The sequence below is a fragment of the Methylococcus mesophilus genome, assembly GCF_026247885.1.
GTDB lineage: Bacteria > Pseudomonadota > Gammaproteobacteria > Methylococcales > Methylococcaceae > Methylococcus > Methylococcus mesophilus.
In genome coordinates, this window is the sequence record NZ_CP110921.1 from 3,787,312 (window position 1) to 3,901,727 (window position 114,416).

The 114,416-nt window shown below is 62.7% G+C and carries 107 protein-coding genes and 6 tRNA genes (2 of these 113 only partly in view); 82 read left to right on the top strand and 31 right to left on the bottom strand.

The genetic code is table 11. The features are described from left to right. The 5 genes in view from bstA to OOT43_RS17985 are tightly spaced (at most 31 nt apart) and all read left to right on the top strand, a layout consistent with a single transcriptional unit that may run on beyond the window. A protein-coding gene (bstA, locus tag OOT43_RS17965) for a sterol transporter cytoplasmic membrane protein BstA (protein ID WP_266022048.1) crosses the window boundary here: on the top strand, positions 1-926 show its final stretch. The gene continues 1,798 nt to the left of window position 1, outside the view; only the last 926 of its 2,724 coding nucleotides appear in the window; its start codon lies off the left edge, out of view; its stop codon occupies positions 924-926. Continuing rightward, positions 923-1,768, top strand: coding sequence for a sterol transporter periplasmic substrate-binding protein BstB (gene bstB, locus OOT43_RS17970; RefSeq protein ID WP_266022049.1), 846 nt, complete (start codon positions 923-925; stop codon positions 1,766-1,768). Before bstA ends, bstB begins: the two co-directional genes overlap by 4 nt. Before the next feature lie 13 nt (positions 1,769-1,781). Then, positions 1,782-2,576 carry a sterol transporter outer membrane protein BstC gene (bstC, locus tag OOT43_RS17975; RefSeq protein ID WP_266024951.1) on the top strand — a complete coding sequence of 265 codons (795 nt, stop codon included), beginning with the start codon at positions 1,782-1,784 and terminating at the stop codon, positions 2,574-2,576. A gap of 31 nt (positions 2,577-2,607) precedes the next feature. After that, positions 2,608-3,717, top strand: coding sequence for an aromatic ring-hydroxylating dioxygenase subunit alpha (locus OOT43_RS17980; protein WP_266022050.1), 1,110 nt, complete (start codon positions 2,608-2,610; stop codon positions 3,715-3,717). Beyond that, on the top strand, positions 3,714-4,700 hold the full coding sequence (locus OOT43_RS17985) for an SDR family oxidoreductase (RefSeq protein WP_266022051.1): 987 nt from the start codon (positions 3,714-3,716) through the stop codon (positions 4,698-4,700). The genes OOT43_RS17980 and OOT43_RS17985 overlap by 4 nt, the downstream gene beginning before the upstream one ends. Here OOT43_RS17985 and OOT43_RS17990 read toward each other — a convergent pair. Continuing rightward, positions 4,678-6,123 (bottom strand): L,D-transpeptidase, encoded by a 1,446-nt coding sequence (locus tag OOT43_RS17990; protein ID WP_266022052.1) that lies wholly within the window; start codon positions 6,121-6,123, stop codon positions 4,678-4,680. The two genes, OOT43_RS17985 and OOT43_RS17990, sit on opposite strands and share 23 nt — an antisense overlap. A 153-nt stretch (positions 6,124-6,276) precedes the next feature. Between OOT43_RS17990 and OOT43_RS17995 the strand changes: the two genes are divergently transcribed. The 5 genes from OOT43_RS17995 (at position 6,277) to OOT43_RS18015 (ending at position 13,092) form a co-directional block, all read left to right on the top strand. Further along, positions 6,277-8,301: an alkaline phosphatase family protein gene (locus tag OOT43_RS17995; RefSeq protein WP_266022053.1), complete on the top strand. Its 2,025-nt coding sequence runs from the start codon at positions 6,277-6,279 to the stop codon at positions 8,299-8,301. 145 nt (positions 8,302-8,446) lie between these two features. Continuing rightward, positions 8,447-9,976 carry a dynamin family protein gene (locus tag OOT43_RS18000; protein ID WP_266022054.1) on the top strand — a complete coding sequence of 510 codons (1,530 nt, stop codon included), beginning with the start codon at positions 8,447-8,449 and terminating at the stop codon, positions 9,974-9,976. Positions 9,977-10,113: 137 nt separating this feature from the next. Further along, positions 10,114-11,112 (top strand): phosphogluconate dehydrogenase (NAD(+)-dependent, decarboxylating), encoded by a 999-nt coding sequence (gene gnd / locus OOT43_RS18005; protein ID WP_266024952.1) that lies wholly within the window; start codon positions 10,114-10,116, stop codon positions 11,110-11,112. Then, a complete protein-coding gene (gene zwf, locus OOT43_RS18010) occupies positions 11,109-12,623 on the top strand; it encodes a glucose-6-phosphate dehydrogenase (RefSeq protein WP_266022055.1) in 1,515 nt (504 codons plus the stop codon). Before gnd ends, zwf begins: the two co-directional genes overlap by 4 nt. A gap of 4 nt (positions 12,624-12,627) precedes the next feature. Beyond that, positions 12,628-13,092: a metallophosphoesterase family protein gene (locus tag OOT43_RS18015; protein WP_266022056.1), complete on the top strand. Its 465-nt coding sequence runs from the start codon at positions 12,628-12,630 to the stop codon at positions 13,090-13,092. A 10-nt stretch (positions 13,093-13,102) separates the two neighbouring features. Here OOT43_RS18015 and OOT43_RS18020 read toward each other — a convergent pair whose 3' ends face one another. Continuing rightward, complete coding sequence (locus OOT43_RS18020; protein WP_266022057.1) at positions 13,103-14,263, bottom strand: MalY/PatB family protein; 1,161 nt, start codon at positions 14,261-14,263, stop codon at positions 13,103-13,105. Positions 14,264-14,450: 187 nt separating this feature from the next. Here OOT43_RS18020 and cysK point away from each other — a divergent pair, with 187 nt between their 5' ends. After that, on the top strand, positions 14,451-15,383 hold the full coding sequence (gene cysK / locus OOT43_RS18025) for a cysteine synthase A (RefSeq protein ID WP_266022058.1): 933 nt from the start codon (positions 14,451-14,453) through the stop codon (positions 15,381-15,383). Positions 15,384-15,485: 102 nt separating this feature from the next. Further along, the gene (locus OOT43_RS18030) at positions 15,486-15,770 is read left to right on the top strand and encodes a hypothetical protein (RefSeq protein WP_266022059.1); all 285 of its coding nucleotides are present in this window, start codon (positions 15,486-15,488) and stop codon (positions 15,768-15,770) included. Between the two features lie 65 nt (positions 15,771-15,835). Here OOT43_RS18030 and OOT43_RS18035 read toward each other — a convergent pair whose 3' ends face one another. The 9 genes from OOT43_RS18035 to OOT43_RS18075 form a co-directional block, all read right to left on the bottom strand. Next, the gene (locus OOT43_RS18035) at positions 15,836-16,441 is read right to left on the bottom strand and encodes a peroxiredoxin (RefSeq protein ID WP_266022060.1); all 606 of its coding nucleotides are present in this window, start codon (positions 16,439-16,441) and stop codon (positions 15,836-15,838) included. 154 nt (positions 16,442-16,595) lie between these two features. Beyond that, entirely contained in the window at positions 16,596-17,045 is a 450-nt protein-coding gene (locus OOT43_RS18040) for a hypothetical protein (RefSeq protein ID WP_266022062.1), read from the bottom strand. A gap of 283 nt (positions 17,046-17,328) precedes the next feature. Continuing rightward, positions 17,329-17,685, bottom strand: coding sequence for a hypothetical protein (locus OOT43_RS18045; RefSeq protein WP_266022063.1), 357 nt, complete (start codon positions 17,683-17,685; stop codon positions 17,329-17,331). Between the two features lie 179 nt (positions 17,686-17,864). Continuing rightward, on the bottom strand, positions 17,865-18,209 hold the full coding sequence (locus OOT43_RS18050; protein WP_266022064.1) for a hypothetical protein: 345 nt from the start codon (positions 18,207-18,209) through the stop codon (positions 17,865-17,867). A 256-nt stretch (positions 18,210-18,465) separates the two neighbouring features. Beyond that, positions 18,466-19,782: a PepSY-associated TM helix domain-containing protein gene (locus tag OOT43_RS18055; RefSeq protein ID WP_266022065.1), complete on the bottom strand. Its 1,317-nt coding sequence runs from the start codon at positions 19,780-19,782 to the stop codon at positions 18,466-18,468. 10 nt (positions 19,783-19,792) lie between these two features. Beyond that, positions 19,793-20,653, bottom strand: coding sequence for a DNA/RNA non-specific endonuclease (locus OOT43_RS18060; protein ID WP_266022066.1), 861 nt, complete (start codon positions 20,651-20,653; stop codon positions 19,793-19,795). Positions 20,654-20,849: 196 nt separating this feature from the next. After that, positions 20,850-21,488: a hypothetical protein gene (locus OOT43_RS18065; RefSeq protein WP_266022067.1), complete on the bottom strand. Its 639-nt coding sequence runs from the start codon at positions 21,486-21,488 to the stop codon at positions 20,850-20,852. A gap of 195 nt (positions 21,489-21,683) precedes the next feature. Next, a complete protein-coding gene (locus tag OOT43_RS18070) occupies positions 21,684-22,808 on the bottom strand; it encodes a Glu/Leu/Phe/Val family dehydrogenase (protein WP_266022068.1) in 1,125 nt (374 codons plus the stop codon). 139 nt (positions 22,809-22,947) lie between these two features. After that, positions 22,948-23,307 (bottom strand): HPF/RaiA family ribosome-associated protein, encoded by a 360-nt coding sequence (locus OOT43_RS18075; RefSeq protein ID WP_266022069.1) that lies wholly within the window; start codon positions 23,305-23,307, stop codon positions 22,948-22,950. A 272-nt stretch (positions 23,308-23,579) separates the two neighbouring features. On the opposite strand from OOT43_RS18075, the gene OOT43_RS18080 reads away from it, so the two are divergent. Then, entirely contained in the window at positions 23,580-25,877 is a 2,298-nt protein-coding gene (locus tag OOT43_RS18080; RefSeq protein WP_266022070.1) for a Tex family protein, read from the top strand. Between the two features lie 10 nt (positions 25,878-25,887). Here the strand turns inward: OOT43_RS18080 and OOT43_RS18085 are convergent, their stop codons facing one another. Beyond that, positions 25,888-26,898: an alpha/beta hydrolase gene (locus OOT43_RS18085; RefSeq protein ID WP_266022071.1), complete on the bottom strand. Its 1,011-nt coding sequence runs from the start codon at positions 26,896-26,898 to the stop codon at positions 25,888-25,890. 342 nt (positions 26,899-27,240) lie between these two features. Here OOT43_RS18085 and OOT43_RS18090 point away from each other — a divergent pair, with 342 nt between their 5' ends. Beyond that, positions 27,241-28,059, top strand: a complete 819-nt coding sequence (locus OOT43_RS18090) for a spermine/spermidine synthase domain-containing protein (RefSeq protein ID WP_266022072.1) — start codon at positions 27,241-27,243, stop codon at positions 28,057-28,059. 1 nt (position 28,060) lies between these two features. On the opposite strand, the gene OOT43_RS18095 is transcribed toward OOT43_RS18090, so the two are convergent. Both OOT43_RS18095 and uvrD read right to left on the bottom strand, forming a co-directional pair. Next, positions 28,061-28,375: a DUF6156 family protein gene (locus tag OOT43_RS18095; RefSeq protein ID WP_266022073.1), complete on the bottom strand. Its 315-nt coding sequence runs from the start codon at positions 28,373-28,375 to the stop codon at positions 28,061-28,063. Between the two features lie 293 nt (positions 28,376-28,668). Further along, entirely contained in the window at positions 28,669-30,831 is a 2,163-nt protein-coding gene (gene uvrD, locus OOT43_RS18100) for a DNA helicase II (protein WP_266024953.1), read from the bottom strand. 172 nt (positions 30,832-31,003) lie between these two features. Between uvrD and OOT43_RS18105 the strand changes: the two genes are divergently transcribed. Then, entirely contained in the window at positions 31,004-31,267 is a 264-nt protein-coding gene (locus OOT43_RS18105; protein ID WP_266022074.1) for a YgaP family membrane protein, read from the top strand. A gap of 38 nt (positions 31,268-31,305) precedes the next feature. Here the strand turns inward: OOT43_RS18105 and OOT43_RS18110 are convergent, their stop codons facing one another. After that, complete coding sequence (locus tag OOT43_RS18110; protein WP_266022075.1) at positions 31,306-31,737, bottom strand: FxsA family protein; 432 nt, start codon at positions 31,735-31,737, stop codon at positions 31,306-31,308. A 41-nt stretch (positions 31,738-31,778) separates the two neighbouring features. Here OOT43_RS18110 and cutA point away from each other — a divergent pair, with 41 nt between their 5' ends. The 9 genes from cutA (at position 31,779) to OOT43_RS18155 (ending at position 40,091) form a co-directional block, all read left to right on the top strand. Further along, the gene (gene cutA, locus OOT43_RS18115; protein ID WP_266022076.1) at positions 31,779-32,105 is read left to right on the top strand and encodes a divalent-cation tolerance protein CutA; all 327 of its coding nucleotides are present in this window, start codon (positions 31,779-31,781) and stop codon (positions 32,103-32,105) included. Beyond that, entirely contained in the window at positions 32,087-34,324 is a 2,238-nt protein-coding gene (gene dsbD / locus OOT43_RS18120; protein WP_266022077.1) for a protein-disulfide reductase DsbD, read from the top strand. Before cutA ends, dsbD begins: the two co-directional genes overlap by 19 nt. Then, positions 34,314-34,832, top strand: coding sequence for a TlpA disulfide reductase family protein (locus OOT43_RS18125; RefSeq protein WP_266022079.1), 519 nt, complete (start codon positions 34,314-34,316; stop codon positions 34,830-34,832). The genes dsbD and OOT43_RS18125 overlap by 11 nt, the downstream gene beginning before the upstream one ends. 110 nt (positions 34,833-34,942) lie before the next feature. Further along, entirely contained in the window at positions 34,943-35,389 is a 447-nt protein-coding gene (gene aroQ / locus OOT43_RS18130) for a type II 3-dehydroquinate dehydratase (RefSeq protein WP_266022080.1), read from the top strand. After that, the gene (accB, locus tag OOT43_RS18135) at positions 35,390-35,845 is read left to right on the top strand and encodes an acetyl-CoA carboxylase biotin carboxyl carrier protein (RefSeq protein ID WP_266022082.1); all 456 of its coding nucleotides are present in this window, start codon (positions 35,390-35,392) and stop codon (positions 35,843-35,845) included. A 42-nt stretch (positions 35,846-35,887) separates the two neighbouring features. After that, complete coding sequence (gene accC, locus OOT43_RS18140) at positions 35,888-37,234, top strand: acetyl-CoA carboxylase biotin carboxylase subunit (RefSeq protein WP_266022083.1); 1,347 nt, start codon at positions 35,888-35,890, stop codon at positions 37,232-37,234. Positions 37,235-37,238: 4 nt separating this feature from the next. Beyond that, a complete protein-coding gene (gene prmA, locus OOT43_RS18145) occupies positions 37,239-38,120 on the top strand; it encodes a 50S ribosomal protein L11 methyltransferase (protein WP_266022084.1) in 882 nt (293 codons plus the stop codon). 2 nt (positions 38,121-38,122) lie between these two features. Then, on the top strand, positions 38,123-38,812 hold the full coding sequence (locus tag OOT43_RS18150) for a DUF3426 domain-containing protein (RefSeq protein WP_266022086.1): 690 nt from the start codon (positions 38,123-38,125) through the stop codon (positions 38,810-38,812). A gap of 79 nt (positions 38,813-38,891) precedes the next feature. After that, positions 38,892-40,091, top strand: a complete 1,200-nt coding sequence (locus OOT43_RS18155) for a class I SAM-dependent rRNA methyltransferase (protein WP_266022087.1) — start codon at positions 38,892-38,894, stop codon at positions 40,089-40,091. 10 nt (positions 40,092-40,101) lie between these two features. On the opposite strand, the gene prmC is transcribed toward OOT43_RS18155, so the two are convergent. From prmC to hemA, 3 genes are read right to left on the bottom strand one after another with little or no spacing between them, the layout of a single operon-like run. Beyond that, entirely contained in the window at positions 40,102-40,959 is an 858-nt protein-coding gene (prmC, locus tag OOT43_RS18160; protein WP_266022088.1) for a peptide chain release factor N(5)-glutamine methyltransferase, read from the bottom strand. Between the two features lie 5 nt (positions 40,960-40,964). Beyond that, positions 40,965-42,047 (bottom strand): peptide chain release factor 1, encoded by a 1,083-nt coding sequence (prfA, locus tag OOT43_RS18165; protein ID WP_266022089.1) that lies wholly within the window; start codon positions 42,045-42,047, stop codon positions 40,965-40,967. Further along, positions 42,044-43,306, bottom strand: a complete 1,263-nt coding sequence (hemA, locus tag OOT43_RS18170; RefSeq protein ID WP_266022090.1) for a glutamyl-tRNA reductase — start codon at positions 43,304-43,306, stop codon at positions 42,044-42,046. The genes prfA and hemA overlap by 4 nt, the downstream gene beginning before the upstream one ends. Before the next feature lie 363 nt (positions 43,307-43,669). Here hemA and OOT43_RS18175 point away from each other — a divergent pair, with 363 nt between their 5' ends. The 30 genes from OOT43_RS18175 to thiS all read left to right on the top strand — a co-directional run bounded on the left by OOT43_RS18175 (position 43,670) and on the right by thiS (position 73,753). After that, positions 43,670-45,343 carry a tetratricopeptide repeat protein gene (locus tag OOT43_RS18175; RefSeq protein ID WP_266022091.1) on the top strand — a complete coding sequence of 558 codons (1,674 nt, stop codon included), beginning with the start codon at positions 43,670-43,672 and terminating at the stop codon, positions 45,341-45,343. Between the two features lie 17 nt (positions 45,344-45,360). Continuing rightward, positions 45,361-45,951, top strand: coding sequence for a lipoprotein insertase outer membrane protein LolB (gene lolB / locus OOT43_RS18180; protein WP_266022092.1), 591 nt, complete (start codon positions 45,361-45,363; stop codon positions 45,949-45,951). Beyond that, positions 45,948-46,799 (top strand): 4-(cytidine 5'-diphospho)-2-C-methyl-D-erythritol kinase, encoded by an 852-nt coding sequence (gene ispE, locus OOT43_RS18185; RefSeq protein WP_266022093.1) that lies wholly within the window; start codon positions 45,948-45,950, stop codon positions 46,797-46,799. Before lolB ends, ispE begins: the two co-directional genes overlap by 4 nt. An 18-nt stretch (positions 46,800-46,817) precedes the next feature. Next, positions 46,818-46,892: transfer RNA gene (locus OOT43_RS18190), tRNA-Gln, on the top strand. 34 nt (positions 46,893-46,926) lie between these two features. Continuing rightward, positions 46,927-47,880: a ribose-phosphate diphosphokinase gene (locus OOT43_RS18195; protein ID WP_266022095.1), complete on the top strand. Its 954-nt coding sequence runs from the start codon at positions 46,927-46,929 to the stop codon at positions 47,878-47,880. Positions 47,881-47,929: 49 nt separating this feature from the next. Beyond that, complete coding sequence (locus OOT43_RS18200) at positions 47,930-48,535, top strand: 50S ribosomal protein L25/general stress protein Ctc (protein ID WP_266022096.1); 606 nt, start codon at positions 47,930-47,932, stop codon at positions 48,533-48,535. Positions 48,536-48,551: 16 nt separating this feature from the next. Then, on the top strand, positions 48,552-49,115 hold the full coding sequence (gene pth / locus OOT43_RS18205) for an aminoacyl-tRNA hydrolase (RefSeq protein WP_266022097.1): 564 nt from the start codon (positions 48,552-48,554) through the stop codon (positions 49,113-49,115). 79 nt (positions 49,116-49,194) lie between these two features. Further along, positions 49,195-49,279: transfer RNA gene (locus OOT43_RS18210), tRNA-Tyr, on the top strand. A gap of 17 nt (positions 49,280-49,296) precedes the next feature. Then, positions 49,297-49,370, top strand: a tRNA-Gly gene (locus OOT43_RS18215). Between the two features lie 30 nt (positions 49,371-49,400). Further along, positions 49,401-49,476: transfer RNA gene (locus OOT43_RS18220), tRNA-Thr, on the top strand. 59 nt (positions 49,477-49,535) lie between these two features. Beyond that, positions 49,536-50,726 (top strand): elongation factor Tu, encoded by a 1,191-nt coding sequence (tuf, locus tag OOT43_RS18225; RefSeq protein ID WP_266021805.1) that lies wholly within the window; start codon positions 49,536-49,538, stop codon positions 50,724-50,726. Positions 50,727-50,772: 46 nt separating this feature from the next. Continuing rightward, positions 50,773-50,848: transfer RNA gene (locus OOT43_RS18230), tRNA-Trp, on the top strand. Between the two features lie 60 nt (positions 50,849-50,908). Then, complete coding sequence (gene secE, locus OOT43_RS18235) at positions 50,909-51,283, top strand: preprotein translocase subunit SecE (RefSeq protein ID WP_266022098.1); 375 nt, start codon at positions 50,909-50,911, stop codon at positions 51,281-51,283. Positions 51,284-51,295: 12 nt separating this feature from the next. After that, positions 51,296-51,829, top strand: coding sequence for a transcription termination/antitermination protein NusG (gene nusG / locus OOT43_RS18240; RefSeq protein ID WP_266022099.1), 534 nt, complete (start codon positions 51,296-51,298; stop codon positions 51,827-51,829). Between the two features lie 95 nt (positions 51,830-51,924). Further along, on the top strand, positions 51,925-52,356 hold the full coding sequence (rplK, locus tag OOT43_RS18245; protein ID WP_010960362.1) for a 50S ribosomal protein L11: 432 nt from the start codon (positions 51,925-51,927) through the stop codon (positions 52,354-52,356). Further along, complete coding sequence (gene rplA, locus OOT43_RS18250) at positions 52,356-53,051, top strand: 50S ribosomal protein L1 (protein WP_266022100.1); 696 nt, start codon at positions 52,356-52,358, stop codon at positions 53,049-53,051. The genes rplK and rplA overlap by 1 nt, the downstream gene beginning before the upstream one ends. A 215-nt stretch (positions 53,052-53,266) precedes the next feature. Continuing rightward, positions 53,267-53,794: a 50S ribosomal protein L10 gene (gene rplJ / locus OOT43_RS18255; RefSeq protein WP_266022101.1), complete on the top strand. Its 528-nt coding sequence runs from the start codon at positions 53,267-53,269 to the stop codon at positions 53,792-53,794. Between the two features lie 39 nt (positions 53,795-53,833). After that, positions 53,834-54,211: a 50S ribosomal protein L7/L12 gene (gene rplL, locus OOT43_RS18260; protein WP_266022102.1), complete on the top strand. Its 378-nt coding sequence runs from the start codon at positions 53,834-53,836 to the stop codon at positions 54,209-54,211. 278 nt (positions 54,212-54,489) lie between these two features. After that, on the top strand, positions 54,490-58,566 hold the full coding sequence (rpoB, locus tag OOT43_RS18265) for a DNA-directed RNA polymerase subunit beta (protein ID WP_266022103.1): 4,077 nt from the start codon (positions 54,490-54,492) through the stop codon (positions 58,564-58,566). 78 nt (positions 58,567-58,644) lie between these two features. Then, complete coding sequence (gene rpoC / locus OOT43_RS18270; RefSeq protein ID WP_266024954.1) at positions 58,645-62,835, top strand: DNA-directed RNA polymerase subunit beta'; 4,191 nt, start codon at positions 58,645-58,647, stop codon at positions 62,833-62,835. 170 nt (positions 62,836-63,005) lie between these two features. Beyond that, complete coding sequence (locus OOT43_RS18275; protein WP_266022104.1) at positions 63,006-63,626, top strand: c-type cytochrome; 621 nt, start codon at positions 63,006-63,008, stop codon at positions 63,624-63,626. 127 nt (positions 63,627-63,753) lie between these two features. Further along, positions 63,754-64,323 carry an ATP-dependent zinc protease family protein gene (locus OOT43_RS18280; RefSeq protein ID WP_266022105.1) on the top strand — a complete coding sequence of 190 codons (570 nt, stop codon included), beginning with the start codon at positions 63,754-63,756 and terminating at the stop codon, positions 64,321-64,323. A 26-nt stretch (positions 64,324-64,349) separates the two neighbouring features. Beyond that, the gene (locus OOT43_RS18285) at positions 64,350-65,882 is read left to right on the top strand and encodes an inactive transglutaminase family protein (RefSeq protein ID WP_266022106.1); all 1,533 of its coding nucleotides are present in this window, start codon (positions 64,350-64,352) and stop codon (positions 65,880-65,882) included. Beyond that, on the top strand, positions 65,879-66,847 hold the full coding sequence (locus tag OOT43_RS18290) for an alpha-L-glutamate ligase-like protein (RefSeq protein WP_266022107.1): 969 nt from the start codon (positions 65,879-65,881) through the stop codon (positions 66,845-66,847). The genes OOT43_RS18285 and OOT43_RS18290 overlap by 4 nt, the downstream gene beginning before the upstream one ends. Before the next feature lie 321 nt (positions 66,848-67,168). Beyond that, positions 67,169-68,548, top strand: coding sequence for a phosphate ABC transporter permease subunit PstC (gene pstC / locus OOT43_RS18295; RefSeq protein WP_266022109.1), 1,380 nt, complete (start codon positions 67,169-67,171; stop codon positions 68,546-68,548). Next, positions 68,541-69,845: a phosphate ABC transporter permease PstA gene (gene pstA, locus OOT43_RS18300; protein WP_266022111.1), complete on the top strand. Its 1,305-nt coding sequence runs from the start codon at positions 68,541-68,543 to the stop codon at positions 69,843-69,845. The genes pstC and pstA overlap by 8 nt, the downstream gene beginning before the upstream one ends. A gap of 100 nt (positions 69,846-69,945) precedes the next feature. Then, positions 69,946-70,782, top strand: coding sequence for a phosphate ABC transporter ATP-binding protein PstB (gene pstB, locus OOT43_RS18305; protein ID WP_317134017.1), 837 nt, complete (start codon positions 69,946-69,948; stop codon positions 70,780-70,782). Between the two features lie 18 nt (positions 70,783-70,800). Beyond that, the gene (phoU, locus tag OOT43_RS18310; RefSeq protein WP_266022112.1) at positions 70,801-71,493 is read left to right on the top strand and encodes a phosphate signaling complex protein PhoU; all 693 of its coding nucleotides are present in this window, start codon (positions 70,801-70,803) and stop codon (positions 71,491-71,493) included. Between the two features lie 183 nt (positions 71,494-71,676). Further along, positions 71,677-72,768 (top strand): 3-deoxy-7-phosphoheptulonate synthase AroG, encoded by a 1,092-nt coding sequence (gene aroG, locus OOT43_RS18315; protein WP_266022113.1) that lies wholly within the window; start codon positions 71,677-71,679, stop codon positions 72,766-72,768. A gap of 4 nt (positions 72,769-72,772) precedes the next feature. Further along, the gene (gene thiS, locus OOT43_RS18320) at positions 72,773-73,753 is read left to right on the top strand and encodes a sulfur carrier protein ThiS (RefSeq protein ID WP_266022114.1); all 981 of its coding nucleotides are present in this window, start codon (positions 72,773-72,775) and stop codon (positions 73,751-73,753) included. A gap of 57 nt (positions 73,754-73,810) precedes the next feature. Here the strand turns inward: thiS and smbP are convergent, their stop codons facing one another. After that, positions 73,811-74,158, bottom strand: coding sequence for a small metal-binding protein SmbP (gene smbP / locus OOT43_RS18325; RefSeq protein WP_266022115.1), 348 nt, complete (start codon positions 74,156-74,158; stop codon positions 73,811-73,813). Positions 74,159-74,397: 239 nt separating this feature from the next. On the opposite strand from smbP, the gene OOT43_RS18330 reads away from it, so the two are divergent. After that, positions 74,398-76,269 (top strand): PhoX family protein, encoded by a 1,872-nt coding sequence (locus tag OOT43_RS18330; RefSeq protein WP_266022116.1) that lies wholly within the window; start codon positions 74,398-74,400, stop codon positions 76,267-76,269. A 50-nt stretch (positions 76,270-76,319) separates the two neighbouring features. Here the strand turns inward: OOT43_RS18330 and OOT43_RS18335 are convergent, their stop codons facing one another. Beyond that, a complete protein-coding gene (locus OOT43_RS18335; RefSeq protein ID WP_266022117.1) occupies positions 76,320-77,513 on the bottom strand; it encodes a hypothetical protein in 1,194 nt (397 codons plus the stop codon). 152 nt (positions 77,514-77,665) lie between these two features. On the opposite strand from OOT43_RS18335, the gene OOT43_RS18340 reads away from it, so the two are divergent. From OOT43_RS18340 to cax, 4 genes are all read left to right on the top strand, one after another. Continuing rightward, complete coding sequence (locus OOT43_RS18340; protein ID WP_266022118.1) at positions 77,666-78,622, top strand: EcsC family protein; 957 nt, start codon at positions 77,666-77,668, stop codon at positions 78,620-78,622. Positions 78,623-78,632: 10 nt separating this feature from the next. After that, a complete protein-coding gene (locus OOT43_RS18345) occupies positions 78,633-78,968 on the top strand; it encodes a DUF5132 domain-containing protein (protein ID WP_266022119.1) in 336 nt (111 codons plus the stop codon). Beyond that, the gene (locus OOT43_RS18350) at positions 78,968-79,438 is read left to right on the top strand and encodes an HMA2 domain-containing protein (RefSeq protein WP_266022120.1); all 471 of its coding nucleotides are present in this window, start codon (positions 78,968-78,970) and stop codon (positions 79,436-79,438) included. Before OOT43_RS18345 ends, OOT43_RS18350 begins: the two co-directional genes overlap by 1 nt. Positions 79,439-79,517: 79 nt before the next feature. Then, on the top strand, positions 79,518-80,603 hold the full coding sequence (gene cax / locus OOT43_RS18355; RefSeq protein ID WP_266022121.1) for a calcium/proton exchanger: 1,086 nt from the start codon (positions 79,518-79,520) through the stop codon (positions 80,601-80,603). Between the two features lie 61 nt (positions 80,604-80,664). Here the strand turns inward: cax and OOT43_RS18360 are convergent, their stop codons facing one another. The 4 genes from OOT43_RS18360 to OOT43_RS18375 form a co-directional block, all read right to left on the bottom strand. After that, positions 80,665-81,957 (bottom strand): alkaline phosphatase PhoX, encoded by a 1,293-nt coding sequence (locus OOT43_RS18360; protein ID WP_266022122.1) that lies wholly within the window; start codon positions 81,955-81,957, stop codon positions 80,665-80,667. A 202-nt stretch (positions 81,958-82,159) separates the two neighbouring features. Then, a tRNA-Gly gene (locus tag OOT43_RS18365) sits at positions 82,160-82,233 on the bottom strand. A gap of 58 nt (positions 82,234-82,291) precedes the next feature. After that, positions 82,292-83,497: a molybdopterin-binding protein gene (locus tag OOT43_RS18370; RefSeq protein WP_266022123.1), complete on the bottom strand. Its 1,206-nt coding sequence runs from the start codon at positions 83,495-83,497 to the stop codon at positions 82,292-82,294. Further along, positions 83,494-84,435 (bottom strand): AEC family transporter, encoded by a 942-nt coding sequence (locus tag OOT43_RS18375; RefSeq protein WP_266022124.1) that lies wholly within the window; start codon positions 84,433-84,435, stop codon positions 83,494-83,496. The genes OOT43_RS18370 and OOT43_RS18375 overlap by 4 nt, the downstream gene beginning before the upstream one ends. Positions 84,436-84,586: 151 nt before the next feature. On the opposite strand from OOT43_RS18375, the gene pyrF reads away from it, so the two are divergent. The 3 genes from pyrF (at position 84,587) to OOT43_RS18390 (ending at position 87,063) form a co-directional block, all read left to right on the top strand. Next, entirely contained in the window at positions 84,587-85,315 is a 729-nt protein-coding gene (pyrF, locus tag OOT43_RS18380; RefSeq protein ID WP_266022125.1) for an orotidine-5'-phosphate decarboxylase, read from the top strand. 63 nt (positions 85,316-85,378) lie between these two features. Continuing rightward, the gene (locus OOT43_RS18385) at positions 85,379-86,104 is read left to right on the top strand and encodes a sulfite exporter TauE/SafE family protein (protein ID WP_266022126.1); all 726 of its coding nucleotides are present in this window, start codon (positions 85,379-85,381) and stop codon (positions 86,102-86,104) included. A gap of 17 nt (positions 86,105-86,121) precedes the next feature. Beyond that, a complete protein-coding gene (locus OOT43_RS18390) occupies positions 86,122-87,063 on the top strand; it encodes a sigma-54 interaction domain-containing protein (protein WP_266022127.1) in 942 nt (313 codons plus the stop codon). A gap of 57 nt (positions 87,064-87,120) precedes the next feature. Here OOT43_RS18390 and feoB read toward each other — a convergent pair whose 3' ends face one another. The 4 genes from feoB to OOT43_RS18410 form a co-directional block, all read right to left on the bottom strand. Then, positions 87,121-88,911, bottom strand: a complete 1,791-nt coding sequence (gene feoB / locus OOT43_RS18395; RefSeq protein ID WP_266022128.1) for a ferrous iron transport protein B — start codon at positions 88,909-88,911, stop codon at positions 87,121-87,123. Next, positions 88,911-89,153 (bottom strand): FeoA family protein, encoded by a 243-nt coding sequence (locus OOT43_RS18400; RefSeq protein ID WP_266022129.1) that lies wholly within the window; start codon positions 89,151-89,153, stop codon positions 88,911-88,913. Before OOT43_RS18400 ends, feoB begins: the two co-directional genes overlap by 1 nt. A 132-nt stretch (positions 89,154-89,285) precedes the next feature. Then, entirely contained in the window at positions 89,286-90,512 is a 1,227-nt protein-coding gene (locus OOT43_RS18405; protein ID WP_266022130.1) for an argininosuccinate synthase, read from the bottom strand. Positions 90,513-90,891: 379 nt separating this feature from the next. Then, positions 90,892-92,214 carry a sigma-54 interaction domain-containing protein gene (locus tag OOT43_RS18410; RefSeq protein WP_266022131.1) on the bottom strand — a complete coding sequence of 441 codons (1,323 nt, stop codon included), beginning with the start codon at positions 92,212-92,214 and terminating at the stop codon, positions 90,892-90,894. A gap of 173 nt (positions 92,215-92,387) precedes the next feature. On the opposite strand from OOT43_RS18410, the gene OOT43_RS18415 reads away from it, so the two are divergent. The 8 genes from OOT43_RS18415 to OOT43_RS18450 all read left to right on the top strand — a co-directional run bounded on the left by OOT43_RS18415 (position 92,388) and on the right by OOT43_RS18450 (position 98,318). Beyond that, positions 92,388-93,095 carry an MBL fold metallo-hydrolase gene (locus OOT43_RS18415; protein WP_266022132.1) on the top strand — a complete coding sequence of 236 codons (708 nt, stop codon included), beginning with the start codon at positions 92,388-92,390 and terminating at the stop codon, positions 93,093-93,095. Between the two features lie 7 nt (positions 93,096-93,102). Continuing rightward, entirely contained in the window at positions 93,103-94,008 is a 906-nt protein-coding gene (locus tag OOT43_RS18420; protein ID WP_266022133.1) for a sulfite exporter TauE/SafE family protein, read from the top strand. Between the two features lie 184 nt (positions 94,009-94,192). Beyond that, positions 94,193-94,405 (top strand): cytochrome oxidase putative small subunit CydP, encoded by a 213-nt coding sequence (gene cydP, locus OOT43_RS18425; protein ID WP_266022134.1) that lies wholly within the window; start codon positions 94,193-94,195, stop codon positions 94,403-94,405. Continuing rightward, positions 94,402-95,979 carry a cytochrome ubiquinol oxidase subunit I gene (locus tag OOT43_RS18430; protein ID WP_266022135.1) on the top strand — a complete coding sequence of 526 codons (1,578 nt, stop codon included), beginning with the start codon at positions 94,402-94,404 and terminating at the stop codon, positions 95,977-95,979. The genes cydP and OOT43_RS18430 overlap by 4 nt, the downstream gene beginning before the upstream one ends. A 19-nt stretch (positions 95,980-95,998) precedes the next feature. Then, complete coding sequence (gene cydB, locus OOT43_RS18435) at positions 95,999-97,135, top strand: cytochrome d ubiquinol oxidase subunit II (RefSeq protein ID WP_266022136.1); 1,137 nt, start codon at positions 95,999-96,001, stop codon at positions 97,133-97,135. Positions 97,136-97,166: 31 nt separating this feature from the next. Next, positions 97,167-97,289, top strand: coding sequence for a cytochrome bd-I oxidase subunit CydX (gene cydX / locus OOT43_RS18440; RefSeq protein ID WP_266022137.1), 123 nt, complete (start codon positions 97,167-97,169; stop codon positions 97,287-97,289). A 78-nt stretch (positions 97,290-97,367) separates the two neighbouring features. After that, a complete protein-coding gene (locus OOT43_RS18445; RefSeq protein WP_266022138.1) occupies positions 97,368-97,643 on the top strand; it encodes a PepSY domain-containing protein in 276 nt (91 codons plus the stop codon). Positions 97,644-97,736: 93 nt separating this feature from the next. Next, the gene (locus OOT43_RS18450; RefSeq protein ID WP_266022140.1) at positions 97,737-98,318 is read left to right on the top strand and encodes an alpha-ketoglutarate-dependent dioxygenase AlkB family protein; all 582 of its coding nucleotides are present in this window, start codon (positions 97,737-97,739) and stop codon (positions 98,316-98,318) included. Between the two features lie 11 nt (positions 98,319-98,329). On the opposite strand, the gene OOT43_RS18455 is transcribed toward OOT43_RS18450, so the two are convergent. Then, positions 98,330-99,910 (bottom strand): glucan biosynthesis protein, encoded by a 1,581-nt coding sequence (locus OOT43_RS18455; RefSeq protein ID WP_266022141.1) that lies wholly within the window; start codon positions 99,908-99,910, stop codon positions 98,330-98,332. A gap of 114 nt (positions 99,911-100,024) precedes the next feature. Beyond that, entirely contained in the window at positions 100,025-100,807 is a 783-nt protein-coding gene (locus OOT43_RS18460) for a sulfite exporter TauE/SafE family protein (protein WP_266022142.1), read from the bottom strand. A gap of 226 nt (positions 100,808-101,033) precedes the next feature. On the opposite strand from OOT43_RS18460, the gene OOT43_RS18465 reads away from it, so the two are divergent. Next, positions 101,034-101,714 carry a TVP38/TMEM64 family protein gene (locus OOT43_RS18465; RefSeq protein WP_266022144.1) on the top strand — a complete coding sequence of 227 codons (681 nt, stop codon included), beginning with the start codon at positions 101,034-101,036 and terminating at the stop codon, positions 101,712-101,714. On the opposite strand, the gene hisC is transcribed toward OOT43_RS18465, so the two are convergent. Further along, positions 101,711-102,784: a histidinol-phosphate transaminase gene (hisC, locus tag OOT43_RS18470; RefSeq protein ID WP_266022145.1), complete on the bottom strand. Its 1,074-nt coding sequence runs from the start codon at positions 102,782-102,784 to the stop codon at positions 101,711-101,713. The two genes, OOT43_RS18465 and hisC, sit on opposite strands and share 4 nt — an antisense overlap. 782 nt (positions 102,785-103,566) lie before the next feature. On the opposite strand from hisC, the gene gspE reads away from it, so the two are divergent. From gspE to gspD, 11 genes are all read left to right on the top strand, one after another. Then, on the top strand, positions 103,567-105,324 hold the full coding sequence (gspE, locus tag OOT43_RS18475) for a type II secretion system ATPase GspE (RefSeq protein WP_266022146.1): 1,758 nt from the start codon (positions 103,567-103,569) through the stop codon (positions 105,322-105,324). Between the two features lie 59 nt (positions 105,325-105,383). Then, positions 105,384-106,601, top strand: coding sequence for a type II secretion system F family protein (locus OOT43_RS18480; RefSeq protein WP_266022147.1), 1,218 nt, complete (start codon positions 105,384-105,386; stop codon positions 106,599-106,601). Positions 106,602-106,637: 36 nt separating this feature from the next. Then, positions 106,638-107,069, top strand: coding sequence for a type II secretion system major pseudopilin GspG (gene gspG, locus OOT43_RS18485; protein ID WP_266022148.1), 432 nt, complete (start codon positions 106,638-106,640; stop codon positions 107,067-107,069). Between the two features lie 13 nt (positions 107,070-107,082). After that, positions 107,083-107,538, top strand: coding sequence for a GspH/FimT family pseudopilin (locus OOT43_RS18490; RefSeq protein ID WP_266022149.1), 456 nt, complete (start codon positions 107,083-107,085; stop codon positions 107,536-107,538). Beyond that, positions 107,513-108,013, top strand: a complete 501-nt coding sequence (locus OOT43_RS18495; protein WP_266022150.1) for a type IV pilus modification PilV family protein — start codon at positions 107,513-107,515, stop codon at positions 108,011-108,013. Before OOT43_RS18490 ends, OOT43_RS18495 begins: the two co-directional genes overlap by 26 nt. 2 nt (positions 108,014-108,015) lie before the next feature. Continuing rightward, positions 108,016-108,618: a prepilin-type N-terminal cleavage/methylation domain-containing protein gene (locus tag OOT43_RS18500; RefSeq protein ID WP_266022151.1), complete on the top strand. Its 603-nt coding sequence runs from the start codon at positions 108,016-108,018 to the stop codon at positions 108,616-108,618. Between the two features lie 242 nt (positions 108,619-108,860). Continuing rightward, on the top strand, positions 108,861-109,790 hold the full coding sequence (locus OOT43_RS18505) for a type II secretion system minor pseudopilin (protein ID WP_266022152.1): 930 nt from the start codon (positions 108,861-108,863) through the stop codon (positions 109,788-109,790). 44 nt (positions 109,791-109,834) lie between these two features. Continuing rightward, entirely contained in the window at positions 109,835-110,953 is a 1,119-nt protein-coding gene (locus OOT43_RS18510; protein ID WP_266022153.1) for a PilN domain-containing protein, read from the top strand. Next, complete coding sequence (gene gspM, locus OOT43_RS18515; protein WP_266022154.1) at positions 110,904-111,515, top strand: type II secretion system protein GspM; 612 nt, start codon at positions 110,904-110,906, stop codon at positions 111,513-111,515. Before OOT43_RS18510 ends, gspM begins: the two co-directional genes overlap by 50 nt. Beyond that, positions 111,512-112,207: a hypothetical protein gene (locus tag OOT43_RS18520; RefSeq protein WP_266022155.1), complete on the top strand. Its 696-nt coding sequence runs from the start codon at positions 111,512-111,514 to the stop codon at positions 112,205-112,207. The genes gspM and OOT43_RS18520 overlap by 4 nt, the downstream gene beginning before the upstream one ends. A 29-nt stretch (positions 112,208-112,236) precedes the next feature. Next, positions 112,237-114,416 carry the 5' portion of a type II secretion system secretin GspD gene (gene gspD, locus OOT43_RS18525; RefSeq protein WP_266022156.1) on the top strand. It continues 259 nt past the right edge of the window, so the window shows 2,180 of its 2,439 coding nt (coding positions 1-2,180); the start codon lies at positions 112,237-112,239; the stop codon falls past the right edge of the window.

Below are 114,416 nucleotides of genomic sequence, written 5' to 3' on the forward strand. Positions count from 1 at the left end.
GCACTTTCGGACGTGTGCGGACGCTTCTGGAAAAGGGGGGCGATTTCATCGACCAGTCGCAGGAACTGGCATTTTCGGCCGGGCACTCCGGCCTGGTAGCGGCTTTGGAAGACGTGCGGGGGCGACTGGATGAGGTCCGGTCTGGCATCGATGCTGATCCCGTCCAGGCGCGGGAGCGCAGCGGGCGGTTCTTCCGGGCGCTGCTGGCGGCGGCGGAGCGCGGCGCGGCGCTCCTGGCGGACTGGGGGCAGGCGCGGCCCATTACCCCAGACCAGCTTCCGCAGGCCCTGCGGGACCGGTTTTTCGCCGCCGACGGGACGGTCGCTGTGTACGCTTTTCCCGCAAAAACTGTGTATGATCCCGCCAACCTCGACAGGCTGATGCAGGAGATTTATGGCGTATCGCCCGAAGCGACAGGATTCCCGGCTACCCATCAGGTATTCTCCAAGTCCGTGGTGGAAAGCTTCACCCATGGAACCCGGGCGGCGGTGGCCGTCTGCCTGCTGTGGCTGGCGCTGGTGCTGCGCAACTGGCGCGGCTTCGCACTGGCTTCCATGCCCTTGCTGATCGGCGGCGGCTGGATGCTGGGGCTGATGGCCCTCGGCGGCATCCGCTATAACTATGCCAACATCATCGCGCTGCCGTTGGTCATCGCCCTGGCAGTGGATTACGGCGTGTGGTTCTCCCAGCGGTGGTTCGAGCTTAAGGACCGTTCGCTGAGTCAGATCAACCGAGTGGCCGGGCGCGTGATCGGGCTCGCCGCCGGGACCGAGCTGGCCGGACTCGGGGCGATCACCCTGGCGAACTACCGCGGGGTGTCCACCCTGGGCATCAACATCACCATCGGCCTCCTCTGCTGTCTGTCCGCGACCCTGTGGGTAGCGCCGGCGATCGGACAGCTTCTCGATTCAAGAAGGAAACCATGACACACAAGATTTCGCGCACTTTCCTCCTGGCGGCCCTGCTGGCTCCCCTCGTACCGGCACTGGCTGGCGACCCCGCCCCGGTGGTGGTGTGCTACCCGGGAGGACCTGTGAACGAGCACGACGCCGATCAGGCGATGGATGCGATGCTCCGGGTGGTGGAGCGGGTAGGACAATGGCCTGAGAAAAGTTTCAGCAGCGTGTTTACCGCGAAGGCGGCGGATTGCGGAAAACTCATGGCGGAAAAGAAGCCCGCTTTCGCGATCACCTCGCTCGGGCTCTACTTGGACATGCGCGGCCAATTCGATCTGGTGCCGGTGGTTCAGCCCCGGATCGACGGGCGCACCAGCGAGCGTTACCGGGTGGTGGCGCAGAAGGGCAGATTCCACGGCATGGACGAGATCAAGGGCAGAACGCTGGGCGGCACCGTGCTGGACGAACCGGCCTTCATCGGCAAAATCGTGTTTGCGGGGAAATATGATCCGGAAAAGGAATTCGCACTCCAGCCTTCGCGCCAGGCGATCCGCGCCCTGCGCTCGCTGGACAAGGGCGAGTTGGATGCGGTGATACTCAACGAGCAGCAATTCGCGGGCTTGAGCGCGCTGCAACTGGCGAACCCGGTCGAGACGGTCTTCACTTCCACGGAGATTCCGCTGATGGGCGTGGTGGCCAATACCAGGCTCGCCACTGCTGACGACCGGGCGCGGTTCGCCAGGGCGCTGGAAACGATGTGCGCCGATCCCGATGGCAAGAAACTGTGCGATCTGTTCGGCATCCAGTCTTTCGTAGCGGTGGATCCTGCCGTGTTCGATCCCATGGCCAAGCTCTGGCTGGCCCGGAACTGACGCTTTGCATACCGTGCGTCTGCTCGCGGCCTGCATTCTGCAGGTGGTCCTGGCCGGTTGCGGAGGGCTCCATCGGGAAGGTGTTCCTGCAGGCCAGCCTGCGGGTTGCCCTCGGCAGACGGCCGCCGCCTTGAGCGCCAGCCAGGAAGCGCTCGGCCCCTCCAGCGAAACGCCGGAATTGGAGTGCGCCCTGGATTTCCTGCGCGGTTCGGACGACCCCGCTCTGCGCCGCAGTTCCCTGGGTAGCCGGCTTTGCCTGCACCTCGCCGAACGCGATTCCGATCCGGCGGAGCGCGAGCGCTTTGCCTGGGAGGGCGTGAAGCTCGCCGAAACCGCGCTGGCGCAAGGCGGAAAAGATGACGGCGCCGTCCATTATTATCTGGCCGCAAACCTGGGACTTGCCGTTCGGGACGACATGACGGTGGCGATGGCCAACCTGCATCGGCTGGAAGCCGAGTTCAAGGCCGCGGTGAAGTTGAGCCCCGATTTCGATGACGGCGGCCCCTTGCGGCTCTTGGGCATGCTGTACCTCAAGGCTCCGGCTTGGCCGGCGGGGATCGGCGACGGCGACAAGGCGCTGGACCTGCTCGGACAAGCGGTGGAAAAGCATCCCGGGCACCCCCTCAACCATCTGTTCTACGCCCAGGCCCTGTGGGAAGTGAACGGCGAGAGCGAAGGCCGGCGCGTCAAGGAAGAGATGGCTGCCGGCTGGAAATTGCTGGAGTCCGGCAACTGGGGATACAACAAGAAGCCCTGGAAACAGGAGTTCGCCGATCTGCGCGAGGAGATCGGGGAGCCTGCCCATTAGAATTCTCTCTCGCTCCTCCAAGGCGCCGAAAATGAGCCGATCGACCGAAAATCAGGACCTCCCCGAACTGCCCCGCCGCCGCCAGGTCCGCACCGCCGGATTGAGCGGCAATTACTGGTATGTGGTCGAGATCGACGGCAGGCTCAAGCCCCGACAAGTCAAGCGGGTGCGTTTCTGGGGACAGGACATCGCATTGTTCCGCGACGCTGCTGGCGAACTGCATGCCGTGGAAGACCGCTGCCCGCATCGGCAACTTGCGCTGTCCCAAGGCTTCGTCGAGGACGGAAACCTGGTCTGCACCTATCACGGCTGGAAGTTCGATGGCTGTGGCAGATGCACCGAAATCCACCATGAGCTCGGGAAAGGACGCAGCAAGCTGCCCAAGATCCGCGTCAGGACCTACCCCGTCAAGGCGCAGTGGGGGCTCGTCTGGCTGTTCCCGGGCGATCCCGCCCTGGCCGACGGCACCCCGTTGCCGACGATTCCGCAGCTCGAAGGGGAGCGGCCCTGGCCATTTTTCCCGATCGACGTGACGATCAAGTCGCACTTTTCGATGATCGTGGAGAACGTCTGCGACTTCAATCACGAATACCTGCACCGGCACAAGCGCCCCTTCCTGCAGCCGACCCTGCGGGAGTGGAGGCAGGACGCCGACAGCGTTCGGGTCTACTACGACACTCGCTTCGACGGCAGTCCCGTCGCCAAGCTCTTCATGGAAGGCGGGGCGCGTGATCTCAACGAGATCGAGATCTGGTACCAGTACCCTTATCAGGGTTCCGACATCGGCGGCAAGTACATTCATTGGCTGTTCATGCTGCCGGAAGACGAGCGCACCACCCGCTGTTTCTTCGTCTTCCTGTTCGGCCCGATCCATATCCCCATCCTGAATTGGAAAATGCCCGAATTCCTGCGCAAGCCCATCCTCTGGTTCACCAACAAGTGGTACATCGAGCCCCTGTTGGGCGAGGACAAATGGGCGCTGGAATTGGAGCAGGACGGTTTCGAGCGCCATCCCGATGCGCCGCAGATCGAGCTCAATCCGGCCATCAGCTCGTTCCAGAAGCTGTCGCTGGAGAAATGGAAGGCTTACCAGCAGTCCATGGAGGGAGCCGGGCCAAAGCCGGCGGCAGACCCGGCATGACCACGCTGGTCACCGGCGCCACCGGCCATCTCGGCGCCAATCTGGTTCGGGCGCTGCTGGCCCGGGGCGAGAAGGTGCGCGCCTTCATCCGCCGACAAAGTGGCGTAGCGGCGTTGGACGGCTTGGCGGTCGAACGGGCTTACGGCGATCTGCGCGACCGCCGCTCGATCCGGGATGCGCTGGAAGGCGTGGAGCGGTTGTACCACACCGCGGCCTTCGTCAGTATCCGCGACGGCGACCGCCAGGAGCTGTTCGACGTCAACGTGGTCGGCACCCGCATGCTGATGCAGGAGGCGCGGCGGGCCGGCGTGCGTCGGGTGGTGCATACCAGCTCCTTCGGCGCGGTCGGCATCAACCCCCAAGGCGCATCGAACGAACACTGGACAGTCAGCCCATTCGAACTGGGCACCGACTACGAACGGACCAAGGCCGTGTCGGAACACGACGTGATCCTCGAAGCCGTGCGCGGCCTCGACGTGACCATCGTCAACCCGGCCGCGATCGTCGGTCCCTGGGATTTCCGGCCCAGCCTGGTCGGCCGTACCATCCTCGACTTCGCCCATGGCCGGATGAAGGCGTTCGTTCCCGGCGCCTTCGACTTCGTCCCGATGCGCGATGTGGTGGCCGCGGAGTTGCTGGCCATGGATAAGGGGGTCCGGGGCGAGCGCTATCTCGTCACCGGCGAACACCGCAGCATCGGCGAGATCCTGCAATGGCTGGAGGAGCTGACGGGGCGTCGGCGCCCGAAGCTGGCCGTGCCGCCGCGCCTCATGCAGGGGATCGCGCTGCTGAAGGATCCGCTGGAGCGCCGTTTTTTTCCTCGCAAGGCACCGCGCTTCAATTACCACTCCATCCGGTTACTCAACTCGGGCAAGCGCGGCGACTCCTCGCGCAGCCGGCGTGAACTGGGCCTGATCCCGACTTCCACCCGCGAAGCTTTCGCAGATGCGGTGGCGTGGTTCAGGGAGAGGGGGATGATTTAAGTCCGGGCTGGTCGCGCTGGGCTTCGTCCAGCGCGATGCGCGTGGAGGCCGGTGGCGGAGGCGAGTGCATGACCGTTACCGGCACGCCGAGCGAGGCCCAATGATAGAGCCAGCCGGCATCCTCTGGCGCCTTGGGCCAGCGCACGTTGTGCTTCTGGGTCGACATGTTGACGCAGCCATGGCTGGCGGGGTGGCCGAAGCCGTTGTGCCACCAGGCGCCGTGGAATGCGTAGTCGGAATGGAAATACTGCGCGTAGGGGACGTTCTCCACGATGTAGTGGCCCTTTTCCCCTTTTTTTGCCCTGCTTTTCATGGTCTTCGTGGGGAAGCGGGCGTAGATGTAGAACGAGCCGGTGACCGTCGGCGTCTTCGGTTTGCCGGTGCTGACCTTGAAGGCTCGCACGGTCTGGCCGTTCTCCACCGCCGTCATCGTCTGGGTATCGAGATAGACGAAGATTTTCCGGTCGGTCCCGGTCGAGAAGCTCAAATCCAGCGGCGGCTCGAGGTAGCCTCCCAGGGGGCTGCGGAAAGCGCCGTGTTCCGCGTTGACCTGTATCACGCTGGTGGGTGGCCAGCCGTTGAGCGGGGTGAATTGCAGCCGGGTTTTACCGATCCAACCCCATCTCCCGTTGACTTCCTTTCCGTCCCGAGTCTGGATCCGGACCTCCCTGCCGGCATTTTCCCGTTCGGCTAAAGGCTCGCTGAATGTAATCTGTAAAGGCATCGCCGTGCCGAGATTGTCCGCGCCGCGCAGGTTGACTTCCGCCGACACGGGCGGCGGGGTCGAGATGCGCAGTTCGAACGGCGGCAGCGGCACGCCCGTGGCGGTTTCCCAGCGAATCTGGGTCGGATAGGTGCTCCCCTGTGCGTAGTCGGCGGCCGAAAGCTTGAAGGTGCTGCGGGTTTCGTCCGGTTGAACGGTCAGGCTCAGTTCGCCGACGGGCTCGAGTTTACCCACCGGCTGATCAAACCGGAGCGTCACCGACGCGTCCGGAGCCAGACTGCGATCCGCCGGCCCTTCCAGCGTGGGGATGCCCACGGTCGTAAATTCCAGCACTTCGGTCTGCCGCTGGTCGAACCAGGAGCGCTCCACCGTCGCGGTCAAGGTGTAGTGCTTACCGAAAGCCAAGGGCCTGTCGAGCTCGAAACGGTCCAGCCCTTCGGCAGCGGCCACCAACGCCCCTCCGTCTTCCCGCAGTTCCACGGTCGCGATCCGGGTGCCCACGCCGAGCGGTTCCACAGTGACGGACTGGCGTGGATCGGCCATGGAGGCGCCGTTCGCCGGATAGGTCAACATGCCGAAGGGGGAGAGGCGGGTGCGCAGTTCCGCGGCGAGCAGAGCGGTTGCTGCGATCGCTAGTACGCCGACCAGCACTCGGCCGGTCGACGTCCGGAATACGCGTGCGGTTGAAATGTCGTTCACGCTGGTTCTCCCTGTCTTCGGCCGCGAGCCGAGGCGCCAATTTTATCCGGATTAGGGATCGTTGACTTGCTTTTCACATTGCCTTCGTACAGTGTGCGCGGCTGGGCATCGCGTGCCCAACCCGCACCTCAACTATCATAATGGAAGCCAAGTATGGAACCACACCGTTATCGCCCCGTTGCCGCAGCGCTCATCGTGACCCTGGTCGCCCCCCAGACGAGCTGGGCAGCCGTACCGACTCAAAGTCCTGGGGATCTCCTTACCCGCTCTCCAATTCGCCACCTCATCGTCGTGTCCGGCGAAAACCGCGGATTCGATCATGTCTTCGGGACCTATACACCGCCTGACCCGAAACAGAAAATCTGGAACCTGCTTTCGCAGGGTATCGTGACGAGTGACGGAACCCCTGGCCCCAATTTTCAGCTTGCGCAGCAGCAGCAGGCTCGGAGCTCGGACACCTTCGAGCTGAGTCCGACGCAGACCGGGCCTTTCGATGCCCTGCCGCAACCCAATACCACCCTGAATGCCCTGCCGGTCGGGCCTTGCATTTTGGCCGGCCTCCTATACAGCAGCGATATATTTTGCAGCGATCCGGGGATCGACGCAGCGTACGATGATCTGCTGAGCGCCGGCGGGAGCGGGCAGTCGTTTTATTATCCTTCATTCGGTTTCACGCCCGTCCCTGATTGCCGTTATCCTTCGACTTTGCCGAATGGCCCCTATTCGATCGTGGGTGCGTCGGTACTGAACAACTGCGGTACGCCGGTACTGGCGGACAAGATCACGCCCGTCGAGTTCAGCAGCCATACCGGGGACCCGGTTCACCGGTTCTATCAGATGTGGCAGCAGTCCGACTGTTCCGCGGATCACATGACCTTCGGCAATCCCAGCGGCTGTAAGGGCGACCTGCATACCTGGGTCGCAACCTCCGTGGGTTGGGATATCACGAAGCCTCCGGTGACCGACCAGGATACTTATCAAGGCGGCGTTGCCATGGGATTCTACAACATGGCGCAAGGCGACTGGCCCTATTTCCGGGAGTTGGCGGAGAACTACGCCATCAGCGACAACTATCACCAGCCCGTCATGGGTGGTACGGGCGTCAGCTCGCAGTTCATGCTGACCGGCGACGTTTACTACTACACCGATGCGAACGGCCGCCCGGCCAAGCCGGCCGCCGATCTGATCGAGAATCCCGATCCGATTGCGGGTACCAATAATTTCTACATCAACGACGCTTTCGGCAAAGAGGATGGCGGGAGCACTGGCGTGGGGTTCACCAATTGCTCCGACATGACTCAGCCAGGTGTGAAAGCCATTGTAGACTACCTGCATTCGTTGCCCTATAAACCATTTAATGGTGGCAACTGTGCGCCGGGAACCTGGTATCAGGTCAACAACGACTACCCGTATTACAACACCAAGGGCGACGTCATCAGCGATGCCGACAAGAATGAATTCCCGGGCGGACCGGCCTATGCCATCGGTCCTCAGACCATTCCCACGATCGGCGATGTGCTTTCACGCCGCTGGGTGTCGTGGAAATATTATGGGGAAGGCATGAGTGTCGCCGATCAGGCGGCGCCGAAAAACACGCTTTACTGTGCCATATGCAACGGCTTCCAGTATTCGCGATCGATCATGACTTCCCCATTGCGGAACAACCTGGTCGATCTGGATCAGCTCTACGCAGACATTGCCTCAAACACGCTTCCGGCCGTTTCCTTCGTCAAGCCCGACATTTTGCTCGACGGCCATCCGGGCACCTCGACCCCGCCGCTGTTCGAGGCCTTCATCCGGAAACTGGTGGAAGCCGTCCGTGCCAACGATCGGCTTTGGCGGGACACAGCCATCCTGATCACCTTCGACGAAGGCGGCGGCTATTACGATTCGGGATACATTCAGCCGATCGACTTCTTCGGCGACGGACCGCGTACGGTCATGATCGCGGTCTCCCGATTTGCAAAGCAGGGGCATGTCGACCACACCTACGCCGATCACGCTTCGATCCTGAAGTTCATCGAGTGGAACTGGCTCCTTAAGCCGCTTTCCAAGCGCAGCCGCGACAACCTGCCCAATCCCATCGCTTTGCCGATCGCCCCGTATTTCCCTCTCAATAGCCCAGCCGTGGGCGACCTCCGGAGCCTGTTCGATTTTCGCAGGTCCAGGACTCACTGAGTCCATGGGAACCGGCGCCGCCCGGATGTTCGCATCCGGGCGGTGTCAGAATGGGGATGGCGTCGACTTGCGGGCCCGGAACACGTAAAGTGTCGCGGTCTTGAACTATCGGCGCCGTGCAAGCCGGTTCCGCAAACAGGAAGCCATGACCAACTACTCCGAAAATCTCGAAAGGCATCTCACCCAGGAAAATCCGGTGCTGCTGGGCGCGGCGCGGAGTTTCGAGGAATTGGACAACGTCGCCCGCGAACTGGGCCTGATCGACCCGGAATACGCCAGCGCCGGCCAGATATCCTGGTGGCCGGTGATTTCGGTGTTGGGTACGTTTTCCGCCGGCAAGTCGACCTTCATCAACCACTTGCTGCAAACCAGGATCCAGCGTACCGGCAACCAGGCCGTGGACGACAAGTTCACGGTCCTGAGCTATTCCGACGATACGGAATCCCGGACGCTGCCGGGCATCGCCCTGGATGCCGATCCCCGCTTCCCTTTCTTTCAGATCAGCAAGGAAATCGACCAGGTGCTGCAGGGCGAGGGCGACCGCATCAACGCCTATCTGCAGCTTAAGACCTGCGGCAGCCCTTTCCTCAAGGGCAAGATCATTATCGATTCTCCCGGATTCGACGCCGATCCACAGCGCGATACCATCCTGGCGATCACCAAGCACATCATCGACATCTCGGACCTGGTACTGGTGTTTTTCGACGCCCGCCATCCCGAACCCGGTGCGATGAAGGACACCTTGCGCTATCTGGTGACCGAGACCATCAAGCGCCACGACTCCAACAAATTCCTGTTCATTCTCAACCAAATGGACACGACGGCACGGGAGGACAATCCAGAGGAGGTCGTAGCGGCCTGGCACCGGGCCCTGGCCGAATCGGGGCTGGTCACCGGGCGGTTCTACACCATCTTCTCGCCCGACGTATCCGTGCCCATTGCCGACGAGACCCTGCGCCAGCGCTATCTGCAGCGCCGCGACCGCGACTGGGCGGAGATCAACGCACGCATTCAGCAGCTCGAAATCGAGCGCTCCTACCGCATCCTCGGCACCCTGGAACGCCTGGTCGAGGAATTCCAGGATGTGGCGTTGCCCGAGATCGAGAAGGTCTTCAAGACCTACCGCAAGCGCCTGATCCGGACCGACTGCGCGACCTTCCTGCCGGTGCTGGGGGCCGCCGGATATGGCATGGTGGAGTTCGTCCCGCTGGAACCGAACCTCCTGGTGATGGCGGGTTCGGGCGTGCTGGCGGGCCTGCTGCTGGTGTGGTCGCGGGTCCATGTCGTGCTGAGCAAGTTTTTTTCAGCGCTGGGGGTGCGAACCCTGAAGAAGCGGCAGAAGACGCTCAACATCCGCTGGGACATGGTCCGCGGTTTCCGGGCGAATGCCTTGCCGTGGCCGTTTTTCCGCAAGCCCGGACTCATGGGCTGGAGCCGGCGCTGCGAGGCGCAGCTGTTCTCGATCCGGCAGCGCTGCAAGGAATCGATCCAGTCGCTGAACGATTTGTACACGAATCCGTCGGGCAGGTCGGAAACAGTGCGGCCGGTCGAGACGGTATTACCGCTGGAAATCGAGTCTGCGGCCGAGCCGGTTTCAGCGATTCCGGACGAGATGGAGCCAGGCCCGGAGCCGTCGCAGGAGTTGCCCACCCGGCCTGAACAAGAATCTCCCTAGCTCGCCTGGTCGTCCCTTCGCGTCGAAGGGGCCAAAAGTTTCATATTCCGGCGATAGGCTTTCGGCTGCGCGGCGCGTGCAAACGCATGCAGGCCGGAGCGCGGACATTCAACGGGAGGTTTGAGATGCAATTGGGAATGATCGGCTTGGGCCGAATGGGGGCTAACATGGTTCGGCGGCTGCTGCGCGCCGGCCATGAGTGCGTGGTGTTCGACCTCGACCGGGCTGCGGTCGAAGCCCTGGCGGCGGAAGGCGCGGTCGGCGCATCTTCGCTCGAGGCGTTTGCGGCGGCACTCGCCCCGCCGCGGCCGGTTTGGCTGATGCTGCCGGCCGCTGCGGTCGACCGCATGGCGGAGCAACTCGCCGGCGTACTGGAACCCGGAGACATCCTGATCGACGGCGGCAACTCCAATTACGTCGATGACATCCGGCGCGCGGAAAGTCTGGCCGAGCGCGGGCTGCACTACGTGGACGTGGGGACCAGCGGCGGCGTCTGGGGGTTGGAACGCGGCTATTGCCTCATGATCGGAGGCGAAGCTGGGCCCGTGGCTCTTTTGGAGCCGATCTTTAAGGCACTGGCGCCGGGCAGGGGCCAGATTGCCGAAACTGCCAGCCGCGAGGACAGCCGCGGCACTGCCGAGCAGGGTTATCTCCATTGCGGGCCTGCCGGCGCCGGGCATTTCGTCAAGATGGTCCACAATGGCATCGAGTACGGCCTGATGGCGGCTTATTCCGAAGGATTCAACATCCTCAGCCGCGCCAATATCGGCAAGGCGGGCAAGACTCAGGATGCCGAAACCGCGCCCCTGCGCCATCCCGAGCATTACCGCTACGACCTGCCGGTCGCCGACATCGCCGAGTTGTGGCGGCGCGGCAGCGTGGTGTCCTCGTGGCTGCTCGACCTCACCGCCGAGGTGCTGGGCGGCGATCCCGATCTGGCGAAGTTCAGCGGCAGGGTGTCCGATTCCGGCGAGGGCCGCTGGACGGTAGCGACCGCCATCGACCAAGGCACCCCGGCGCCGGTGCTCAGCGCCGCGCTATACCAGCGTTTTTCCTCCCAGGGTGAGGATGAATTCGCTCGCAAGGTTCTATCGGCGATGCGTTTCGCTTTCGGCGGGCATGAGGAAAAGTCATGAACGTCGAATTCTCGCCGGTGCATATCGGGGATTCCTGCGTCATGGTCATCTTCGGGGCCACCGGGGACCTGACCAAGCGCAAGCTGGTGCCGGCCCTGTACAACCTCGCCAAGGCGGGGCTGCTGGCGAAGAAATTCGCGGTGGTCGGCGCTGCCTTCGACGACATGGATACGGAAGCCTTCCGCCGCCATCTTTCCGAAGCGATCCACGAATTCGCCGCGGTAGAGCTGGACGATGCCCTGTGGGGTGGGCTGGAGGAGCGCATCTTCTTCGCCCAGGGCGATTTCCGCGACGCCGATTACTACCGCCGGCTGAAGGACCTGTGCGACCGGGTCCGGGGCGAACTCGGCATCGAGGACAACCATTTCTACTACCTCGCGACTGCGCCGATGTTCTTCGGCGAAATCGTCCAGCAGCTCGGCCGGGCGGGTATGGCGCAGGAGCCCGCCGGCCACTGGCGGCGGGTCATCATCGAGAAGCCGTTCGGGCGTGATCTGGACTCGGCCAGGGCGCTGAATGCCGAGATCAGGCAGGTGCTGCACGAGCACCAGATCTACCGGATCGACCATTACCTCGGCAAGGAAACCGTGCAGAACATCATGGTGTTCCGCTTCGCCAACAGCATCTTCGAACCGATCTGGAACCGCCGCTACATCGACCACGTGCAGATCACCGCCGCCGAGACCGTCGGCGTGGAACGGCGCGGCGGGTACTACGAGAATGCCGGCTGCATGCGCGACATGGTGCCCAACCATTTGTTCCAACTGCTGTCGCTGACGGCCATGGAGCCGCCGATTTCGTTCGAGGCCGACGCGGTGCGTGATGAACAGACCAAGGTGCTGCGCGCCATCCAGGCGCCGACGCCGGAAGAGGTGCTGAGCAGGATGGCCCGCGGCCAATACCGGGAAGGTTCGGTGGACGGCGAGCCGGTGCCGGCCTACCGCGCCGAGCCGAACGTGGCGCCGGATTCGCATACCGAGACCTTCGTGGCCCTGAAGCTGAACCTGGACAACTGGCGCTGGGCCGGCGTGCCGTTCTATCTGCGCACCGGCAAGCGCATGCCCAAGCGGGTGACGGAGATCGCGATCCAGTTCCGGCGCGCGCCCCTGGTCCTGTTCCGGAACACCCAGATCGAGCAGTTGCAGACCAACCGGCTGGTGATCCATCTGCAGCCGAACGAAGGCATCTCGCTCCAGTTCGGCGCCAAGGAGCCCGGCCCGGTCATGAAGCTGGGCGCGGTCAAGATGGATTTCGACTACGAGGACTATTTCGGCGCGAGTTCCAGCACCGGCTACGAACGGCTGCTACACGACTGCATGACCGGCGATGCCACGCTGTTCCAGCGCGCTGACATGGTCGAGGCCGGCTGGAGCGTCATCCAGCCCATTCTCGACGTCTGGAAGGCGCTGCCGCCGCGCGCGTTCCCCAATTATGCCGCTGGGACCTGGGGGCCGAAAGAAGCCGACGAGCTGCTGGAAGAGGACGGCCGGCATTGGGCCAACGCCGTGTAGTCCGGTGCCGAAGCGCATCGGGCTGATCGCCGATACCCACGGCCTGCTGCGTCCGGAGGCCGTCGCGCTGCTGGCGGGCAGCGATCTCATTCTCCATGCCGGCGATATCGGCCATCCCGGGATTCTCGATGGCCTGCGCGAATTGGCGCCGGTGGTGGCTGTGCGCGGCAACAACGACCGCGGCGCCTGGGCCGAGAGCCTTGCCGAAACCGCGGTAGTCGAATGCCCGGGCCTTGCCTGCTACGTGCTGCACGACTTGCAAGCGCTGGCGATCGACCCGGTGGCCGAAGGTTTCGGCGTCGTGGTTTCCGGCCATTCCCACCGCGCTGCGATCCGCGAAAGCGGCGGGGTGCTCTATCTCAATCCGGGCAGCGCCGGTCCCCGGCGTTTCAAGCTGCCGGTCAGCGTGGCCCTGCTCGACATCGCCGACGGCGCGCCTTCGGCCCGGATCGAATGGATCGCCGTCTGATGCCGGGTTTTCAAAACGCGCCGGCGATACGCTCCAATGCCTCGGCGATGATGCGCCTCGGGGCGCCGATGTTGAGGCGCATGAACCCGCTGCCGGCTTCGCCGAACGTGATTCCGGGATTCATGCCGACCCGCGCCTTGCGTACGAAGAATTGCTTCAGTTCCGCATCGCTCATGCCCAGTGCGCGGCAATCCAGCCAGACCAGATAGGTTCCCTCCGTCGGGATCGGCCGGATGGCCGGCGCGTGGCGGCCGAGGAAATCGGCCACGAAGTCGCGGGTCTCGGCGAGATAGGGCAGCAAACGCTCCAGCCAGCCTTCGCCCTCGCGGTAGGCGGCTTCGAAGGCGGTGAGGCCGAACGGTGTCGAGGCGCCGATGTGGAACAGTTCGTAGATCTCACGCAGCGCCTTGCGCCGGCCGGCGTCCGGGACGATGAGGGCGGACAGGCCTAAGCCGGGGATGTTGAAAGTCTTGGACGGTGCGACCGCGGTCAGGATGGTGGGGGCGTTGTCCGCCAGCGCGGCCAGCGGCGTGTGCCGGTAGCCTGGATAAACCAGATCGTGATGGATTTCGTCGGACAGCACGGTCATGCCATAGCGGTCGGCGATGCGTGCCACTTCCGCCAGTTCGTCCTGCGACCACACCCGCCCGACCGGGTTGTGCGGCGAGCACAGGATCAGGAGCCGGGCGCCTTCGGCGGCCCAGCGCTCCAGCCCCTCGTAGTCCATCCGGTACCGCCCCTGCTCCAGCCGCAGTGGATTCAGCGCCAGCCGGCGGCCGGGAACGGTGACCGCCGTGAAGAAGGGATGGTAGACGGGCGGCTGAATCACCACGGGGTCGCCGGGTTGCGTGAAGGCCATCACCGCGGCGTGGAGCGAGGGCACCACGCCGGGGGAAAGGAGTATCCATTCCTCCCGGATTTCCCAGCCGTGACGTTTCTTCATCCAGGCGATCAGTGCTTCGTACAGGCTGTCCGGGCACAGGGTGTAGCCGTAAATCGGATGGGCCGCGCGTTCCGCCAAGGCCTGCGTGATTGCCGGCGGCGCGGCGAAGTCCATGTCGGCGATCCACAGCGGAATCACGTCGTCGCTGCCGAAATAGGCGCCGCGCCCCTCGTATTTGACGGATGCGGTGCCCGTGCGCGGGATTTCGAGGTCGAAGTCCGAAGCCACCCGGTTGTTCTCCTGGAGTCGTTCAAAGATCCTAAAGTTTAACGGATGGCGCCGCCGAAGGGCGGTGATGCAGCGCTTCACAAAAGAAATAACCCACTTGCCTTCTGGGGATATAGAATGCCGCGACGAGCGGTGCATGCTCCGCTCAAGCCCTCATCACCCTTGGAATCTTTCGAGTGCCAGACCCATGAAAATCGCCAACAGCGTCACCGATCTCATCGGCAATACCCCCTTGGTTCGAATCCGCCGGCTCAGCGCAGGCTGCGGGGCGGAGGTCGTCGCCAAGCTCGAATTCTTTAACCCGGCCCACAGCGTCAAGGACCGCATCGGCGCGGCGATGATCGACGCCGCCGAGCAAGCCGGCCTGATCGGCCCGGACACCGTCATCGTCGAACCCACCAGCGGCAACACCGGCATCGCCCTGGCCATGGTCTGCGCCGCGCGCGGCTACCGCTGCTTACTGACCATGCCCGAAACCATGAGCAAGGAGCGTCGCATGCTGCTGCGGGCCTACGGGGCCGAGCTGATCCTGACGCCGGGCCCGGAGGGTATGGGCGGAGCGATCCGCAAGGCGGAGGAACTGGCGGCTTCGGATTCGAAGTATTTCATGCCGCAGCAGTTCAAGAACGCGGCGAATCCAGAGGTTCATCGCAAGACCACGGCGGAGGAAATCTGGCGCGATACCGACGGCAAGGTCGATATCGTCGTGGCCGGGGTCGGCACCGGCGGCACGGTCACCGGGATCGGCGAGGTGCTGAAATCGCGCAAGCCTACCCTCCAATGCGTCGCGGTGGAGCCGGATGCGTCGCCGGTGCTCTCCGGCGGCGAGAAGGGGCCGCATCCGATCCAGGGCATCGGCGCCGGCTTCGTACCCCCGATTCTGAATACCTCGATTTACGACGAGGTCATCCGGGTGAAGAGCGACGACGCCTTCGAATTCGCCCGGCGTGCGGCCCGCGAAGAGGGGCTGCTGGTGGGCATTTCCTCGGGTGCGGCGCTGTGGGCCGCGCTGGAATTGGCGCGCCGTCCGGAAAATGCCGGAAAGCTGATCGTCACGATCATCCCCTCGTTCGGCGAGCGTTACCTCAGCACCGCGCTATTCGCGGATCTGGCGGACTGACGGTTCGGGTAGCGGCGTGAACCGGGGCTGCGAGTCCTGTATCTTATCGGTCCGGTGGGGCGAAGGCCCGTGTCGAAATAAGAAAACGATGGAGGAGAAATTATGATCGGCGGCATAGTCGCAATTCTGATAGCGATCTGGTTCTACCGTTCGGCCGAAGGGCGCGGGTTGCCCGCGGTGCAATGGGCATTTGCCGGTCTGCTGGCCTATTACGTACCGAATTTCGTCTGGAGTCTGGTCGTGGCCAAACCCCTGATGGCCGAGTTCCATGCCAGATCGGCCGTCATGATGGCCGGTGTGATCGGGCATTCATCCGTGGTGGTGGGGGCGGTGGTGGCGGTAGCCGTTCGCCATTATTTCCTGCTGCGGGCTCCGACCAACGGTTGAGCCAAGAAAAAGCGCGGGGGAGACCGGCTCCGCCCGCGTTTTGTTTGAACTTGGCGCCGCAGGGATTACAGCTTGTCGGCGTTCTGGCTCAGATAGGTGGCGACGCCTTCCGGGTCGGCCTTCATGCCGCTCTGGCCCTTGTTCCAGCCGGCCGGGCAGACTTCGCCGTGCTCCTCGTGGAACTGCAGGGCGTCCACCATGCGAATCAGTTCGTCCATGTTGCGGCCCAGCGGCAGGTCGTTGACGACCTGATGGCGCACGAGGCCGGACTTGTCGATCAGGAAGGTGCCGCGATAGGCCACGGCCGCGCCTTCGACTTCGACATCGTAAGCCTTGGCAATCGCATGGCTGACGTCGGCGACCAGGGTGTACTTGACCGGTCCGATGCCGCCCTTGTCGACCGGGGTGTTGCGCCAAGCATTGTGGGTGAACTGGGAGTCCACCGAAACGCCGATCACTTCCACGCCGCGCTTCTTGAGCTCATCGACGCGGTGATCCAATGCGATCAGTTCCGACGGGCAGACGAAAGTGAAATCCAGCGGGTAGAACACGATGGCGGCGTACTTGCCCTTCGTTTCCTTCGAAAACCAGTAGCTGTCGACGATGGTGCCGCAGCCGAGGACCGCCGCGGCTTTGAAATCCGGGGCCGGTTTGCCTACGAGAACGCTCATTTACAGATCTCCTTTGAATGAATGGACGGTGTTGAATCGCGGTGCCGGGCGAAACCTCAGGTCCAGCCCGGCGACCCTCTAAATTTGAGAGAGAGCCGGAAATCGGCAACCGGATTGTACACAAAAATACTCAGAAATAGACCAGCGCCGGTGTTCACAGCGTGGAGTGCGAGAAGGCGTCCATCAGGTCCTGCCATACCGCGCCGATCACGGGATCCGGGAGTCCGCAGATGCGTGTGATCAGGCCGCCGTCGCGGTGATAGAGCTCGACGGCGGCTCCGGATTGAGCATCGTCGTCCTGGTCCGCCAGGTAAATCTGTCCGATCATTCGCTCTTCCAGCCCGAGGCTGAATTGATCGCCTTCTATCACGATGTGTCCGCTTTCCCGTACGCATCGGCGCAAGGGGCCCATGAACAACTGCCCCACTCCCGTGCTGCTCAGATAAACCATGCAGGGCAGGCCGATATTGGCCAGCAGGCCGAGGCGTTCGCACAAAGCTTCCAAGCCCAGCGGTACCCCTGGTTTGACCCCGGAGACGCTTTGCGGCGGAAGGTGCGGCGGGTGCAGATGTCCCCGATTCAGGCCGGTGAAGGGATCAGACATATGCGGCTCCGTTTTTCGTTCAGCGGGAGTAGCAGGATGACCTGCAAGGTCTAGGACGGGTAAGCGATGACGCGGGGAAGGTCCCGGGTGTTCGCTGCCGCCCATTCGAGATTCCATTCAGCAAATAAAGTGCCACGGTCATTGCCGGCGCATTCGGGCCGCGGGAGACCGCTTGATTCGGCGATCAGGATAGCGTTCCGAATTTAACGGAGTATGACGTCGGCTGTGTGGACTCACCCAGGAGCGAGGGAAATCGCGCTGGATCACTCGGTGCCGCCCGCCCTCAAGGCGCCCGCGGATAGCGCCGTTCCAGGTCGGTGAGGAAACGGTCGATCTGCCTCAACCCGCCATAGAGGACTTTGGGCGCGCGCCGGTGCATCCAGCGCTCCATGCGGTGCCCCATCCGCGGCCAGAGAATGAGCGTGCCGGCGACCCAGAAAGGCGTCCCGATAACGCCCGGTGCCACTTCGGCGACGATGCCGGCAGTCACCAACAGCCAGCCGACGTCGCGCGGCAGGCTTTCGAGATAACGGATGGCCGTTCCAGGCTCGGGGTGATCGATACGCGCCGGCAGGCGGATTTCACTGGCGGGAGTTTTCCGCGGGCGTTCTGTTACTGCCTTTTCTTCGGGTATTGCCACGGATTGTTGCCGCATGACGAGAACCTGGGGCTTCGCAGTCTGCGCTTCCGCCGTTACAGAAGGATGAAATTTTTTGGGCCGGGGATGGCTTGCCTTGGCACCGCTATCGCCAGGGGGAGGAAAAAACTATCCCCGCAGGGAGCGGGGATAGCGAAGAACTGCGTCGGTTGCGGAGGGGCTCAGGTCGTTGCCACGCTTTCCTCGGAAGCAGCGATCGATGCCTGGTCTTCCTTGTGCTTGGTGAAAGCCTTGACCGCGGAGTCCGCGCCGTCGCACACGCCTTTGGCCATGGCGCTGTTCTTGGGAATCAGGCTGCCGATCATCAGGCCGCCGAACACCACGCCGTAGGTGATGCCGTAAGAGCCCGTATAGACGACCTTGGAGACGGTGCGTCCCAAGGCGGGAACGAATTCGCCCGCGGCCTTGCGCGCCTGACTGGCGCCTTCCTTCAGGCCTTCCACGGCCACAGCGACCGCCGTGAGCGCTGTGGACTTGGAGGCTTCCGTTTCGGCAGTGGATTCCACCGAAGTTTCCGCTGCGGAAAACTCGGTCGAGGTTTCAACGGTGCTTTCTACATCGGTATCCTGAGAAGCTCGGGATGAAGGTCTCTTAGCCATCAATACTTTCTCCTGCTAACACAGTTGAGCCGATTTTTCCGCCGCCGGGCTTTGGGAGCGGCGGCAGAAAATCCTGGTTTTCGTCGTGGGAAAACCCTGAAAACGAATATAACAAGATTTTAGTCTTGCGTCGTACACGACATTGTGACGGTCCGAGCCGGCGTTACTCTTGTGGGGGCGCCCGGCGGTGCTGCCGTTCCGTCCAAAGCTCCCGCACTCTGCGGAACAGTACGGATACCACATGTGCGATTTCCATCGCCGCGGTGCGGGCGAAAGCCGACATCAGGCCCTTCAGTTCAGGCCAATGGCGGTGCCAAAGCCCGATCCATTCGGGAGGAAGGCGGGGACAATAGCGGACTACGTCGATCCGCCGCTTGTGCAGCCAGTGGATCATGCCGGTCAGGTAGAGCGCCAGGGGAAGGAAACCCGCCAGGAATGCCAGGATGCGGCCGGTCGTGCCGAGCAGGCTGCCGTTGTGCAATGGGCGGATGGCGTCGACGAAGCGCTGACCCCGGCTGAAGTTGGCGGAGTTGCGGCTCTGGCGGATTTGGCCGCTGTAGGGGTCCACCCAGACGGCGGTAAGGGCGTGATGCTCTCCGGGCCTGCGGAAGTCCACCCGGTACATGCCGTTGCTTGCGCGCGGGGTGGTCACGCCGTCGACGGCGGCGTTCGGAAACAAGCCGCGGGCCATCAGTATGGCCTGGGCCAGGTTCAGCGGGCTGTCGGAAACGGCGGACGAAGCGGCGGTTTCTTCCGCATCGGGCGCCTCATGATGCCCGAAGTCCGAGGTGCCGGTCACGGTCGTCAATAACGAGGGAAAAGCGAGATGCAGCCCGGTGAGGACGGCAGTCATCAGTATCGGCAGGCCGTAAATGCCGGCGACCCGGTGCAGATCGAAAATCCTGCGCTTGAAACCGGCCCTGGGTTTGACCGTCAGCGCCTGCCGCAGGCGGTGCCTGGCCGGCAGCCATAGGCGCAGGCCGGTCACGAGGCTGGCCAAGAGCGCCAGGCCGGTCAGGCCGACGAGCGTCCGGCCGAATCCGCCGAGCAGCCATTGGGAATGCAGGCGGTAGACCCAACTCGCGAACGTATGTCCCCAGAACCGGTTCGCCAGTATTCCTCCGGTGTAGGGATCGATGGCCACCATGAGCGGGGCGTACGGTTCTTCACTGGTTTCGACCGGTTTGTCGTACCAGGCGATCGCCGGGCTGTCGGACGACTCCGGGAATTGCAGCCGCCAAGCCCCGAAACGTCTGGGGTGGGCGGATTTCACGGATGCCATCAACTGGTCCGGCGACAACTCGGTGCCGGGGCGGGGGATCACCGTGAGCTCCGGATTGAGCCAACGGTCGAGTTCGGGTCCGATCAGGTTCAGGCTGCCGGTGAATCCTGTGAGGACGAACAGAAACCCGACGCTCAAGGCGAGGGTCGAATGAATCCTGAGCCAGTGCTGGCGACGGCGCCGCCGGTTCGTAGTCATTCCGTTTTTCTCAAGGTTCCGTGGAGGATGAGGCCGGGGTTTGCCGGCGATGCTTCGAAGCAAACCGTCCCGGCAGCCGGGCCGCTTCCTGCAGTCCCCAGGGGTCCGCCGCTATTGCCGCTTCCAGTCGTTCTTCCTCGGCGTCTTCGAGTTCGTGGAAAAAATCCAGGCCGGACAGGGCCTCGATCGTATCGACGCTGGTCAGGAAACGGTCCAGCGGCGCGTTTCCGGGAGCGTCCTGCGGCATCACGAAGGCCAGGAGGCGCGGTTCGCTCGACGCGCCCGGAGCGGCATAGATGCGGAAGAGGGCATCGGGAATTTCGACCCTGAAAGCCGATTTCAGCCGCTCCGTCCGGGCGTCGAACAGCGGGCCCGTGACGACCCAGACCGGATCGAACAGGCGGGCGAAATGGTCGAACTCGGCTTCCTCCAGGCGCTCCCAAAGCTTGCGGTTCAGTTCGGGCTTTTGCGGAACGACGTTGGTCATCAGGAAACTGTCGAGTTGCCCAGGCCGGCCGAACAGCAGGTCCATCGCGTGGTTGGGCGCCATGTGTCCCCGGTCGTAGCCGCTGCGGGTATAGTCTTCGGGGCTAATCCGCGTCAGATTGCGCCAGTCGGCGCTGAAATGGCCGGGGCGGCGGTGAGTCGCTCCGGTGTGAGCAGCCTGCCGCAGAGCGAAGGTGACCCAAAGCGGATTGCCGCGCAACTCCGAATAGCCGAGCATGAAACCGTGGTTGCGGAGCACGTGAGTCCAGGTTCGCGGCTGTTTCCAGTCGGTTGCGCGGGGAACGCCCAGGTAAGCCATGCGGGGTCTGGCATGGAAGACCTCGTAGGCGTACAAGGCCGATGCGGCGATCAGGGCCAGCCCCAAAACCGAGGCCTGAAGGAGGCTGGGCAGGCGTGCCGACGGGAATGCGACTTGGCCCGGGTATTGTCCCGTTCGGTGGCTGGAGAAGGGGAGGAATGGCGGCAAGCGGATCGGATTATCGCTATTGGAGAAACGGCAAAGCCGCCGAACCGGTGTTGACCGGTCGGGCGGCTTGCCGGGCGCCGGAAGTGCCGCGTGCTCAGTGTTGCATGGGTTGCGCGTCCGGACCGGGGGTGGCCGCCGAGTGAGTACCGTGGCCGCCTTCGGTTGCGCCATGTCCGCCGTGGCCTCCGCGGCCGGTGCCGCCGCCGCTCTGGCCCGGACCCGCGCCGCCGCCGCCGGCTCCGGCGCTGACCCCCGCGCTCTGGCGCAATCCGATCGCCCCGCCCGACGCTTTCGCGATGTTCTCGGCGGTCAGCCCGCCCAGGGCGATGGCGGAATCGACCACGATGGTCGAAACGGCGGTGACGTCCTGACGGTCGGCGATGTCGCTGGTCACCACGGCTTTCACCGGCGCCGTGGACGCGGCACTCGGGTCCGTTGGCGTCACGGTGATGACGATAGGATAGGCCGTACCGGCGGGGACGGCGAGTTCGAAATGGTTGGTGTCGTTCAGGTCGAACGAAGTGATGACCGCGCCGTTCTTGTCGGTGACCTGCAGGCGTCCTTCATTGATCGGGCCGGTCTGGTCGCTGACGTTTCCGCTGATGCGGGCTTCCGACCTCGACGCCGCGGGGATGGAGCCGCCGTTGTCGCCGCAGCCTGCGATCATGCCGGCGAGGACCAGGGAAAGGGCGCCGGCTTTCATGAAATGAAGCGCGTTCTTTGAATTCTGCATCGCCATGTTTCTGTAACCACTTTTCCGTCTAGAACAGGGATTGATGGTCTGTTCGTCAGAACAGCGTAATGTCCGTATGGTACGCTCGCAGCAAGCGCGACGGATCGCGTGGCTTTATAGCACAGGCGCGAACGCACTGTACACTGTGTGAAAACCCTCGGTGAGGCGGTCAGGAATGGGCGGCAGCCCAACTCCTTAGCTCGCGGGAAGGCTGCTCCAGCGGCGGTAGCCCATGGCTTTGACGATCGGTTTCGTCGCAAGCAAAGTCGCCGCATGGCGTGGCAGGCTGCCGTCGGTTTCGACCGACTGCAGAACTTTCTCCGTGTTGCGGCGGATTTTTTCCTTGATGGCGCTCAGCACCTGGGCCTTGTTGGCGCCGCGGAATTCCATCGCCGCTCCGATCAGGCCGCCGGCGTTGGCGATGAAGTCTGGGACGCAGATGACGCCTTTTTCATGGAGATAGCGCTCCGCCGCGGGCGCAAGCGATGCATCGGCGGCTTCGATCACCAGCCGGGACTTGAGTCGGGCAACGTTGTCCAGGGTGATGGCGTCGGCGCCGGCGGCCGGTATCCAGATGTCGCAGTCCAGATCGACCGCGGCATCCCGCTCGAGGCGTTCGCCTTCGGTCGAATCCGCGACACTGCCGCCGCTCTTCTTGATGGCGACCAATTCTCCAATGTCGAGGCCACGGGGATGGTAAAGCGTCCCCCCGCTGTCGGATACGCCCACGACGACGGCGCCGTTTTCCGCGAGGTAGCGGGCGGTGTTCTGGCCGACCGTGCCGAATCCGTGGATGACGACCCTGGCATCTTCGAGTTTGAAGCCGCAGTACAGCGCCGCCACTTCGGTGGCGTGGTAGAGCCCCCACCCGGCGGCGCCGATCCGGCTCAGTGCGATGCCGCCCAGTTCCCGCGGCAGACCGACCGCTCTGGCATTTTCGTCCCGGAGCCAGGCCATGACGGTTTCGTCGGATCCCATGTCCGGCGCGAAGATGAACTGGTCTTCGCTGCGCAGCGCGGCCGCCAGCGCCCGCACCAGATGCTGCCTGCGCGCGGTTTGCGGGTTTCCCGGAGCCTGGTGGAGTACCGCGACGCCCCCGCCATGGGGTAGGTCGGCCGCGGCGCTCTTGAGAGTCATGGTGCGGGCGAGGCGGCAGCAGTCGGCGGTAGATGCGGCGGAAACGATGCGCAGCCCGCCGATCGCCGGTCCCAATGCGTTGTTGTCGATGATGACGGTTGCCTTCAGTTCGATCGAAGGCTCCCAGACATGGATGATGCGGGCGGGGCCGAACTCGTCGGCGGGGTCGAATATGTCCCTCATGCAAGGCTCCTGTAGGCAGGACTGATCGTCGTCAAGCCTAACAGGCTAACCCGCCCGTATTACAGTTGGGGGTTGGTCTGCTGCAAAGTGGATGGATTTTCGAGGGGACCCGCCCGCGGCGCGGCGGGTCCTTGGAGCTTCAGATCGCTTGCGGCGCCTGATGGTTTTTTACTTCGCCGCGCTGGATGCGGACATATTCCTCGAGCTGGCGCTTGAGCGCATCGAACGCATCGCGCAGCGCGACGTAGACGTCCTCGTGAGCCTGCTTGTCATGATGTTCCCGGCTGACTACCAGATGCTTGTTCGGAACGGCCAGATCGATGCGCACGTGGTAGAGATTACCCTGGTGCTGGTGATGGTGCTCGGCTTCCACGGCAACCCGGCAGCTGATGATGTGGTCGCAGAACTGCTCCAGTTTGCCCGCTTTTTCGCGAATCCGGGTCTCCACCGCGTCGGAGTGCGGAATGCCACGAAACGTAATCTCCAGAGGTACTTGCATAATCGATCCCGATAACTTTTCGAATGAGTATGAGCTTGGGAAGAGGCATCGAGCGGCGGCCTTCGTCTTTTTTTGGCGCTCATGTCGAGCCGGCCCACTCTTCCCGGTCGCGAGGCGCGCGTTAAATTACGGCGCAATTGCGTATTATTGCATTGCTTTAGGGCGGTGTCGAACGGGGGTGGCCCGGAATCGTCGTTGCTCCGACTGTGTCGCAAGGGGCGGGGCTGTTAAAATCCGGGCCCTTCCACTGGCCTCATTAAGGATCCAAGACGATGGATGTGATCGCTCGTATCGCGCAGGAACTCGGCGTCCAGATACGCCAGGTACAAGCCGCGGCGGCGTTGTTGGACGAAGGCGCCACCGTGCCTTTCATCGCGCGCTACCGCAAGGAAGCGACCGGTGGCCTGGACGATACCCAATTGCGGACGCTGGAGGTCCGGCTTACCTATCTGCGTGAGCTGAACGATCGGCGCGAAGCTGTTTTGGCCAGCATCGCCGAACAGGGCAAGCTGACGCCGGATCTGGAGCAGGCCATACGTGAGGCCGACACCAAGACGGTGCTCGAAGACCTGTATCTTCCCTACAAGCCGAAGCGGCGGACCAAGGCGCAGATCGCCCGCGAGGCGGGCTTGGAGCCGCTGGCCGATGCGCTGCTGGCCGATCCCGGGCTCGAACCGAATTTTGCGGCGGCCGGCTACGTCGATCCGGACAAAGGTGTGGCGGACGCCGCAGCTGCCCTGGACGGTGCCCGCCAGATACTGATGGAGCGTTTCGCCGAGGAGGCCGCGCTGGCGGGCGAATTGCGCGAAAAGGTCTGGAACGAGGGGGTCCTGGTTTCCTCCCTTGCCAACGGCAAGGAGCAGGAGGGCGCGAAGTTCAAGGACTACTTCGAATATCAGGAAGCGCTGGCCAGGATTCCCTCGCACCGCGCCCTGGCGCTGCTGCGCGGGCGCAACGAAGACGTCCTGCTGCTGGATCTGAGGGTAGCCAAGGACGAGGAAGCCGGCCACCGTTTTGCCGAGCATCGCATCGCCAGCACCTTTGGCATCGCCGGCCGCGGCCGTCCTGCCGACTCCTGGTTGTTGGAAACCGTGCGGTTGGCTTGGAAGGTGAAACTCCTGACCCGCATCGAACTCGATCTGATGCAACGCCTGCGCGAGGCGGCGGAGGCCGAGGCGATCCGAGTCTTTGCCAGCAATTTGAAGGACCTGCTGCTGGCCGCGCCGGCGGGCCAGCGTGCCACGATGGGGTTGGATCCGGGGCTGCGCACCGGGGTCAAGGTCGCCGTCGTCGACGGCACCGGCAAACTGGTGGCGACCGATACGATTTATCCGCACGTGCCCAGAAACCAGTGGGATCAGTCCATCGCCACGCTGGCCGTGCTGATCGCCCGTCACGGCGTTAATCTGGTGAGCATCGGCAACGGTACTGCCTCACGCGAGACCGACCAGCTGGTGGCGGATCTGATGCAGCGGCATCCGGAATTGCCGGTCACCCGGATCGTGGTGTCGGAGGCGGGGGCTTCGGTGTATTCGGCTTCGGAACTGGCGGCGCGCGAGTTTCCCGATCTCGACGTGTCGCTGCGCGGCGCGGTGTCCATCGCCCGCCGTCTGCAGGACCCCTTGGCGGAGCTGGTCAAGATCGATCCCAAGTCGATCGGCGTCGGCCAGTACCAGCATGACGTTAACCAGACCCAGCTCGGCCGCAGCCTCGATGCGGTAGTAGAGGATTGCGTGAACGCGGTGGGCGTGGACGTCAACACCGCTTCGGTATCGCTGCTGCGCTACGTTTCCGGCCTGTCGCAGAGCCTGGGCCAGAACATCGTGGAATACCGCAACCAGAATGGGCCGTTCGCCAATCGGGAGCAGTTGAAGAAGGTGTCGCGGCTCGGTCCCAAGGCCTTCGAGCAGGCCGCGGGCTTCCTGCGCATCGCCAATGGCGAGAATCCGCTGGACGCCTCCGCCGTACATCCGGAAGCTTACCCGGTGGTGGAGAAGATTATCCAGCGCACCGGCAAAGACATCCGCGATCTGATCGGCAACGCGGCCTTCCTGCGCAGTGTTAACGCCGAGCAGTTCACGGACGAGCGGTTCGGCCTGCCCACCGTCACCGACATCTTCCGCGAACTGGAGAAGCCCGGCCGCGATCCCCGACCGGAGTTCAAAACCGCCCGATTCAAGGAAGGCGTGACCGAGCTCAAGGATCTCGAGCCGGGCATGCGGCTGGAAGGCGTGGTGACCAACGTCACCAATTTCGGCGCCTTCGTCGACATCGGCGTGCATCAGGACGGTCTGGTCCATATCTCTCACCTGGCGGACAAGTTCGTGCGCGACCCGCGCGAAGTGGTCAAGGCCGGGGACCTGGTCAGCGTGAAGGTGGTAGAAGTGGACATTCCACGCAAGCGGATCGCCCTGTCCATGCGCAGCGATGCGGCGAAGGGCGAAGCGGAGCCCCCGCGCCGGGAGGCGAGAGTGCCGGCCGGCAAGCCGCGCAGCAAAGCCGCTCCGCAGCCGGCGCCGCAAGGCGCGATGGCCGAGGCGCTGACGCAGGCTTTGAAGCGCGGGCGCTGAGTTTACCGTTTCAGGAACCGTCCGTTGCGGGGAGTCCGCCGGCGGCCTGGCGTTCCGCCCCGGACGGCAGCGGCGCGGCCGGTGCCGTGACCCAGGCCGCGATGTCGCGCCAGGGCGTCTCGGCCTGCAGGTCGCGCAGCAGCAGGTGATAACCCTGCCGGTAATAGGCGAAGCGGGTGCCGGGCGGAAGTTTGTCCAGCAGGGCCATGACCGGCGGCCTCGGAATGATCTCGTCGCGTTCGCCATAGAGCACGAGGGTCGGTGTCTCCAGCGAAACGACCCGTTCCTGGGCAGCGTCCATCAGGTCCGCCAGGCCGTGGATCGCGTCTACCCGAGTGGCCTTGATGACGTTCGGATCCCGCCCCAGGCCGCGGAGCATCTCGATGTTGTCCGATGCCATCACCCCCAGCCCTTCGCCAGTGAGGCGGAGCCAGGGGAGGGTATGCGAGCTCAGGGCCAGCAAAGAACTTTGATACCACGGCATGGTGTCGCGCGACCACACCGCCGGTGCGGACAGGATGAGGCCATCGGCCCGCGGAGGCCGGGCGGAGGTCATGGCGACGATGGCCACGGCGCCGCCCATGCTTTCCCCGAGCAGATAGGCCGGCACGCCCGGATGCCGGGCCCGGACCTGTCCGACGAAAGTTTCGAGATCCGCGGCGTAAGTATCGACCCCCGCCCAGAGCCCGCGCCCCGGTGCCAGGCCGAAACCGCGCTGGTCGTAGGCGTAGCAGCCGATGCCGTGGCGTTCCAGATAACTGCCCAAGGGCTCGAAAGCATGGCTGTAGTCGTTGAAGCCGTGGACGGCGACGATGACGGCCTTGGGCCGCGCCCCGGTCGGCAGCCAGCGCCGGACCGGCAGCACCGCGCCATCGGCGGCAACGAAATGGGCTGCGTGCAATTGCGGCAACGCCACGGTCGGGCCGGGACGATTTACCAGAGGGGCGCAGGCTGTCTGCAGTATGAGCAGTGCCAGGCAAACCAGGGCGGGCCCGGATGCAAGGACAAAACGGCGGTCCATGGCGGACGTGGCGGTGAGGAGATGAATGTCGAATTATACCGCCGGAACCCACGCCGCCTTGAAGCGAAAAATCAACCAGGGACGAGCAGTCGATTGAGAAGACGTGAGTGCAAGACTTGGGAGAGGAGAATGCGGTCTTCGCGAAGAAGAAGTGTGTCGGTCCCCGGTGTACCACAGAAAGGTAAAGTGTTCGGTAATGAGATTACAAAGTCCGTGCCAGTTGTTCGAAAGCCATGTCTTCCGGGATCGCCGGTCATTTGCGCGCTGGGGGCAGGCTGCAGCTGCGGTAATTGCCCCGGGTCCTGCGGGATTTGACCTGATTTGGCCTTCCTGAGCGCTGTCATGGCATCACCGACGCACTGCACGCCGCCCGGGAAGTTCGGCGGGACGCTCGTCCATTTCGCGCGCGACGCTTACGGTTCGATCGAGGTGGTAGACGCGTTCGGCGTGAGGACCTTGCATTTCGGTACATTGGCGCGCCAGAGTTCCATGTGCCTGCAGGAACCGGACCGAGTAGAACTGCCTTATGTGCGGGCGATGCTGAGCGCCTTGCTGCTCCATCCCGAGCCGTCCGACGTTCTGCTGCTCGGCCTCGGCGGGGGTTCTTTGGCGAAGGCCTTGTTCCAGCACTTGCCGGCCTGCCGGATCGACGCGGTGGAGCAGCGCAGGGTGGTCGTCGAGGCCGCGCATCGGTTCTTCGGGCTGCCCGAGCATCCGCGCCTGTCCGTCACGGTCGGCGATGCGGGGGAGTTCGTCAAAGAGGCGGGAGCGGCTGGGCGGCTTGCCTCCTATGATCTCATTCTCACCGATCTGTTCGACGGCGAGGGCATGGCGCCGCCGGTGGGGGAGGAGCCGTTCTATGTCGACTGCGCCGGTGCGCTACGGAAGGACGGGGTGTTCGGCATCAATCTCTGGGGGACGCAGACCGCGGCTTGCAGCCGGGTTCTGGAAACAATGAGGACGTCCTTCGACGGGCCCACGTTCCGATTGGCGGTTCCGGGCCGGGGCAACGTGATCGGGTTTGCGCTTGGGTCCGAACCGGAACGGGCGACTGCCAGGGCGATGGAGCAGCGGGCCCGCCGGCTCGAAGCCGGCCTGGGCATCGAATTCAGTCGTTTCCTGCGCGCCCTGCAGCAGTCGAACCGCGCGCTCTTCGGCTGATTCAGTCCGCGGCGGCAGTGAGGCGCAGGCCGTCTTCGTCGAAATCCAATACGGTGAGTTCGCCGTCGGCGTCGGTAATTTCCGCCCGCTTGAGTTTGCCGTTCCGGTGATAGGCGTAACGGTGTTCCATTTCGACTTCGCCGTAAACCATCTTCCGCAGACCGACCAGACGGTCCTGGTCGTCGAAATACCCCTGAAAATAGGTATTCCGGTGGCCGATCTGTTCCGGTTCCAGTTCGGTCATCAGGTTGAGGGGCAGATTCACACCGCTGTAGGTCAGGAAAAACCGGGTTGTACCGGCGATGGCTTCGGGCATGGTTTTACCAGGGGCTGTATTCGTGGAGGGGCGATGATGGCATAAGTTCGTGGCGGCATGGAATGGCGACGGGATACTGCGTGAAAAGCCTTCAACACTACGAGTTTTGACTTGCCAAGCGGGAAGGACGATCCTTCGCCGGCCTGGAAACCCAGGAAATTCCTGGGCTGCAGGGCTTGGCATCCGGGTTGCATAACATTTGGCGCATAACCTCACTTTGTCTGGCGGTCGAGTGTTTTTGAACGGAGATCTGCGCAAGGATGCGCCGCTTGCCGCCAGCTTTTTTTACGCCGTCAGATCGGTTCCAGGTTGGCGTAAGCCAGCATCAGCCATTTGGCGCCCGCATCTGCAAAATTGACGTGCACCCGAGCCTGGGCCCCGTCTCCCTCCTGCTGCAGAATCACGCCCTCTCCGAATTTGCCGTGGCGGACCCGCTGGCCCAGTCTTAGTCCTCCGGGAGCGTTGGCGGCCGCCTGAGTCGACGGCGCTGCGACGGGCCGGCTGACTCCTCCCTTCATCCTGATTTCCTCCAGACAGTCCGGCGGCAATTCGCGCAGGAAGCGGGAAGGCCGCGGGTAAGACTCCTTGCCGTAGAGCCGCCTGCACTCCGCATGGGTGATATAGAGCTTGCGCCGCGCCCGGGTGATGCCGACGTAGCAGAGCCGGCGTTCTTCTTCCAGCCGGGCCGGGTCTTCCAGCGACTGCAGGCTCGGAAACAGCCCTTCCTCCAGGCCGACCAGGAACACGAGGTCGAATTCCAGCCCTTTGGCGGCATGCAGGGTCATGAGCTGGACACAGTCCTCGAAGCTTTCTCCCTGGTTTTCGCCGGCTTCCAGCGCCGCGTGGGCGAGGAATTGGTCGAGGCCGCCCAGTTCGGGATCGATCAGCGGTTCCAGCTCGAACTGCCGGGCGGCTCCGACCAGTTCCTCCAGGTTTTCCACCCGGGCTTCCGCCTGCTCGCCTTTTTCCTTGCGGTAATGTTCCAGAATGCCCGAGCCCTCGACCGTGAGCTGTACTTGTTCCCACAGCGCCCGTCCCTGCGCGGCCGTGGCCATGGCGTCGACGAGTCGCAGAAATCCGGCGAGGGCGGCCGTTGCCCGGGCCGGGAGCACGTTGTCTCCGACAAGTTTCTCCGCGGCGCTCCATAGCGAGAGCCGTTCGAAGCGCGCCAGTTCGCGGACGAGATCGAGGGTCTTGGCGCCGATGCCGCGGGTCGGCGTGTTGATGACCCGCTCGAAGCCGGGGTCGTCGTGGCGGTTGGCCATCAGCCGCAGATAGGCGAGGGCGTCCTTGATCTCGGCACGCTCGAAGAAGCGCAGGCCGCCGTAGACCCGGTAGGGAATGCCGAGAGCCAGCAGTTTTTCCTCGAACTGGCGCGACTGGGCGTTGGAGCGGTACAGAATGGCCGTATCGCTCCGCCTTCCGCCTTCGTCCACCCAGCGGCGGATGCGCTCGACGACGAAGTAGGCTTCTTCCTGCTCGTTGAAGGCGGCGTAGACCGAGATCGGTTCGCCCCTGCCGCCTTCGGTCCACAGATTCTTGCCGAGCCTGCCTTCGTTTTTCGCGATCAGGGCGTTCGCGGCGCTGAGGATATTGCCGGAGGAGCGGTAGTTCTGTTCCAGCCGGACCATCCGGTGGCGCGGATAGTCCTGGCGGAAGCGGTGCAGGTTCTCGATCTTGGCGCCGCGCCAGCCGTAGATGGATTGGTCGTCGTCGCCCACCACGCTGAGGTTGTCGCTTTCCCCGGTCAGCAGCCGCAGCCAGGCGTACTGCACGCTGTTGGTATCCTGAAATTCGTCGACCAGCACGTGCTGGAAGCGCTCCTGGTAGTGCGCGAGGACGTCGGCGTTGTCGCGCAGGAATTCGTGGGTACGCAGCAGCAGCTCGGCGAAATCCACCAGCCCGGAGCGCTCGCACAGTTCTTCGTAGGCGAGATAGATCCGCCGCATCTGCTTTTCGAACGGGTCGTAGGAGTCGGGAAGATTCCTGGCACGGCGGCCTTCATCCTTCTGGGCGTTGATGTACCACTGGATCTGGCGCGGCGGCCAGCGGGCCTCGTCCAGTTCCAGGGTCTTGAGCAGCCGGCGGATCAGCCGGTACTGGTCGTCGGAATCGAGGATCTGGAAACCCTCGGGCAGCCCGGCCTCGGCCGCATGGCGGCGGAGGAAGCGGTGTGCCAGGCCGTGGAAGGTGCCGACCCACAGGCCCTGGGTCGGCAGGTCGAGCAGAGCTTCGATACGCGCCTTCATCTCGTTCGCCGCCTTGTTGGTGAAGGTCACGGCGAGGATGGCGTGCGGCGACACGCCTTCGGCCCGAAGCAGCCAGGCGATGCGGTGTACCAGCACGCGGGTCTTGCCGCTGCCTGCGCCGGCCAGCACCAGCAGGGAGCGGTCCGGGGCGGTGACGGCCTCGCGCTGGGCCTCGTTCAGGGGGGCGATGATGTCGGTGATGTCCATGACGGGCATTTTACACCCGTCTTGCGCAATACCTGGGGAGCCTGCACAATCGAGAAGCTTTACCCCACGGATGTGGCCGGATGCGCCATGCCCGTTTTCCTCACCCGGCCCTCCATCCGCAGAGGGCGAGGGTTTCCGTTAAGCGACTGCACGTTCAAGAGGAGGTTATGACATGGCTTTTGATTATAAAAAAATGCTAACGCGTGAGCTCAACGTGGGCCTGAAAGATCGCCAGTACCGAATGATAGGCGGCGCTGCGGCGCTGCTGCTTTCGGTGTTCATGGGGAACATTTTTGTGCTGCTGATCGGCATCGTCCTCGTGGCCACCGCATTCATGCGCTGGTGTCCGGTGTATTCCGGGCTTTCCAAGAGCACCGTCGATCCGAATGAGCCGGCACCCGACAGCAGCTCCCATTCCGACACAGAATCCCACTAAAGGACGGCGGTTTTTTCTGGCGCAAGGAGGCGCCCCGCCTAGTCCTCGCGCCGGAACTGCCCTTCGATGGTACGGGTGCCGGAATCGGGCGGAGCCGGTGGCTTGAAACCCTGGAGTACGTGATCGACGAGATAGCTGGCAAGCCGCCGGCGCGAAGCCGGCAGCAGCAGGAAAAGGCTCACCCCGTCGGAAATGAAGCCGGGTATCAGCAGCAGGATGCCGGCGGCGAGGATCAGGCCGCCCTCGATCAGGTCCTGCGCGGGGAGGCGTCCGGCATCCAGGCTCTGCTGGATGCGGCCGAAGGTTTTCAGTCCCTGGGTTTGCAGCAGATAGGTGCCGGTCAGCGCCGCGCAGCCCAGCAGTAGAATGGTGGGAAGGAAGCCGAGCAGGCTGCCGACATGGATCAGGACGTAGATTTCGGCGATCGGCAGCAGCAGGAGCGCCAGGATGGCAAGTTTCAACGGATTCATCGACGCAGTGTTTCTGCAACTAAAGTGGCGCACTTTCTGCCATGACATCGGTCTACTGTCTAGTTCTTTGTAGTTGTCCGGACGAACAATCCGCCGGTATCCTGGCGGAGGGGCTGGTCGAGGGACGGCTGGCTGCCTGCGTAAGCATCGTTTCCGGGGTCCGGTCGGTTTATCTGTGGCAGGGGATCCTCGAGAAATCGGCGGAATGCCTGCTTCTGGCCAAAACCTTGGAATCCCGCCTGCCTGAGCTGCAAGCCTGGCTGAAACAGCACCACCCCTATGAACTTCCCGAAATCATCGCGATCCCGATACAACGCGGTCTGCCGGAATATCTCGAATGGGTCGGAACATGCGTGACACCGTCGTGATGCGGATTTATCTGCTGCTGGTCTTATGGCTGGCCGGAATGCCGGCCTTCGCCATCGACAGCCGCGACCTTTTGCCGCCGGAGCGGGCATTTCCGGTGGCGACGCGGCTCGAGGGTTCCGGCACAGCCGTGCTGTCCTGGGACATCGCCGATGGGTATTACCTCTACCGGAGCAAGTTCAAGTTCGCATCGCGCCCGCCCGGTGTCCGTCTGGGCGAGCCGGTCTTCCCGGAGGGTCACAAGAAGCAGGATGAGTTTTTCGGCGAAGTCGAAATCTATCGGGGACACATCGAGGTGCGGCTGCCTCTCGTGGCGGAAACCGCACTGCCGGAGACGCTGGGACTGGAAGTGACTGTACAGGGTTGCGCCGATGCCGGCGTCTGCTTCCCGCCGTATAAGCGATCGCTCGAACTGAAAACCGCTGCGACAAGCGGCGCGGGCGCGCTCACGCGTCTGGCCGGCGCGCTCCAGGGCATCGGAGCCGGTCCGGCGGAGGGTGATCTGTTGCCGGCGGACCAGGCATTCCGCTTTTTCGCCGAGGCGCCGAACCCGGATACCGTGCGGCTGACCTGGCAGATCGCGCCCGGGTATTATCTCTACCGGGAAAAATTCCGCGTCGCCTTGCGCAATTCCGAGGGCGTCGCTCTGGGCGGCTATGCCTTCCCGCGCGGCGAGCCGAAGATCGACGAAGAGTTCGGGGCGGTGGAGGTCTTCCATGGCGAGGTGTCCGTCGACATCCCATTGCTCCGAACCGGCGGCGGTTCGCACGCCATCACCCTGGAGGCCGGATTCCAGGGTTGCGCCGAGCGAGGCGTTTGCTACCCGCCCATGCTGAAGACGGTCGAGCTTGAACTGCCCGCCGCGGCTGAGGGGGGGGTGTCCGCGATCGCCGGGGCGACCGTCATCACTGAACAGGACCGCATCGCCGACGGGCTCTGGCGTGGCTCGCTCTGGCTCAACATGCTCAGCTTCCTGGGCTTCGGCATCCTGCTCGCCTTCACTCCGTGCATTTTTCCGATGATCCCGATTCTTTCCGGCGTCATCGTCGGCCACGGTCATGCGATCACCACGCGCCGGGCGTTTTCGCTGTCGCTGGCCTATGTGCTCGCCCATGCCCTGGCTTATACGGGTTTCGGCGTGCTGGCTGCGCTGTTCGGCGCGAACCTCCAGGCTGCGCTGCAGAATCCCTGGGCGATCGGAACTTTCAGCGCCCTGTTCGTGGTGCTGGCGCTGTCCATGTTCGGCTTCTACCAGCTCCAGCTTCCCACCGCCGTGCAGTCGCGGATTGCCGCACTCAGTTCCAAGCAGCATGCCGGCAGCTTGGCCGGTGCGGCCGTGATGGGGCTGCTGTCGGCAGGGCTGGTGGGGCCCTGCGTGGCGGCGCCGCTCGCGGGGGCATTGATCTATATCGGCCGGACCGGCGATGCGCTGCTCGGCGGGCTCGCGCTGTTTTCCCTGGGGCTGGGCATGGGACTGCCGCTGCTGGCGATCGGTACCTCGGCCGGCAAGCTGCTGCCCAAGGCGGGCATGTGGATGAATGCGGTCAAATCGGTGTTCGGCGTGGCCATGCTGGCGGTCGCGGTGTCGATGCTGGAGCGGATCGTGCCGCTGTCCGTGGCCATGCTCCTGTGGGGGCTGCTGCTCGTCGTGTCGGCCGTGTACATGGGGGCGCTCGACGCGCTGCCAGCGGGCGCTTCCGGTTGGCGCAAGTTGTGGAAAGGGCTGGGAGTGGCGATGGCCGCCTATGGGGTGTTCATGCTGCTGGGCGTGGCGGCCGACAGCCGGGATCCCTTGCAGCCGTTGCGGGGTGTGGCCGGCTCGTCCGGCGGCGCTGCCGACGCCGGTCCGGCGTCTTTCGCCAGGGTTGCGAGCGTCGACGAACTGGAGGCTCGCCTGGGCGAGGCCGCCGCCGCCGGACGCTGGGCGATGCTGGATTTCTACGCGGACTGGTGTGTGTCCTGCAAGGAGATGGATCGTTACACATTCAGTGATCCCGCGGTCAAGGCGAAGCTGAAAGACATCGTGCTGCTCAAGGCCGATGTCACCGAAAACGGCGACAACGATCAGGCGCTGCTGCAACGCTTCGGCCTGGTCGGTCCGCCGGCGACCCTGTTTTTCGGCCCGGACCGGAGCGAGCGGAAACCGTTCCGGCTGGTGGGATTCACAGAGCCCGAAAAGTTCGTCCACCACCTCGACCGGGTGTTCGACGGTGTCCGATAGGATCGTCCTGATCGCAGTCGCCGTGCTGGCCGTTATGGTGGGAGCGGCGGCGCAACGCTGGCTGTCCGCCGGTTCGGCCGAATGGCAGGGGCCGGAATCCGCGTTTCCGGACCTCTCGGGGAAGCCCGTGCGCCTGTCGGATGAACGCTCCGAAGTGCTGATGCTGAATTTCTGGGCCAGTTGGTGCGAGCCGTGCCGGGAGGAAATGCCGGTGCTGGACCGGCTGTATGCGGAGTTCAGGCCGCGCGGGCTCAGGATCGTAGGCATCGCGCTGGAGGACCGGGAAGGGGTCGCGGCGTTTCTGCGGAAGTTTCCGGTCGGCTATCCCATCCTGGTCGGCGAGCAGGGCGGCGACGCGTTGGCGGCGCGTCTCGGGAATTCCGCGGGAGGGTTGCCTTTCACCGCGGTTTTAGATGCCAGCGGCCGGGTGCTCGCGACTCATCTGGGTCCCCAGACGCGGCCCCGGTTCCTGGCTGATATCGAGCCCCGGCTTGCTCCTTCCAGGTGAGAGCCTTGATTTGAGCGTCTTGTCCGCATTTGTGGACAAAATAGCCCCATTTCGGCAGAATACCGCCGCCTATTTAGGCGATTTGATCGATTGATGAACTGGCGCGCGCAATGGCGGGTATCTTGGTGCTGAATGGGCCTAACCTCAATCTGTTGGGGGTGCGTGAGCCCGGTATCTATGGCAGCGATACGCTTTCCGATATCGAATCACGCCTTAGCGCGCAGGCCGGAGCGGCGGGCATACCGATCGATTTTTTCCAGAGCAATGCCGAGCATGCTCTGATCGAACGCATTCACCAGGCGTTCCGCGACGCGGTCGATATGGTCATCATCAACCCGGGGGCATTCACCCATACCAGCGTCGCCTTGCGCGATGCGCTGCTGGCCACCGCCATTCCTTTCATCGAAATACATATTTCCAACGTGCATGCGCGCGAGCCGTTCCGTCGCCATTCCTATCTTTCCGATATTGCCAAAGGGGTCATCTGCGGATTGGGTCCCGTGGGCTACGAACTGGCGCTGCAAGCCGCCCTGCAAATGACACATAGGTCGTTATAGATGGACATTAGAAAAATAAAAAAACTGATCGAAATCATCGAAGAATCGGGTATCGCGGAAATCGAGATTCGCGAGGGGGAGGAAGCCGTCCGCATCAGCCGCTACGCCTCGAGCGTCGCGGCTCCGGTCGCCGTGGCGGCGCCGGCGATGCCCGCGGCGGTGTCCCCGGTTGCCGGCGGGTTGTCGCCAACGCCTCCCGCCGATGCGCCCAAGGAAATCACCGGCCACGAGGTACGCTCCCCCATGGTGGGCACTTTCTATCGGGCACCCTCGCCCGGTTCCAAGGTATTCGTGGAAGTGGGCCAGCGGGTCGAAGTCGGCGATACGCTCTGCATCATCGAAGCGATGAAAATCCTCAATCAGATCGAAGCCGACAAGTCCGGCATAGTGAGCAGGATACTGGTGGAGAACGGCCAGCCGGTGGAGTACAACCAGCCGCTGTTCGTGATCGAATAGCCTACGGCCCGTTCCGGCTCAACAGTCTCCAAGGTGCTCACTATGCTAGGTAAAGTCGTCATCGCCAATCGCGGCGAAATCGCCCTGCGCATCCTCCGGGCCTGCCGCGAACTTGGCATCAAGGCCGTCGCCGTGCATTCCGAAGCGGACCGCGATCTGAAGCACGTGCGTCTGGCCGACGAGTCGGTCTGCATCGGTCCGGCCGCGTCGCGCGACAGCTATCTGAACGTTCCCGCCATCATCAGCGCTGCCGAGGTCACCGATTCTCTAGCGATCCACCCCGGCTATGGCTTCTTGTCCGAAAACGCAGACTTTGCCGAAAAGGTGATCCAGAGCGGATTCATTTTCATCGGCCCGAAGCCGGAAACCATCCGCCTCATGGGCGACAAGGTCTCTGCCATCGAAGCGATGAAGAAGGCCGGGATTCCTACCCTGCCGGGTTCCGACGGACCGCTGGGCGAGGATGAGGACGAGAATCTGGCGATCGCCAGACGGATCGGTTTTCCCATCATCATCAAGGCTTCCGGCGGCGGCGGCGGGCGTGGAATGCGGGTCGTTCACAGCGAGGCCAATCTCGCAGCCTCCATCGACCTCACCCGAAGTGAGGCCGGTGCCGCGTTCGGGAACGACATGGTGTACATGGAGAAGTTCCTGGAGAATCCGCGTCACATCGAGTTTCAGGTGATCGCCGATTCGCACGGCAACGTGGTTCATCTGGGCGAGCGCGATTGCTCTACCCAGCGCCGCCACCAGAAGGTCGTGGAAGAAGCGCCGGCGCCCGGCATCACCCAGGCGCAGCGGGACGAGATGGGCATGCGCTGCGTGCAGGCCTGCAAGGAGATCGGCTATCTCGGTGCCGGCACCTTCGAATTCCTCTACCAGGACGGCCAGTTTTATTTCATCGAAATGAACACCCGTGTCCAGGTCGAGCATCCGGTGACCGAAATGGTCACCGGCTTCGACATCGTCAAGGAGCAGTTGCGGATCGCCGCCGGTGAGCCGCTTTCGATCCGCCAGGCGGAGGTGGAAATGCGCGGGCATGCCATCGAGTGCCGCATCAACGCCGAGGACCCGACCAATTTCATGCCGTCGCCGGGGTTGATCGAGCAGTTCCACATGCCGGGCGGCCCGGGTATCCGTGTCGAGACCCACATCTACAACGGCTATCGCGTGCCGCCTTATTACGACTCGATGATCGGCAAGCTGATCGCCCACGGCGAAACCCGTGCGGGAGCGATTGCCCGGATGAGTACGGCCTTGAATGAGATGGTGATCGGCGGCATCAAGTGCAACATTCCGCTGCTGCTCGACATCGTCAGCGACTGCGCGTTCGAGGCGGGTGGACAGAACATCCACTATCTGGAGCAGAAGCTGGGGCTCAAGCACTAAAGCCATGTGGCAGCAGTTGATGGTGACCGTCGACGAGGATCTGGCCGAGGACGTATCGGACGCGTTGATGGAAGCGGGCGCGCTGTCCGTCAGTTTCCTGGACGCCGGCGATCAGCCTCTGTTTGAGCCTCCGCTCGGGACGACCCCGGTGTGGGCGCAAACCCGGGTGGTGGGCTTGTTCGAGGAGGCCGGCGATATGGCGGCGATCCGCTCGGCGCTCGGCCGGCGGTTCGGCGAGGAAAGGCTTCGGGACTGGAGTGAGGAAACGCTGGCCGACCAGGCCTGGGAGCGGGCTTGGCTCGAACACTTCCGCCCCATGCGTTTCGGCAGCCGGTTGTGGGTCTGCCCGACCGGATTCACGATCGAGGAATCCGATGCGGTTGTGATGCTGCTGGATCCGGGGCTGGCTTTCGGGACCGGAACCCATCCGACCACCGCCTTGTGCCTGGAATGGCTGGACGCGGCGGATTTGCGCGGGGCGTCGGTATTGGACTATGGCTGCGGGTCCGGCATCCTGGGCATCGCTGCGGCACTGCTTGGGGCCGCTTCAGTCCGTGCCGTCGACATCGATCCGCAGGCGCTGGCGGCCACCGCGGAAAACGCCGCAAAGAACCGTGTCGGGGAGCGGATCGTGATTTCTTTGCCCGGAGACCTGCCGGATTTCGAGAGCGATATCGTATTGGCGAACATACTGGTCAATCCGTTGATGGAACTGGCCGATGAGTTGCGGTCGCGGGTTCGCCCCGGCGGCCGGATCGTGCTTTCGGGCATTCTGGCGGAGCAGGCGGACGCCGTGGCCTCCGCTTATGCGGAAAAAGGCTTCGAAATGGAGCCCGCCGTGTTCAGCGAAGACTGGGTCCGGCTCGCCGGGCTAAGACGGACCTGAAGGTGTTTACCCGCTGTCCATCCTGCGGTACGGCCTACGGCATCTCGGTGCGCCAGCTACGGGAAGGGCGAGGCGTCATGCTCTGCGATCATTGCGGCCGCGTTTTCAATGCCCTGCCGGGGCTGGAGGAGAGCGTCCCCGATCCGTACTCGCAGCCGCCGAAAGACGGCTCGGGGCGCTGGTTCCGCGGATGGAGGAGGGGTTACGACGAGCCCTCCCGCCCGGGGTTTTTCTTGCGGCTGGCCTGGGGCATCGGCAGTATCGCCTTGGCGATCGCCCTGCTCGGCCAGGTGGCGTATTTCGGCAGTACCCGTTTTGCCCAGGACGAGGCCATGCGGCCGTGGCTGGTGATGCTATGCGATGTGGTGGGTTGCCAGATCCCGCCCTACAGCGACGTCGAGTCGATCCAGATCGTCGAGCGGACCCTGCGGCCGGTGCCTTCCACCGGCGGCTATGAATTCCGTCTGGTCATGGCTAACCAGTCCACGGCGGCCCAGGTGTTTCCTTCGATCGTCCTGCGGGTGGTCGACCGCCAGGGGAAGCCGGCCGCGGGCAGGGTGTTTTCCCCGGCGGAGTATCTGCCCAAGGGTACCGGCATGTCCATGATGCCGGTTGGCAAGTCTCTGGAAGTCCGTCTGGATCTGGCGAAGCCGGATCGGGACATCAGCGGTTTCACCTTCGAATTGATCTGACACGTGTATCCAGGCGCTTCCCGGCGGGAGCCGCCTTTTCTTTTTTTCAAGCGCCAGCGGCGTTTGGGTTGTCGACTGTATGTCTGAATTGTCGGTATTGCGGCTGAAGAAGAACGAGGAGCGCCGTCTGCGGGCGGGGCATCTGTGGGTCTTCAGCAATGAGGTGGATGGCGAAAAGACGCCGCTCAAGCGGTTCGCGCCGGGCGAATACGTCGTGGTGGAGGACTCCCGCCAGCAACCCCTGGGGCTAGCCTACGTCAACCCCGAGTCGCTGATCTGTGCGCGGCTATTGAGCCGCGACCACCGTGTGGCGATCGACCATGCCTTCCTGCTGAAGCGCCTGAGCCGGGCGTTGCATCTGCGCGAAATGCTCTTCGCCAAGCCCTATTACCGCTTGCTGTATGGCGAAAGCGACGGCCTGCCCGGTTTGGTGATCGACCGCCTGGGCGAGGTGCTGGTGCTCCAGGCCAGCACGCTCGGCGCGGAGCGGCTCCAGGAGCCGGTGATGGAGGTGCTCGAAAAATTGCTCTCGCCCCGCACCATCGTGCTGAAGAATACCTCCAGCCTGCGCCAGTTCGAGAAGCTCGAGAATTACGTGCGGGTATTGGGCGCGCCGCTCGAAGGTCCGATCGCGATCGAGGAGAACGGCGCCCGCTTCCTGGTCGATCCGGTGGGAGGGCAGAAGACCGGCTGGTTCTTCGACCATCGCCAGAACCGGGCCACCGTGGCGCAGTTGGCCAAGTGCCAGCGTGTGCTCGACCTGTTCTCCTATACCGCCGGCTGGGGCGTGCAGGCGGCCCTGGGCGGGGCGGAATCGGTGGATTGCGTGGACAGTTCCGAGTCGGCCCTGGCGCTAGCCGCCGAGAACGCCAGGCTCAACGGCGTGGCGGATCGGATGGGTTTCATCCGGCAGGATGTTTTCGAGTTTCTCAAGCAACTCAGGCACAAGCGCCAGCGCTACGATCTGATCGTGGTGGACCCTCCGGCCCTCATCAAACGCAAGAAGGACATGAAGGCGGGCGTGGAGGCTTATCATCGGCTCAACCAGGCCGCCATGCAGGTGCTGAACCCCGGCGGGGTCCTGGTTTCGGCCTCCTGTTCCTTCAACCTCCCGCGCCCCACCCTGCATGACATTCTGCGCACCAGCAGCCGCCATCTGGACCGGCATCTGGTGATCCTGGGCCAGGGCTGGCAGGGACCGGACCATCCGGTTCATCCCGCCATTCCGGAGACCGAATACTTGAAGACCTTCTTCTGCCACCTGTCGATGCCGCTGTAGGCGGCATCTTTCAATCCTGGGCGCTGCGCCTCGCCGCAGTGACGCGCTCGTAGCCCTGCATGTCCCGGTAGTGGCGGATGTCGCGGTAGCCCATGTCGTTGAGAATGTCCGCGACCGCGGCGGCCTGGTCGTAGCCGTGCTCGAACATCAGCCTGCCGCCGGCTGTCAGCGCCTGGTGGGCGCTTTCGGCGACCAGGGTAATGTCCTGCAGGCCGTTGTCAGCGGATACCAGTGCCTGGCGCGGCTCGTACCGGACGTCGCCGCTCAGCAGGTGCGGGTCGGCGGGGCCGATGTAGGGCGGGTTGCTGACGATCAGGTCGAAGCGGACGTTGGCCGGCAAAGGCCCGAGCCAGTATCCCTGGAGGAATCGGATCGCCTTGGCGCCGAGTTCGGCGGCGTTGCGGCGGGCGACGGCAAGAGCGGGTTCGCTGACGTCCACGGCCCAGATTTCCGCCTCCGGACACTCCAGGGCCAAAGTCACGGCGATGGCGCCGCTGCCGGTGCCCAGATCGAGGATGCGGGGCCGGTTTTCGCGGCGAATCGCCTCGATGGCCAGTTCCACCAGCAGCTCCGTCTCCGGCCGCGGAATCAGCACCTCGGGGGAGACATGGAAGGATCTGGACCAGAACTCCCTTTCTCCCGTCAGATAGGCGACCGGGACACCGTGAGCGCGCTGGGCGACGTAAGCCCGAAAGCACTGCTCTTCCTCGGCTCGCAGCAGGCGTTCGGGCCAGGCTCGCAGAAAGGCGCGGTTTTTCCCGATCGAGCGTGCCAGCAGCACTTCGGCATCGAGCCGGGCCGTGTCGCTGACAGAGCCCAGCAGCCTGATGGCATTGGCCAGGGCCGCTTCGATGGAGAGTGTCGCCACAGCCTTCAGGTTTCGGCCAGGCTGGCCAGCATGTCGGCCTGATGCTCCTGCATCAGGGGATCGATCACCGGGTCGAGATCGCCTTCCATGATGGCGTCCAGCCGGTACAAAGTGAGATTGATGCGGTGATCGGTGAGCCGCCCCTGCGGGAAGTTGTAGGTGCGGATGCGTTCGGAGCGGTCGCCGCTGCCGACCTGCAGTCTGCGCGATGCTGCGATTTCGGAATTCTGCTTGTCCTGAGCCGCGGCCAGAATACGAGCCTGAAGCAGGGACATGGCGCGCGCCCGGTTCTTGTGCTGGGAGCGTTCGTCCTGGCACTCCACCACGGTGCCGGTCGGGATGTGGGTGATGCGTATGGCCGAATCGGTCCGATTCACGTGCTGGCCGCCGGCCCCGGAGGCTCGAAAGGTGTCGACACGGAGGTCGGCGGGGTTGATGTCGATCTCGACCTCGTCGACTTCCGGCAGGATCGCCACCGTACAGGCCGAGGTGTGGATGCGGCCCTGGGCCTCGGTGGCGGGCACCCGCTGCACCCGGTGGGTACCGGCTTCGAATTTGAGCCGCGAATAGACGTTCTGGCCGCTGATGCGCATCACGACCTCCTTGTAGCCGCCATGCTCGCCCTCGCTTTCGCCGACGATCTCAGTCTTCCACCCCCGCTGTTCGGCATAGCGGCTGTACATGCGCTGCAGGTCGCCGGCGAAGATTGCCGCTTCCGCACCGCCGGTGCCGGCACGGACTTCGAGGAACACATTGCGCTCGTCGTTGGGATCGCGCGGCAGCAGCAGGATTTGCAACTCCAGTTCCAGAGCTTCGCTGCGCTCCCGGCCGGCATCGAGCTCTTCCCGCGCCAGGCTGCGAACTCCGGGGTCTTGATCCTGCAGCAGCGCTTGCGCGTATTCGATGTTGTCCAGTGTTTCCTGGTAGTGCCGGAAACAGGCGACGCAGGGTTCGAGCTGGGCGTATTCCCGGCTCAGTGCCTTGAACCGGTTTTGATCGTTCTGGACTTCCGGAGTGGCCAGGAGGCCGGTGATTTCTTCGAAGCGATGGGACAGGTGCTCGAGTTTCTGCTGAACGGAGGGATTCACGTCTCGGGGTCTTTGAGTTGAAAGATTTCGCGCGCCGCGGCGACGATGTCGGCGCGTTCGTTCACGCCCGCCTGCCAGATTTGCGAGCTGGGCGCATGAATGATCTTGTTGGTCAGGGTTTCCGCCAGCCAGCGCAGGGCGTCCTCGGCGCTCTTGCCGCGGCGCAGTTCCCGCAGCGCCCGCTCCAAGGCCGCGTCGCGGTGCTGCTCGGCGAAGCTCCGGACGTCGCGGATGGTGTCGGTCGCGGCCTGGGCCCGGAGCCAGGCCAGGAAATGCTCGACCTCCAGGTCGATGATTTCCTCCGCCTGGAGGGCAGCTTCCTGGCGGGTCTTGAGGTTCTCCTCGACGGTGTGCTGCAGGTCGTCGACGGTGTACAGATAGACGTCCTGGAGTTGCTCGACCTCGGGCTCGATGTCCCGCGGGACCGCCAGGTCCACGATGAACATCGGCTTGTGGCGGCGGCTGCGCAGCGCGCTCTCAATGCTGCCCTTGCCGAGGATGGGCAGCGGGCTGCCGGTGGAGGCGACGATGATGTCGGCCCTGGCCAGGTGTTTGGGCAGCTCTTCCAGCGAGATCGCGAAGCCGCCGAACTGGTTGGCCAAGGTGTGGGCCCGATCGAAAGTCCGGTTGGCGATGATGATGTGGCCGATCCGGTTTTCGCTCAAATGCCGTGCCGTCAGCTCTATGGTCTCGCCAGCGCCGATGAGGATGGCGGTCAGATCGCTCAGGTCGTCGAAGATGCGCTGGGCCAAGCGGATGGCGGCGAAGGCGACCGATACGGGACTGCAGCCGATCGCCGTGTCGGTGCGGACCTTCTTGGCCGCGGCGAAGGTGTGGTGGAACAGCTTGGTCAGAACCTTGCCAGCGGTGCCGGCGTCGCGTGCCGCCTGATAGGCGGTCTTCATCTGGCCGAGAATCTGCGGCTCGCCCAGGATCATGGAGTCCAGTCCGCAGGCGACGCGGAACATGTGCCGGATCGTGCCGGCGTCGACATGGGAGTAAAGGTATTGGGCGATGTCCTGGCCGTCGAGCTGCCGTTGCCCGCGCATCCAGTCGACGACGGGCCGCTGATCGCGACCTTCGAGTTCGCAATACACTTCGGTGCGGTTGCAGGTCGACAGGATTGCCGCCTCGCCCACCTGGGGCAGGCCGATCAGGTCTTGCAGGGCGAATTGCAAATGGTCGGCGGGAAAGGCCAGACGCTCCCTGACCGAAACCGGTGCGGTGGTGTGATTGACGCCTAAAGTCAGGATCGCCATTGTGAGCAGGTGGCTGAAACAGACGCCGATTTTAATGAAAATGCGCTCTTAATCCAATTTCACCGATGCACAAGTCTTGCCGGTTGATCGGGAAAGGGTACAATTTCGCTCGGAAAAATCGGTTCTGGCCCGCGTCGCAAGCAATATCGGCAATCCCACGTTCTCCTCAAAATATCCCAGAATATCGGCGCTGGCGGGATGCAGGGAAAGCTTTGGCCCGTCCGGTTGCTCCTCTCTCGAGCCTTTGAATTCCTACGCGCAACTCGCAGGACGATAGTGCCTAAAATTCGGATACGAAAATTCTGGCCCGGCGGTGCAGGTACTTTGCCGGGTTTGCTGTTGATTGCCCTGGCATTTGGCTGCGTGGGCCATCGAACCAAGTCTGCAGACGAAACATTCTGGAACGACGAGGCCGAGATCAGTGGGGTGGTCAAACCGCTGACGCCCAAGTCCCAGCTTGTCTACCTGGTGTTGGCGGGGGAACTGGCCGGCCAGCGCGGCCAGTACGAGGTCGCGCTCGAGAATTATCTCCAGGCCGCGCGCCTGTCGCGCGATGCACGCCTCGCGGAGCGGGCGACCCAGATCGCATTGTTCGTGAAAAAGTATCCCGAAGCGATCGAGGGCGTATCGCTCTGGCTGGAGCGCGAACCCCGCAATGCAGTGGCGCGCCGCATGGCCGCCCTGCTCTACCTGAAGCAGGGAAAGCGCGATGAGGCAGTGGCGCAGATGAAGGTGTTGCTGACGCTGCCGGATGCTGATCTGGAAAATACGCTCATCGAATTGGTGAAGGTGCTCGGAAGCGAGGTGCCGAAACAGGACGCGGCGGAATTCATGGGTGCCTTGCTTCGGGCGTCCCCCGGTATGGCGGAGCTTCATTTCTCAGCCGCCCTTCTCGCTGCCAACCAGGGTGAGTTTCAGCGGGCATTGAACGAAACCGAGGAGGCCTTGAAGCTGCACCCGGACTGGAGCCGGGCCCGAGTGCTGCAGGCGCAGGTCATGGCGCAAATGGGCGATTCGGCTGCGGCCGGGGACATGATTCAGCGGGCGCTCAAGCGCGATCCGGACAACGCCAGATTGCGCCTGATCTATTCGCAATTTCTCATCAAGTCCGGCGACATCGAAGGCGCACGACGCGAGTTGGCGCATATCGTAACCCGGGAGCCCGGCAATCAGGACGCGCGGTTCGGGCTCGGCCTGGCGCTCATCGACCTGGGCCAGCTCGATGCGGCCCGGCGCGAGTTCACAGGGCTGGCTACGTCTGAAAAATGGCGGGTTCAGGCCTACTTTTATCTGGGGCTCATTGATGCCCGTAAGGGCAGGCTGAGCGAGGCGGTGGGCTGGTTCGACCGTGTCACGACCGGACCAACCGAGTTCGACGCGCGCGTGAACGGCATCACCGCCTTGATCAGCCTGGGTCGGCTGACGGAGGCGCGAACGCGGCTGGCAGACGTCCGCAAGCGATTTCCGAACGAGTCGGTTCGGCTGTATCTTCTGGAGGCCGAATTGCTTTCCAAGAACAGGGAGTTTGAGGACGCCTTCAACCTGTTGACCGAGGCGCTGGCGGAGTTGCCGGGGCAGGCAGATCTGCTCTATGCCCGTGCCCTGGTGGCGGAAAATGTCGGCCGGTTCGATGTGCTGGAGGCCGATCTGCGCCAATTGCTGGAGAAGAATCCCGATGACCCCAATGCCTTGAACGCATTGGGCTACACGCTCGTCGAGCGGGGCGAGCGGCTGGACGAGGCCAAGGGATATCTGGATCGGGCGATCCGGCTCAAGCCCGACGATCCTGCGATACTCGATAGCTATGGCTGGCTGCAGTACCGGCTGCACAATTATGCCGAAGCCGCGGAATACCTGCGCCGGGCTTACGGCAAGGTTCAGGATCCGGAGATCGCATCGCACCTGGGTGAGGTGCTGTTGGAGTCGGGAAAGCGCCAGGAAGCCAGGAAAATTCTGCGCGAGGCCTGGAAGAAGGCGCCTGAGCACGAGGATATGCAGCGAATCAAGGCGCGCTATCCGGACCTGCTGGCTCCGTAATGCCCGATCGGATTTCATTGGCTGCAGCGGTCCTGGTCTTGTTGTCGATAGGCATGGGGCTGCAGGGTTGCACCGGGGTGCAGACTCGGCCTGCCGCGGTGGATGCTGCGCACTTGGCCGGCCTGGAGCGTTGGCGGCTGGAAGGGCGCATCGCGGTGCAGACCCCGGACGATGCCTGGCAGGCCAGCCTGGCCTGGGAGCATGACGGGCGCCAGGATCGCTTGCTGGTTTCCGGACCCTTGAATCAGGGAACGGTTTCCATCGTTCTCCAGGACGACCTGATTCTCATCAACGAAGGTAATGGGAACGAAAGGATTTCCCGCGATCCCGACGCTCTTCTGAAAGAAAAACTGGGGTTTTCCATTCCGCTGCAGAGCTTGCGTTACTGGGTTTTGGGCGTATCGGCGCCGGGTGAGGCAAGCGAAGAAATGGATCTGTATCCGGATGGCCGCCTTAAGCATCTGAAGCAGGCGGAATGGTCCCTCGATTACGAGCGCTATCGCGACTGGGATCGGCTCGTGTTGCCGCAGAAGATACTGATCCAGGGGCGTTCGCTCAAACTGAAGCTGTTTGCGGACGAGTGGACCGTCGGGAGTCCTCCAGCATGAAGCCGCCCTCTCTGCGCCTGCCTGCGCCCGCCAAGCTCAATCTCACTCTCCGGATTACGGGCCGCCGCGCCGACGGCTACCATAATCTGCAAACGGTCTTCCAGTTCGTGGATTTGTGCGACTGGCTCGAATTCCGGCCCAATGCTTCCGGCGAGATCCGGTTGCAGGCGTCACTGGCGGGCGTGCCGATGGAGCAGAATCTGATCGTCCGCGCCGCCCGGTTGCTCAAGGATTACGCGGACGTGGCGGCCGGGGTCGACATCGCCGTGGAGAAAAATCTGCCGATGGGGGGCGGTCTGGGCGGCGGCAGCTCGGACGCGGCGACCACGCTGGTGGCGCTGAACCGCTTGTGGGAACTGGGTCTGGATCGGGAAACACTGATGAACCTCGGTCTCCGGCTGGGGGCGGATGTGCCGATTTTCGTGTTCGGCCGGAGCGCATGGGCGGAAGGCGTGGGGGAAATGCTGCAGACCGTGGAACTGGCCGAGCCCTGGTACGTCATAGTCGTGCCGCCGTGCCAGGTTTCGACCGCCGAGATATTCGGCGCCCCCGATTTGACAAGAAATAACGACCCCATCAAAATAGCCGACTTCCTTGCGGGAAGCCACGAGAATCATTGCCTGGATACCGTCGTGCGTCGATACCCGGTAGTGGGCGAGGCGATGCGTGTACTGGGGAGGTATTCCCAGGATGTCCGGCTGACGGGCACGGGCGCCTGCGTATTTTCGGTCCATGGCAGCGAGGAAGAGGCCAGGGCCGCATGCGAGGGTTTGTCCCGCGACTGGACGGCCGTGGTGGCGTCCGGCCGCAACCTGTCGCCTCTGTACGAGGCGCTGAACGAACTATAGATTTTCTGCATTTATTTTTGGGGCGTAGCCAAGCGGTAAGGCACCGGGTTTTGATCCCGGCATTCCCAGGTTCGAATCCTGGCGCCCCAGCCAACTCCCTAGTCTGCGTCGATATCTGGAGTGCACGATGACCGACACCTCCTTCATGGTGTTTTCGGGTAATGCAAATCTCCCTCTTGCCGAAGGCGTTGTGCGCAAGCTCAACATGCGCCTGGGCATGGCGACCGTAGGGCGGTTCAGCGACGGCGAGATTGCGGTCGAGATCGAGGAGCACGTGCGCGGGCGCGAGGTGTTCGTCATTCAGCCCACCTCGCAGCCCATCAACGAGAATCTCATGGAGCTTCTCGTCATGATCGACGCTTTGCGCCGGTCGTCCGCGTCGGTCATCACCGCGGTCATCCCTTATTTCGGCTACGCGAGGCAGGATCGGCGCATTCGCTCCGCCAGGGTTCCCATCACTGCGAAACTGGTGGCCAAGATGATTTGCGCCGCCGGTGCCGATCGGGTGCTGACGGTCGACCTTCACGCCGATCAGATTCAGGGCTTTTTCGACGTGCCTGTTGACAACGTCTACGCCTCGCCGATCCTGCTCGGCGACGTCTGGCGCCAGAAATATCCCGACCTCATGGTGGTGTCACCCGACGTCGGCGGGGTGGTCAGGGCCAGGGCACTGGCGAAGCGGCTCGACGACGCCGATCTCGCGATCATCGACAAGCGCCGTCCCCGCGCGAACGAGGCGAAGGTCATGAACATCATCGGCGACGTCCGGGGGCGGACCTGCGTCATGGTCGACGACCTCGTCGATACCGCGGGTACCTTGTGCAAGGCTGCCGGGGCTTTGAAGGAGCACGGCGCCGAAAGGGTGGTGGCGTACTGTACCCATCCGGTGCTTTCCGGTCCGGCCGTCGATAACATCGAGGCGTCGATGCTGGACGAGCTGGTGGTGACCGACACGATTCCCCTGCAGGAGCGTGCGCGGGCCTGTGACAGAATCCGGCAATTGACCATTGCCGAAATGCTGGCGGAAACGATCCGCCGGATCGCCATGGGGGAGTCGGTCAGTTCGCTGTACGTGGATTGACCGCGGCCCCCGTTTTTCAATATCTGCTTAGAGTATTTTGGAGAAAGAGATGGTAGGCAGTTTCGTATTTGAAGCCGAGTTGCGACATCAGTTGGGTAAAGGCGCGTCCCGCCGTCTGCGCCATGCCGGCAAGGTCCCTGCGGTGCTTTATGGTAGCGGCGAGCCGGTGTCGCTGTTGCTGGAGCATCACAAGGTCGTCAAGAGCCTGGAAAACGAGGCAACGTACTCACACGTCCTAACGATCCGGTTCGACGGTCGTGAAGAGAGCGCTATTTTGAAAGCCGTGCAGCGCCACCCGGCCAAGCCCATCGTGATGCACATGGATTTTCTGCGCGTCAATGCGGCTGACAAGATCCGCGTCCATGTGCCGCTGCACTTCGTCAATCAGGAAACCTCGGTAGGCGTCAAGAAAGGCGGTGTGGTATCCCATAGCATGGTGGATGTGGAGGTCGACTGCTTCTCCAAGGATCTTCCCGAGTACATCGAGGTTGATCTTGCCCAGGCTGACATCGGGGACATCATCCATCTGTCGGACCTCAAGCTGCCGGTGGGCGTCGAAATCCACGCACTCGCACAGGGTGCCGGCCATGACCTCCCGGTAGCTTCCGTGCATGCGCCGCGCACTGCGGAAGGCGGTGAGGGCGAGGCTGGCTGACCGTTCCGGGCGGGGTATGGTCAAACTGATCGTCGGCCTCGGCAACCCGGGGCCGGCTTACGACAGGACCCGGCACAATGCCGGGTTTTGGTTTGTGGACAGGCTGGCAGCCGCGCACGCTTGCGTCTTGCGGGAGGAGTCCCGTTTCCACGGACGCGTCGGAACGATGGAGGTGGGTGGGACCATGCATCTTCTCGAGCCTCTGACCTTCATGAACCGGAGCGGGCTTGCGGTGGCGGCGCTTGCCAAGTTCTACAAGATTGCGCCCGAGCACATCCTGGTGGTTCACGATGAACTCGACTTCGGGCCGGGGCTCGTTCGTATCAAGCGGGGCGGCGGCCATGGCGGGCACAACGGTCTCCGTGACATCATGGCGCAGTTGGGAAGTGGCGGATTCCAGCGTCTGAGGATCGGAATCGGCCGGCCGGCCGGGGCCATGGCGGTGGCTGACTACGTGTTGGCCGCGCCGTCTGTCGCTGAGCGCCAAGCTATTTTTGGAGTGATAGACAAGGCCTTGGAGTGCCTGCCTGATCTGCTGGCCGGAAATATCGAGCAGGCGATGAACCGCTTGCACGTTTGAGTTGTCGCGCCGGGCTAAGATGGTCCGCGGTCGCTTGACACGATCATAAGACTCTGGAAAAATGCACGCTTTCCGCTTTGGAGGGGTTCCCGAGCGGTCAAAGGGATCAGACTGTAAATCTGACGGCTCAGCCTTCGAAGGTTCGAATCCTTCCCCCTCCACCAATTGGATTTTGTGGTACGCGGGTGTAGTTCAATGGTAGAACCTCAGCCTTCCAAGCTGATGGTGTGGGTTCGATTCCCATCACCCGCTCCAGTGTTGTAATGGTGTGTCAAAGGTTGAATTGCCCATATAGCTCAGTCGGTAGAGCACTTCCTTGGTAAGGAAGAGGTCACCGGTTCAAGTCCGGTTATGGGCTCCATTGTATTCTATATATCGTTTTTGACTGAATTGAAATAGCCGAATCAGGGGTGTTGGCGGATGTCCAAAGAGAAATTTACGCGCACGAAACCGCATGTGAATGTGGGAACGATAGGTCACGTGGATCATGGGAAGACGACGCTGACGGCGGCCCTGACCAAGTGCATGGCGGCGAAGTTCGGGGGCGAATTCAAGGCGTACGACCAGATTGACGCGGCACCGGAAGAGCGCGCCCGCGGCATCACGATTGCCACCGCTCACGTGGAATACGAATCGACCGCACGTCACTACGCCCACGTCGACTGCCCCGGCCACGCCGACTACGTCAAGAACATGATCACCGGCGCGGCCCAGATGGACGGTGCCATCCTGGTGTGCTCCGCCGCAGACGGCCCGATGCCGCAGACGCGCGAACACATTCTGCTGGCGCGCCAGGTCGGCGTCCCCTATATCGTCGTGTTCCTGAACAAGGCCGACATGGTTGACGACCCCGAACTGGTCGAACTGGTCGAAATGGAACTGCGCGAACTGCTTTCCAAATACGACTTCCCGGGGGACGACATCCCCATTATCAAAGGTTCCGCCCTGAAGGCGCTGGAAGGCGACACCAGCGAGATCGGCGTCCCGGCGGTCGAAGCTCTGGTGCAGGCCCTGGACGACTACATCCCCGAGCCCGAGCGCGCCATCGACCGGCCGTTCCTCATGCCGATCGAAGACGTCTTCTCGATCTCCGGGCGCGGCACCGTCGTCACCGGGCGCGTCGAGCGCGGCATCATCAAAGTGGGCGAAGAAATCGAAATCGTCGGCATCAAAGCCACGACCAAGACCACCTGCACCGGCGTGGAAATGTTCCGCAAGCTGCTCGACCAAGGTCAGGCAGGCGACAACATCGGCGTCCTGCTGCGCGGCACCAAGCGCGAAGACGTCGAACGCGGCCAAGTGCTGGCCAAGCCCGGCAGCATCACCCCGCACACCCACTTCGAAGCCGAGATCTACGTCCTGTCCAAGGAAGAAGGCGGTCGCCATACCCCGTTCTTCAACGGCTACCGGCCGCAGTTCTACTTCCGGACCACCGACGTTACCGGCGCGGTGACGCTGCCGGAAGGGATCGAAATGGTCATGCCGGGCGATAACGTCAAGGTCATCGTCAAGCTGATCGCGCCGATTGCCATGGACGAAGGGCTGCGGTTTGCAGTGCGCGAAGGCGGCCGTACCGTCGGCGCGGGCGTTGTCTCCAAGATCATCGAGTAAAGGCGGCGGGGCGGACACGGCAGGTTCGCCCCGCTCCCGAACATTTAGGTCAGTAGCTCAATTGGTAGAGCAGCGGTCTCCAAAACCGCAGGTTGGGGGTTCGAGCCCCTCCTGGCCTGCCACTACATGATGTGGGCGCCCGTTGGCGGGTGCCCTCTCGTACTTTAATAACGATCCGGCGCATGTCTACTCAAACTACTTCGGAGTCCGGTGCTTCCGGTCTGGATACCGTCAAGCTTGTTCTTGCGCTGGTATTTCTAATCGCGGGCATCGTTGCATACTATTTTTTTAGCGATTATTCCGTCGTCTACCGTACGCTTGGAGTCGTCGGTGCCGGTGTTGTGGCGGTCGCGCTGGTTTCGGCGACGGCCAAGGGGCAGTCGCTGCTCGGATTTTTCCGAGAGTCGCGCATCGAAGTCCGAAAGGTCGTTTGGCCGACCAGGCAGGAGGCCGCTCAGGCTACGTTGATGGTGGTCGCGCTGGTTTTCTTCGTTGGGATTTTTCTCTGGCTGCTCGATATGCTCCTGTTTTGGGCAATCACCTCGATCACCGGATAAGAGGGGGCGGTCGTGGCGCTACGCTGGTACGTTATCCAGGCTTATTCCAACTTTGAAAACCGTGTAAAGCGGTCTTTGGAGGAGCGGGTTGTCCGAGCCGGGCTGGAGCACTATTTCGGAAAGATTTTGGTGCCGACCGAAGAAGTGCTGGAAATGCGGCAGGGCCAGCAGCGTAAAGGCGAGCGGAAGTTTTTCCCGGGTTACGTGTTGGTCCAGATGGAGTTGAACGACGACACTTGGCATCTGGTGCGCGACGTGCCGAGGGTGTTGGGTTTTGTCGGAGGGACGCCGGACCACCCCGCGCCGATCACCGATGCCGAAGCTGAAGCGATCCTGGCCCGTGTAGAGGAAGGGGTCAAAAAGCCCAAGCACAAGGTGCTTTACGAAGTCGGCGAAGTCGTTCGCGTCGTCGACGGTCCGTTCAAGGATTTCAACGGCGTCGTCGAAGAAGTCAACTACGAGAAGAGCAAGCTCAGAGTCTCCGTCCTCATTTTTGGACGATCCACGCCTGTCGAGCTCGAATTCGGTCAGGTCGAAAAAGGCTAGGCGAGGCGGTTGCAAGCAGGGGCCGTGGCTGCCGTCGCGAGCCCTTTTTTATTTAGGGGAGCCTAACAGGCGTTCGTACCCATAGGAGTCAGAAAATGGCAAAGAAAATCACAGGCTACATCAAGCTTCAGGTCAAGGCTGGCGAAGCCAATCCGAGCCCGCCGGTCGGCCCGGCGCTCGGCCAGCGCGGTGTCAATATCATGGAGTTCTGCAAGGCATTCAATGCCCAGACCCAGAACGTCGAGAAGGGCTTGCCGCTTCCTGTCGTCATCACTGTGTATGCGGACCGCAGCTTCACGTTCATCACCAAGACGCCACCGGCTTCCGTGTTGCTGAAGAAAGCACTCGGGTTGAAATCCGGCAGCTCGAAGCCGAACACCGACAAGGTCGGAACGGTTACGCGGGCCCAGTTGGAGGAAATCGCCAAGATGAAGATGCCGGATTTGACGGCGGCGGATATGGACGCGGCCGTGCGTACGATTGCGGGCAGCGCGACCAGTATGGGTCTGATTGTGGAGGGTGTGTGATGGCTCGTTTGACCAAGCGGCTCAAGTCGATCAAAGAACAGGTTCAGTCCGGCAAGGCTTATGCGATCGAAGAAGCGCTGAATGTCCTGAAATCGGTCAGCTCCGTCAAATTCGTCGAGTCGGTGGACGTGGCCGTCAATCTCGGCGTCGATCCCCGCAAATCCGATCAGGCCGTGCGCGGTGCGACCGTGCTGCCCAATGGGACAGGCAAGTCGGTTCGGGTGGCGGTGTTCGCCCAGGGGGCGAATGCCGAGGCCGCCCTGGCGGCAGGTGCGGACATCGTCGGCATGGACGATCTGGGTGCCCAGGTGAAGGCTGGTGAGCTGAATTTCGACGTCGTCATCGCGGCGCCGGATGCCATGCGCGTCGTGGGCCAGTTGGGCCAGATTCTCGGCCCGCGCGGACTGATGCCGAATCCCAAGACCGGCACCGTCACTCCGGATGTCGCCACGGCGGTCAAGAACGCTAAGGCCGGTCAAGTCCGCTACCGCACCGACAAGAAGGGCATCATCCATTGCACGATCGGTAAAGTCAGCTTTGAGCCGGCGGCGCTGAAAGAAAATCTGGAAGCCTTGCTGGTGGATCTCAAAAAACTCAAGCCGAGCACGTCGAAGGGCGTATATGTCAAGAAGGTCACGGTGTCGTCGACCATGGGCCCGGGCTTGACGGTCGACCAGAACACGCTGACAGCGTAGAACCGTAACAAATTGTGTGACTTTGGGTTGCCGGGTTTCCGGTAACCGTCAAAGACCGCAGGCGTGCCTTGTGCACTTAATCGATCCAGCCTGCGCAGACGGTGACTGAAGCCGAATATCGGTGAAAGGAGCCGTTACAAGAGTCCCAGCTTCGGCTGGGGTGACATGGCTCTGAATGGTTTCCCAAACTATTCAGCTTTATTTGGAGGTAACGAGTGGCACTGAGACTCGATGACAAGAAAGTGGTCGTCGCCGAGGTTGCAGCCGTTGCCGCCCAAGCGCACTCCGCAGTTGCGGCAGAGTACCGGGGGCTGAGTGTCTCCGCTCTGACGCGGCTCCGCAAGGAAGCGCGGGAGTCCGGGGTTTACCTGCGCGTCGTCAAGAACACCTTGGCGCGCAAGGCCGTTGAAGGCACGAGTTTCGAGTGCATGCAGGACGGCTTGGTAGGTCCCTTGATTCTCGCGTTCTCCCTTGAGGATCCGGGCTCCGCGGCCCGCGTAGTCAGCGCATTCGCCAAGACCAACGACAAGCTCGTCGTGAAGTTGGTGGCGGTTGGCGGCAAACAATACGGTCCTACCGAGCTCGAGCGTTTGGCATCGCTGCCGAACCGCGAGCAGGCGCTCAGCATGTTGATGGGCACGATGAAGGCGCCGATCGAAAAATTCGTCCGCACCCTGGCGGAGCCGCACGCGAAGTTCGTGCGCACCGTGGCGGCGGTTCGGGATCAGAAGCAGGCCGCGTAACCCGCAGGTCCGGCAAAAAGCAATTTCGGAGAAATGACAATGGCAGTTTCCAAAGAAGATATCCTCGAGACTATTTCCAACATGACCGTCATGGAGATCGTGGATCTCATTTCTGCAATGGAGGATAAGTTCGGCGTGTCCGCGGCGGCGGCAGTTGCTGTGGCTCCTGCAGCGGCAGGCGCAGCGGCTCCGGCGGTCGAAGAAAAGACGGAGTTCGACGTCGTCATGACCAGTTTCGGCGCCAACAAGGTCAACGTGATCAAGGCGATTCGCGAGATCACCGGCCTGGGGCTGAAGGAAGCGAAAGATCTGGTTGAGGGCGTTCCCTCCACCGTCAAGGAGGGCATTGCCAAGGCCGAGGCGGACGACATCAAGAAGAAGCTGGAAGAAGCCGGCGCAGCTGTCGACGTTAAGTAACGAAACGTTGCGTACCAGCTTCTTTTAAGGAAGAGCTTCGATTCAGGCTGGCAGCGTTGCGCTGCCGGCCTTTCGGCGTTTGCGGATTGTTACGGAATCGGTTACCTTGTGGACTCCGATCTTCCGTCCATGCCGCTATGCCGTCCTCCGTATCACACGTGGCAACCCGATAACGAGTCAAGGCAGCCAAGGCATATCCACGATACTGCCGGCACAGCCTCTCAAAGGCTCTAGGCTCACGATATTTCAAGCAAACCAAACTCAGGTCAGGAACCAACATGGCTTACTCGTTTACCGAGAAAAAACGAATTCGCAAGAGTTTCGGAAAGCGCCAGGACGTGCTGGAAGTCCCCTATCTTCTGGCGACACAGGTTGACTCGTACCGGCGATTTTTGCAACTCGAGAGGCAGCCCGCCGGTAGGAGCGACGAAGGCTTGCACGCTGCGTTGAAGTCGGTTTTCCCGATCAAGAGCCATTCCGGCAACATCGTGCTCGAATACGTGAGCTATCGCCTGGGCGATCCGGTGTTCGACGTCAAGGAATGCCAGCAGCGCGGAACCACCTATGCGGCTCCGCTGCGCGTGCTCGTACGCCTGGTGGTCTACGACAAGGAGGCACCGGCGAACGCGAAGGTCGTCAAGGACATCAAGGAGCAGGAAATCTACATGGGCGAAATTCCGCTCATGACCGACAACGGCACCTTCGTCATCAACGGTACCGAGCGGGTGATCGTTTCCCAGTTGCACCGTTCGCCCGGCGTGTTTTTCGATCACGACCGGGGAAAGACCCATTCATCGGGAAAGCTGCTGTTCAACGCCAGAATCATTCCGTACCGCGGGTCCTGGCTGGATTTCGAATTCGACCACAAGGACTGTGTTTACGTCCGTATCGACCGTCGCCGCAAGCTGCCGGCAACGGTACTGCTGCGCGCGCTGGGTTACGACAATGAACAGATCATCGGCGAATTTTTCGATACCAATCGTTTTCTGCTGTCGCCCACGGGTATCCAGCTCGAGTTGATCCCCGAGCGTCTGCGCGGCGATATCGCGAGCTTCGATATTCGGCTCGGTGATCAGCTCGTGGTCGAGAAGGATCACCGGATCACGGCGCGCCATATCCGGATGCTGCAAAAGGAAAATGTGAGCCTGCTCGACGTTCCTAAGGACTATCTGTATGGCAAGATGCTCGCGCACAACGTCGTAGACACGACGACGGGCGAACTCATCGCCAAGGTGAACCAGGAAGTCACCGAGGATGTCTATGGGCGTCTCGTCGGCGCCGGCATTGCCGAGGTCCGCACCCTCTATGTGAACGATCTCGATCGCGGCCCCTACGTCTCCAACACCATGCGTATCGATCTGACCGAGACGCAACTGGACGCGCTGGTGGAGATCTATCGCATGATGCGCCCCGGCGAGCCGCCCACCAAGGAGGCTGCCCAGACCCTCTTCGAGAATCTGTTCTTTTCCCCCGAGCGCTACGATCTTTCCGCCGTCGGCAGGATGAAGTTCAACCGTCGTCTGGGGCGAGCCGATCCGACCGGTCCGGGCGTGCTGGAAAATGGCGACATCATCGCGGTGTTGAAGGAGCTGATCAACATCCGTAACGGCAGCGGCACGGTCGATGACATCGATCATCTCGGCAACCGCCGCGTGCGCTCCGTGGGCGAGATGGTGGAGAACCAGTTCCGGCTCGGTCTGGTGCGGGTCGAGCGGGCGGTGAAGGAGCGTCTGTCGCTGCCCGATGCCGACAGTCTCATGCCGCAGGAAATCATCAATGCCAAGCCGGTGGCGGCCTCGATCAAGGAATTTTTCGGTTCCAGCCAGCTCTCGCAGTTCATGGACCAGAACAATCCGCTGTCGGAAGTCACCCACAAGCGGCGCGTTTCCGCACTGGGGCCGGGCGGCTTGGCCCGCGAGCGCGCCGGCTTCGAAGTACGCGACGTGCATACCACGCACTACGGTCGCGTCTGCCCGATCGAGACTCCTGAAGGCCCGAACATCGGCCTGATCAACTCGCTCGCCGTGTATGCGCGTACCAACGAATACGGCTTCCTGGAAACACCGTATCGGAAGGTAGTCGATGGCCGGGTGACGGGTGAAATCGAATACCTGTCCGCCATCGAGGAAGGCCAGTACTACATCGCCCAGGCCAGCGCCTCGGTCGATGAGCAGGGCATGCTCAAGGACGATCTGGTCTCGTGCCGCCACAAGGACGAATTCACGCTGGGTTCGCGCGAGAACATCAACTACATGGACGTATCGTCCAAGCAGATCGTGTCCGTCGCCGCTTCCCTGATTCCGTTCCTCGAACACGACGACGCCAACCGTGCCTTGATGGGGTCGAACATGCAGCGTCAGGCGGTACCGACGCTGCGCACCGAAAAGCCTTTGGTGGGCACCGGCATGGAGCGCATCGTCGCCCGCGACTCCGGAGTCGCGGTCGTGGCCAAGCGCGGCGGCACGGTCGAGTTCGTGGACGCCGGGCGCATCGTGGTCCGGGTCAACGACGACGAGACCGAGGCGGGCGTCCCGGGTGTCGACATTTACAACCTGACCAAGTACACGCGTTCCAACCAGAACACCTGCATCAACCAGAAGCCGCTGGTGAAGCCGGGGGATGTGGTGGCCCGCAATGACGTTCTGGCGGACGGTCCGTCCACCGACATGGGTGAATTGGCGCTGGGCCAGAATCTGCTGGTCGCGTTCATGCCTTGGAACGGCTACAACTTCGAAGATTCGATTCTGATTTCGGAGCGGGTGGTGCAGGACGACCGCTTCACCACCATCCACATCGAGGAGAAGACCTGCGTCGCCCGAGACACCAAGCTGGGGCCGGAGGAAATCACCGCCGACATCCCGAACGTCGGCGAGGCGGCGCTGGCCAAGCTGGACGAGTCCGGCATCGTCTATATCGGCGCCGAGGTCAAGGCTGGCGACATCCTGGTGGGCAAGGTGACCCCGAAGGGCGAAACCCAGCTCACACCCGAAGAAAAACTGCTGCGTGCGATCTTCGGCGAGAAGGCCTCCGACGTGAAGGACACCTCGTTGCGCGTACCTTCCGGCATGGACGGTACGGTCATCGACGTGCAGGTCTTCACCCGTGACGGCGTGAAAAAGGACGAACGCGCCCGCCAGATCGAGGAGGCCGAGATCGAAAAGGTCCGCAAGGACCTGAACGACCAGCTCCGCATCATCGAGAAGGATTTCTACCAGCGTGCCGAGCAGATGGTGCTGGGCAAGGTGGCCGACCTGGGGCCGGCCGGCCTGAAACGCGGAGCTACCGTAACCCGGGAATACCTGGATTCGATCAAGCCCGCGCAATGGCTGGAGATCCGGCTGCAGGACGAGGACGTCAATCTGCAGATCGAAGCGATCGCCGAGCAGATCGCCCAGCAGCGCGAGGAGATCGCGAAGCGTCTCGAAGAGAAGCGTCGCAAGATCACCATGGGCGACGATCTTGCGCCGGGCGTACTCAAGATGGTCAAGGTGTACCTGGCGGTCAAGCGTCGCATCCAGCCCGGCGACAAGATGGCCGGACGGCACGGCAACAAGGGCGTGATTTCGCGCATCGTGCCGGTGGAAGACATGCCGTATTCGGCTGACGGCACGCCGGTCGACATCGTGCTGAATCCGCTGGGCGTGCCCTCGCGCATGAACGTCGGCCAGGTGCTCGAAACCCACCTTGGCTGGGCAGCCAAAGGTGTGGGCCTGAAAATCGGGCGGATGCTGGAAGCCAAGGCCAGGATCGAAGAGCTACGTTCGTTCCTGACTCAGGTTTACAACTTGAGCGGCCGGCAGGAGGACATCGCCAGCCTGAGCGACGCCGAAGTCATGGAGCTCGCAGGCAACCTGCAGGGCGGTGTGCCGATGGCGACGCCGGTGTTCGACGGCGCGACGGAGCAAGACATCAAGGCCATGTTGAGACTGGCCGATCTCCCCGAGAGCGGCCAGGCGACTTTGTTCGACGGACGCACCGGCGACGTCTTCGACCGTCCTGTGACGGTCGGCTACATGTACATGCTGAAGCTCAACCATCTGGTCGACGACAAGATGCATGCGCGCTCCACCGGTCCATACAGTCTGGTGACGCAGCAGCCGCTGGGCGGCAAGGCCCAGTTCGGCGGGCAGCGTTTCGGCGAAATGGAAGTGTGGGCGCTGGAAGCCTACGGCGCCGCCTACACCTTGCAGGAGATGCTGACGGTGAAATCCGACGACGTGAACGGCAGGACCAAGATGTACAAGAACATCGTCGACGGCGATCACCGGATGGAGGCCGCCATGCCGGAGTCCTTCAACGTCTTGATCAAGGAAATCCGTTCGCTCGGTATCAATATCGAGCTTGAGCAGGATTGATCGCCACCGCGCGCAGCAGGCAGCCGTTCGCGGCTGCCCTTCCGAATTGATGACTGGGAGATTTACGTGAAAGATTTGATCAATTTTCTGAAGCGCCAGACGCAAAGCGAAGAGTTCGATGCGATCCGCATCAGCCTGGCTTCGCCTGACATGATCCGTTCCTGGTCCTATGGTGAGGTGAAGAAGCCCGAGACCATCAACTACCGGACCTTCAAGCCGGAGCGCGATGGCCTGTTTTGCGCCAAGATCTTCGGGCCGGTGAGCGATTACGAATGTCTCTGCGGCAAGTACAAGCGCCTGAAGCACCGCGGCGTGATCTGCGAAAAATGCGGCGTGGAAGTCACCTTGTCCAAGGTGCGTCGCGAGCGTATGGGGCACATCGAGCTGGCGAGTCCGGTCGCGCATATCTGGTTCCTCAAGTCACTGCCTTCGCGCATAGCCCTGCTGCTCGACATGCAGCTGCGCGAAATCGAGCGGGTGCTTTACTTCGAGTCCTATGTCGTGATCGATCCGGGCATGACGCCGCTCAACCGCGGGCAGCTCCTCGGTGAGGAGGAGTACCAGAAGATGGTCGAGCAGTACGACGACGAGTTTTCCGCCAAGATGGGCGCCGAAGCCATCCGCGAACTGCTGCGCACCATGGATCTCCAGGCCGAGGTCGTGCACTTGCGGGAGGAAATCAACGGCACCAGCTCCGAGACCAAGATCAAGAAATACACCAAGCGCTTGAAGGCGATCGAGTCGATGCTGGTTTCCAACAACCGGCCGGAGTGGATGATTCTCACCGTGCTGCCAGTGCTGCCGCCGGACCTGCGTCCGCTGGTGCCGCTCGATGGCGGCCGCTTCGCCACCAGCGATCTCAACGACCTGTACCGCCGCGTCATCAACCGCAACAACCGTCTCAAGCGGCTGCTGGATCTCAATGCGCCAGACATCATCGTCCGCAACGAGAAGCGCATGCTGCAGGAATCGGTCGATGCGCTGTTGGACAACGGCCGCCGCGGTCGGGCGATCACGGGTTCGAACAAGCGCCCGCTCAAGTCGCTCGCCGACATGATCAAAGGTAAGCAGGGTCGCTTCCGCCAGAACCTCCTGGGCAAGCGGGTGGACTACTCCGGCCGCTCGGTGATCGTGGTGGGTCCGACCCTGCGTCTGCATCAGTGCGGTCTGCCCAAGAAGATGGCGCTGGAGCTGTTCAAGCCGTTCATCTTCAGCAAGCTGCAGTTCCGTGGCCTCGCCACCACCATCAAGGCGGCCAAGAAAATGGTGGAACGGGAAGCGCCCGAAGTCTGGGATATCCTGGACGAAGTGATCCGCGAACACCCGGTCATGCTGAACCGCGCACCGACACTGCACCGTCTGGGTATCCAGGCGTTCGAGCCGACCCTGATCGAAGGCAAGGCGATCCAGTTGCATCCCCTGGTATGCACCGCATTCAACGCCGACTTCGACGGCGACCAGATGGCCGTGCACGTGCCTTTGTCGCTGGAGGCACAGCTCGAAGCCCGGTCCCTGATGATGGCGACCAACAACATCCTGTCGCCGGCCAACGGCGAACCCATCATCAACCCGACCCAGGACGTCGTCATGGGTCTGTATTACATGAGCCGGGAGCGCACTTTCGCCAAAGGTGAGGGCATGATCTTCACCAGCATCGACGAGGCCGAGCAGGCATTCCTCAACGGTGCAGTGGACTTGCACGCCAAGGTGACGGTCCGGCTGCGCGAGGTCGTTCTGGGCGAAAACGGCGAGCGTACCGAGGTGACGAAGCGGGTTCAGACCACGGTGGGCCGTGCGCTGATCTGGAACGTCGTGCCGGACGGCATCCCGTTCGAGATGATCAACGTCGACATGACCAAAAAGGCCATTTCGCGTCTGATCAATCATGCCTACCGAACTCTGGGCATCAAGGCCAGCGTCATTTTCGGCGACCAGCTGATGTATCTCGGTTTCTCGCATGCGACCCGGGCCGGCGTATCGTTCGGCGTGGAAGACATGGAGATCCCCCCCCGCAAGGACGAGATCATCCAGGCCGCCGAGCGCGAAGTGAAGGAAATCCAGAACCAGTTCGCCTCCGGCCTCGTGACCGACGGCGAACGCTACAACAAGGTCGTCGACATCTGGTCGCATGCCAACGACCAGGTGGCGAAAGTGATGATGGAAGGCCTCGGCGTGGACGAGGTCACGGGCGAAAACGGCGAGACGACCAAGCAGAAGTCGTTCAACTCGATCTTCATGATGGCCGATTCCGGAGCCCGCGGCTCGGCGGCACAGATCCGGCAGTTGGCCGGCATGCGCGGCCTGATGGCCAAGCCGGACGGCTCGATCATCGAGACACCGATCACGGCGAACTTCCGGGAAGGGCTGACGGTATTGCAGTACTTCATCTCGACCCACGGCGCCCGCAAAGGTCTGGCCGACACCGCGCTCAAGACGGCCAACTCGGGTTATCTGACGCGCCGCCTGGTGGACGTCGCCCAGGACCTCGTCATTACGGAGGTCGATTGCGGTACGACGGACGGCCTGCAAATGGCTCCGCTGATCGAAGGCGGGGATGTCGTCGAGCCGCTGGCGGAGCGGGTGCTGGGACGGGTTCTGGCCGAGCATGCGGCCGATCCGTCGAACGGCGAGGTGCTGTTCGAAGCCGGTTCGATGCTGGACGAGTATGCTGTGCAGCTGCTCGAGCAGCACGGTGTCGACAACGTCCGGGTACGTTCCGTCATCACCTGCAAGACCCGTTACGGCGTGTGCGCCTCCTGCTACGGGCGCGATCTCGGCCGGGGCCACAAGGTCAACATCGGCGAAGCGATCGGCGTGATCGCGGCGCAGTCGATCGGCGAGCCCGGCACGCAGCTCACCATGCGGACCTTCCACATCGGCGGCGCGGCCTCGCGGTCGGCGGCGATCAGCAACGTCGAAGTGAAGTCGAGCGGACAGATCCGGTTGACGAACCTCAAGACTGTGGTCAACCGCGATAACGCTCTGGTGGCCGTGTCGCGTTCGGGCGAAATCAGCGTGATCGACGAACATGGCCGCGAGAGGGAGCGCTACAAGATTCCCTACGGTGCGGTGCTGTCGGTGCGGGAAGGCGGCGCGGTCAAGGCGGGCCAGATCGTGGTGAACTGGGATCCGCATACCCATCCGGTCGTGTCCGAAGTGCGCGGCCGCGCCAAGCTGATCGATTTCGTCGAGGGCGTGACCGTCCGCGAGCAGTCCGACGAAATGACGGGCCTGAGCTCGATGGTGGTCATCGATCCCAAGCAGCGCGGCGGCGCGGGCAAGGAACTGCGGCCCCTTGTGAAGCTGGTGGACGAGGAGGGCAACGACATCTTCATCCCCTCCACGGAGATCACTGCGCAGTACTTCCTGCCGGCCGGGGCGATCATCGGCATCCGCGACGGCGACCTGGTTGAAGTGGGCGACGTGCTGGCGAGGATTCCGCAGGAGTCCAGCAAGACGCGCGACATCACCGGCGGTCTGCCGCGCGTCGCGGACCTGTTCGAAGCTCGCAAGACCAAGGATCCCGCCATCCTGGCCGAGGCGACCGGCACGGTTTCGTTCGGCAAGGAAACCAAGGGCAAGCGCCGCCTCGTCATCACCGATGCGAGCGGCGAGCAGCACGAGGTCATGGTGCCGAAGTGGCGCAACATCACGGTGTTCGAAGGCGAGCACGTGGAGCAGGGCGAAACCATCGCCGAGGGCGAGCTGACGCCGCACGACATCCTGCGGCTGCGCGGCACCGCGGAGCTGGCCTCCTATCTGGTCAAGGAAATCCAGGACGTTTACCGGCTGCAGGGCGTGAAGATCAACGACAAGCACATCGAGGTGATCATCCGCCAGATGCTGCGCAAGGTCGAAATCACCGATCCGGGCGATTCCAGCTTCCTGCGCGGCGAACAGGCGGACCGGTCGCGGTTGCTGGAAGAGAACGACCGCCTGGAGGAGGAGGGCAAGGTGCCCGCGTGTTACGAGCCGGTACTGCTGGGCATTACCAAGGCTTCGCTGAGCACCGAGTCGTTCATCTCCGCAGCTTCGTTCCAGGAAACCACGCGCGTGCTGACCGAAGCGGCGATCCGGGGGTCCACCGACCGTTTACAGGGCCTCAAGGAGAACGTGATTGTGGGGCGTCTGATCCCGGCGGGCACCGGTCTGGCCTACCATGCGGAGCGCAAGGAGCGGGCGAAGCTCGGCGAGGTTGCGGAGCCCGAAGCCCCGACTATCGATACGGCGGAGGTGGAAGAGGCACTGAAACAAGCGTTCAGCCTCTGACAGAGTCTGCCGGGACCGGGAGGATGCAGGCGCATCCTCCCCGTTTCCGCGGTTGTCAAATTCCCGGAAACCGGTACCATACGCCGACTTGCCGGGGGGCGCACGTCTGCCGTGTGCCCGTGAGTTGCCTGGCGTTCGGATCGATTAGTCACTGCGGAGTGTTCAGCATCATGAAAAACCATATCCTGTGGAAGGTTGCGGTTGCCGGACTGGCCGGAATGGTCAGCAGCGGGACGGTATCGGCGGAAGGAGACCGCATGTCGGGGAAGGAGAAGTTCTACACCTGTGCCGGTTGTCATGGCATCGAGGGCTATTCCAACACCTACCCGACCTATCACGTGCCCAAGTTGGCAGGGCAGCACGACGATTACGTGGTTTCTTCGCTCAAGGCCTATGCCTCGGGAGCGCGGCACCACGGAAGCATGGAAGGCAACGCGGTGTCGCTTTCCGACAAGGACCTGCGGGATATTGCTGCTTATGTCGCAGGTTTCCGGGCCATCAATGTCAAGAATGCCGTGACCGGTAACGTAGCCAACGGCAAGAAAAAGGCGGAAGCCAGCGGTTGCGGCGGCTGCCATGGTGAAGATGGCAACGGTGAGAGTCCCAATCCCCGTCTGGCGGGCCAGTATGAAAACTACCTGATGAAGGCGCTCGAAGACTACAAGACCGGCGTTCGTAAGAACGCGATCATGAACGGCTTGGCTGGTGCGCTTTCCAAGGAAGACATCCACGATCTGGCCGCGTACTACTCGAGTCAGGCTCGCGGACTGTCGGTCGTTCAGGACAACTGACCGGTTCTTCCGCCAACGCGGACAACGGCTCACCGGGAGGACTGGTGGGCCGTTTTTCGTCGATGGCCGGGGACGCAGAAAACATCCTCAGACCTCGAATCCGCTGTGTTGAGGGACGGGTTTCGTCATGAGCTTTCATCGTACTGTGATCGTATTCTTGTTGGGGCTGTTCAGCGCAGTTTCTCATGCCGGCGACGCGCCGAAGCCGAAAGACAAGGTTGTCATGGGCTGGCTGGAGTCTGTTTTTCTGCTGCCCTGGCATCTCCGTCTGACGGCGAAGCTGGACACCGGCGCGAAGACTTCGGCGCTGCATTCGAACAACATCCAGCGATTCAACCGGGATGGCCGCGAATGGGTGAGGTTCACCCTGGAAAGCGAGGATGACGAAAGAGCCGTCGTCGTCGAACGGCCCCTCGAACGGACCGTTTACATCAAGGAGCGCCACAAAGGGGCATCGAAGCGGGAGGTGGTCACCTTGACGCTGTGCAAGAACGGACGGGAGTTCCAGACCGAATTCACGCTGGTGGATCGTAGCAATTTCAACTATCCCCTGCTGCTCGGCCGCAGTTTTCTGGGCAGCGTCGCCGTGGTCGATGCCGGAGAAACTTTTGTTTTCAAGGCGGAAGGCGATCCTTGCAACCAGCGGGGCAAGGGGGCCGCCACGCCAACCCCTTCTCCCCCGAATGGTGGGCACTGAGGGCAGATGACGGAGTTCCGTCCGGCATGAGCAAACTCCACGTTCGCTTCCTTGCTGCCGTGTTGATCGCGGTGGGGTTGGCGTTGTGCTACTACAAGGTCGAAATTCTTGGGCTGCCGCTGCTGCCGACCGAACAGGCCGAGGTCTGGACGGTCGAGGCGCGCATCGAGTTCAAGGCCAGGCGGGATACCGCCATCAAGGTGCAGTTCGCCATTCCGCGGGCGCCGCAAGGCTATACCGTCCTCGACGAAAATTTCGTCGCCAGCGACTATGGTTTGACTACCGACGACAATGGCCTGCGTCGTCAGGCGCGCTGGGCCATCCGCGAAACGCACGGGTGGCAGGTGCTTTATTACCGCATCCACCTTGCCAAGGATCCAACTGCCGAGGCTGCGCCCCAGCCGGCGGGTGTGACCGTGCCGGTCGATCCGCAGAACCTGCCCGAACCCCTGCAGGCAGCCGCACGCGGTCTTCTCAACGAGGTGCGGAGCAAGTCCGCGGACGACGTGACGTTCGCCCAATCCCTTCTGCAGCGCCTCAACGCTGCCGATCCCGACAGCAACGTAAGCCTGTTGCGCCAGGACATATCCGGCCCGGACGATTGGGCTCGCCGGGTCGTGGCCATCCTGCGGGAGGCCGACGTTTCAGCTCGCCCGCTCTACCTGGCGACCTTGAAGGACAATGCCAGCCGAGGTTCTCTGACACCCTGGGTCGAAGTGTTCGACGGCGAATCTTGGATCGACCTGAATCCCGCGACCGGTGAGACGGGCCTGCCCGGGGATGCCATCGTGTGGACGGTCGGCAGCGAGCCGTTGCTCGACATCACGGGGGGAAAGAACGGCCGGGTCGAATATTCGGTGCGCCGGCACTCGCAGGAAATGACTCAGATCGCCGAGCAGCGTGCGCGGAAGATGGGATCGCGGGTGATGGAGTTTTCCCTGTTCAGCCTGCCGGTCAAGACACAGAACGTCTATCGGGTGCTGTTGCTGGTTCCGATCGGGGCGTTCCTCATCGTATTTCTGCGCAACGTCGTGGGATTGCAGACTTTCGGAACCTTCATGCCGATCCTGATCGCGGCGGCCTTCCGGGAAACCCAGTTGCTATGGGGAGTCGCGATGTTCTGCCTCCTGGTCGCCCTGGGGCTGCTGCTGCGGTTCTATCTGGAGTCGTTGAAGCTTCTGCTGGTTCCACGGCTTGCGGCGGTCCTCATCATTGTGATCCTGCTCATGGCGACGGTGAGCGTAATGACTTACAAACTCGGTCTGGATCGCGGAGTGTCCGTCGCTTTGTTCCCGATGGTGATCATGGCGATGACTATCGAGCGGATGTCCATGGTCTGGGAGGAGTTCGGGCCGGCGGAGGCCCTGAAACAAGGGTTCGGCAGCCTGGCCGTTGCCATCCTCGGATACCTGAGCATGAGCAGCGACTATCTCGGACACCTCGTGTTCGTGTTTCCGGAACTCCTGCTGGTCGTCCTGGCATTCACGCTGCTCCTCGGCCGTTACACGGGGTACCGTCTGCTGGAACTGTGGCGTTTTCGCGGAGCGCTCAAGGGATGACGTCCGGTGGTTGGAAAGGCCGCATTTTCCCCTGGCGGCGCCTGCGCAAGCTCGGCATCCTGGGGATGAACGAGCGGAACGCCGACTTCGTGCTGCCTTACAATCCTCGTTCGCTCTACCAGCTCGTCGACGACAAGCGCAGGACCAAGGCGCTCGCGATTGAGTTCGGCATTCCGGTGCCGCGGCTTTATGCTGTGGTGGAAATCGAACACCAGATCGAAACTCTCCCCCAATTGCTCGCACCCTACGGCGAATTCGTCGTCAAGCCGGCGCACGGCAGTGGGGGGGAGGGCATCCTGGTGGTGGAGTCGCGCAGCGACGGCCGCTATCGCAGGACCAGCGGCCTGATCATGACCGAGGAGGACCTGGGGCACCACATTTCGAACATTCTCAGCGGCATGTATAGCCTGGGAGGAATTCCGGACTGCGCGCTCGTCGAATACCGGGTCAACTTCGATCCGCTCTTTGCCGAAGTGAGCTATCTAGGCGTTCCCGACATCAGGATCGTCGTGTTTCGCGGCGTTCCGGTGATGGCGATGATCCGCGCGCCCACCCGCCTTTCCGACGGAAAAGCCAATCTGCATCAAGGCGCCGTCGGAGTGGGCGTCGATATGATCACGGGCCGGACTTACAATGGCGTCTGGCGCGAATGCCGGGTCGAGGAGCATCCGGATACGGGTGGCGAGCTTGCCGGCATTTGCGTGCCCCACTGGGACGACATACTGACGATGGCGGCCCGTTGCACCGATATGGTCGGGATGGGGTATATCGGGGTGGACATCGTGCTGGATCGCGACCTTGGGCCTCTGATGCTGGAACTGAATGCGCGGCCCGGCCTCAGCATTCAGCTTGCGACCCGGACGGGGCTCTTACCGCGTCTGCGCTATCTGGAAGGGATGCGTCATATTCCGCGCGACGTGCCCGAGCGCGTGGCGTTGGCGAAAGCCGTGGCGAACTGCTGCTAGATCGGGAACGTCAGGGGCGTGGGGCAGGTCGAGGTTTCGGTGAAATACCCTTGTAATATGGTTCGGTTAAAAAGGTTGCCTGCTGAGTTTCTGCTTTTTTTCCGGGTATGGCATATCTTCTTGCGCCGGTATTTCCCCCGAATTCGGCGGGTAGCGGAGTGGCGGCAGCGTCCTTTCCGCAGGGTAGGGATGGTGTCTGCCCCGGCTGGAGTTTTAATGCAAGCATGCCTGGATGTTCCGGTCCACGCTCCTATGACGTCCAATGCTCCGCTGCGTCCTTAAATTGCCAGCCGGTCCGATTTTTGTGGCCAGAAATTACCGATGACCAAATCAACGCTGTTTTTCGTCCTTGTGCTGTTGTGCCTCGTCGCCTATCGCTTCGGCCGCCATCGTTCCTTGCTGGCCGCCTCGGGCAGAATCGCCAACCTTCACTCCCTTCCAGGTTATTACGGGTTTTTCGTTGCCCTTTGGTGCGGTGTGCCAGCCCTGATGCTGCTGGTTTGCTGGCTGGCGTTCGAGGGATCCGTCATCAACCACTTCGTCATTTCGAGCCTGCCGGACGAACTCCGTAACCAGTCTCCCGAGCAACTGGGACTCATCATCAACGACATCCGGAACGTGGTAGGCGGAAAAGAGACGTCCGCCACCAATCCGGCTATACAGGCGGCCGCCGGGGAGTACATCCGTCTGCGTTCGTTGAGTGACGCGCTGCTGGCTGCGGTCGTGCTTTCCGTTGCCGTGATCGGCGGGCTGGTTGCAGGCCAGCGCATCCGGCCGATGCTGCGAGCGCGGAATAAGGTGGAAGGGGCGTTGATGCTCTTTCTGATTGCCTGCTCCCTGGTGGCGATCTTTACCACCGTCGGCATCGTGCTTTCGGTTTTATTCGAGTCGATACGGTTTTTCCAGATGGTTCCGATCACCGAGTTTTTGTTCGGCACCGACTGGAGTCCCCAGATGGCGATCCGCTCGGATCAGGTCGGCTCTTCCGGCGCATTCGGAGCGGTGCCTTTGTTCACCGGCACCTTGCTGATTTCGGCGATTGCCATGGTGGTCGCCGTTCCAATCGGCTTGTTGTCGGCCATCTATCTGGCGGAATACGCCACCCCTCGGGTTCGTGCGATCGGAAAGCCTTTGCTCGAAATCCTGGCAGGCGTGCCTACCGTGGTCTATGGCTTTTTCGCCGCTCTGACGGTGGCTCCCTTCGTCCGGGATGCGGCACAGGCCCTGGGGCTGCAAGCCTCCTCCGAAAGTGCGCTGGCAGCGGGTCTGGTCATGGGGGTCATGATCATTCCATTCGTATCCTCGCTCTCGGACGATTTCATCAATGCGGTGCCCCAGTCGCTCCGAGACGGCGCCTATGCGCTCGGCGCCACGCGGTCGGAAACGATCCGCAACGTCGTCATTCCGGCCGCGCTGCCCGGTATCGTCGGCGGGATCCTGCTCGCGGTGTCCAGGGCGATCGGCGAAACCATGATCGTCGTCATGGCGGCAGGGCTCGCGGCGAATCTGACAGGAAACCCCCTGCAGGCGGTTACCACCGTCACCACCCAGATCGTCACCTTGCTGGTGGGCGACCAGGAATTCGACAGCCCGAAGACGCTGGCGGCTTTCGCCCTCGGCTTGGTGCTGTTCCTGGCGACGCTCGCCCTCAACATCATTGCCATGCACATCGTCCGGAAGTATCGGGAACAATATGAATAGCGAAGCCACGCAAGTTCTCTCGCGGCGCACTGCTGACATCGTCAACGCCTCGCTCGGGCGGCGACATGCCGCCGAAAGGCGTTTTCGCCTCTACGGCCTCATTTCCATCGGTGCGGGCATTCTGATGCTGGTCATCCTGCTGGTCAGCATTTTTGGCAAGGGCTACCGGGCGTTTTCGCAGACCTACGTCGGCCTTGATGTCAGCTTCGATCCGGCCGTGGTCGATCCCGACGGCCGCCGCTCGCAGGATGCTCTCGCCGCAGCGGACTATGGCGTGCTGTTGAAGCGCAGCCTGGGCGAGCTGTTTCCCGAAGTCACCGAGCGCCAGGACAAGCGCGCCTTGCATCGTTTGATCAGTGCAGGCGCTTCGTATGCGGTTCGCGACGAGTTGCTCGCCCACCCCGAACTCGTGGGCGGCTCGGCCCGGATCTGGGTGGCAGCGGGAGCGGACGTGGACATGCTGGAAAAGGGCTATGTCGACCGCAGCGCCGGCGAGGCAGAGCGGCGCATGAAGGATCGCGAGCTGGTATGGGTCGACAAGCTGAAGTCGGACGGGCGCCTGGAACGGCGATTCAACGTGAAATTCTTCACCGCCGGCGATTCGCGCGAACCGGAGCAGGCTGGGATATGGGGCGCGTTGATGGGTTCCGTCTACACCGTCCTGGTGACTCTGGTGCTGTCCCTCCCCATCGGCGTCGCAGCCGCCATCTACCTCGAAGAGTTCGCCCCGCGCAATCACTGGGTCGATTTCATCGAGGTCAACATCAACAATCTCGCGGCAGTGCCGTCGATCGTTTTCGGCCTGCTCGGCCTTGCCGTGTTCATCAATTTTTTCGGCGTGCCGCGCTCCTCGCCGTTGGTCGGCGGGCTGGTGCTCACGCTCATGACCCTGCCCGTCATCATTATCGCGGCCCGGTCGGCTCTGAAGGCGGTGCCACCCTCGATACGTGAGGCGGCCATGGGGGTGGGGGCCTCGCCGATGCAGACGGTGTTCCACCACGTCGTGCCCCTGGCCATGCCTGGAATGCTGACCGGCGCCATCATCGGGATGTCGCGCGCCCTCGGCGAGAGCGCGCCATTGTTGATGATCGGCATGGTCGCCTTCATCGTCGACATTCCCCACGGCATTTCCGATCCGGCGACCGTCCTGCCTGTCCAGATCTATCTTTGGGCGGACAGTCCGGAACGGGGGTTCGTCGAGCGCACCTCCGCGGCCATCCTCGTCCTGCTCGCGTTCCTGATCCTGATGAACGGCACCGCGGTGTACCTGCGCCGGCGCTTCGAGCGGCGCTGGTGATTCGTTCTCGGGACCTGCGGGTTAAACTACGAAAAGCTTGAGGGCGCGCATGAATACAGTCGCAGAGAGTCAAACGGTTCAAAGCAGAGAGAATGTAAAAATGAAAAGCCCGGAAAAGGAGGCTTTGATCGCCGCCCATCAGAGGGAGTTCACCAGGACGATCGGCGAGATCAGTTCGCCGAATCCGCGGATCATGTGCCGGGATGTCAATGTCTATTACGGCGAAAAGCATGCGATCCAGAACGTCAGCCTGGACGTCGGCCACAACGAGGTTATAGCCCTGATCGGTCCTTCCGGCTGCGGAAAATCGACGTTTCTGCGCTGTCTCAACCGCATGAACGACACCATCGTGGGCTGCCGCGTGACCGGATCGATCCATCTCGATGGCCAGGACATTTACGATGGCGGGCTGGACGTGGTGCCGCTTCGGGCACAGGTCGGCATGGTATTCCAGAAGCCCAACCCGTTTCCGAAGAGCATTTACGAAAACGTCGCCTATGGCCCGAAAATCCATGGCCTGGCAAACACCAAGGCCGAACTGGAGGAAATAGTCGAGTCGTCGCTCCGGCGTGCCGGCTTGTGGGACGAGGTTAAGGACGATCTGGCGAAACCGGGTACCAGTTTGTCGGGCGGACAGCAGCAGCGCCTGTGCATCGCCCGGACGATTGCGGTCAGTCCGGAGGTGATCCTGATGGATGAGCCCTGTTCGGCGCTCGATCCCATCGCCACGGCCAAGATCGAACAGCTCATCGACGATTTGCGCGAACTCTACACCATCGCCATCGTGACGCATTCCATGCAGCAGGCAGCCCGCGTCTCACAGCGTACGGCCTACTTCCATCTCGGCCGTCTGATAGAGGTTGGGGACACGGCGCAGGTTTTCACCAATCCGCGCCATCCCCTCACGGAAGACTACATCACCGGCCGATTCGGCTAATCGGGGAGATCGCTAGCGATGAATCAGATTACGGAAGGACACAGCATCCGCCGCTACGACGGCGAACTGCGGGAACTGCACTACAAGATCCTGGAAATGGGTACCCTGGTGTTGACCCAGTTCAGGGAGGCGGTACGGTCTTTGAGGACGGGAGACGTCGGCTTGGCTGGAAGAGTCATCGAAGGGGACGATCGGGTCGACGATCTCGAAGTCGAAGCCGACACGGAGGTCGTTACGCTGTTCGCCCGCCGTTGCCCAAAGGGCAGCGATCTTCGTCTGGTGATGGCTCTGTCGAAAGCCATTACCGACCTCGAGCGCGTGGGTGATGAAGCGGTGAAGATCGCCTCGTGCGTGGAAAGGCTGTATGCCGAACCGGACGAATATCCCTCCGAGGTGTCGCGCAACCAAGTCCTCGTGCTTGCCGACATCGTCGTCCGGCGGCTCGAGAACGCATTGCGCATCGTCGATTCCTGGGAGGCCGAGGAGGCGCAGCAGTTCATTGCAAGCCAACGCGAAGTCGCCGACCGGTTTCACCAATCGCTCGGCGGTTTGATGGACGACGGCGGTTCCGAGGCCGGTGGTGCCAACCGTGCGGTGAATCTGGTACTGGTCCTCAAAGCGCTGGAGCGCGTCGCCTGCCATGCGGAGAACCTGGCGGAGTATGTGATCTACCAGGCCATGGGCCTGGTGATCCGGCACCATGCGGTCTGAACGTTTCCCTCGAGCAGAACGTCCCGGCGCGAATGGATGCCCGCCGGATCCGTTCGCGCCGGCCGATGTGACTATCCCCGAACGCCGTGCCAAGCTAAAATAGCCAGCTTTCCCGGCGTCTGCGCTAAACGATGAGGCCCGGCCGCAGGGTCTTCGAATTGTCGATCAGAGAGATTTGCGGCCATGCCCAGCGCGTTCAATACCGACGATCTTCGCATCTGCGAGATCAAGGAAGTCATTCCGCCCGTCCAGGTTCATCAAGAATTCCCGATCACGGATCGGGCCGCGCTTACGACGCTGACCGCCCGCCGCGGTATTCACGGCATCCTCTCCAACGACGATGATCGCCTGCTGGTGGTGATTGGGCCCTGCTCGATCCACGATCCCAAGGCGGCGCTCGAATATGGCGAGCGGCTGCTGCCCTTCCGGCAGCAACTGGCAAAGAATCTGGAAATCGTAATGCGGGTCTATTTCGAGAAGCCGCGGACGACCGTCGGCTGGAAGGGCCTGATCAACGATCCTGATCTGAACGAGAGCTTCAACATCAACAAGGGCCTGCGTCTTGCGCGCAAGCTGCTGCTCGACCTGAACGAAATGGGCGTGCCGGCAGCCACCGAGTATCTTGACGTCATTACGCCGCAGTACGTTTCCGACCTGATCGCCTGGGGTGCCATCGGCGCCCGTACCACGGAGAGCCAGTCGCACCGCGAGCTGGCCTCGGGGCTGTCGTGCCCGGTCGGATTCAAGAATGCTACCGACGGTACGATCAAGGTCGCCGTCGACGCCATAGGCGCGGCGCGGCGGCCGCATCATTTCCTGTCGCTGACCAAGGCCGGCCATTCGGCGATCTTCTCCACGACCGGCAACGCCGATTGCCACATCATCCTCCGCGGCGGTTCCAGGCCGAATTACGACGCGGCCAGCGTCGAAGCCGCGGCCAGGGCGCTGGAAGGCGCCGATCTGCCGCCTAATATCATGGTGGATTGCAGCCATGCCAACAGCATGAAGGATTACCTGAAGCAGCTCCGGGTGGCCGAGGACGTGGCCGAACAGGTCGGCGGCGGCGACCGCCGGATCATCGGCCTGATGGTCGAGAGCCACCTCAAGCCGGGAAACCAGAAGCTGCACGCAGGGACGGTGCCCGAATACGGCGTCAGCATCACGGATGCCTGCATCGGCTGGGACGACAGTGTGGCCGTGCTCGAGCGCCTCGCCGAAGCGGTCGAGTGCCGGCGCGGCCAGCCGGCCGGCTTTCGGAATGTTCGGGGAGCTTGAGGGTATGCGTATTTTCGTCAACGGCGAAGAGCGTAGGGTACCGGCAGGCTCGACCCTCGAAGATCTGATCGCCGGTATGGACCTCGCGGGCAAGCGTGTGGCGGTCGAACTGAACCTCGAAATCGTTCCACACGGCAGCTACGGTTCCCGGGTGCTGGCTCCGGAAGACCGGGTCGAAATCGTCCATGCCATAGGTGGCGGGCAGGCCGATCCGCTGGTGATCGCCGGGAAGGCATACAGGTCTCGTCTGCTGGTCGGTACCGGCAAGTACAGGGACTTGGCGGAGACGGGGGCCGCGGTCGAAACGTCCGGTGCAGAAATCGTCACGGTGGCGATCCGCCGCACCAACATCGGCCAGGACCCGGGCCAGCCCAATCTGCTGGACGTGATCCCGCCCCACCGCTACACCCTGCTACCCAACACCGCTGGCTGCTATACGGTCGATGACGCCGTGCGTACCTGCCGGCTGGCGCGCGAGCTGCTCGGCGGCCATCGGCTGGTCAAGCTCGAGGTGCTGGGCGACCCGACGACCCTGTTCCCGGACGTGACCGCGACGCTGGAGGCGGCGGAGATCCTGGTGCGCGATGGATTCGATGTCATGGTGTACACCAACGACGATCCGATCATCGCCAAGCGTCTGGAAGAGATCGGCTGCGTCGCGGTGATGCCCTTGGCCGCCCCCATCGGATCGGGGCTCGGGATACGCAATCCTTACAACATCCTGACCATCGTGGAAAATGCGAACGTTCCGGTGCTGGTCGACGCGGGCGTGGGTACGGCCTCCGACGCCGCGGTGGCGATGGAACTCGGCTGCGACGGTGTGCTCATGAACACGGCCATTGCCGAAGCGAAGAATCCGGTGCTGATGGCATCGGCGATGAAGAAGGCGATCGAGGCGGGGCGCGAGGCCTTCCTCGCGGGCAGGATGCCGCGGCGCCGGTTCGCTTCGGCCTCGTCGCCGCTGGCGGGGTTGTTCTTCGATTGACCTGGCGTGCGGGCCGGCATGGCGCCCGGCCCGCGTGGATGGCGCAGTGCCCTGGTTTCAGGGCGCGGCTTTCAGATGGGTGACGGCTTCCTCGGCCGATTTCTTGGCGATGTCGGCGTGACCCATTTTCCCATGCTCGATGGCGCTGTTCAGGCTCGTGATCGCAGCGTCGTAATGGGGATTTTTCTTTTCCGCATTTGCGGCGGCGGCATGGGTCTTTGCGGCTTCCGCATGTTCCGCCACGCCCGCTGCATTGCCCGCGGCGCCGGCCGAGACCGCCGCTTCGGCGTGCTTCATCGCCTCGGCCTTGTGATCTTCCGCCGCCTGCGCCGCGCTCAGGCCGAGTATCGTGGCGAATGCCGCGGTCAGCAGCCCCTTGATGATGCCTCTGTTCGGAACGTTCATTGTGCTTCCCTCCTCTCACGGGTGGTAAGGCTTTATTGGCGTCGGACGCACTGCACTCATGTACGCCCGACAGGAGCACGGATACCACAGTCGCTTTTCGGCGTCCACAGGAAATTTCAGGCTGCCGTTCGGAGCCGGCCTGTCATCCGCCTTTAACTTCGAGCAAATAAGATCGCTCGCTCATCCAGACGGTGCAGGTCGTCCGGTACAAAGATCGTCTTATTTCGAGGAGTTTGAAGATGCTGAAAAAAAGATTTCTGGCCGCGGCGGTCGGCGTGGCGCTGGCGGGTGCGGGGGCATCCCCCGTCATCGCCGCCGTCAAAGGCACGATTCCGGTGAAGTCGGTGGAATTCATCGGGATGACTGCGCCCGAAACCGCCGAGCAACGGGCTGCAGCCTACACCACCGCCAAAGTGAAGGTCATTTTCAAGAGCGGGGGGAGCCGGGTCTACGATCTCCATTACAACGCGCTTTTCCATAACACCGACACCATCGGCGGCGTGACGGCCGGTGCGGCATACGACGTAACCGGCACCCCTTTGCTGGACTCGAACGGCAACCCGACGCTTGCCGAAACACCGGACGCGAACAGTCTGATCCGCATCCCGGCCAGGGGCGGCGACAAGCTTTTTCTGGTCACTCACTTCGAATATGACTGGCTGGACACCGCCGGTGCCGATCAGTACGGCAAGCAGCCGATGACCATGAGCCTGGCGAACATCGAGCAGGACGGCAAGAGCGGGGAACTCTCGGTCACGGCTCTCAGGAACATCGACATGTCGGCCATCGACGGCTTGTGGATACCTTGCGCGGGTTCTCTCTCCCCCTGGAACACCCATCTCGGCAGCGAGGAGTACGAACCGGATGCTCGCTGCCAAGTGGAAGGTTCCTGTGCCAGCGGCGCCATCGGTCTCGCAGCGATGGAGCGTTACCTTGCGGGGACCAAGACCGCCAACGTGTACAACTACGGCATCGTGCCTGAGGTGACGGTTGGCAAGAACGGAGAAACCCAGGTCGTCGGCCATCGAGCTCTGGGCCGTATTTCCCGCGAACTGGTTCAGGTGCTGCCCGATGAACGCACGGCGATCCAGGGCGACGACGGCACCTACAACGTGTTGACCATGTTCGTGGCCGACAGGAAGCGCGATCTGTCTACGGGAACGCTGTACGCCGCAAAATGGAATCAGACCAGCGCCGAGAATGGCGGCGAAGCCGATCTGGCCTGGGTCCGTCTCGGACATTCCAGCGATGCCGAGCTGGAAGCGCTGGTGGCGAGCGGCGTGACCTTTGCCGACATCTTTGAAACCGCCCCGGTGAACAAGCTGGCCGACGGCTCGTATGAAGCGCCTCCGGCAGGCTTCAAGCAGATCATCGCCGGCCATAACAAGGGACTGGTGGAAAACCTGAAGTTGAAACCCGGAATGGAAACCGCGGCAGCGTTCCTGGAGACACGCCGCTACGCAGCGTATATGGGAGCCACCACGGAATTCGAAAAATTCGAAGGCGTGACGGTCAATGCCCAGGACCGGAAAGTTTATCTGGCCTTGACGCGCATGAGCAGTGGGATGGAGGACAGGCCGAAGGATCCCGCCAACCACATCCGTGTCCCCAAGCTGCTGGCAGGCGCGGTATATCAGATGGATCTCGGCTCATGGAAACTGGACAGCGATGGGCACAGGATCGACAGCAGGTACGTCGGGACTCACATGAAGGCCCTGGTGCTGGGGCAGGATATCGCCAAGGACGCCGCAGGAAATACCGCTGCGGTTGACCGGATCGCTAATCCCGACAATCTGAAATATTCGGAAAAGATGCGTACCCTGTTCATCGGGGAGGACAGCAGCACGCTCCACGTCAACAACTTCCTGTGGGCCTACAATGTGGACTCCGGCAAGCTTTCCCGCATCCTGTCCCTGCCGGCGGGAGCTGAGAGCACGGGGCTCCAGGCGATCGATTCGTTGGGCGGCTATTCCTACATCATGAGCAATTACCAGCATGCGGGCGATTTTTCCTCCAACATCGATCCGGCCTTGAAGGGCCAGCTTGAGCCGCTGATCGACAGGTCCAAGGCAGCGGTCGGCTATCTGGGAGGCCTGCCGGCATTCAAGTAGCCGGTATCGGCCTCGATCTGTGTAAGAACGCCGGGGCAACCCGGCGTTTTTCATTTTGCAATGGTGATACTGGGCGTCCCGAAGGTCGGCAAATCGGTCACCGTCATCTGGTAGAGCTGATACAGGAGGCGGAAGGCTTCCAGATTCCACTGATGGCCGGGCTCAGGGCGCAACGAGTAGTAGCGGTCGTCGAATTCCACGGCAAGCCCCGCGGCCGACGGGCGCGAATCCGTCTCCACGATGTCGACGGTTGACACCGGGTTCTCCTTCACCGGTGGTGTCCTGGGGTCTGGGGCGACGTCATACTCCGGTTCTTCCGCAATGGAACTGCCGATGAAGCCGAGAATGCTGTGAAAGCTGCGCAAGCGGAATGTGCCGTGGATCGGGAACTCGCCGCCCGGGTAGTCTTTGCGGATATCCACGGCGATTTCATTCGGCGGGCCGGTTTCGGCTTCCCGGTTCAAACGGATGCGCTCCGCCTCGGGCAGGTTGTCCGGATCGTAATTGGTGATCACCAGGCGTCCGGATACCTTTCTCGACAAGGTGTAACTGTTCGTCTTTGGGTCGAACTGAATTCCATAGTCTTTCTCCAGCGTCGCGAATCCTTCCGGAGTCATGGCGGGAGCCGGGAGTGTCCAGGACTGATTGAAAAAAAGCGGTTCCACGTACAGCCGGTTACGGTCCTGGATGGAGGACAAGTGCAGCACCAGGCGCCGGAAGAATGCGTAGCCGGCCCGGTCCGAGGGCTTATTAGCGTGGGCGATTTCTTCGCCGTCGCGGAACGTCCTGAACTCCTGGGCCATGAGGCGTAGTGCCATGTCGACATCCATGCCCTGGCGTAACAGCAGGGTCAGCTTGTTTTCCTGCAGCGGTGCCAGCATGCGCTTGGTAAAGGCTTCGCCCTCGACCGGTACGATGCTTACCGTCGGATTTTCGGCGACCGAACCGCCGAACACCGGCATCATCAGTCCCCCCGAGTTGCCCGTCAGGGCCGGCGTGGCGCCTGCATTGAAAGTGAAGTTATAAGTCGCTGCGATACTGGACAGGGCGGTGAAATGAATGGGCTGGTGGCGGGCGGCACGGGCGATGTTCAGTAGAATCTGCTTGTCGACGATGTCGGTCGCGGCTTCGTTATAGGCCAGGACGGCATGGTCGAGCGCCAGCGGTGCCAGGCATCCGGGAAGACTGACGGCTGCCAGTCCCAGGATACCGGCGCACGGTAGGGAGGATGCACAGGGTTTCATTTCAGTTGATGGGCGTTTTTGCAAGTTCATCGCATGGGGGACGATTGACCTTGCCAGGAAGAAAGCGGGCGAAAAGTATAGCCTAAGCCATATGACGAATTGTGCGGTTCCGCCAGTGCAGCGAGGGTATCGGGAAACCTTGTGGCGACGTCATGAAATCGTCACAGCAACCTGATAACTTAGGAATGTTCGTAAACGTATTCATGCGGATATGCCATAGGTCCGCGTTTCCCATCTTCAAAATAGCCAATATGCGTTCAGGTAAATCAAAGCGCGTGATTCCTTTCGCGCTGGCCTCGGAGGACCGCCGCGCCTTGCGTCGCGCGTTCGATCACCTTGAATACCCCAGCTTCGCGGCGAGACTGTCCAGCATCGTCGGGACTCCCATCGAAATGGCGGTGAAGTTGTTGCCTCGTTCGTGGTATACGGCGCTGCACCGCGGGGTCGAAGCCGCCGTCGCCAAGGCTCTCGACGTGGCGATCAACAGCCTGAACGACTCGGTCCGGCCGCTGACCGACCGCCGTTACCGGATGATGGGCGCGGTGTCCGGTGCCGTTGGCGGCTTTTTCGGCGGACCGGCGCTGCTGCTGGAAATGCCGTTGACGACGGTCATCATGCTTCGCTCCATCGCCGACATCGCCAAGCAGGAAGGAGAGGACATGGAGTCGCTCGAGGGCCAACTCGCCTGCCTCGAAGTTTTTGCGATGGGAGGGCGTTCCAGCGAGGACGACGCGGCCGATACCGGCTATTACGGCCTGCGCCTCGCCTTGGAGGCGCCGGTTTCCAGCGCCGCCCGGCATATCTCGCGGCGTGGCCTGGATCGCAGGAGCGCGCCGGCGCTGGTCAATCTGATCGGCCGTATTTCCGAACGTTTTGGCCTAGTGCTTTCTGAGCGGGCTGCCGCGAAACTTATTCCCGTTGTCGGCGCCCTGGGTGGCGCATTTATCAACAACGTGTTCATTCAACACTTTCAGGAGACCGCGCGCAGCCACTTTACTATTCGTCGATTAGAGCGAAAATACTCCAGATCGCTTATCGAAGCGGAATACAAGAAGTTAAAACGCCGGCCCGGAAAAGCTTCCGTCCGGTACACTGCGTTGGCTGCCTGAGGAATTTGCCATGCCCCCGATCAAAGAGTTTTTCAACCAATTGCCGCCGGTCAACGAGGTTCTGAACAACGACATTGTCAAAGGCGTTGCGATCGGTGCAGGCGTTGTGGCCTTGGCCGGTCTGGCGCTCCCCGCCGCGGCGCGGGCGGCAAGGCCCATGGCGCGGTCGACCGTCAAAGCCGCCATTCTTTTCTCGGAAAAGGGTCGGGAAATCCTGGCCGAAGCCGCTGAGAATCTCGAAGACATCGTCGCGGAAGTCAAGGCGGAGCTCGCGGCCGGCGCCACTGCTGGCGCTGTGGCCGGCGAAGCCGCGGCGGAGGCGAAAGGAGATGAGGCTGCCGACTGATGTTGAGGGCCGAGATTGTTCACTGCCTTCCTGGCAGGCTGAGGCTGCGCGTTGCCGAAAAGCGCGGCGATGAAGCGGCGTTAAGGGAGTTGGCGAAAAGCTTGGCCACGCATCCCGATGTGGTATCGGTTGACGTTCGTTCCCCTACCGGCGGTCTGCTGGTGGTCCATAATCTGGGAAATGCGTGGCAGCCGATAGCCCGTTACGCTGCCGAACGCAACGTGTTTGCCGTCACGGCGTTGGCGGCGTCGGAGTCACCTCCTTCCATCGCGGAAACTACGGCGGCTGGCTTTAAGGTCATCAATCGGCGGTTTCGTCGGGCGACCGGTGGCGCGATCGATTTCCAATCCGCGATGTTTCTGACGTTCGTCGGGTTTGCGGTTCATCAGGCCCGGCAAGGCCACATGCTGGGTCCGGTGTCGACCCTGTTGCTTAATGCCTACGGTTTTTTAAAGGAGAAGGGCCGCTGATCCTGCGCGGCCGGAGCCGGCCCGTTGCCGACACAGGCGTCGGCAATATTCTGCGAGATAGGGATATGTCGTTCAATTCATGAAGTTTCTTCTGGTCTTCATCCCGCTGGCTGTCATTTTCGAGCATTTGGCCTCGGTTCCGGCGGGTTTTCGGTTCGCGGCGGCCGCTCTGGCCATCATCCCGCTGGCCGCGGCGATGGTGGACGCCACGGAACGGGTATCCCATCGGACGGGCCCGACGGTTGGCGGTTTGCTCAATGCCACTTTCGGCAACGCTCCAGAGTTGATCATCTCGCTCATGGCCCTGCGTGCGGGGCTGATCGAAGTCGTCAAGGCATCGATCGTCGGAGTCATTCTCAGCAATCTCTTGTTCGTGCTCGGGCTGGCCTTCCTGCTGGGAGGATTGCGTTTCCATGTCCAGAAGTTCAATCGGCATGGCGCGCGGATTCAGCGGGCGGTATTGATGGTCGCTGCCATCAGCATCGTGGTGCCGAGCGTATTCGACAATTTCATACCGCCGGAAATGATCGATCGCGAAGACGGCCTCAATGTCTGCGTCGCGTTGGTGCTTTTGGCGACCTATGCGATGAGCCTGGTTTTCATGCTGAAGACTCACCCCGATTATTTCGTGTCGGAAGAAGCCGCTTCGGATGCAGATGTCGAGCCGGGCCGCACGGACGCCAAGTTAGCCGTGGCGCATCTGGCGATCTCTTCGGCAATACTCGCGATGATGAGCGAGATACTGGTCGGTTCGATCGAGGAAACCGCGGCCAGCCTCGGTATGTCGAAGGCATTCATCGGCGTGATCATTCTTGCCTTGATCGGCGGCGCTCCGGAAAGTGTGGCGGCGGTGACTGTGGCCCGCAGGAACAAGCTGGATCTCACCATGGGCATCGCTGTCGGCAGCAGCGTGCAGATTGCGCTATTCGTCGCCCCGGTGCTTGTGTTGGCCAGTTATTTCATGGCGCCCCGGCCGTTGAACCTGATGGTGGGTAATGCCGGCATCATGATCATCATGCTCCCGGTTCTGTTGCTGTCGATGCTGGTTGGAGACGGCCGGTCGAACTGGTTCAAAGGGGTGCAGCTGTTGAGTGTGTACCTCCTCATCGCGCTATTTTGCTATTTCCTCCCCGATACTCCAGGGACGTCTTTCTCCAGCCCTTGACGCAGCGGACAAAAAAAGCGGTCCGGAGACCGCTTCTTTTGTGCGATGAGGAGATTCCCCGTCAATGGCTATGCTGTCCGGTGATCGCCATGGTCTTGTCGTTGCCCGTGGCCGAATCGTGGACGTTGACGTACAAGGTGCCGGCATCGGCGCCGAAATAGATGCCCGTACCCGTCGCCTCGGCATCCTTCAGCGAGGCGAAAAGCTTCACGCCGCTGCTCAGGCCGTCGGCTTCCGTATGGGTATCAGCCACCCAGATGTCGCTCGGCTGAGTGTCCTCCGTGATCCAAAGTTTCCCGTCGGGTCCCTCAGCGAGAGTTTCCGGGCGGAAGAAACCGGTGATTCCGGTCGCCGCATTTTGGGCAGGAACGTTCTTACCGACCTCGACGAAATAGCTGGCCTTGGGCTTGTTGCCCAGCGTGATGGACAGGATTACGCCGGAACCGTCGACGCCGTCGATCCGGGGTTCGCACTTCACCGCCACGTACAATTTTTGGCCGATCAGTTCGATGTCCTCCGGATTGCAATAGGGCGTCGCATTGGCGGCGCGAGCCGCTTCGTGCGCATCGATCCGGGCCTGTTTCATATTGAGCGGGACCCATTTTGCGCTGCCGGTCTGGCCCCCGGTCTTGACGCGGAGCGCGTACAGTTTGCCTTTGCTCAGGTTGCCGCGCTTTTTCGGTACGAATTTGTAAATGAAACTGTCGCGGTTCGAGCTGGACAGGTAGACGTTGCCTTTGCGGTCGAACTCGACCGCTTCGTGCCGGACCGCCCCCAGTGATGGCAGGGCCGTTACCGACTGGGCCACCGTGGGGTCGTCCTTGTTCAGCTTCAACTCGTAAACGAGGCCCCGTCTGGCATCGGGATAATCCGGATCGGGATATTGCGGCTCGTCGGTTTCCTCGGCGAACAGCAAGGACCCCCAGGGCGTCCAGGTCAAGCCGTCCAGTACCTCCCAGTCGGCGCGGGTCGCCAGCAGCCGGGTAGCGCCGGTTTCCAGGTCAACTACCGAAAGCGCTCCACCGGCGGTCCCGTCCAGATGGGCGTCCTTACCCGGATAGGTTTCATGGGTGCGGTAGAGGTAGCGGCCTGCCTGCGGGCCGGTTTCGTTCGTGACGATAAAGGCCGGCCGGTCGTTGAGCTGGTAGATGTTCAGATCGGTTTCATCCGAGACGACGCGCTGGGAATAGCCTTCCGGAATGAGCCAGGGTACGGCGTCGAGGACCGTCTTGTCGGTCGTGGATTCGGCGTAAGCCGACGCGGGAATCGGGTCAAAGTCCATTGCTTCGGCTTTGGCTGCGCCGACGTAGCCGCATATTGCGGAAGCCGCGACGGTGGTAAGGATGTTTCGCATCAAATATCTCCGCTGTTGTCTTTCTTGGCAGCCTTCCATTGTTCCCAAAATGAAAAACGCGCTACGGTGAAAAGGGTTGGCTGATACGAAGGGATTAGATTGGGTATTCCGGGAAACGTTCCGCTGTTGTGTGGGCAGTTGGCGTGCGGCCCGGAAACGAAGAGGATGCGACGCCGAACCGACCGCTCGCTGTGAGTCGATGTGGAGCGGGTGATGGGAATCGAACCCACGCTATCTGCTTGGGAAGCAGAAGTTCTACCATTGAACTACACCCGCCCTTTGCGGAGGCCAACAGTAGCATTGTAGGGCGTCCCTGGCAATCTTCTTGCACCGTTCAGGGAGCCGGCAGCGTGCGGCGCAGAACGTCCAGGGCCAGCGCTGCGCTCAGTGCTCGCCGGTATCCGGGGTTTCCGTCGAGGCGGTGCCGCACCCTCGCCGTTCCTACCGCGGAGGCGACCGCGATGACCAGTTCGGACGGATTTCGGGGCGATTCCATGCAGGCTAGCGCGTGGGTCGTGCCGTGCCGCCTGCGCAGGTGTGTGGCGATCGCTGCCACATCCGGCGGACCGTCGGACAGGCCGTTGCCGGGGGACAGTTCGAGGTGCTGGACGACGGGCCGGCCGTCGGGGACGACCAGCCCGTAAGTCCACCAGGCGAAGGCACCGCAGAGTTGTGCCAGATGGCCGCGGCTTACGGTTTCCAGGGTCGCCAAGCTGGCGTCAGTTTGGCGCATCAGCCGGTCGACGCATTCGATCAACGTGCCGCCCAGCCGCTCCGGCGTGTCGATGCTGAAGACTGCAGTCCCGATGGCGCGCCGTATTTCGTCGATCAGGAGATCGCGTTCCGGGACCGGGAAATCCGCCGGAAACAGCAGCTTGACGTGGTTTTCCGGCGGAACGGTGCGAAAGCCCAGCTTGATCCCAGGCGGCAATGCGAAGGGATCGAGCCGCTGCTGGAGGGTGGATTCCCCGACACCGAGCACTCGCAGCGTCACGAGTTGCGCGGGGCGGGTGGGGAAGCTCGACTGGATATCCGCTCTGACGGCGCGCTCGAACATAAACTCCATTTCATGGGGAACGCCGGGCAGAAAGAAAAACCGGCAGCCGCGATGATCCAGCGCGAAGCCGGGCGCGGTGCCTCGGAGGTTGTCCAGTCGCCGTGATCCGTCCGGCAGCAGCGCCTGCTTGCGGTTCGCTTCGGGCATCGGGTAAGTTCGACCGGCGAACCAGGCCTGGATCTGCCGGAGGGCTTCCGGGTCTTCCTTCAGGGGAAGGCCAAAGGCGCGGGCCGCCGCCCCGGCCGTCAAGTCGTCGACAGTCGGGCCCAGGCCGCCCGTGCCGATGCAAAGCGCCGCGCGTGCCGCGATTTCCTGGAGAGCCGCGGCCAGGGCGTCGAGGTCATCGCCCACAGCGGTATGGCGTGTGACCGAAAAACCGAGCTCCGTCAGCCGCTCCGACAGCCAGGCGCCGTTGGTGTCGGCAATCTGGCCCGTCAGCAACTCGTCGCCCTGGGAAAGGATTTCGGCCCTGGGCGAAGTCATGCCCGGTCCCCGCCGAGGGTTTCGAGCATCAGGTGCCAAAGCGGCAGAGAGGCGAGGGCGAGCACAGTGGTCGTTGCGGCGAGCATCGCGTACAGCCCCGTATCCAGGCGGTAGCGGTCGCAGTAGACGATCCCCAGCAGCATGCTGGGCATGCCCGCTTCGAGCACCAGCGCGGCGCGCGTGTCACCGGAGATTTCGAGACCATGGGTCAGGCTCAGGCCGAACAGGGGTAGAGCGATCAGTTTCAATCCTGATGCCAGGGCTACCAGCCGTGTGTTCTCTTTGCGCCAGGCGTTCCACCGCAGGCCGAGGCCCAGGGCCAGCAGCATGAGCGGTGCGACAGACGAGGCGGCGGTTTCGAGGGGAGGTTCGAGCGCCGCCGGCCGCGGAATGCCGTATTCGCCGAGCATCAGTGCGGCGAATGCCGCCCAAAGCGGAGGGTTGAGCACCAATGCCTGAAGCGATGAGCAAAGTTTCCCCGGCGCTTCTCCGTAGCGGGAGGCGATGTACGCGCCCAATGTGAAGACCAGCGGGGCCGTCGAAAACAGGTCGATCTGGATGACGATGGGGCGTGCGAACTCCGGACCGTAGAGCCGTTCCAGCACCGGCAGTCCCAGAAAGGTGACGTTGGAGAAGGCGATGCCGAGCATGGCCGCGCCGAGTTGACGCCGCTTCAAGCGCAATATCCGGTCGAGGCAAAGCGCCGCGGCCACGCCGAACAGGACGGTCGCCGCCCCGAACAGGGATATCTTCCAACCCTGGGGATGCGCGCCGCCTCCCCAGAGCGCTGACAATACGAGCGCGGGAAGCAGTGCATTGAACACCAGGGCGGTAACGGTCCGACGCACCCCATCGGGGTCGATGCCGCAGGGCCGAAGCCGGCGCAGGACTACGCCACAGAGAATCAGGGCGCTCATTTGCGCCAGTACGTCCGCCATGAGATGCCGTTCGGGAACCGAGGTACCCCATTTTATCGGCAATCGCCATCATGGGGCGCGCGAAGTCCTATGCAAAGCCGGCGGTTGGCTCCATAATTTCCAACGACGGCGCACAGGCGCCGTTTTTCTTGACTTCCCGACTGAAGCAGACATGCCGAATTTCGTTTCGAACAAGCCGATTCCCGTGGCCGATCGCCTGATCATGGCGCTGGACCTTCCGGATATTTCCGAAGCCAAGGCATTGGTGGAAAGCCTCGGTGACGCCGTGAGCTTCTACAAGGTCGGGCTGGAGCTGTTCATGTCCGGCGATTGTTTCGGTCTGGTCGACTGGCTCAAGGCCCGGGACAAGAAGGTGTTCGTCGACCTCAAGTTCTTCGATGTGCCGGAAACCGTCGGGCGTGCGGTGAAGGCGCTGAGCCGGCGCGGGGTCGATTTCGCGACCGTGCACGGCAATGACGCAATCATGGAAGCGGCGGCCCGCAACAAGGGGGAACTCGGCATTTTGGCGGTCACGGTCCTGACCAGCCTGGATCAGGGCGATCTGCGCGACCTCGGGTTCCAGTGCGACGTTCAGGCCCTGGTCCTGTCCCGCGCCCGGCGCGCCCTGGCGCTGGGTTGCGACGGCGTGGTTTCGTCCGGCCTCGAGGTTCCGCTGTTGCGTGGCGAGATCGACCACAAGCTGATGGTCGTGTCGCCCGGCATCCGGCCGGTCGAGAATCGGCCGGAGGATGACCAGAAGCGGGTCGTGACGGTCGATCAGGCATTCCGCAACGGTGCCGACTACATCGTGGTGGGGCGGCCGATCCGTGATGCGGCCGATCCCCGCGAGGCTGCGCTGCGGGCGCAGGCGCAGATCCGCGAAGTGTTCGCGGTCGGCTGAGCCCCGTGGCCGGGATGTTCCCGCCTGTCGGCGTTCCGGCATTTCTGGTATCGTTTCTCTCCCATGCACCATATCGAACAAGCTTTTAGCACGTCCTATCTTGTCGCCCTGCTGATGGGGCTGTTCAGCGCGCTGCACTGCCTGAGCATGTGCGGTTCGATCATAGGATCGCTCACGCTGAGCCTGCGACGGGAAATCCGTGACAACAAAGGCCTGTTGATGCCCTTCGTGTTGAGCTACAACATGGGGCGGATTACCAGTTACGCGATCGGCGGTTTGATCGCCGGCCTCTTGGAGCATGTCCTGTCCATCCCCTTGGGTGAAGGGCACGGGCACCGGGTGTTGCAGATTCTCTCAGCACTGGTGATGCTTGGGGCCGGACTGCATATCGGTGGCTGGTTTCCGCGTTTCGCTTATATCGAAAAGGGTGGCGCTCTGTTCTGGAAGCGGCTCGAACCGTATGGGCGTCGCCTGATCCCGGTGGAAACCTTGCCGCAGGCTTTCTTCTTCGGCATGGTCTGGGGCTGGCTGCCGTGCGGCCTGGTCTACACCGCTTTGGCTCTGGCGGCTACAACGGGGGATGTGGTGCGGAGCACGTTCACCATGTTGTCGTTCGGCATCGGGACTTTGCCGGCAGTGGTCGGCGTCGGTATAATGACCAGCCTGCTGGTGCGGTTATCCCGGATGCAGAAGTTCCGTCAGATCGCGGGGATCACGCTCATCGTACTGGCAGTGCTGGCCGCGTTCCCGGGCCTCAATCCGCTGGTAATGCACCATCTCGAATATTAAGAAAGTTGGGTGAGGTTATGTTTGATACGCTGATTGGACAATCACCGAGCTTCGAAGCGCTCACGAGAAGCGCGAAACTGGTCGCGGCGACCGATGTCACCGTCCTCATCGTCGGCGAGACCGGAACCGGAAAGGAGGTTCTGGCCAACGCCCTGCAAATGCACAGTCCCCGAGCGGACAAGCCGTTCGTTACGCTGAATTGTGCTGCTCTTCCCGAGGCGATCGCGGAGTCCGAACTGTTCGGCCACCGCCGCGGTTCCTTTACCGGCGCGGTCAGCAACCAGACCGGCCGTCTGCCTGCCGCCGATGGCGGTACGCTGTTCCTGGATGAAGTGGATTCGCTGTCCCTGCCGCTGCAGGCGAAGCTGCTGCGCTTCCTGGAAACAGGCGAGATCCAGCCGGTGGGCGAAACCCAGACGTACAACGTCGATGTGCGCATCGTCGCTGCTACCAACGCCAATCTTCACGCCAGGATCGAGCGCGGCGAGTTCCGCAAGGATCTCTATTACCGGCTGAACGTGGTTCCCCTGGAAATCCCGCCGTTGCGGGACCGGATGGGCGACATCGTCCTGCTGCTCCAGCACTACATGGACCGGTTCGCCCGTGAGCACGGCTTGGCGCCGGCGACGTTCAGCAAGGCGGCGCTGAACCGCCTGTGCAATTACGGCTGGCCGGGCAACGTCCGAGAGCTGCGCAACGTCTGCGAGCGGCTGTCGATTCTGCTGGCGGGGCGGGTGATCGAAGAAAGCAATCTGCCTCTCGAAATCACCTACCGGGCGTCCACGACCAAGGGTTTGTTCGCCTTGCCCGACATGGGCATCGAGCTGGAACAGGTGGAAATGGACCTGATCCGCCAGGCATTGAACCGGACCAACGGCAATCGCAGCCGTTCTGCCCGCCTGCTCGGCATTTCGCGCGATACGCTGCTCTACCGGATGCAGAAGTACGGCATCAATTGACGGTCGGCTTCATGACGAAAAAAGCCCGCTTCGAGCGGGCTTTTTTCGTCTTGGCGTTCATCCGAACCCGAACAGGCGCGCGCCCTGATAGAACGCGAAGCTCGCGAGCCAGGCCAGCAGCAGCGACCAGAGGACGGAGCCGACCATGAACGCCCGGCTTTTCGACTCGGAGCGCAGCGTCGCCACGGTCGAAAGACAAGGCAGGTAAATAAGAGTGAACAGCATGAAGCTGTAGGCCTGCACCCAGTCGAGTTTCTGCGCCATCAAGCCCATCAGGGCGTCTCCTTCCAGCCCATAGATCGCAGCGAGCGAGCCGACCACGATTTCCTTGGCGACGAAGCCGAAGATCAGAGCGAGGCTCAGCTGGGCGTCGATGCCGATGGGGGACAGCACCGGCGCCAGCCAGGCGGCGATATGGCCCGCCAGGGTGTCCACGCCGCCGGCCGGGACGTCGGTGGGAATATGGGTAAGCAGCCAGACCGCGACCACGCCGGCCGTGATGAACTTGGACGCGCGCTTCAAGAAGTGCCGGACCTCATGCCAGCCGCGCAGAACGATCTGGCGCCAGGTCGGCAAGCGGTAGGGCGGCAGCTCGATGACGAAGGGCTCATTGCTCACGAAGCGGCTCTTGAACGCGACCGCCGTCAGCAGAGCAGTCGCAAAGCTGAGGAGATATAGGCTGAACAATACCGCGGGTGCCGTTTCGACGGTGAACAGCGCCGCCGTGATGAACAGGAATACCTGCAGCCGCGCGGAACACAGCGAAAACGGGATCACCAGCATGGTGAGCAGGCGCAGGTCGCGCGAGCGCATCACCCGGGTGCCCATCAGCGCCGGCACGTTGCAGCCGAACCCCATGAGCAGCATGACGAAACTGCGTCCATCCAACCCCAGCCGGGCCATCAAGGCGTCCATCAGGAAGGCGACGCGCGACAGATAGCCGCTGTCTTCGACCAGGGTCATGACCAGGAAAAACAGGATGATGATCGGCACGAACGCCGCCACGGTGCCGACGCCGCTGTAGATGCCGTCGAGCAGAAGTCCACTGGCGAAGGCCGGTACGTCGGACATCAGCGGTTCCAGCGCGAGGGTCCGCAGTTCGGTCAATGCCCAGGCGACGCCGTCCTGCATCGGCTTGCCTAGGGTGAAGATGAGCTGGAACAGCAGGAACATGAACAGGAAGAACAGCGGGAGACCCAGCCAGGGATGAAGCAAGACGCGATCGATGCGGGCCGTGGTGTTTTCCGGCAACTGTTTGGGGACGCGAACCGCGGCGCTCAGCACGTCCGCGGCGGTCGCCTCGATCTGATGCTCCTCGGAGAAGGTCTGCTCGACTTCCGCCGGTGCATGGGCGGGACTGGCATTGAGCGACCGCGTCAGGGTCTGGGTGACGTTCTGGAAGCCGCTGCCGTACTTGGCACTGAGAAGGATAACCGGCATGCGGAGGATTTCGGCCATCCTGCGGGCATCGATGTTGATCCCGAGGTGACGCGCTTCATCCGCCATGTTGAGCAGCAGGACCGTAGGCAGCCCGAGCCGGACGACCTGGAGCGCAAACGGGAGCTGGCGGTCGATCTGGGTGGCGTTGAGCACGATGGCGACCAGGTCGACCGGGTTGTTTTCGAGAAAGTCCCGGACCACCTTCTCGTCTTCGGAAAAGCCGTGGAAGCTGTAGATGCCCGGCAGGTCCACCACTTGCGCGACCGTGCTGCCGAGGATGATCTTGGCGCTCAGCAGGTCGACTGTGATGCCGGGCCAGTTGCCGACCCGGGCAGATGCCCCGGTCAAGCGATTGAAAAAAGTGGATTTGCCGGTATTCGGCATGCCGACCAGGGCGATTCTCTTCATCAGGCTGTCTTGGCGATGACTCGGATTCTTTCGGCGTCGCTGCGACGCATGATGATGTCCGTATTGCCGATGCGGACCTGCAAGGGGCCTTTGAAGCGGCCGTAGCGGACGACGGCGATGGCCTTGCCGACCCGGAAACCGAGGCCGACCAGACGATGGTAGAGCGCTCCTTCCGCACTGATGGCGCGGATGATCGCCGATTCGCCCTCTTTGAGGCTGTTCAGGTTCAGGTTGGAATCCATAGGCAAACCCCGCAAATGATAATTATTCTTGAATATATCATATCCATGGGATTTGGCGAGGGCGGTATGTCGTCGCAGCCGCGATGCTGTGTTTCCCGGCGCGCTGAGCACGCCGGGAACAGCGTCTTATAGTTATAGGAAGCTGGTGCCCTTGCGGCCGGCGATGCGCAGGCGCAGGGCGTTGAGCTTGATGAAGCCTTCCGCGTCCTTCTGGTTGTAGGCGCCGCGGTCGTCCTCGAAGGTGGCGATGTTCATGTCGAACAGGCTGTTGCTATCGGATTTTCGGCCCGCCACGCTGACGTTGCCTTTGTACAGTTTCAGGCGCACCTCGCCGTTCACCGGCGCCTGGGAGGCATCGATCATCTGCTGCAGCATCCGGCGCTCCGGGCTCCACCAGTAGCCGGTGTAGATCAGGCTGGCATAGCGCGGCATCAGCTCGTCCTTGAGATGGGCGACTTCGCGGTCCAGGGTGAGGGATTCGATGGCGCGGTGTGCCTTCAGCATGATGGTGCCGCCGGGGGTCTCGTAGCAGCCGCGCGATTTCATGCCGACGTAGCGGTTCTCGACAATATCGAGCCGGCCGATGCCGTTGGCGCCGCCCAATTGATTCAGCTTGGCCAACACCGCCGCGGGCGTCATCCGTTCGCCGTCGATGGCGACGATGTCGCCCCGCTCGTAGGTCAATTCAATGTAGGTCGGCTGGTCCGGGGCGTTTTCGGGCGAGACCGACCAGCGCCACATGTCTTCCTCCGGCTCGGCCCAGGGGTCTTCCAGGATGCCGCCTTCGTAGGAGATGTGCAGGAGGTTGGCGTCCATGGAATAGGGCGAGGCCTTGCCGCGCTTCATCTCGATCGGAATGCCGTGCTTCTCGGCGTAGGCCAGCAGGGTTTCGCGCGAGGTCAGATCCCATTCCCGCCAGGGGGCGATGACGCGGATGTCCGGCCGCAGGGCGTAGGCGCCCAGTTCGAAGCGTACCTGGTCGTTGCCCTTGCCGGTGGCGCCGTGAGCGATGGCGTCCGCTCCGGTTTCGTTGGCGATCTCGATCAGGCGCTTGGCGATGAGGGGGCGAGCGATGGAGGTGCCCAGCAGATATTCGCCCTCGTAGATGGCGTTGGCGCGGAACATGGGAAAGACGAAATCGCGGGCGAACTCCTCGCGCAGATCGTCGATGTAGATTTCCTTGACGCCCATGGCCTGAGCCTTGGCGCGCGCCGGTTCGACTTCCTCGCCCTGGCCGAGGTCGGCGGTGAAGGTCACGACTTCGCAGCCGTAGGTTTCTTCCAGCCATTTCAGGATGACGGAGGTGTCGAGGCCGCCGGAATAGGCCAGTGCGACTTTCTTGACGTTTGAGCTTGACATGATGGGGCGAACCGCAGGGTTACAGGACGAAAGCCGGGAATTATAGCGCGAACGGCGCCGTGGATCGTCCGGCACGTTCCGCGTTTCCCGGCGCGGTTTCGGGGTGAGGCAATCCACCTTCCGGCTTGAGTGAAATCACGCGGTCCCGCCGGGCGGGAAGGTTGCGGCCAGGTGGAAACCCCCGATTCATGGGATATCCGGGGCGGCGTTTTCGGCTGGTCCGACTTACGACGGCTCCTTCCCCGGCCCCACCATCAAGGTGAAGAAAGGCGATATCCTGAAAGTCCATTTCTAGAATTCGCTGCCTGACGTGGGGATGATGGGTATCTGGAACATCCAATAGGGAAGCCGGCTGTCAGGGGAGGGGAGGCCCCTTCCTTCATACGCCCAATTTTTTCCGTTTGCGCCACAGAGTCGCCCGGCTAATGTTCAGCAGCCGGGCGGCCTGGTCGATGCGTCCGCCCGAGTGCCGCAGCGCGGCGCGGATCCGCTCGGCCTCGTCCGGCACCGGTTCCGCAGGCGCTTGCGGCTCGGCATGCTCCTCGCGGAACTCGGGCGGCAGATCGTCGAGTTCCAGCACCTCTCCCCGCCCTACGGCGAAGGCGTATTCCACCACGTTCTGCAATTCGCGCACGTTGCCCGGCCAGGGATGGTCGAGCAGGCGCCGCATGGCGTCCGGATCGATCCGGGCGATGCGGCGCAGGCCGCGGGCATTGTGCCGCCCGATGAAATGCCAGAGCAGCAGGCCGACGTCGCGGCGGCGCTCGCGCAAGGGCGGCAGGAAGATGGGAACCACGCGCAGTCGGTACATCAGATCCTCGCGGAAGCGGCCCTCACGCACGGCTTCGCGCAGCGAGCGGTGGGTCGCTGCCACGATGCGTACATCCACGCTGAGCGTGCGGTCGCTGCCGACCGGGACGAAGCTGCGCTCCTGTAACACGCGCAGCAGTTTGGCCTGCAGTTCCAGCGGCAGTTCGGCGACTTCGTCGAGGAACAGGGTACCGCCGTCGGCGCGTTGGAACAGCCCGGCATGGTCCCGCACTGCCCCGGTGAAGGCACCGCGGACATGCCCGAACAGCTCGCTTTCCAAGAGGGAAGGCGACAGCGCGGCACAGTTGACCGCGAGAAACGGCCCCTTGGCGCGGTGGCTCTCGGCATGCACGGCGCGGGCGATCAGCTCCTTGCCTGCGCCAGACTCGCCTCGTACCAATACCGTGGCCTCGGTTTCCGCGACGTTGCGGACGATGCGGAACACCTGCTTCATCGCCGGCTCGCGGGTGATCAATCCATGCAGGATTTCGACGTCGGCTTCGGCCAAAGGGGTGCCGACGGTTTCGATCGCGGCGAGCACCTCCAGCCGGCCCAAGGGGGTTCCGTCCCGTGCCCGCAAGGAGTGGTGCCTGCGCCGCACCAGCAGTGCCGAGCCATCCGCCCGCTCGACCCGAATTTCGTCCTCGCCCATGCCGTGGCCATCGTCGGCGGCAGGATGGCTATAGCCGGCCAACAGCCGGGCGACGGGTTTGCCGGTTGCGAACCCGGCCGTGTGGCCCGTCAGGCGCTCGGCGCCCGAGCTCCAGTAGCTCACGCGTTCCTCCGCGTCCAGGAGATAGAGGGCACCGGCGCATTCGAGTCCGGCCAGGGCATCGAGCAGGCAGTGCGCGTCGAAATGGGTGCCCGGGAGGCTATCGCTTCGAGGTTTCATGGGGTTTCACGGATCGTAGCAGGTGTTTCATGAATGGATCATAAGATGAAACACTCCCAACTGCGCGATGCCGCTGGATTTACCTAGAGTAGCTGTAAATCATGTAATTAGCCTTGTGGCACAGACTTTGACATCGCTATTGAATGAGACAAGGCTTTTTGAAGGAGGGCCGGATGATTTTCAGACAACTGTTCGAGACCGATACATCGACCTACACCTATCTGCTGGGCTGCGAACGCACCCGGCGTGCGGTGCTGATCGATCCGGTGGACACCGAGGTCGCACGCTACGAAGACCTGCTACGCGGGCTGGGGCTCAGGCTGGTCTACACTTTGGAAACCCATGTGCACGCCGATCACGTCACCGGAGCTTCGCTGCTGCGGGAGCGCCTGAACAGCAAAAGCGTGGTGCACAGAGATGCCGGGGCCGGATGCGCCGACCTCATGGTGACCGACGGTGTGCCGCTGCAGGTTGGCGCTCTGGAGTTCGAAGTGCGCCACACGCCGGGCCATACCGCCGGTTGCGTGAGCTATGTCATGAGCGACCGGGTTTTCACCGGCGACGCCCTGTTCATCGACGGCTGCGGCCGCACCGATTTCCAGCAGGGCGACGCCGGGCAGCTCTACGATAGCATCCAGCGCCGGCTTTTTTCCCTGCCTCCGGACACCTTGGTCTACCCGGGGCACGACTATCACGGCAACACGGTGAGCACGGTCGGCCGCGAGATGGCCCGTAACCCTCGTCTGGGCGGCGGCAGGAGCCGGGAGGAATTCATAGCGATCATGAGCGGCCTGGAGTTGGATTATCCGAAATACATCGGGCGGGCACTGCCCGCCAACCAGGCTTGCGGCCGGCTGCCCGCGGCGGAGCCTCAGGGGTGATCTACCGATGACCTTGGCGCTCGTATTGGCTCTGGGAATCGGCCTCCTTCTGGGGCTGCTGGGCGGCGGCGGTTCGGTGTTGATGGTGCCGATGCTGGTCTACGTCGCCGGATTTTCTCCCAAGGAGGCGATCACGACGTCGCTGGTCGTGGTCGGTTTCACCAGCCTGACGGCGCTGATCGGCCACGTCCGGGGCGGCCGGGTCTGCTGGAAGATGGGGGCGGTGTTCGGTCTGGCGGGAGCGGCCGGCGCCTATGGTGGCGGCCGGACCGCAGCGGTGCTGCCGGGCGGAATCCTGTTGATCCTGTTCGGACTGGTGATGCTGGGGACCTCCGTGGCCATGCTGCGAGGGCGCCGCGGCGTCGATGGTCCTTCAGGCAGGGCAACGATGTGCCCTTTGAGGCTGCCGCTCTTTGCCGTGCTGTTCGATGGCGCCCTGGTGGGAGCCTTGACGGGACTGGTCGGTGCGGGCGGCGGCTTCATGGTCGTGCCGGCGCTGAACCTGCTCGGCCGCTTGCCGATGCACGCGGCCGTCGCGACCTCGCTCCTGGTGGTCGCTATGAATTCGCTGGCCGCCTTGCTGGGCTATGCCGGCCATGTCCAAATTCGCTACGACCTTGCCGCCCCGATTGCGGGAACGGCGGTAGCCGGGAGCCTGGTCGGCGGATTACTGGCCGCGCGCCTGGGCGGAAAGATCTTGCGCCGGATGTTCGGCGGATTCGTTGCGCTGGTCGCGGTGTTTCTGCTGTATCGCGAGCTTACGCCGGACAGGCTGGACGAGATCGGCGACCTGGCGTCAGCCCACCCGGACTTTTTCCGCGGCGCCGCGGCTGTGCTGGTGGCGATGCTGCTGTCCAGGCTGCGCGGATGGCTCCATTCGCGCTACTTCGGTGCCGGCAGTGCGGTCCATTAGCGAGGTGTCGGGCTATGCCGAAAAAGCATGCGGTCCGTGTGGTGAAAATCCCGAAAGGGTGTACGATTGCCGCATTCGCGCCTGCCGGCCACGGTCAGCGGCCTGATTCCGACGGAATGCGAGGGATCTCATGAAGCCATACGATGGGTTTCGTTCTGTCTCGGCTGCAGCGCAGCAGGCCGGCGTGACCGCATTTCGGCGCCTGGCCTTAGCTGGCCGGCGTTCTCCGCTGGCGCGGGAAATCACCCTCGCCTTACTGTTCAAGATGATCGTGCTGTCGGGCCTGTGGGCGCTGTTCTTCCGCTCACATCCGGATGCACGGGAACCTCCGCGTCCGGCGATTCTGCTCGGTTCCAGTTCTCTTTCCTCTCCCAACCAGGAGGCGCTCAAGCCATGATCGGTGAAGACATCGTCAACCTTTCCAGGCTGCAATTCGGCCTGACCGCGCTCTACCATTTCTTGTTCGTGCCCTTGACCCTGGGGCTGGCTTTCCTGTTGGCCATCATGGAATCGGTCTACGTGATGACCGGCAAGGAAGTGTACAAGGACATGACCCGGTTCTGGGGCAAGTTGTTCGGCATCAACTTCGCCATGGGGGTAACGACCGGCATCACCCTGGAATTCCAGTTCGGTACCAACTGGTCCTATTACTCGCATTACGTCGGCGATATCTTCGGCCCCATTCTGGCCAGCGAAGGCCTGATGTCGTTCTTTCTGGAGTCGACTTTCGTCGGCCTGTTCTTCTTCGGTTGGGACCGCATGAGCCGGGTGCAGCATTTGTCCGTCACCTGGCTGCTGGCGCTGGGCACCAACACTTCGGCGTTGTGGATTCTGATTGCCAATGCCTGGATGCAGCATCCGGTGGGCACGGAATTCAACTATGAGACCCTGCGCATGGAGCTGACCAGCTTCGCCGACGTGTTTTTCAATCCCGTGGCCCAGGTCAAGTTCGTGCACACGGTCGCGGCCGGTTATGTCACCGGAGCAATGTTCGTCCTCGGGATATCCTCTTGGTATCTGCTGAACGGGAGGGATACAGGCTTCGCACGCCGTTCCTTCTCGATCGCAGCGGCGTTCGGCTTGGCCTCGATCCTTTCGGTCATCGTGCTGGGCGATGAGAGCGGTTATACCGACGGCGAGGTGCAAAAGGTCAAGCTGGCCGCCATCGAGGGGGCTTGGGAAACCGAAAAGCCGCCGGCAGCGTTCACCGTCGTCGGATTTCCGGATCAGGACCGGCAGGAAACCCGCTATGCGCTACGGATACCGTACGTGCTCGGCCTGATCGCGACGCGATCCATCGACGAAGAGGTCAAGGGGTTGAAGGAACTGCGGGAATCCAGTCTGGCCCATATCCGCAGCGGCCAGATCGCTTACGGGGCGCTTGAGCGAATTAGAGGGGGCGACGCCAGCCCGGCGGTGAAGGCCGATTTTGAACAACACAAGGCGGATCTGGGCTTCGCCCTGCTGCTTGCGAAGTACACGGAAGGGGTCGCCGGGGCGGGCGAAGACCTGGTGCAGAAGGCTGCGGCCGATACCATACCTCGTGTCGCTCCGCTGTTCTGGACGTTCCGCATCATGGTGGCCTGCGGCTTCACCATGCTGTTCGTCTTCGTGATGGCCTTCTATTACTGCGCGACACGGGTGGCGGATCGCAAGCGCTGGCTGCTGAAACTGGCAGTCTGGTCCATTCCGCTGCCCTGGGTCGCAGCGGAAACCGGGTGGTTCGTCGCCGAATACGGCCGCCAGCCCTGGACCATTTCCGGCGTGCTTCCGACGCATTTGAGCACCTCGTCGATCAGCGCCGGAGAACTCTGGTTCAGCATCGCCGGCTTCGCGTTCTTCTATACGGCGCTCCTGGTGATTGAACTTTACCTCATGCTCAAATACGTGAAGCTCGGACCGAGCAGCCTGCACACCGGACGATACCACTTCGAGCGGCCGGCAGCGGCGCTCTCCAATTCAGCAGCTTGACAAGCGTCGGGAGGTCCACATGTTCGACTATGAAACCATGCGGGTGATCTGGTGGGTGATCACCGGAGCGGTGGCGACGGGATTCGTCCTCACCGTGGGATTCGATTTCGGCATCGGCGCCCTGCTGCCATTCGTAGGCCGTAACGATGTCGAACGGCGGGTGGTGATCAACACCATCGGCCCGACCTGGGACGGCAATCAGGTCTGGCTGATCCTGCTCGGCGGCGCCATTTTTGCGGTGTGGCCGGCGGTTTATGCGACGCTGTTCTCGGGGCTCTACATCGCTATGCTGCTGGTGCTTTATACCCTGTTTTTCCGGCCGGTCGGCTTCGACTACCGCAGCAAGCTGGAGTCTCCCCAGTGGCGCAACGCCTGGGACTGGGGGCTGTTCATCGGCGGTGCGGTGCCGCCGGTCCTCATGGGCGTCCTGGTCGGCAACCTGCTGGTCGGCTTGCCGTTCCACCTCGACGGGAGTCTCCGCACCTTCTATGACGGCAGCTTCTTCGGTCTGCTGATGCCGTTTCCCCTGCTCTGCGGCGTGATCGGCCTGCTGGCTTGCGTGTTTCACGGCGCGGTTTACCTGAGTTGCCGGACCGAAGGTGTGATCGAGCAGCGTGCCCGGCGCGTCGCCGCGATCGGCGGCGTGGTCCTGGTCGTGCTGATCGTGCTCGCCGCCGCATGGGTGATCCTCGGCATTCCGCGCCCGGAAATCCTGACCATGGCCGGGCCCAGTGCGCCGTCCAACCCGATGGCGAAAACGGTCGATTTTTCCGGCAGCTGGCTGGCGAACTTCCAGGCGCATCCACGCATGTTCGTCGCTCCCGCGCTGGCGGTGCTGGGGGTGCCCGCTGCGGCGGCGTTTGCCGCCACCGGCCGTTCCGCTGCGGCTTTCGCCGCCAGTGCGGTGGGCATCGGCGGCCTGCTCTGGACGGTAGGATTCGGCCTGTTCCCTTTCATGCTGATCTCGACCACCGATCCCCGCAGCAGCCTGACGATCTGGGACGCCAGTGCGAGCCATCTGAACCTGCAATGGTCTCTGGCGATTACCCTGGTGTTTCTGCCCATCGTATTGCTCTATACCCAATGGGCCTATCGGGTGATCTGGGGCAAGGTCACGGCCGCGGACATCGCCAAGGGCGAACATACGCTTTATTGACGGTTTGATGAAACGATCGGGGAGGTGTGAGATGTGGTATTTCGCATGGATACTCGGGGTGGGTTTCGCCTGCGCATTCGGTGTCATCAATGCCATGTGGCTGGAATCGGTCTGTGACATCGACGATCAGGGCTCGAGCGGCGCCGAAAATTGACGGATACGGCGTGATCGTCCGGAGCCCTCCGGGCGGCCGGCCGGAGTCCAAATAGCGAATTTTTCCAGGAGTTGCATCATGAAGCGGAGTATTTCAAGCGTCCTGGCCTTTGCCGGTGCGCTGGCGCTGTCGGCCGGCGTCACGGCCGGTGAAGACTTGGCCGAGTCGCAGCTGCCGAAAGCGGTGCTGAACACCTTCAAGGCGGTTTATCCGAATGCGACCGACGTCGAGTACGAGAAGAAAGTGAAACACGGCGAGACCGTCTACGAAATCGAGTTCAAGGACAAGGGCGTGGAGCGCGAGATCGTGTACAGCGCCGACGGAAAGGTGTTGAAGGCTGAATTCGACGATTAGGGACGATCCGCTGCGGCAGCGAAATTGAACACGGCTGTGGCGATGCCACGGGTCCCGCTCGATGACGGTTGAGAAGGCACGCTGTTCCCCACCGTGCGGCTGATTACCGAAGACGGCGAGCTGGATTTGATCGAGGGATTCCTCAAGGGGGATGAGAGCGCGGCTTTCGGTTCACGCCTACTCGGCGAACTGGCTTGGCAGGGCGAGGAAATCCCACTGTTCGGACGGAGGGTGGCAGTGCCGCGCCTCCTGTGCTGGTATGGCGATCCGGGTGCGGTCTATCGCTATTCCGGCGTCTCCCACGAACCATTGCCCTGGCACGAGGTGCTTGCCGATTTGCGGACCCGCATCGAGGCGTTCAGCGGGCATGCTTTCAACGCCGTCCTTTGCAACCGCTACCGCACCGGCCGGGACTCGATGGGCTGGCACGCCGACGACGAGCCCGAGCTCGGCGAACGCCCGTTCATCGCGTCGTTGAGCCTGGGAGCGGAACGCCTGTTCCGGATTCGCCACCGCCGCACTGCCCGGACCCTGGACGTGCCGCTGCGGGATGGGGACCTGCTGCTGATGGGCGGGGATCTGCAGTCCCATTGGAGGCACTCTATTCCCAAGACCGCCAGGCCTTGCGGCGAACGCATCAACCTCACGTTCCGCCGCATCGTGCCGCGTTCCTGAAGGGCGCCGGCTCAGAACGGGTGGTACTGGTACAGCCAGGTTTCGGACATCACCTCATCCTTGTAGCGCAAATAGCAGCGGATTTCGACCGGGTCCGGCCCCGTCACCGCCAGGTCGAAATGGGTACGCCAATGGCCCGGCACGTCATCCGGCACGGCTTCGATTTCGATTCGCGACAATTCGCCCCGGGTCGCGGTGATGACCGGCTCCGGCTTTTCGCCGAAGGGCAGTTTGGCCAGCGGCTTGCCCAGGAATTCGACCATGAATTTGCGTACGCCCTTGGGACGCGGCTTGCCGGGCTGGCCGCCGTTGCCGAGCCGGGTCGCCACACAGCGCGCCAGGGGACTCGGGAAAGGCTCGTCCGCCAGCCAATGGATGCGGTAGCGCAGGTCGTAAGTATTACCAGCCGCGGCGGGCTCCTTCGGCACCCACATCGCCACGATGTTGTCGTGGATCTCGTCGTCGGTGGGGATTTCGGTGAGTTGCACCGCGCCCTCGCCCCAGTCGCCGAGCGGTTCCACCCAGGCCGATGGGCGCAGGTGATAGCGCACGCCGTCCTGGTAGTGGTCGAGCACCCGGTCGCGCTGACCGAGGCCGAAGCCTTTGGGTGATTTGTCGGCAAAGCTGGATACCTGGATGCCGGCCGGATTGTTGAGCGGCCGCCAGATGTGTTCGCCGACGCCGGTCCACAGCGCCAAGCCGTCGGAGTCGTGCACTTCGGGGCGCCAGTCGACCGCGGTGGGCTTTGCGGATTCGGAGAACCAGTACATCGAAGTCAGCGGTGCGATCCCCAAACGCTCGATGTCTCTGCGCAGGAACAGAGCGGCTTCGATTTCCATGATCACGCCTTTGGTCCGCTTGAGCGAGAACTTGTAGGCGCCGGTCAGGCTGGGGCCATCCAGCAGGGCATACACGATCATGGGATCGTCGGCCTTGGTCCCGGCTTCGAACCAGAACGAGACGAAATCCGGGAACTCCTCCGGATTGGAGGTCCCGGGATTCAGCGCGATGCCGCGCGCCGACAGGCCGACCTGGCCCAATTCGCCGATGGCACGGAAATACGAGGCGCCGAGGAAAGTGACCCAGGGTTCGCGTTTCTTCCAGTCGGAACCCTTGCGGCTCTCGTGCACCCAGAAGCCCGCGAAGGCCGAGGGGCTGGCCGGAAGGTCCCTGGCTACATGGTCCGGTCCCGTGGTGAAGAGCTTGGGATCGTACAAGAGTTCCCGGGACGTGCCTTTCTCGACGACGTTCATCGTCACCGTCTTCGGGAAGAACATGCCGACGTGCTGGAACGAGATCGGGTAGCTACCGCCGGTTTCGGCCCACAGGGCTGCCTCCTTGCGATATTGCAGTTTGCCGTGGGCGTCGTAGTCGATCTGTTTGACGATCTCCGGATTGGGCTGGGGAGGTGGCGCATATTCGCGGCTGGCCCGTTCGCGCGCCAGCGCTTTCAGCGTCTCGAAGGAGAACGGGGCGGGCGCCCCGAATTTGAGTCCGGTTTCAGGTTCGGCATGAACCATGCCGGCTTTGAACAGCGAAAGCGCATTCACCGCGACGGCGAGTTGAAGGAAATGGCGGCGGCTGAGACTCATGGGATCGAATCGTCCTGCAGGATCGTTGTTGAGGAAGGCGGCGAGGCGTCGAGTTCCCCCGCCGGAGCGGCGCCTATTCTAAGGCCGCGCCGGCAGTACTCAAGAGGGGGCCGGTCAGAGTACGAACTTGCAGCCGATCAGCAGGAGGAGCGAGGCGAGCGCCGGCCGCAGCAGCCATTCCGGAATCCTGGCACTCAGGTGGCTGCCCAGGTAGATGCCGGGGAGCGAGCCCACCAGGAGGCTGCCGAGAAGGGTGAAATCGACGTTGCCCATGTGCAGATGTCCCAGGCCGGCGACGGCGGTCAGCGGGATCGCGTGCGCCAGGTCGGTCCCCACGATGCGGACCGTCGCCAGGCGCGGGTACAGGAACAGTAGCGCCACCGTACCCAAGGCGCCGGCGCCGACCGAGGAAAGGGTGACCAGTACGCCCAGAATGAGGCCGACCAACACCGTCAGCAGGCCCTGCCAGCGTCCGAAACGCTCCGTATGGGTCATTCGTTGCGTGGCCGATTTGTGAGCGAGTCGTTTGCGCAGCAGCAGCGACAGGCCGGTGAAGATCAAGGCGACGCCCAGGGTCGTGGTGATGATGGCGGTTACCGATTCATCTTTCTCGAAGACGGTTTCCAGCAGGTAGATGACCGCCAGTGCGGCGGGAATGCTGCCCAGCGCCAGTTGCAACACGATTTTCCATTCGACCGACCGGTGGGAGCGGTGATGAACGAGGACGCCGCCGCCCTTGGTAATCGCGGCGAACAGGAGATCGGTCCCTACCGCTGTTTTGGGAGCGAACCCGAACATGAAGACCAGCAGGGGGGTCATCAGCGAGCCGCCGCCGACGCCGGTCAGACCGACCAGGAACCCCACCAGCAGTCCAGACATTGCGTATGCAGTAGTCATGACCTTTTCCGGCAAAAAGTCCGCAGTCTATCGGAGTGGCGATATATTAGGCAGGATTTTTCCGTTATAGACTTATATTTATCTGGAATAAATCGGCTGGAAACGTTCCGCAACTCCCTGCGGCAAGGCCGGAACTGTCGTGGAGTTGCTTGGTCCCTGGCAGCGAGACTATCTTTTCGGCCGGTTTTCCTGGAAACTAACCGTCAGTAAACAAGCACTTGGATACATGGACAAAGCAACACGCACATCCGTACGGCTTCGGATCGCCGGCATCACGCTGCTGATGCTGGCGGGAGCGGTCCCCCTGCTTCTTGCGGCACCGCTCGAAGTGTGGCTGGCATACCTCAGGGACGCGCGAGCCTGGTTCGACGATATCGGACTGCTGGCGCCGCTGGTATTCACTCTGGTTTCCGCGCTGCTGACGGCCCTAGGCTTTCCCCGCCTGGTCTTCTGCGTGCTCGGGGGGTTGCTATTCGGTGTCGTCTGGGGAACGCTCTGGAGCGAGTTGGGCACTGTGCTCGGCGCTTACGGCACGTTCCTGTTCGCGCGCTGGTCGGCCCGTGAACTCGTGCTGCGGCGCTACCCGAAACTGCAAGCCCTTGCCGCCCGGGTTCAGGGCCGGAAAGGCTGGTGGTCGGTTGTTCTGATTCGGCAGATTCCGGTCGCAGGGTTGTACAACGACATCCTGTTGGGCATCAGTGCGATCGGCCATCGCGATTTCTGGATCGGCACCGGCCTGGGTTTCCTTCCCCAAGGCGTTGCGGCGACTCTGGTCGGCGCCGGGATGGTGCAGACGGATTTCGTCGAGGTCGGTCAATATTTTGCCGTCGCGGCAACCGCTCTTCTCGTTTTGACGCTGGCCTGGAACCGCCTCGTTGCCCAGGCCGGCAAGCAGCACGCCGCCTAAGCCGCCGCTTTTCCCGCCACGAGTTCGCTCAATGCCTCCAGGAGAATCTGGCACTCTTCTTCCGTGCCGACGGTAATCCGGAGGAACTGGTCGATCCTCGGCAGCTTGAAATGGCGGACGATGATGTGTCTTTCGCGCAATGCCGCCGCGAGTTTGCCGCCGTCGTATCGAGGATGACGGGCGAACACGAAATTGGCGGCCGAGGGCAGCACCTCGAAGCCCAGATCGGCAAGTGCCTGACTGACCCATTGCCGGGTCCACATGATGGATTGCCGAGACCACTCGAAGTGGTCTCGGTCGTCGAAGGCCGCGACTCCCCCCACGATCGCCAGGCGATCGAGCGGATAGGAATTGAAGCTGCCCTTGACTCGCTCCAGGGCCTCGATCAATCCCGGATCGCCGAACGCGAAGCCGACGCGGAGCCCGGCAAGGGACCTGGATTTCGACAATGTTTGTATCACCAGGAGATTGGGGAACCGGTTGACCAGCCCCGTTGCCGATTCGCCGCCAAAGTCGATATAAGCCTCGTCCACGATCACGACTGAGTCGGCGTTCCGGGAAAGCAGCGTTTCGATGTCAGCGAGGGCCAGCACGCGCCCCGTCGGCGCATTGGGGTTCGGAAAAACGATGCCGCCGTTGGGCCGCAAGTAGTCCTCGATCCGGATCTCGAAGCTTTCGGTCAGCGGTACGGTCTCGTACGCGATGTCGTACAGCCCGCAATAGACGGGGTAAAAGCTGTAGGTGATATCGGGGAACAGGATGGGCCGCGGGTGTTTCAGCAAGGCCTGAAACGCGTGCGCCAGAACTTCGTCCGAGCCGTTTCCCACGAAGACTTGGTTTGTGCCGATGCCCAGGTATCGCGCGGCTGCACGTTTGAGCAGTTCGGAATTCGGATCGGGATAGAGTCTGAGAGAGGCGCCGAGTTCGCCGCGTATGGCGTCCAACACTTTGGGCGAAGGCGGATACGGATTCTCGTTGGTGTTCAGCTTGACGAGATTGCTCAGCCTGGGCTGTTCGCCGGGTACGTAGGGCTTCAGGTCCCGGACCAGCGCACTCCAAAAGGGATTCATAAACTTCTCGAAACGTAGCGGAAGCGCAAAAGATAGCCGACGGGCGTCTCGAGGTCCATGGCGGCGGGTCGGCGACTGCCGGGATGTTGCGGGTGTCCCTGCATGTCAAGATAAGATGAATTTATTCATTCGAAAAGAAACATTAATTCGACTAATGGAGCCGGAAGATTAGAATTTCAACAGGCCGATACGGAGTTTGAGAGGATTCGCACCATGTTGACACTGACTTCCGTCGAACTCGGTCTGGGGCTTTTACTCCTCGGCACCCTGATCGCATCCATTGCTTTTTGTGTCGCAAATTATTGTCAGTTGCCCGCCGGGCGAATACCGGATCGGAATGGGTGAATTCATCCGGGCGCAGCCTCCTGTTTACCTCGACATGACTTGAACCGGGCGAACAGCCCGGTTTTTTTTGCTCCGGATCGACACCGAGGCAGACCGGCCGACCTGGCGTGGGCTCGGCATTCCCCTTGACAGCCCAAGTTTGGAGGCGGCCTGAGCGCCCGTTCCTGCCGTCCTCGCTTGCGATCGGGTCCGCGCCGGTCCCGGCGATCGGCATTCTTTGCGGCACGGAGCCCATCGAATCCAAGCGTGACGGCCGATGCGGCTTGACATCGGTCCGGTGGTCGTGAAAAGGTAAACACTCTAGGCTGAGATATGCGAACGTCCGTCAGGCGTGTGCAGCGGGCCATAGTCAAGAACCTCCTCGTGATCTGTAGCATAATCCCTCTCCGCGCCGGACCCCGGCCGCAAGCATTGACCACCCTTCACAATCCCCATCGATGACCGAGGCAGTATTGAGAAAGACGGAGGCGGAGCCGCTTATCCCCGCCGAGTTGTTGCAGGATCCGGATGGCTATGCCCGATTCGCCGACGCGCTGGTTCGCCGCGGCAAGGTTCGAGAAATGGATCTGGCAAGGGCAAGGCGGCTCTCGGCGCAGGCGGACGACATGCGCCTCCCCGCCTTGCTGGTCAAACTCGGCGTGGTGTCGGAGCGCGACGTGGCCGAGACACTTGCCGAGGCCAGCGGTCTTCCCCTGGTCGGCCCCCCCGACTATCCCGACGTGTCGCCTCTGCCGGAAGGCGTCGCAGCCCGATTCCTCAAGGATCGCCATGCCGTCGGCGTCGCGACCAGGGAAGGCGGCTTCGTGGTGGCAGTGGAAGATCCCTTCGATGCGGAGCTGATCCATGCGCTCGGCCTGGCCTGCGGCCAGCCGGTCTACCCCGTCGTCGGCTTGGCTTCCGAGATCGACCGCGCGCTGGAGCAGCAGATCGGCTCGGGCCGTTCGGTGATGGGCCAGATCGTCGACAACCTGGGCGGCGATGAGGATGCCGACGAGGCCGATGTCGAGCACCTGAAAGACCTCGCCAGCGAAGCGCCGGTGATCCGCATGGTTAACCTGATCATGCAACGGGCGGTGGAGTCGCGGGCCTCGGATATCCATGTCGAGCCTTTCGAGCAGCAACTCAAGGTGAGGTTCCGCATCGACGGCGTCTTGCGCGACGTGGAGGCGCCACCGGTGCGTTCGACCGCCGCGGTGATCTCGCGCATCAAGATCATGGCCAAGCTCAACATCGCCGAGCGGCGCCTGCCGCAGGACGGCCGGATCAAGCTGCAGGTACAGGGTAAAGAGCTGGACCTTCGTGTTTCCACGGTGCCCACGATGTATGGCGAGAGCGTGGTGATCCGGCTTCTGCACAAGGAAAGCATCACCTTCGACTTCGGCACGCTGGGATTCGAAGGCGCGGTGCTCCGGCGTTTCCTCGAAATCCTCGAATTGCCCCACGGCATCATCCTGATCACAGGCCCCACCGGCAGCGGTAAGAGCACCACCCTGTATACCGCGCTACACAAGATCAACACGCCTTCGCGCAAGATAATTACCGTCGAAGACCCGGTGGAATACCAGCTGGAAGGCGTCAACCAGATCCAGGTCAAGCCCCAGATCGGCCTGAATTTCGCGAGTGCGCTGCGCTCCATCATGCGCCAGGACCCGGACGTGATCATGATCGGCGAAATGCGCGATCTGGAGACGGCCCGCATCGCCGTGCAATCGGCGTTGACCGGACACATGGTGCTTTCCACCCTGCATACCAACGACGCCGCCGGCGGCGTGACCCGCTTGATGGACATGGGGCTGGAGGACTATCTCATCACCTCGACCGTGAACGGCATTCTCGGCCAGCGCCTGGTGCGGCGGCTGTGCCAGCATTGCCGCGAACCGCATCCGGCGCTGGAAGAGGTTGCCGAAGAAATGGGGCTGCGGCGGTTCCAGCGCGACGGGGAGGTGGTGTTGTACCGGCCGGTCGGCTGCGAACAGTGCGGCGGCACCGGGTTCCGGGGGCGACTCGCGATTCTGGAGTTCCTGGTCATGTCCGACGAGGTGCGGCGGCTGGTGATGAGCCATGCCCAGGCCCGGCAGATCGAGGAAGTCGCCCTGCGCGAGGGCATGCATACCATGTATGACGACGGTATCCGTAAGGCGTTGATGGGGCTTACCACGGTGGAAGAGGTCCTGCGCGTGACTTCGGACTCCTAAAACCTGCGATGATTTCCGAATCGCCCGCCGCTGCTTCGATGTGACCCCAAGGTAACTCCGTGCCGCTATATTTTTACAAGGCCGTGAACCGCGACGGCGAATCGGTGGAATCCGAGCGGGAAGCTTCCGATGAGATGAGTCTGGTGCTGGCGCTCCAGGGCGAAGGACTGATCCCGATCCGGGTGGCGCCGGCCGGCGCACGTCCGTTTGCCTGGCTCAGCCTGTCGCGGCGCCGGAACCGGATTTCGCAGAAACACATCGGCATTTTCACCCGGGAGTTGCTGACGCTGCTGCAGGCCGGGCTGCCCTTGGACCGGGCGCTGTTCGTGCTGGAAGACCTGACCCGCGAAGACGTCGCGCTCAACAGCATGATCGGGCGCGTCATCGAACTGGTGAAGGGCGGCTCGCAGCTCTCGGCGGCACTGGAGCGGCAGGAAGGCGTGTTCTCGCGTTTCTACCTGAACCTGATCCGCGCCGGCGAGGCGGGCGGGGCGCTGGAGGACGTGCTGGAGCGGCTGACGGATTATCTCGAGCGCACCAAGGAGCTGAGGGATACGGTTTCGACCGCGATGATCTACCCCGCGATCCTGTTGACCATGTCCGTCGGCTCCTTGCTGCTGCTGCTCACCTTCGTGGTGCCCCAGTTCGAGGAGATGTTCGAAACCGCCGGCAAGGAGCTGCCGGTGCCGACCCAGATCGTGGTCGGCGTGGCCAACATCCTCAAGAGTTACTGGTGGGCGCTCCTGGGCGCGGTGCTGGTGCTGGTGGCGTGGGGGCGGTACGAACTCGCCGAGCCCTCGCGCCGGCTGGTGTGGGACCGGCGCTTTCTCGGCTGGCCCTTGTTCGGCGACTTGGTGCGCAAGGTCGAGGTGGCCAATTTCGCCCGGACGCTGGCAACCCTGCTCGGAAACGGCGTGCCCCTGCTCGGCGGTCTTTCCATCGTCAAGGAGACGCTCGGCAACAGGGCGGTGGCGCAACGGGTCGATACCGCCATGGACAATCTGAAGGAAGGCGGGGCCCTGTCCGGCCCTCTGACCGACGCCGGGGTTTTTCCCACGCTGGCGCTGCAGATGATCAAGCTCGGCGAGGAGTCCGGGCATCTGACCGAGATGCTGGAACGGGTCGCGGTCACTTATGACAAGGAGATCAAGATCACGGTCCAGCGCATTCTCGCACTGCTGGAGCCGGCGCTGATCGTGGGGCTCGGCATCATGATCGGCGGCATCATCGTTTCCATCCTGATGGCGATCGTCAGCGTAAACGATCTGGCCTTCTAATCCCCCCAAACCCTTTTTCTTGCTTGAGGTTTTCGTATGAAGCATAGGCGTTCCATCCGTAGTCGCAGTGGTTTCACCCTGATTGAACTGCTGGTCGTATTGGCCATCATCGGTCTGCTCGCCGGGCTGGTCGGTCCCCAGGTCATGAAGCATCTGGGGGAGTCCAAGTCCAAGACCGCCCGTCTTCAGATCGAGGAGCTGGCCTCGTCGCTGGACATGTACAAACTGGATGTGGGCCGTTATCCCACCACCGACGAAGGGCTGAACGCCCTCATCGAGCAGCCCAGCACGGCGCGGGTCTGGAATGGGCCGTATCTGCGGAAGAAGAAGGTCCCGCAGGACCCGTGGAACAACCCGTTCCATTACGTCGCGCCGGGACAGCACGGCAAGTTCGACGTGTGGTCGCTCGGCCAGGACAATGCCGAGGGCGGTGAAGGCGAGGATGCCGATATCCTCGGCTGGGAGTAAGGTGCATCCGGGGATGCGCGGTCGTGGCTTCACCCTGCTGGAAATGCTGCTGGTGCTGGGCATCGGCGCAATCCTCATGGCGGTCGCGGTCCCCAATGTCATGCCCGCCATCGAAGCCGCGCAGCTCAGCTCCGCCGCCCGCGACGTGGCGTCGGGGCTGAGGTTCGCCCGTGGCCAGGCCCTGAGCCGGCGCCAGGAAGTGCGGTTTACGCTCGACGTGCCGGGGCACCGCTACCGGGTCAGCACCCGCCCCAAGGTTTTCGGCCTGCCCTCCGGCGTTGGGCTGAAGCTGTTCACCGCCTCGGGAGAGGTCGAGGGCGAAGGGGTCGGCAGTATCCTTTTTTTTCCGGACGGTTCGTCGACCGGGGGACGGGTGACCCTGGAGGCCGCCGGCCGGAAGCGGCTGATCGACGTCAATTGGCTTACCGGCAGGATTTCGTCCAGTGCGGAAGAATCGGACAATTCCTGAGTTTCGAACCCAAGCCGGCTTCTCGCTGCTGGAGATGCTGGCGGCGTTTTCCATCATGGCCATCGCTCTGGGTGTGCTGATGCGGGTTTTCGGCGGCGCGACCCGCTCGGCCCGGATCGCCGAGGAATATTCCCGTGCCGTCATCGCCGCGGAGTCGGTGCTCGACGACGTCGGCGTGGAGACTCCGCTGGTGCCGGGCGTGACCGAAGGCCGTTTCGGCGAGGAATTCCGCTGGATTCTGCGGATCGCCCCCGTGCCCATCCCTGCACTCGAGCAGCAGATGGGGCCCAACAATGCGCCTCCCACGGGATCGCCGCTGGCCGGTCTCAAACTGTTCGCCGTGGACGCCAGCGTTGTGTGGGGGGAGGGCGAGGAGCCGCGGGAAGTCACCTTGAGCACCCTGCGGCTGTTCAACGAAAATCCGACCGGCGGCCCCGGCCGCCTGCCGGGCGGTCCGTTCGGCCCCCGCATGTAGCCATGGCGCCCCGCGGTTTTACCCTGATCGAGGTGCTGATCGCCACCAGCCTCCTGGCGGTGATGTCGCTGATTCTGACCGCGAGCCTGCGCATGGCGGCCGCCTCGTGGGAAAAGGGCGAGGTTTCGGTGGAGCGGGCCAGCCGCGCCCTGGTGGTGCAGGAGTTCCTTCGCGCCCGTCTGGCAACGGCGTTTCCGATCCGGGAAGCCGGCGAGATGAACCGCATGGTGCTGGCGTTTCGCGGCAGTCCGCAAACCCTGAGTTTCGTGTCCAGCCTGCCGGCTTACGTGCGGGGCGGTCTCCACCGGTTCAGGCTGTATCTGGCGCGGCGGGAGGAGGGCGTAGACCTGCGGGTCGCCGTCCTGCCATTGACCAACAGTCCCCAGGACCCGGTCACACCCATCGACGACGTGCTCGTCCTGGAAGGGGTGGAGGAGTTCCATCTGTCCTACCTGGGACAGAACGAACGGACCGGCGATTTGGCCTGGGTCGAGGAATGGAACGAACCGATCATGCCGCGGATGGTCCGGCTCACGATCAAGCCGGAAGGCGAGGAGCCGTGGCCACCGCTGATGGTGGCGCCCCGCCTCGATATGGCGCGGTGAACGCGGCCGGGATACCAATCCGCTACCACGCGAACACACTCCTGATACAAAACCATGGTTAACTCTTGTCCGTGGCTGAAGGTTCCCAGCCATATGAAGGTAGCTTGTTCATGCGTCTTCATCTCTCTCCCTTGACGGAGCGGCCGGCTTCCCCCCTCACGCACCCCCCTTGCTGCCGGCCGCTCCGCTTTTTTTTGTCGGTTCCCGGAAAAGGGACCGGATTCTCGCCGGAGTGGGCGGTGATGGCGCGGGCCTGTGGCCAGAAAGGCATGGCACTCGTGCTGGTCCTGTGGATGCTGACGCTCATGACGATCATGGCCGGGAGTTTTTCCCTTACCTTGCACCGCGAATCGGAACTGGTAAGCGGAATCCGCGGTACGGCCCAGGCGCGCGCGCTGGCCGAAGGCGGCATCTACTACGCCATGCCCATGCTGGTCGAAAGAGACCCCGCCAAGCGCTGGAAGACCGACGGCACGCCTTATCCGGTCTCCCTGGGCACGGGCCGGCTGATGATTCGCGTCCTGGACGAAGAGGGTAAGCTGGACATGAATACGGCGTCGGACGCCGCGCTGCGGGAGTTGTTCCTGCAGGTCACGGGCGACGAGGGTCTGGCTCAGCGCCTGTCGGATGCCATCGTGGACTGGCGCGACCCCGATGACCTCAAGCGGCCCAGCGGTGCCGAGCGCAGCGAATATGAAGCGATGGGGAAAACGGGGCCGCGCAACCGCCCGTTCCAGGTTGCCGACGAACTGATGGAAGTGCTGGGATTCGCCCCGGCGGTTTATCAGCGCATCGAACCGCTGATCACGGTGTACACCGGGCGCGACGGCATCAATCCCGCCAAGGCCGGACCGGAGATGCTGCGCATCGTGTTCAAGGGCGACGAAGCAGCCGTTGCCGAATACATCGCGCAGCGTTCCGTTGCCATCGGGAACGCCCCGCCGCCGATCCCGGCCAACCGCGCCAACAGTCCGATCAAACTGACGACGGGGGGCGATACCGCTTACGGCATATCGGTCGAGGCGGTGCTTCCCGACGGCGACAGAGCGGCCGTGGAGGCGGTCTTGAAACGTCAGCAGAACGCCCAGCATTTGCCGTTTTCCATATTAAATTGGAAAATTCCACGTTTACATGAACCTTCCGGCGGTTTTCCCCCCGTTGCCGGGTATTGATGCGCGACCGAAGCGATGGGTAGGGATACTGAGTTTTTCAGCACATGGTGGATTTCAGCAAACCGATAGACCTGGATGTCCAGGCTTTCCTGCGATGGTGGGCGGGCGAACTGGCTTTTCTGGTTCCGGATCGTCTCCGGCGCCTGTTGGGAGGGCGGACGTCCTGGATATTTCTGACCTGGCGGGCGGAAACGCTCGAGGCGGTCCACCGGACCGCGAACGGCACGCGCCCGCTCGGCTCGTTCACGCTGGACGAGGCCGGCCGCGAGGCATGGCGCCGGTTGCTGGAGGCGGAGCCCGAACTGGCCGAAATCCGGACGGTTTTCCGGCTTCTGCCCGATCAGTGCATGACTCGGGTGGTCAAACTGCCTCTGGCGACGGAAGAGAACCTGCAGCAGGTCATCGCATTCGAACTCGACCGCTTCACGCCGTTCAAGCCCGACCAGGTCTATTTCGGCGCGCGGGTGATCGAACGGCTGAAGGCGGCGGGCCAGATCCGGGTGGATCTGGCCGTGGTTCCGAAAGACAGGCTCGACCTGATGCTGGAATCCATGATCGCGTCCGGCTGGCGGCCGGACTACGTGGACGTGAGCGAGGATCCCTACAAGCGATCGCACCAGTTGTTGCCCGAACGGTTCCTCGTGAAAAGAAGTCGGTGGAACCGCTGGCTCAACTTCGGTTTGGCCGGTTTAGCCGTGGCGCTGTTTCTGGCGCTCCTGATCGTGCCTGTCTGGAAAAAAAGCGAATGGGTCGACCAAATCGAGGCCGAGGTGCGCAAAGCGGGCAAGGCGGCCAAGGAAGTGGAGGCGCTGCGGCAGGAGGCAGAGCAGATGGCGCACGAGATGGGGTATCTGGCGCAGAAAAAGCGCAAGGATCCGATCGTGCTGGACGTTCTCAACGAGCTGAGCAAGGTCATGCCCGACGACACCTGGCTGAACGGCTTCCAGTACAAGGACGGGCATCTCGTGGTCCAGGGACAGTCGCCGTCGGCATCCAGCCTCATCGCCCGTATGGAGACTTCGGAGGAGTTCAAGAACACCAGTTTCGTCTCACCCGTCACCAAGGACGTGTCGAACGGCCTGGAGCGGTTCCAGATTGCGTCGGATGCAGTCAATGGGAGGTCTTCTGAAGCGCCTGCTCAACCTGAAAATCCAGGTCAGTAAGTCCAGGGCCTCGGCCCTGGGTTTGCTGGCGCTGGTTATCCTGGCACTGTACGGGTTGATCATGGCGCCGCTATGGGCCTTGTCCTCCGGCTACGACGAGTCAATCGAAAGCCTGCTGTTCCGGCTGAAGCGCTTTCAGACGGTGGCGGCCGAAAGGTCGTACTGGGAGGGGCGCCTGGAGGAAATCCGCAACGAAGGCGAGCAGGCGAAGAACCTGTTTTCCCAGGCCACTCCCGCTCTGGCCGCGGCGGATCTGCAGTCGCGCATCAAGGATACCGTGACCTCCGCGGGAGGCGAACTGATCAGCACCCAGGTGATCCCCGAGCGCAAGGAGGACCAGTTCACCCGCATTGCGGTGAAAGTGCGTTTGAACGGCAGTACCGAAGTGTTGCGGCAAGTGTTGTACGACATCGAATCGGAGCAGCCGGTGTTGTTCGTGGAAAACCTGAACCTCCGCCCGATTCGCGTTCCGCCCCGCCCTGGCCAGAAGCAAGCGGCGGCGCCGGACAAGCTGAGCATCGATTTCGATGCGGTCGGCTATATGTCGCAGAAAGCACCATGAACATGAAAGTGGACATGGGAAAACTGAGTTCCGAACTCAGGCTGTCGTTGCTGCTCGCCGCGGCCTGCGCGGGGCTGGGGCTGCTGGTGGTGGTCGAGTGGTACAGCGTGGACCGCATGCACCGCATTCCGCAGGTTCCAAAGGCTGCGGATAAAGCCGCGGAGGACCAACCGGACCTTGCTCCTTTCGAATTTCCGGATCTCGGCGAGTTCGAGGAATTGGTCGAACGGCCGTTGTTCGTGGAAGGGCGCAGGCCACCGCCAGAGGTCGTTGAGGAGCCGCCGCCGCCGGTCAGCCGCACCCCGCTGGACCTCAAGCTGATGGGGATGATTTTTTCGCCGACCGGAAAAACCGCCTTGCTGGTCGATCCGAAGGGCAAGTACAAGCGCGTCAAGGAAGGCGGTGTCGTCGGCGGCTGGGTCCTCAAGGAGCTGAAAACGGATGGCGTGGTCATGCAGCAGGACGGGGAGACCAAGGAGCTCCCGCTTCTGAAGGCCAAGCCGAAAGTCGCGGCCGGAGGCGCGCCGCAGCCCCCCACGGAAGCCAAGCCCGGAAAGAAGCCCCCTGCCGGTCTCCAGCCGCCGGATGCCGATACGCTGGATGAAGAAGATGGCGAAGTGGCCGAACCCGACGAAGACGCCGATACCGAGAGCGACGGTGCCGAGGACATGGAGGATCAAAGCGATGAGTAACCCATTCAACGAATTGCAATCGACAGTGCATGCCTAAGTTCATTCAAAGAATCATCGCCGTCTCAGTATCGGCGACCCTCGGCCTGAGCGGTTGCGAATCACTGATGCCCGACTACTACAAAAAGCCCGCTTCGCCAGACAGCCTGAAGATCGAGAAGGTCTCGTCAGAGCCTCCGCCCGCGCCGCTGGCGGAGGCGCAGACCGACATGCTCAAGAAGCCGGAGTATTACCCGCGGAAGGGCTCGGTGGTCAATCCGCCGTCCTCGAGCGGTGGCGGCTACCCGGGTTCTGCCACATCCTCCGCCGGCGGCGGTGCAACCGGGAAAGGAGGCGGCCGGACCTCGCCCCGGAAGGAAGGCAAGTACACCCTCAATTTCGACGATGCCGACCTGTCGGAGGTCACCAAGGTCATCCTCGGCGACACGCTGAAGGTGAATTACGTCCTGAGTCCCAAGGTCACCGGCAAGGTGAGTCTGCAGACCACCCGGCCGTTGACCGAGGACGAGATGATCCCGACGCTGGAGACGCTGCTGCGCATGAACGGGGCGGCTCTGATCCGCGACGGCGGCATGTACAAGATCGAACCCGACGCCCAGGCCGCGATCAGCGCGTCCGGCCCCGGTGTCGGTCGGGGGATGATGGAGCCGGGCTATCAGTTGCGGGTCGTCCCTCTACGTTACATCAGCGCCCAGGAAATGCAGAAGGTGCTTGAACCCATCATGCCCCCCAAGGCCGTGCTGCGGATGGACGAGACCCGCAACCTGGTCATGGTCGCCGGTACGGCGGAGGAACTGGGCGGCGTCATGGAAGCGGTGCAGATTTTCGACGTCGACTACATGCGGGGGATGTCGGTGGCGATATACCCGGTCAAGAACGCCGACGTGCCGACCATCGCCGAGGAACTGACCAAGGTCTTAGGCCTCGGCGGCAAGGGTGCCATGGGCAACGTGCTGCGCATCCTGCCGATCGAACGCCTCAACGCCATCCTCGCGGTTGCGCCGGAGATGCATCATCTGCAGGAGGTGCAGGACTGGATCGAGCGGCTCGACCGCTACAACACCACACGCACCGGCAATGTCCACGTCTACCGCTGCCAGCATGTGGATGCGACCGAACTTGCCCGGACGCTGGGCGGGATCTTCGGAGGCGGCGCCGGAAAATCGGGCCCGTCGCTGGCGCCGGGACTGACGGGAATGGATGTCAGCAGCGGATCGTCGAGCGCCTTCGGATCCGCGTCTTCGGCCGGTTTCGGCGGAACCTCATCCGGTACCGGTTATGGCGGGTCGGGCAGTTCTTTCGGCGGCTCAGGGAGTTCGTTCGGGGGCACCGGAAGCAGCACCGGCAGCGGTTCCACCTTGGGAGGGTCGAGTGGCGGTATGGGATCGTCGACCGGCGGCAGCAGCGGCGGACTTGGCCGGTCTGGTGGTGGTATGGGCGGGACCGGTGGTGGGCTCGGCACGAGCGGCGGCAGCTTCGGTGGCGGAAGGTCGGGGGCGGGCGGTCAGGGCACGTCCATGATGCAACTCGGCAACAATGCACGGGTCGTTGCCGACCCGTCGAATAATGCGCTGATCGTGATCGCTAAGCCTCAGGACTGGAAGGAAATCGAAGCCGTGATTCAAGCCTTGGATATCTTGCCGCTTCAGGTGCTCATCGATGCGACTATTGTCGAGATCTCGCTCGTAAATGACCTTAAATATGGTCTGAAATGGCTGATCAATAGCGGAAGCAGCCACTCGACCATGAATTCGAATATTCTTTCGACGTTCAAGGATTTCTTTGGAACCGCTGGCGGATTTAGTTATGCTTTCATAGCCAATGGCGGTAACGTCAAGGTATTGCTCAATATGTTGGCGTCAGAGAATTTGGTTAATGTCATTTCCTCGCCGTCCCTCATGGTGCTGAACAATCAGCAGGCCAAGATCAATGTGGGTGACCAGGTGCCTGTGCTGACCGGTACCGGATCGACGACGATCAATACCACATCCCAGTTCAATCAGTATCAGCAGCAGCAGTCTGGTGTCACCTTGCAAATCCGGCCGCGGGTGAATTCCGGGGGGCTGGTTTCGCTGGACGTTTTTCAGTCGATTTCGACCCCTACCGAGATCACGCTTTCCGGTGGTGCAGATGGAACGAAATCGTTTAAGTTCGCTAACCGGGAAATCCAAAGCACCGTGGCGGTGCCGAATGGCGAGACGTTGGCTCTGGG

Bases quoted from the DNA above. Each gene is read 5' to 3' on its own strand.
- accB (WP_266022082.1), top strand. From the start codon at position 35,390: ATGGACATTAGAAAAATAAAAAAACTGATCGAAATCATCGAAGAATCG.
- OOT43_RS18405 (WP_266022130.1), bottom strand. From the start codon at position 90,512: ATGTCAAGCTCAAACGTCAAGAAAGTCGCACTGGCCTATTCCGGCGGC.
- OOT43_RS18370 (WP_266022123.1), bottom strand. From the start codon at position 83,497: ATGACTTCGCCCAGGGCCGAAATCCTTTCCCAGGGCGACGAGTTGCTG.
- hisC (WP_266022145.1), bottom strand. From the start codon at position 102,784: ATGAATCCCTTTTGGAGTGCGCTGGTCCGGGACCTGAAGCCCTACGTA.
- OOT43_RS18065 (WP_266022067.1), bottom strand. From the start codon at position 21,488: ATGCAGAATTCAAAGAACGCGCTTCATTTCATGAAAGCCGGCGCCCTT.
- OOT43_RS17980 (WP_266022050.1), top strand. From the start codon at position 2,608: ATGAGCCGATCGACCGAAAATCAGGACCTCCCCGAACTGCCCCGCCGC.
- OOT43_RS18465 (WP_266022144.1), top strand. From the start codon at position 101,034: ATGGACAAAGCAACACGCACATCCGTACGGCTTCGGATCGCCGGCATC.
- cysK (WP_266022058.1), top strand. From the start codon at position 14,451: ATGAAAATCGCCAACAGCGTCACCGATCTCATCGGCAATACCCCCTTG.
- phoU (WP_266022112.1), top strand. From the start codon at position 70,801: ATGAATCAGATTACGGAAGGACACAGCATCCGCCGCTACGACGGCGAA.
- OOT43_RS18085 (WP_266022071.1), bottom strand. From the start codon at position 26,898: ATGGACCGCCGTTTTGTCCTTGCATCCGGGCCCGCCCTGGTTTGCCTG.
- OOT43_RS18330 (WP_266022116.1), top strand. From the start codon at position 74,398: ATGCTGAAAAAAAGATTTCTGGCCGCGGCGGTCGGCGTGGCGCTGGCG.
- OOT43_RS18375 (WP_266022124.1), bottom strand. From the start codon at position 84,435: ATGGCGGACGTACTGGCGCAAATGAGCGCCCTGATTCTCTGTGGCGTA.
- rpoB (WP_266022103.1), top strand. From the start codon at position 54,490: ATGGCTTACTCGTTTACCGAGAAAAAACGAATTCGCAAGAGTTTCGGA.
- gspE (WP_266022146.1), top strand. From the start codon at position 103,567: ATGACCGAGGCAGTATTGAGAAAGACGGAGGCGGAGCCGCTTATCCCC.
- OOT43_RS18350 (WP_266022120.1), top strand. From the start codon at position 78,968: ATGTTGAGGGCCGAGATTGTTCACTGCCTTCCTGGCAGGCTGAGGCTG.
- OOT43_RS18390 (WP_266022127.1), top strand. From the start codon at position 86,122: ATGTTTGATACGCTGATTGGACAATCACCGAGCTTCGAAGCGCTCACG.
- OOT43_RS18275 (WP_266022104.1), top strand. From the start codon at position 63,006: ATGAAAAACCATATCCTGTGGAAGGTTGCGGTTGCCGGACTGGCCGGA.
- OOT43_RS18490 (WP_266022149.1), top strand. From the start codon at position 107,083: ATGCGCGGTCGTGGCTTCACCCTGCTGGAAATGCTGCTGGTGCTGGGC.
- OOT43_RS18280 (WP_266022105.1), top strand. From the start codon at position 63,754: ATGAGCTTTCATCGTACTGTGATCGTATTCTTGTTGGGGCTGTTCAGC.
- feoB (WP_266022128.1), bottom strand. From the start codon at position 88,911: ATGAAGAGAATCGCCCTGGTCGGCATGCCGAATACCGGCAAATCCACT.
- OOT43_RS18520 (WP_266022155.1), top strand. From the start codon at position 111,512: ATGAACATGAAAGTGGACATGGGAAAACTGAGTTCCGAACTCAGGCTG.
- OOT43_RS18075 (WP_266022069.1), bottom strand. From the start codon at position 23,307: ATGCAAGTACCTCTGGAGATTACGTTTCGTGGCATTCCGCACTCCGAC.
- OOT43_RS18105 (WP_266022074.1), top strand. From the start codon at position 31,004: ATGGCTTTTGATTATAAAAAAATGCTAACGCGTGAGCTCAACGTGGGC.
- zwf (WP_266022055.1), top strand. From the start codon at position 11,109: ATGAACGTCGAATTCTCGCCGGTGCATATCGGGGATTCCTGCGTCATG.
- OOT43_RS18415 (WP_266022132.1), top strand. From the start codon at position 92,388: ATGATTTTCAGACAACTGTTCGAGACCGATACATCGACCTACACCTAT.
- cydX (WP_266022137.1), top strand. From the start codon at position 97,167: ATGTGGTATTTCGCATGGATACTCGGGGTGGGTTTCGCCTGCGCATTC.
- OOT43_RS18290 (WP_266022107.1), top strand. From the start codon at position 65,879: ATGACGTCCGGTGGTTGGAAAGGCCGCATTTTCCCCTGGCGGCGCCTG.
- OOT43_RS18035 (WP_266022060.1), bottom strand. From the start codon at position 16,441: ATGAGCGTTCTCGTAGGCAAACCGGCCCCGGATTTCAAAGCCGCGGCG.
- uvrD (WP_266024953.1), bottom strand. From the start codon at position 30,831: ATGGACATCACCGACATCATCGCCCCCCTGAACGAGGCCCAGCGCGAG.
- OOT43_RS18400 (WP_266022129.1), bottom strand. From the start codon at position 89,153: ATGGATTCCAACCTGAACCTGAACAGCCTCAAAGAGGGCGAATCGGCG.
- OOT43_RS18360 (WP_266022122.1), bottom strand. From the start codon at position 81,957: ATGCGAAACATCCTTACCACCGTCGCGGCTTCCGCAATATGCGGCTAC.
- OOT43_RS18070 (WP_266022068.1), bottom strand. From the start codon at position 22,808: ATGAGGGACATATTCGACCCCGCCGACGAGTTCGGCCCCGCCCGCATC.
- OOT43_RS18430 (WP_266022135.1), top strand. From the start codon at position 94,402: ATGATCGGTGAAGACATCGTCAACCTTTCCAGGCTGCAATTCGGCCTG.
- OOT43_RS18505 (WP_266022152.1), top strand. From the start codon at position 108,861: ATGGCGCGGGCCTGTGGCCAGAAAGGCATGGCACTCGTGCTGGTCCTG.
- OOT43_RS18500 (WP_266022151.1), top strand. From the start codon at position 108,016: ATGGCGCCCCGCGGTTTTACCCTGATCGAGGTGCTGATCGCCACCAGC.
- gnd (WP_266024952.1), top strand. From the start codon at position 10,114: ATGATCGGCTTGGGCCGAATGGGGGCTAACATGGTTCGGCGGCTGCTG.
- smbP (WP_266022115.1), bottom strand. From the start codon at position 74,158: ATGAACGTTCCGAACAGAGGCATCATCAAGGGGCTGCTGACCGCGGCA.
- OOT43_RS18445 (WP_266022138.1), top strand. From the start codon at position 97,368: ATGAAGCGGAGTATTTCAAGCGTCCTGGCCTTTGCCGGTGCGCTGGCG.
- OOT43_RS18030 (WP_266022059.1), top strand. From the start codon at position 15,486: ATGATCGGCGGCATAGTCGCAATTCTGATAGCGATCTGGTTCTACCGT.
- pth (WP_266022097.1), top strand. From the start codon at position 48,552: ATGGTCAAACTGATCGTCGGCCTCGGCAACCCGGGGCCGGCTTACGAC.
- thiS (WP_266022114.1), top strand. From the start codon at position 72,773: ATGCGTATTTTCGTCAACGGCGAAGAGCGTAGGGTACCGGCAGGCTCG.
- OOT43_RS18340 (WP_266022118.1), top strand. From the start codon at position 77,666: ATGAAATCGTCACAGCAACCTGATAACTTAGGAATGTTCGTAAACGTA.
- OOT43_RS18055 (WP_266022065.1), bottom strand. From the start codon at position 19,782: ATGACTACGAACCGGCGGCGCCGTCGCCAGCACTGGCTCAGGATTCAT.
- OOT43_RS18410 (WP_266022131.1), bottom strand. From the start codon at position 92,214: ATGAAACCTCGAAGCGATAGCCTCCCGGGCACCCATTTCGACGCGCAC.
- OOT43_RS17995 (WP_266022053.1), top strand. From the start codon at position 6,277: ATGGAACCACACCGTTATCGCCCCGTTGCCGCAGCGCTCATCGTGACC.
- aroG (WP_266022113.1), top strand. From the start codon at position 71,677: ATGCCCAGCGCGTTCAATACCGACGATCTTCGCATCTGCGAGATCAAG.
- pyrF (WP_266022125.1), top strand. From the start codon at position 84,587: ATGCCGAATTTCGTTTCGAACAAGCCGATTCCCGTGGCCGATCGCCTG.
- prmA (WP_266022084.1), top strand. From the start codon at position 37,239: ATGTGGCAGCAGTTGATGGTGACCGTCGACGAGGATCTGGCCGAGGAC.
- OOT43_RS18095 (WP_266022073.1), bottom strand. From the start codon at position 28,375: ATGCCCGAAGCCATCGCCGGTACAACCCGGTTTTTCCTGACCTACAGC.
- OOT43_RS18285 (WP_266022106.1), top strand. From the start codon at position 64,350: ATGAGCAAACTCCACGTTCGCTTCCTTGCTGCCGTGTTGATCGCGGTG.
- gspG (WP_266022148.1), top strand. From the start codon at position 106,638: ATGAAGCATAGGCGTTCCATCCGTAGTCGCAGTGGTTTCACCCTGATT.
- OOT43_RS17985 (WP_266022051.1), top strand. From the start codon at position 3,714: ATGACCACGCTGGTCACCGGCGCCACCGGCCATCTCGGCGCCAATCTG.
- cydB (WP_266022136.1), top strand. From the start codon at position 95,999: ATGTTCGACTATGAAACCATGCGGGTGATCTGGTGGGTGATCACCGGA.
- OOT43_RS18460 (WP_266022142.1), bottom strand. From the start codon at position 100,807: ATGACTACTGCATACGCAATGTCTGGACTGCTGGTGGGGTTCCTGGTC.
- dsbD (WP_266022077.1), top strand. From the start codon at position 32,087: ATGCGTGACACCGTCGTGATGCGGATTTATCTGCTGCTGGTCTTATGG.
- OOT43_RS18455 (WP_266022141.1), bottom strand. From the start codon at position 99,910: ATGAGTCTCAGCCGCCGCCATTTCCTTCAACTCGCCGTCGCGGTGAAT.
- rplK (WP_010960362.1), top strand. From the start codon at position 51,925: ATGGCAAAGAAAATCACAGGCTACATCAAGCTTCAGGTCAAGGCTGGC.
- OOT43_RS18335 (WP_266022117.1), bottom strand. From the start codon at position 77,513: ATGAAACCCTGTGCATCCTCCCTACCGTGCGCCGGTATCCTGGGACTG.
- OOT43_RS18155 (WP_266022087.1), top strand. From the start codon at position 38,892: ATGTCTGAATTGTCGGTATTGCGGCTGAAGAAGAACGAGGAGCGCCGT.
- OOT43_RS18420 (WP_266022133.1), top strand. From the start codon at position 93,103: ATGACCTTGGCGCTCGTATTGGCTCTGGGAATCGGCCTCCTTCTGGGG.
- hemA (WP_266022090.1), bottom strand. From the start codon at position 43,306: ATGGCGATCCTGACTTTAGGCGTCAATCACACCACCGCACCGGTTTCG.
- OOT43_RS18385 (WP_266022126.1), top strand. From the start codon at position 85,379: ATGCACCATATCGAACAAGCTTTTAGCACGTCCTATCTTGTCGCCCTG.
- OOT43_RS18090 (WP_266022072.1), top strand. From the start codon at position 27,241: ATGGCATCACCGACGCACTGCACGCCGCCCGGGAAGTTCGGCGGGACG.
- cax (WP_266022121.1), top strand. From the start codon at position 79,518: ATGAAGTTTCTTCTGGTCTTCATCCCGCTGGCTGTCATTTTCGAGCAT.
- cutA (WP_266022076.1), top strand. From the start codon at position 31,779: ATGACATCGGTCTACTGTCTAGTTCTTTGTAGTTGTCCGGACGAACAA.
- OOT43_RS18195 (WP_266022095.1), top strand. From the start codon at position 46,927: ATGACCGACACCTCCTTCATGGTGTTTTCGGGTAATGCAAATCTCCCT.
- OOT43_RS18510 (WP_266022153.1), top strand. From the start codon at position 109,835: ATGGTGGATTTCAGCAAACCGATAGACCTGGATGTCCAGGCTTTCCTG.
- aroQ (WP_266022080.1), top strand. From the start codon at position 34,943: ATGGCGGGTATCTTGGTGCTGAATGGGCCTAACCTCAATCTGTTGGGG.
- rplL (WP_266022102.1), top strand. From the start codon at position 53,834: ATGGCAGTTTCCAAAGAAGATATCCTCGAGACTATTTCCAACATGACC.
- OOT43_RS18110 (WP_266022075.1), bottom strand. From the start codon at position 31,737: ATGAATCCGTTGAAACTTGCCATCCTGGCGCTCCTGCTGCTGCCGATC.
- accC (WP_266022083.1), top strand. From the start codon at position 35,888: ATGCTAGGTAAAGTCGTCATCGCCAATCGCGGCGAAATCGCCCTGCGC.
- rplA (WP_266022100.1), top strand. From the start codon at position 52,356: ATGGCTCGTTTGACCAAGCGGCTCAAGTCGATCAAAGAACAGGTTCAG.
- ispE (WP_266022093.1), top strand. From the start codon at position 45,948: ATGAAGCCGCCCTCTCTGCGCCTGCCTGCGCCCGCCAAGCTCAATCTC.
- OOT43_RS18345 (WP_266022119.1), top strand. From the start codon at position 78,633: ATGCCCCCGATCAAAGAGTTTTTCAACCAATTGCCGCCGGTCAACGAG.
- pstC (WP_266022109.1), top strand. From the start codon at position 67,169: ATGACCAAATCAACGCTGTTTTTCGTCCTTGTGCTGTTGTGCCTCGTC.
- gspM (WP_266022154.1), top strand. From the start codon at position 110,904: ATGGGAGGTCTTCTGAAGCGCCTGCTCAACCTGAAAATCCAGGTCAGT.
- secE (WP_266022098.1), top strand. From the start codon at position 50,909: ATGTCTACTCAAACTACTTCGGAGTCCGGTGCTTCCGGTCTGGATACC.
- pstB (WP_317134017.1), top strand. From the start codon at position 69,946: ATGAAAAGCCCGGAAAAGGAGGCTTTGATCGCCGCCCATCAGAGGGAG.
- bstB (WP_266022049.1), top strand. From the start codon at position 923: ATGACACACAAGATTTCGCGCACTTTCCTCCTGGCGGCCCTGCTGGCT.
- pstA (WP_266022111.1), top strand. From the start codon at position 68,541: ATGAATAGCGAAGCCACGCAAGTTCTCTCGCGGCGCACTGCTGACATC.
- OOT43_RS18080 (WP_266022070.1), top strand. From the start codon at position 23,580: ATGGATGTGATCGCTCGTATCGCGCAGGAACTCGGCGTCCAGATACGC.
- OOT43_RS18040 (WP_266022062.1), bottom strand. From the start codon at position 17,045: ATGTCTGATCCCTTCACCGGCCTGAATCGGGGACATCTGCACCCGCCG.
- OOT43_RS18000 (WP_266022054.1), top strand. From the start codon at position 8,447: ATGACCAACTACTCCGAAAATCTCGAAAGGCATCTCACCCAGGAAAAT.
- tuf (WP_266021805.1), top strand. From the start codon at position 49,536: ATGTCCAAAGAGAAATTTACGCGCACGAAACCGCATGTGAATGTGGGA.
- OOT43_RS18200 (WP_266022096.1), top strand. From the start codon at position 47,930: ATGGTAGGCAGTTTCGTATTTGAAGCCGAGTTGCGACATCAGTTGGGT.